We start from the raw sequence: 113466 nt of genomic DNA, 5'->3' as shown, positions 1-113466 counted from the left end.
CCCCGCGTGCGGTTCAGCTCAGACCGGCTCGGGTCAGAGGGCGTTCATGATCTCGCGCATGAGGGCGGCGGTCTCGGACGGCGTCTTGCCGACCTTGACGCCGGCGGCCTCGAGGGCCTCCTTCTTCGCCTGCGCGGTGCCCGCGGAGCCCGAGACGATGGCGCCGGCGTGGCCCATGGTCTTGCCCTCCGGAGCGGTGAAGCCCGCGACGTAGCCGACGACCGGCTTGGTCACGTTCTCCTTGATGTACGCCGCGGCGCGCTCCTCGGCGTCACCACCGATCTCACCGATCATCACGATCGCGACGGTCTCCTCGTCGGCCTCGAAGGCCTCCAGGGCGTCGATGTGCGTGGTGCCGATGATCGGGTCGCCACCGATGCCGATCGCGGTGGAGAAACCGAAGTCCCGCAGCTCGTGCATCATCTGGTAGGTCAGCGTGCCCGACTTCGACACGAGGCCGATCTTGCCGCTGCCCGCGATGTTCGCGGGGATGATGCCGGCGTTCGACTTGCCGGGGCTGATGATGCCGGGGCAGTTCGGGCCGATGATGCGGGTCTTGTTGCCCGTCGCGACGGCGTGCGCCCAGAAGTAGGCGGTGTCGTGCACCGGGATGCCCTCGGTGATGACGACGGCCAGCTCGATCTCGGCGTCGATCGCCTCGACCACGGCGGCCTTCGAGAAGGCCGGCGGGACGAAGATCACGGTCACGTTCGCGCCGGTGGCCTCCATGGCCTCCTTGACGGTGCCGAAGACCGGGAGGACGGTGCCGTCGAAGTCGACCTTCTCGCCCGCCTTGCGCGGGTTCACGCCACCGACGATGTTCGTGCCGGACGCGAGCATGCGCTTGGTGTGCTTGGTGCCCTCGGCACCGGTCATGCCCTGGACGATGACCTTGCTGTTCTCGTTGAGGAAGATAGCCATCTGACTCAGACCCCCGCAGCCGCGAGCTCGGCGGCCTTGGCGGCCGCGTTGTCCATCGTGTCGACAACGGTCACCAGCGGGTGGTTGGCCTCGGCGAGGATCGCGCGGCCCTCCTCCACGTTGTTGCCGTCCAGGCGGACGACGAGCGGCTTGGTGGCCGAGTCGCCGAGGATCTCCAGCGCCTTCACGATGCCGTTGGCCACGGCGTCGCACGCGGTGATGCCGCCGAAGACGTTCACGAAGACCGAGCGGACGGCCTCGTCGCCGAGGATGACGTCCAGGCCGTTCGCCATGACCTCGGCGGACGCGCCGCCGCCGATGTCGAGGAAGTTCGCGGGCTTCACGCCGTACTGCTCACCGGCGTACGCGACGACGTCCAGGGTGGACATCACGAGACCGGCACCGTTGCCGATGATGCCGACCTCGCCGTCGAGCTTGACGTAGTTGAGCCCCTTCTCCTTGGCCTTGGCCTCGAGGGGGTTCTCCGCCTGCTTGTCGACCAGCTCGGCGTGGGCCGGGTGGCGGAAGCCGGCGTTCTCGTCCAGCGTGACCTTGCCGTCGAGGGCGATGACCTTGCCCTCGGGGTCGCGGACCAGCGGGTTGACCTCGACGAGCGTGGCGTCCTCCGCGACGAAGGTCTCCCACAGCTTGACGATGACGTCCACGACCTGGTCCTTGACCTCGGCCGGGAAGTTCGCCGCGTCGGCGATCTCGGTCGCCTTGGCCTGGTCGACACCCTGGATGGCGTCGATGTGGATCTTCGCGAGGGCCTCGGGCTTGGTGGCCGCGACCTCCTCGATGTCCATGCCGCCCTCGACGCTCGCCATGGCGAGGAAGGTGCGGTTGGCGCGGTCGAGCAGGAAGGAGAAGTAGTACTCCTCCGCGATGTCGGAGGCGGGCGTCACCAGCACGCGGTGAACGATGTGCCCCTTGATGTCGAGGCCGAGGATGGCGGTCGCCTTCTCCTCGGTCTCGTCGGCGTCCTTGGCCAGCTTCACGCCGCCGGCCTTGCCGCGGCCACCGGTCTTGACCTGGGCCTTGACGACGACGGGCTGGCCGAACTTCGCGGCGATGGCCTTGGCGTCGGCGGGGTTGGTGGCCACATCGCCCGGCAGTACCGGGACGCCGTGGGCGGCGAAGAGGTCCTTCGCCTGGTACTCGTACAGGTCCACTCGGGTCTCCTGCGACGTCGGTGTCGGAACACCGCGCCTGGGTGGTCCTCAAGGGGCCGTCAGAACCCACTTGACGCGGCTGGGCCCAGACACTATCGACCTGCGCCTACTGCTCGCACGCCACTCCCGGTGAGGTCGGTCTCAACGGCGGTGAGGTCGATCACGCGTGCATGCGTACGTGCGCTCCAGCGCCCCTTCGGAAGCCGGGTGCGAGCCTTCTCACCTGCTCGCGCGAGCCGCCATCGAGCCCGCCGCGACCAGGAGCGCGGCCACGGACGCGAGCGCCAGCCACGTGCCCGGCGCCGCGGTCATCCCCTCGACCCGGTCACCGGTCAGCGGCAGCTCCAGCGCGCGGACGCCGACGAGCACGGCCGCACCGGCCAGCACCGCCGCACCGCGTTCCGGGCGGGATCGCAGCGCGAGGGCCAAGCCGGTGACGACCAGCAGCAACGCGGCGACGAGCGTCGTGGAGACGATCGGGTCGTAGTTGCCGAGCAGGTCCGGCGGGGTGTAGCCGGCGGCCTTCATCGTCGGCATCGCGAACGCGCCGACGGCGAACAGCCCGGCCAGCAGCACCGCGCCCAGCTCGGCGACCGGCATCTGCTCGGCCTTGCGCTGCTCGGCGCTCTCGCGTTCGGCACCGCCCGCGACGGCCGCGCACACCAGCGCGATCAACCCGAACGGGTAGACCGCGGACATGAGCCAGAAGCCCGGCGCCGGCTCGGCCAGGCCGGACTGGCTGGCCAGGCTCACCGTCTGCACGGAGAACACGGACGCGAGCAGGGTCGCGTAGACCGTGAAGACCAGTGCCGGGCGGACCCGGCCGGCGGCGGCGCGCACGAACATCAGCAGCCCCAGCACCGCGAGCACCAGGCCGGTCGGCCACAGCAGCCGGGCCGCGTAGGCCACCGGCGCCTCGCCGTCGACCACGATCAGCGGGGAGAGGGCGCCCACGACGGCGGCGACGGCGGCCAGGAGGGCGAACACGCCCGTGGCCGCGTGCAGCCGGTGCAGGGCGGGCAGGGCGACCTGCTCCGCCGCCCCGTCCTTCTCACTCCTGCCCGCGCGCGCACCGCGGAACGACAGGAGCACCAGCACGACGGCGACCAGCACCGCCACGACCGGGCCCCAGGTGACGCCGAGGCCGTCCGCGAACAGGCCGGCGGCCAGCGACGGCACGGCCACCGCGGCCAGGCCGAGCGCCACGCCGAGCATGCCGCCGCGGCGCGTGTCCGGGTCGGACGAGCTGCCGGTGAGCGCGGCGACCAGCGGTGCGGCCACGGCCAGCAGCAGCCCGCCGACCAGCCCGAGCACCGGCAGGTCCCACGGGCTGCGCGGCAGCAGGTAGACGTCGGAGGAGCTGAACGGCTCGCCCAGCAGCGCGATCGCGGCGAGCGCGGTGACCGGCAGCAGGACCGCGAGCTGGCGCGGCGCGTCCTCCTCCTCGTCGGCGGGCACGCCGAGCCGGCCCGCCGCGAGCAGACCGCCGGCGAGCACCAGCGCGTGACCGAGGACGAGGACCCAGAGCCCGGCACCGGTCGGCGGCGCCACGAGCCCCGACGGCCGGAACAGCTCGGGCCTGCTCACCGTCATCGTGTGACCGATGATCTGCAGGTCGCCGAGCAGCCGTCCGGGCGCGAACGCACCGACCGCCGCGAGCACCGCGGCCGCGACGAACGGGCGGCCGCGCAGCCACAACGCCCCCGCGAGCGCGGGAGGCAGCAGCGCGAGCACGGCCAGCAGCGGCCATGACGTGTACGCCGGCGCACTGCCGTCCACGACGCCGAGCAACGGCCCGATCGTCGCGAGGAGGGCTCCTGCCGCGGCGAGGCCCCACGCGACGCGCAGCCGGGTGACCGCCGGTGTCTGGTTCTCGAGCTCGGTTCGAGTCATCGCGGGCGAACCTAGCAAGACCACACCCCGCCGCCACGCCGACGCCCTGGTGGAAGGCGGTGGTCCCCCAGGTGGGCGGACGAACGGACGCACCTGTTCACGCAGGTGAACGAAGCCCGTTGAGACGGGACGCGTTCGCTTGTGGAAAAGGGCCGCTGGGTACTCCTTTCCGGTGAGATCATCACTTACCGTCGCCCCCATGAGCGACAACGGCCGGTCGTGGACGGGGCGTCTCGCCGACGCCGTTCTCGATCGCGCCGGCCGAGGTGTGCACACGGCCCGCGACATCACCGAAGAAGCCAAGGTCGCGCTGCGTGCGCTGGCCACGCCCGGCGGCGTGCGCGGGGCGGCGATGGAGGCGGTCTGGCTGACCGCCCACGCCGTGCTCTACCCCTGGGGTGCCGTCACCGAGCAGCTGCGCCCGGACGGCCACTTCCGGCACTACCGCACCGACGGCCTGCCGCCCCGCCAGCGGGGGCTGGTGGTTTCGGCGATGGACGCGGCGGGCACCCCGATCGTGTTGGTGCACGGCATCGGGGACAACCGCTCCGCCTTCGCGGTGCTGTCGGGGGCGCTGCGGAGGCGGGGCTTCGGGGTGGTGCACGCCGTCAACTACAGCGTGCTGACCGCGCTGACCGGCGACGTCCGGCGGTCGGCCGCCCTGCTCGGGGAGCAGATCGAGCGGATCTGCGAGCAGACCGGTTCCGACCAGGTGCACGTCGTCGGCCATTCACTCGGCGGTCTCATCGCCAGGTATTACGTACAACGGCTGCACGGCGACTCACGAGTGCGCACGCTCGTGACCTTGGGGACTCCGCACAACGGCACTCTCACCGCCTATCTGATGCCGACCCCGCTGACCAGGCAGCTGCGTCCCGGTTCGGAGCTCCTCTCCGAGCTCGCCGAGCCCTGCCGGCCGTGCCGCACCCGGTTCGTCGTGGTCTGGTCGGAGATGGACCAGGTCATCGTCCCGCAGCGCAACGCCCGACTGGAGCACCCGTCGTTGCTCGTCGAAGAGCACCAGATACGTGATTCAGGTCACCTTTCCCTCCCGGTTGACACGAGAACGCTTCACGTCGTTGTTACCGCCATCACCCGTATGGATGACTCGTCAACTCACCCCATCGCCGCCGGTGGGGAGGCGTGTCACGCGCCCGGGCTGACCGACCGTCACAGTTGACAGTTGAAACTTGCTGGTCGCCGCCCATTCGGTCGACATAACGAACTGGGGTTTGCCCTCCGGCGCTCGCCGCCGTTACTGTCCCCCGGTCCGTTGTCACGGTCTGGTCACAGAAGGACACCGAGTCAGAACCCCGAAATCTGACTCACCGGGAATCCCCCGCCCGGCAGTCCACCCGACCAGGCTCCCCGAAGGCGGAAGGGCAAGCTTTGAGTCACCACCGCTCCCCCGGCGGCTTTGAACGCACTGCGCTTGAAGAGGCAGTCGACCGCGCTTCCACGCGCACCGTCAGCTCGCACCGGCTCCCCCCGCCGCCGTCGGCGCTGCGCGGACGCATCGTCGTCGCCGCCGTCGCAGTGGGCGCCTTCGCCGCAGCCGGCGCCGGCCAGATCGGCCAGGCAGCCGCGGACGAGGGCAAGGACGTCCAGCTCGCCAACCACACCGGCGGCGCCGCCACCTTCGACGGCATGGGCGGTGACACCGCCTCCGCGCCGCAGATCCTCGCGGTCTCCAAGACGACGTCGGAAGGCTCCGCGGAAGCCGCGAAGCTCCTGCGCAGCCAGCAGCTCACCGTCCAGCGCGAAGCCGCTGAGGCCGAGAAGAAGCGCCCGAAGTTCGTCCGCCCCGCCGCCGGTGAGTTCACCTCCGGCTACGGCGGCCGCTGGGGCACCATGCACCTCGGCATCGACATCGCCGGCCCGATCGGCACCCCGATCCTCTCCGCCGCCGACGGCGTCGTGATCGAGGCGGGTCCCGCCTCCGGCTTCGGCCTCTGGGTCCGCGTGCAGCACGCCGACGGCACCATCACCGTCTACGGCCACGTGAACGACTACAACGTGAGCGAGGGCCAGCGCGTCAAGGCGGGCCAGCAGATCGCCCGCATGGGCAACCGCGGCTTCTCCACCGGGCCCCACCTGCACTTCGAGGTCTGGGAGCCGGGCGGTCAGAAGATCAACCCGCTGACCTGGCTGAACCAGCGCGGCGTCACGGTCTGATCGGTTCCGCAGGTTCGTCCGGCGGTGAACTACGGCCCAGCGGCCTCCTGAGGGGCTTTCCGGGTTTGAGCCAGGTGCTGTGGTGGTACGGGTCGCTCCAGGCGCCCCTGGGGCCTCAGGAGCCTCAAGCGCCACTGCAGCCGCGCTCGTGCCGGACGAAGTGAGCGACCGCCACCCGCCAGACCGAGCACATCCGCCTGCGCCACCGCCGCCCGCACCCCCGGCAGGCCCCGCTCTCCGTCGTCTCGTGGAGGCGCAGGAGCGCCCGCCAGGCCTCCACGAGCATGACCGCGTGCTCTGGGTTCCCACTCGCGCCGGCTTCGAGCCGCGCGAGATCGCCGAACACACGTTCGCGCAGAACCTGAGCAAGTACGTGATCCACCGCGAGCACTCCCGCCGAGTCGAGTTCCTCATGCGGTCGATTGTGCTCAGGGGGTCTGACAATTTCGGCGCACCGCGCCCCACCTGTGAAAACGATGCGGCCGGACCGCTCTCCCGTTCGGTCCGGCCGCACCTTCGCCGCGAAGTTGGGCCCCCGCCGTCCCTTCGCTCCCCTTCGTGCGCGAGCTGCTCCTGCTTGCCCCGGACCGCCCCGAACGTTCCGATGGCCGTGCTGCTTGCGACACCCACATAGACGCACGGGGTTGCGGGTCGTTGCGCAGGTTTTCCGAATTGCTGTGAATTTGGTCAAGCGCAACTCAAGTCGCAGGTCAGACGGGGTGCGACCGGTGTCCCGGCTGTCACCCGGACAGGTGAAGTCAGCGGAACGCCCCGCCGAGCGCGCGGGTGCACGGCGCCGAAACAGCACGCGCCGCCAACGACGGCGTTGGCGGCGCGGGTGTGCTGGCTCGTGCGGTCAGAGCTTCGTCATCGGCACGCTGCCGATGAGCATCAGGCGGACCGTGCCCGAACCGCCGAAGTCGATCGTGGCGGTGGCGCGCAGACCCGCGCCGTCGACGGCCACGACGCGGCCCAGGCCGTACTTGTCGTGGGTGACGCGGTCGCCCACCTCCAGCTTCATCGCCGGGGCGTCCTTCCAGCCCGCCTTGCCGGGGGCGGGGCGGGTGAGGCCGCGGGAGGCGATGCCGCCGCTGGAGGCCGCCGAACGGCCCCAGGTCGTGGCCGCGGCGGGGGCGGAGCGGGAGGGTTCCACGCGGCGCCAGTCGATGAGGTCCTGGGGGATCTCGCCGAGGAAGCGGGAGGCCGGGTTCGCCGAGGGCTGGCCCCAGGCGGAGCGGACCAGTGCGCGGGAGAGGTACAGGCGGCGCTGGGCGCGGGTGATGCCCACGTAGGCGAGGCGGCGCTCCTCGGCCAGCTCGGCCGGGTCGCCCAGGGCGCGCATGTGCGGGAAGACGCCGTCCTCCCAGCCCGTCGAGAAGACGACCGGGTACTCCAGGCCCTTGGCGGTGTGGATGGTCATCAGGGTGACCACGCCGTCGGACTCGGCGTCGGGGATCGAGTCGGCGTCCGCGACCAGCGACACGCGCTCCAGGAACGCGGGCAGCGACGGCACCGGCTCCGTGCCCTCGGGGAGCTCCAGCTCGGTGAACTCGCGGGCCACCGTGACGAGCTCGTTCAGGTTCTCCACGCGGGTGTGGTCCTGCGGGTCCTCGCTGGCCTCCAGCTCGGTGCGGTAGCCGGTCTGCTCCAGCACCGCTTCGAGGATGTCGGCCACGTCGTCCTCGCGGGCGACCATCTCACCGAGCGCGTCCATCATCTCGACGAAACCGGCGATCGCGTTGCGGGAGCGCGGGTTCAGCATCGGGACGCGGTCGTGGACGGCCTCGCGCAGGGCCGCGGCGAAGCTGATCCGCTCGCGTTCGGCGTAGGCGGAGACGCAGGCCTCCGCCCGGTCGCCGATGCCGCGCTTGGGCACGTTGAGGATGCGGCGCAACGACACCGTGTCCTCGGGGTTGGCCAGCGTGCGCAGGTAGGCCAGCGCGTCGCGCACCTCGCGCCGCTCGTAGAAGCGGACACCGCCGACGACCCGGTACGGCAGGCCGAGGCGGATGAAGATCTCCTCGAACACGCGCGACTGGTTGTTCGTGCGGTAGAAGACGGCGATCTCGGAGTTGTTGACCTCGCCGCCGTCGACCAGCCGGTCGATCTCGTTGGCCACGAACGCGGCCTCGTCGTGCTCGTTGTCCGCGACGTAGCCGACGATCTTCTCGCCCTCGCCGAGGTCGCTCCACAGCGTCTTGTCGCGGCGGTTCGCGTTGCGCGAGATCACCGCGTTCGCCGCGGTCAGGATGTTCTGCGTGGAGCGGTAGTTCTGCTCGAGCAGGATCGTCGTGGCGTCCGGGTAGTCCCGCTCGAACTCCACGATGTTGCGGATCGTCGCGCCGCGGAACGCGTAGATCGACTGGTCGGCGTCGCCCACCACGCACAGCTCGGCCGGCGGGAGCTCGCCGCCCGCCTTGCCGACGAGCTCGCGCACCAGCGTGTACTGCGCGTGGTTCGTGTCCTGGTACTCGTCGACCAGCACGTGCCGGAAGCGGCGGCGGTAGTGCTCGGCCACGTCCGGGAACGTCTGCAGCAGCTCGACCGTCTTCATGATCAGGTCGTCGAAGTCGAGCGAGTTCGACTCGGTCAGCCGCCGCTGGTAGACGGTGTAGACCTCGGCGACGCGGCGCTCCAGGTCGTTCGTCGCCTGCGCGGTCGCCGTCTCCGGGTCGACCAGCTCGTTCTTGAGGTTCGAGACGTGCACGGCCAGCGTGCGCGCCGCGTACTTCTTCGGGTCGAGGTCCAGGTCGCGGGCGACGAGCGTGATGAGCCGGCGCGTGTCGTCGCTGTCGTAGATCGAGAAGTTCGACGACATGCCCAGCGTCTTCGCCTCGCGGCGCATGACCCGCACGCACATCGAGTGGAACGTCGACACCCACATCGAACGGGCGCGCGCGCCCACCATGTCGGCGACGCGCTCCTTCATCTCCGCGGCGGCCTTGTTCGTGAACGTGATGGCCATGATCTCGCCGGGGTGCACGTCGCGCTCCGCCAGCAGGTACGCGATCCGCCGGGTGAGGACGCGCGTCTTGCCGGAGCCGGCGCCCGCCACCACGAGCAGGGGCGTGCCGGCGTGCTCCACGGCACGGCGCTGCGCGGGGTTCAGGTCGTCGAGCAGGTGGCCCGCGCGGGAAACGGGGGGACTTGAGGGCAAGTCGAACAAGGCGCTCATCGTCCATCCACGGTACCGGGCGGCACCGACAAATCCGGTACCGCCCGACCATGTGTTCGACGAGCAGGTTCGATCAGGTGCTCGTGTCGACCTCGTAGGCGACCCCGGCATGGACGTCGTCGTGGCCCGCGCTCTCGGCGTAGACGTCGATGCTGTCCGTGTGGTGCTGGAGCCCCTTGGTGCCCAGCGTCAGCGTCGGGAACGCCTCGTCCGGCACCGCGAGGAAGTCGGCCTGGCAGTGGACGCCCTCGACGCCGGGACCACCCGCGACGTCCCAGCACGTCCAGTGGTCACCCTCGTAGCCGGTGACCTCCAGCTCGTCGGTCGGGAACGAGACGCGGACGTACAGGTCGTCGACGTCGACCGCCGACCGGTTCGTGATGTCGATCGCGAAGCCGCCCGCGTACCCGCCCCTGACCTTCCAGGTGCCGTCCGGCCCGACCAGCCAGCCGGAGGTGGGCGTGAGCGCGACCGACGCGAAGCCGGTCTCCGCCTGAGCGGCGGGAACGGTGAAGGCGGACAGCACGAGGGCAGCAGCCACCCCGAGCACGTACTTCATGAAGACCCCCAGGTCACTGTGTGAGACGCCGAAGCGTGAACGGCGCGACATGTGGCACACTACGTCCATGCGCGCGACGTTCTTCGAGTTTTTCTACGGGACCCGGACTCCGGCTCCCGTGGTCGTCCAGCGCTGACGAAGCCACCACGAAGCCCCGGAGTCCTCGGACCCCGGGGCTTCGTCGCTTCCGGGCCGGGACTCAAGAAGAGTCGAGAGGTCACCACGATGGAATCCACCACCACCGCCGCGTCCGACATCACCGAGCTGCGCGAGGAGATCGACCACCTGGACGCCGAGATACTGCGGCTGGTCCAGCGCAGGGTCGAGATCTCCAAGATCATCGGCGCCGCGCGGATGGCGGCGGGCGGCACGAAGATCGTGCACAACCGCGAGATCGACGTGCTCAACCGCTACAAGCCGCTGGGTCCCGAGGGCAAGGACCTCGCACTGGTCCTGCTCAAGATGGGTCGCGGCCCGCTCGGCAGGTAGTCGCCCACCGGCCCGGCGTCACAGGACGCCGGGCCAAAAAGGCCGCAGCGCCGCGAGCACCCGCTCGAAGTCCGCGTCCACGAGCTGGTCGTCGTCCGGCACGTAGGCCAGCGGGTCCTCCAGCAACGGCTCCGGCAGCCGCAGCAGGCCCTCCACCAGCGCGTGCAGGCACAACGCGCCGTACCCGCGCAGGTAGCCGCCCTCCTGCGTGAGCACGACGCGCGTGCCGAACGCCGCCACCCGCCGCCCGATCTCGCGGTACCCGGCGGCGGTCAGGTTGTGCCGGCCGTTCGGGTCGAACGCCGACCCGTCGAACCCCGACGCGCACACCAGCAGGTCCGGTTCGAACGACCGCAGCAACGGGAACGCGATCTCGTCCAACGCGCGCAGGTACGCCGTGTCGCCAGCACCCAGGGACAGCTCGATGTTCACGTTCCGCCCCTGCGCGCCCACCTCCGAGGGGGCGCCCGTCTGCGGGTGGTTCGCGCCCCACGCCCCGTGCCGCATGTGCACGGAGACGGTCAGCACGTCGGACCGGTCGTAGAACACCTCCTGGGTGCCGTTGCCGTGGTGCACGTCCCAGTCCAGCACCGCGACCCGCAGGCCCTGGCGCCGCGCGGTCTCCGCCACCAGCGCGGCGTTGTTCACGAAGCAGTAGCCGTCCGCCATCGCCGGCTGCGCGTGGTGGCCGGGCGGTCGCACGAGCGCGTAGGCCAGGGGTGCGCCGGACTCCAGCGCGGCCAGTGAGGTGCCCGCCGCCGCACGGACCGCGTTCCACGTCTCGGGTCCGACGACCGTGTTCACCTCCAGCGGCACACGCTCGGACACCCGCAACGAGTCCAGGTACGAAGCCGAGTGCACGCGCAGAAGCTCGTCCACGGACGCATGGCGCCCCTCGTGCCACCGGAGGTGCCCGGCCACCGGGCCGTGCATCAGCGCGTGCCGGAACGTCCGCAGCCGCGCCGCGTTCTCCGGGTGCGGCTCCGGCACGTCCAGCCACGGCCAGGAGCCCGGCAGCTCCCACAGCCCCTCGCCGGCGTCGTGCTCAAGGCAGTCGTCGTGCCAGAACATGTCCACCCGAATCGGATATCAGGGCGATCACGGATGGTCCACCGGAAAAATCCGGGGGCACACTGGAGGCATGGGCCTCATCGCCGCACTGATCGCCATCGCCGGCCTGCTCGCCGCCTTGGCGCACGACGCATACCTGGGCATGCTCGGCTCTGCCGCCGGCAAGAAGGGCGCGGCCGGAGCACCTGTCGCGCAGTTCGTCCGCAGCCGCTGGAAGGCGGCGATCATCACCACCGCGGGTGCCGTGATCGGCTTGTTGATCACCGGCGGTGACACCCTGGGCGCCGACGTCATCGGTGCGCTGATCGCCGGCGGCAGCGGTCTCGCGGCCCTGAACGGCGTGCAGCGCACGCAGAAGCAGTTGAAGAGCGGCCAAGCTCAGCTGCCTCCGCGGTAGAAGTTCACACCTCCGGGTGTCACTCGTCCTGAATTACCCCTTCAGGTCGCTTCCGCACGTCCGAACGGCCCTACCCTGGTTGCGTCGCAGAGGGGTGTCGGGATGGACGAACAACCGGGCAAACATCGTCTCGACGACTGGGTCGCACACGAACGACCCGTCGTCGGGGGCGACCGCATCCCACTGCCCCGCAGCCGCCCGATCGACCCGATCGCGGACACCGACGGGCTGCGCAAGTTCAACATCGGCATGGTTCCCGCGTCGGTCACGCCTCCGCGCACCTGGAAGCGGGCGGCGTGGTTCGCCGTCGTGTCCTCGGTGCTCGTGCTGGTCGGCCTGAGCGTCGCCGCGGCCAAGCTGGTCAGCGGCGGCGGCCAGGTCGAGCGGATCGGCCTGCCCGGCTACCCGTCGGACGTGCCGCTGATCTCGGCCCTGCCGACGGCGGTCAGCCCGACGTCCGCGACCACCGCCGGCACGCGGACGTCCCCTGCGAACACCGGCCGCGGCAACCCCGTCCCCGGCACCGGCGGCGCCACACCCGGCTCCGCGGCGCCCCGCAGCAGCGGCCAGGGCGCCCCGACCGGCAGCGGCACCAAGCCGCCCGGCACCGCAGCGCCCGTCATCACCACCGTGCCGCTCTCGCAGGCGCCGGCGGTCGACGGCACCGAGATCGCCCAGCGGACCGAGGACTTCTACCGGGAGATGACGGCGAACGCGGACACCGCGCTCGCCCTGACCACCGACACCGTGCGCGCGAACGCCGGTTCGCTGCTGGAGGGCCGGCTCGCCGACATCTCGCTGATCGAGGTGGAGGAGATCGTGGTCGACCCCGGCAAGGGCCTCACCGTGAGCCTGCTGCGGCTCACCAAGAAGGACGGCTCGGTCAGCCAGGAGAAGCGCGAGCTCAGCTTCACGCTCGGCGAGCTGCCGCTGATCAGCGGTGAACGGTTGAAAGCCGGCGGGTGACCGGCACTCAAGGTCCGGCCCTGAGCTACCGACCGTAGTAGGTAACACCTTCGAGCGAATCCACGGCTCCGCTGGACGCCACAAACGGCTGAAGTCCGTCGAGAAACTGGCGTTGCCGCGTGAGGCCACGGTACGTCTTCAGGTGACCACGGACAGTACGGAGGACCAGGACAGTGCAGCGTCCCGCGACGACCGGACGACGTCACACCCGTGCCGGGTCGATCAGCGTGGCCGAGCTGATCAGGCAGCAGCCGGGCCCGATGCGCATCCCGTCCGCCGAGGAAGCCGCGACCGACGCGCTCGTCACGTCGTTGCTCGGCCCCACCGAGCCCGCGCCACCGGCCGGACCCGGCCGCCGGCGCCGTGCGGGCGACAGCCGCGCCGCCCAGGTCGCGGGCGTGCTCACCGGCGCGATCGTCCTCGTCTCGTCGATCGCGGGCGCGGCGATCCTCGCGGGCAGCCGCCCGCCGAACTCCGGCGTCCCGTTCACCGAGCGCCCCGTCGCGCTGTCCGGTGCGCAGGCGCTGCGCCCTGACCTGCTGTCCGCCCAGCTGCCGAGCGAGTACACACCGCCGCGGACCGCTCCCGAGGTCCCCATGCCGCAACCGTCCGCGCTGCTGCTGACCTCACCCACGCGGTCGGCGGACCCGTCGGCCGGACCGTCGGCGGAGCCGTCGGGAGAGCCCGCCACGCCGCTGGTGTCGACCGGCCCGCAGCCGCAGGTGGACGTGGTGAAGCGGTTCTACGAGCTGCTCACGACCAAGCCGGGTGCCGCGGCCAAGCTGCTCTCGCCCGACCTGGTGGGCACGAACCCGCGGGAGTTCGTCGAGTCGTGGGGCACGATCCGCACGGTCAACGTCGACCAGACCTCGCTGCGCCCGAACGGCAGCGTGCTCGCCGTCGTCTCGATGCAGGAGTGGAACGGGAGCTGGCTGCGCATCGAGCAGCTCTTCTGGCTCACCGACACGACCCAGCCGCGGATCATCGGCACCGAGGTCCTTTCGGCGCAACGGAGCTAGCCCGCCGAGTTGTGCCGCGCTCAACCCCGTTCGCCGTTCGCAGTCGAACGGTGACCGCTCGTCGCGAAGATGAGGTTCGATCGTGAAAATTCCCCCAAAGGGGTTACATCTCGGGTCACGATTCGGTATCCATGTTTCCGCCAGTGCGCAAAGCAAGCCTGGAAGGGTGAACGAGCGGTGTCGATTGAGGACCATCGTCGGCGGTTGACCGGCTCTGCCGAGTCGACCGGACAGCTGTCGGTTGCCGAGCTGATCGCCCGCCGCGAGGCGGAGACCATGCCGATCCCGGTGATCACCGACGACATCACCCCCGAGGCGTTCGAGCCGACGATCAAGTTCAGGTCGGTGCGGACCCCGGACGCCAAGCACCCCGGCAGCAAGCCGCGCAAGCAGCCGGCCAAGGAGCTGCACATCACCGAGCTGCTGCGCCGCGAAGGCCGCGGTGACGACGCGCAGAGCAGCGGCTTCACCGTCGGCAAGCTGGCCGCGGCCGCCAGTGGTGGCGTCGTGCTGTGCGGCACCGTCGCGTTCGCCGCCTCCTCCTGGCTGTCCTCCCCCGACGAGCGCCCGCTCGCCCAGGTGCGGTTCGACGAGCGGGCCCAGGCCCGTGGCGCGAGCGCCGGCACCGAGGGCGTTGTGAAGCTGCCGTCGAACAAGACGCAGCAGGCCGACCAGACCGAGACGGCCGCCGCCGACCCGACCACCGAGCAGGTGCGGGTCGCGCCGTACACGCAGCAGCCGACCCAGCAGCGCCCGGCGCAGCAGCCGCAGGTCCAGCAGCCGACGCAGCAGCAGCCCGCGCAGCCCCCGACCGCGAGCACGCCGTCGTCGGAGGCGCAGACCACCCCCACCACGCCGAGCACGCCGCCGTCGAGCGAGACGCCTCCTCCGCCGCCGAGCTCGTCCACCACGCCCCCGCCGAGCAGCAGCACCACGCCCCCGCCGCCGCCCAGCTCGTCGCAGACCCCGCTGCCCACGCCGTCGAACCCGGTGGACGTGAGCGTCGACCTCGGCGTGCTCGACCCGGTGCTCAACACCGTCGGCGGCACGGCCGAGCAGACCGTCGGCGTCTTCGACTTCTTCGCACCGGCTGAGTAACGCATCAACCCGGTAGCACACCGGTCGTACACGACAGGGGTACCCTGTGCGGGCACTCCGGACGACCGCTGACTACCGCACGAGGAGCACGAGCGTGGGACCTGCTGCCACCGCGGTCTCCCCTTCGCTGCGCGCCGGGGTGGTCACGTGACGACGTCCGACGCCACTGACGGGCGGCTGGTCGCCGACCGCTACCGCTTCCTCGACCGGATCGGCTCCGGCGCGATGGGCATCGTCTGGCGCGCCCACGACGAACGCCTCGGCCGCGAGGTCGCGATCAAGCAGCTGCTCCTCGCACCCGGCCTGGACGAGGCCGAGCAGGACGAGGCGATCCAGCGCGCCATGCGCGAGGGCCGCATCGCCGCCAAGCTCCACCACCCGAACGCCATCGCGGTGTACGACGTGGTCGAGGAGGACGGTGTCCCGTGCCTGGTCATGGAGTACCTGCCGTCCTACAGCCTCGCCGACGCGCTGGCCGAGGGCGGGCCGATGGACCCGGTCGAGGTCGCCAGCATCGGCGCCCAGTGCGCGGCGGCTCTGGCGGCGGCGCACGCGGCCGGCATCGTGCACCGGGACGTGAAGCCCGGCAACGTGCTGATCGCCGAGAACGGCATCGTCAAGATCACCGACTTCGGCATCTCGCGGGCCAGCGACGACATCACGGTCACCAAGACCGGCCTGATCGCCGGCACGCCCGCCTACCTGGCACCGGAGATCGCGCGGGGCCAGGACCCGACGCCGGCCTCCGACGTCTACTCGCTCGGCTCGACGCTGTTCGCCGCGATGGAGGGCGAACCGCCCTACGGGGTGAGCGAGAACACGCTCGGTGTTCTGCACGCCGTCGCGGCCGGCCGGATCAACCCGCCGACGGTCGACCACCCGCTCGCCGACACGCTGCTGTACCTGCTGAACTTCGAGGCCGACGACCGGCCGACGATGTCGCAGGCGCGGGAGCTGCTGGCGGCGGTCGCGAACGGCCGTGCGCCGTCGTTCACGGGCCTCGCCGCGGTGGCCGGACCCGACCCCACGGCGATCGTGGAACCCGAGCGGACGCGCATCGTCCGGGCGGCTCCGCGCACGTCGCCGCCGCGGACCGCGCCACCGATGGCGCCCGCGGCCAGGCCGCAGGACAACCGCCCGCTGGTGATCGCGGCGGTCGTGCTGGCGTTGTTGCTGGTCATCGGTGGTCTCCTGGTCGCGCTGGGCGTGTTCACCAAGGAGCAGCAGACGCCGTCCGCGCCGCCGGCGAGCTCGTCTTCCGTGGTGCCGACGACCACGACGGTGCCCGAGGTGACGACCACCACGCCCGAGGCAACGACGACGCGCGAAACAGCGCCCAGCACCACGACGACCACCACAACCACCACTACTACGACGACTACGACTACGACGACCACCACAACGACGACGACCACGGCCAAGCCTCCGGCGTCGTCTGTGCCGCCAAGCTCCGCATCGGTACCTCCGCCAGCGGGCTAAGCACAAAACCGTCGCAGTTATCTCGTAAGGTGGGTAACCGCACCGATGGGTGATGTGAACTCAGACGTGTGATGAGCCGTTGAACAGAGAGCAAGTGACCGCACAGCGGGGAGCAACTGTGACCGACGATGGCCGATTGGTCGCTGGTCGCTACCGATTGAGCCAGCGCATCGGTAGTGGTGCCATGGGCGTCGTCTGGACAGCACACGACGAGCGCCTGCACCGGACCGTCGCGGTCAAGCAGCTGCTCCTGCAGCCAGGGCTCGCCGACGGCGACGTGGACGAGGCGAAGAGACGTGCCATGCGCGAGGGCCGCATCGCCGCGCGCCTGCAGCACCCGCACGCCGTCGCCGTGTACGACGTGGCCGAGGACGACGGCCAGCCGTGGCTCGTGATGGAGTACCTGCCGTCGAAGAGCCTGTCCGGCGTCCTGTCCGAACGCGGCACGCTCCCGCCGCGCGACGTGGCCTCGATCGGCATGCAGGTCGCCTCCGCGCTGGCCGCCGCGCACAACGCGGGCATCGTGCACCGCGACATCAAGCCCGGCAACGTGCTGCTCGGCGACGACGGCACCGTGAAGATCACCGACTTCGGCATCTCCCGCGCGACCGGCGACGTCACCGTCACCGCCACGGGCATGCTCGCCGGTACCCCCGCCTACCTCGCCCCCGAGGTCGCCAAGGGCTACGACCCCGGCAGCCCGTCCGACGTGTTCTCCCTCGGCTCCACGCTGTACGCCGCGATCGAGGGCGAGCCGCCGTTCGGTCTGAGCGAGAACACCATCGCCCTGCTGCACAAGGTCGCCTCCGGCAAGGTCAACCCGCCGCGCAACGCCGGCCCGCTGACCGCGCTGCTCATGCGCCTGCTCCGCTCGGAGCCGGAGGAGCGCCCGACGATGGTCGAGGCCCGCGACGCGCTCGCCGCGGTCGCCAACGGCCAGGCGACCCCCGCCTTCACGCCCTCCGTGGTCGCCCCGACGCACCCGCCGTCGTGGCGCGGCGCCCCGGTCCAGCAGCCCCAGCCGGCCGCGACCCGCGCCCTCCCGCCCCCGCCGCCGCCCAACGCGACGCGGGTCGACATGCACTCGCACGCGCCGCACACGCCGCCCCGCGCGATGCCGGCGCAGCAGCACCAGCCCCAGCAGCACCAGTCACAGCAGCAGCACCACCGCCCGGCCGCCGCACCGCAGTACTCGCAGCGCCCCAAGCCCTCCCGCCCGGCGCCGCCGTCGTCGAAGAGCAAGAAGTCGACCGTCTACACCGCGATCGCGATCGTGGCGGCCGCGGTCGTCGGCATCATGTTCGCGAGCATGATCTCGAACGGTGGCGGCGGGAACAGCGGCAACGGCAACAACAACGCCGGCGGCAACACCTCCACGCAGCAGACGACGGGCAACAACGCGGACCCGACGAACACGGAGAAGCCGAAGATCCTCGAAAAGGCAGGCGCGTGGAGCGCCAGCCCTTCGGTGGAAGAGCGGCAGGCGCTGCTGGAGGCCTACCTGCAGCTGGCCACCAGCTCACCGGAAGAGGCGTGGAAGATGGGCAACGCCGACTTCCAGGCCAACTACCCCGGTGGCATGGCCGGCTTCAAGACCTTCTGGTCGCCCTACAAGCAGGCCAAGCTGGTGAACGCCGACCAGCGGCAGGAGTTCTACTACGTCGTGGACGTCGAGGTCACGAAGAAGGACGGCACGAAGGCGACCATGCAGCGGCAGATCTCGCTGTGGTGGCGCAACAGCAACTTCTTGCTGAGCTACGACAAGCCGTTCGGCGGGGCGTAGTCAGGAGGCCCGCGCGGCCCTCTCCAGCGCCTCGGCCAGCGCGAGCACCGCGGGGTTCCACGCGGCCTCCTCGCGGTAGACGACGTGGATGTGCCGCACCGGTTCGGGGTTGCGCACCTTGCGCAGCACCACGCCCGGATGCGCGTAGCCCAGCCCGAGCCGCGGGATGATGGTGACGCCGAGCCCGGCCGCCACAAAGCCCTGCGCGGTCGCGTAGTCGTCGCTCTCCACCACGACCTGCGGCGCGAAGCCGGCGCCCGCGCACGCGTTCGGCACGAGGTCCTTGCACGGTCCGGAGGCGCCGCAGTCGGCGTAGATCCACGACTCGTCGGCCAGCTCGCCGAGGTCCAGGACGCGTTTGCGGGCCAGGGCGTGGCCGCGGGGCAGGACGGCGTAGAACGGGTCGGTGAGCAGGTGGCGGGCGACCATGCCGGCGGGGGCGGGCTCGTCGGGTTCCATGACCGTGATGGCGACGTCCGCGCGGCCGGCGGCGAGCTCCTCGAAGGGGTCGGCCGGCTCGGTGAGCTTCAGGTCGAGCTCGACACCGGAGCGTTCGGCGCGGAACTGGGCCACGGCGGGTGGCACGAGGGCGGCGCCGGCGGTGGCGAAGTAGCGGACGCGCAGGGTGCCCGCGCAGCCGTTGCGCAACGCGGTGAGGGCGCTCTCGGCCTCGGCCAGCTGTTCGGTGAGGCGGGCTGCGTGCTCGGTGAGCAGGCGGCCGGCGGCGGTGGGGCGGACGCCGCGGCCCACGCGTTCCAGCAGCGGGAGGCCCGCCTGCTTCTCCAGGCCCGCCACCTGCTGGGAGATCGCGGACGGGGTGTAGCCGAGGTTCGTGGCGGCCGCGGTGATGGAACCCGTGGTCACGACGGCCCTGAGGACCTGCATGCGGCGCACGTCGAGCATGCCCTGACCATACAGCGGTGCTTAAAGGTTATGCACAACAATTAAATTGTCTTTACGGGTTGTGCGGCGCATCGTTGTCCGCGTGAACCAACGCGGAACGTTGATCAGGATGGGCGTGCTCGCCCTGCTGTGGGGATCCAGCTTCCTGTGGATGAAGCTCGCGCTGGGGAGCCTGTCGCCCCTGCAGATCTCGATCGTGCGGACGTTCTTCGGGGCGCTCGTGCTGTTCGTGGTGCTCGCCACCGCGCGGATGACCCTGCCGCGGAACCGGCGGGTCTGGGCGCACATGACGTTCGTCGCGTTCTTCGGCAGCGCGGTCCCGTTCACGCTCTTCGCCATCGGCGGCCAGACCGTCGACTCCGGCGTGTCCGGGGTGCTCAACTCCACGACACCGCTGTTCGCGCTGGCCATCGGGCTCGTGCTGGGCACGGAGAAGATCAGCGACCTGGTTCGCATGCTCGGGCTGGGGCTGGGCTTCGCGGGCGTCCTGCTGATCTTCGCGCCGTGGCAGCAGGCCAACAGCATCGCGAGCTGGGGCGCGGTCCTGTGCCTGGCCGGCGCCGCGAGCTACGCCATCGGTTACTCGTACGCGGGCCGCTACCTGGTCAACACGGGCGCCACCTCGACGCAGCTGGCGGCGATGCAGCTGACCACCGCGATGGGCATGCTGCTGCTGGCGCTGCCGTTCGGCGGCCTGCAGCCGCTGCACCTGCACTGGATCGGCGTGGTCGCCGTCATCGTCCTCGGCGTCGCCGGCACCGGTGTCGCGTTCATCCTCAACTACCGCGTCATCGCCGACGAGGGCGCCACCACGGCGACTACGGTCGGTTACCTGCTCCCGGTCGTGTCGGTGCTCCTCGGAGCGGTCTTCCTCGGGGAGCAACTGAACGCAAGGGTCGTGATCGGGATGCTGGTGGTCCTGATGGGCGTCGCGCTGACCCGCCGGAAGCCCGTCTCGGCAGGTCAGGGCGTCTCACCAAACGAGACGCACGACCTGGTCAAACGCTGAGGTGTGAGACGTGCGTCTCCCCCAATAGGATGGTTCCGAGACGAATCGCGTCCTTATCGAGCTGCTGAGCCGTCTCCTCATTGTTGAAGGAGATGGACAACCGCCTGAGAAGGACATCGACATGAACAACGAAAACCTGAAGGTCGTCACCCGCACCACTTTTCACCTCCTCGCCCCCGGCGCGGCCCCCGCACCGGTGGAGGCGGAGCTGGTCTACGACCCAGAAGACCCCTACGCCGTCGCCATCGTGTTCCACACGGGCTCCGGCCGGGTCGAGTGGATGTTCGCCCGCGACCTGCTGGCCGACGGCCTGCTGACGCCGTGCGGCGAGGGCGACATCCTGGTCCGCCCGGCCTCCGACGACCCGGAGCGGGTGCTGGTCGAGCTGAACGCGCCGACCGGGTTCGCGATCCTGAGCGCCGTCGCCGAAGACGTGGCGACGTTCCTCGACAGCTCCTACGACGTCGTCCAGCCGGGCGAAGAGGACCTGTGGATCGACTTCGACCGGGAGCTGCAGAAGCTGGTCTCGACGCTCGACTAGTGCGCCTGCGCGTGCCGGTCGGACGGTGGCAGGGGCGCGGGACGAGGTGGCCAACCAGCTCGTCACCCGAGACCACCGACGGCATGGTGCCCGACGTCGTGGGCAGCGACGACGCACCAGGCACGGTCCCCACCGCGGCACCACGCGAACGGCTTCGACGGGAACCCCGCAAAGCGCGGACCCGACCTTGACTACTCTGGCGGTGTGACAACCGTCGGGGGCCGCTACACGCTGCTGGAGCGCGTCGGCAGCGGAGCGATGGGGGTGGTCTGGCGGGCGCGGGACCAGGTTCTGGCGCGCGAGGTCGCTGTCAAGCAGCTCGTCACCGGCGACCACCAGCGCGCCATGCGGGAAGCGCGCAACGCGGCGAGACTGCACCACCCGCACGCGATCGCGGTGTTCGACGTCGTCGGGGACGACGAGGAGCAGCCGTGGATCGTCATGGAGTACCTGCCGTCGCAGAGCCTCTCGGCGTTGCTCGCCGACAAGGGGCCCCTCAAGCCGGCCCAGGCCGCGCGGATCGGCGGGTTCATCGCCTCGGCGCTGTCCGCGGCGCACACCGCGGGGCTGGTGCACCGCGACATCAAGCCGGGCAACGTCCTGATCGGCCACGACGGCACGGTCAAGATCACCGACTTCGGCATCTCCAAGTCCAGCGGTGACGGCACGCTGACCGACACCGGCATGATCTCGGGCACCCCCGCCTACCTCGCACCCGAGGTGGCGCGCGGTGAGCACCCCGACGAGGCCTCCGACGTGTTCTCGCTCGGCGCCACGATCTACACGGCGATCGAGGGCGAGTCCGTCTACGGGCCCAGCGACAACAGCTTCGGCCTCATCTACCGGGCCGCGAGCGGGCAGCTGCGGGACGCCAAGAACGCGGGTGAGCTCACGCCGTTGCTGAACCGGCTGCTCGCCGCCGACCCGAAGGACCGGCCGACCGCGCAGGAGGCCGCCGACCTGCTGGCCGCCTCACCGCAGCCGTCGCAGCCGCTGGTGCTGCCGCCCGAGCTGCCCCGGCGCAAGCCGCCGAACCGGCGGATCCTGACCGTGCTGTCGCTCATCGGGCTGCTGGCGATCGGCGGTGGTGCGGCGGCCGCCTACTGGAACGGCACGGGCAACGACACCCCGGTCAACCAGAGCAGCTTCCCCAGGGACACCGGCGCCCGCTACTTCTCCGCCGCGGAGGCGGAGTCCTTCGTGCAGAACCACTACGCCGAGCTCCCGGCCAGGGCCGAGGTGGCGTGGCGCAACCTGCACGGCAAGGCCAGCGAGCCCGTGGACGTGTACCTGTCGCGCTGGTCGGGCTACCGGTCGGTCAAGTGCAACCCCTCCAGCACGCCCATCCGCTCGGACGGGCCGAACTGGGTGGTCACGGTCGACCTGAACCTCCAGACCACCGGCGGCCAGCTGCAGGCTGGCACCTACGAGGTCGTGGTCGCCGCGGTCAACAACGAGATGAAGATCGTCAGTATCATCCAAACGAGGTGAGCAGCAGCCAGAACGTGCCGCCGCCCACGACCAGGCCCATCGCCGTGCCGCCGAGCACCTGCCCGAGCGTGTGGTCGCCGAGCTGGACGCGCGACCACGACACCAGCGCGGCGGGCAGTGCGATCAGCAGCGGCCACGGGCCGTAGACGATCGCCAGCGTCACGACGGCGGCCCACGCCACGCCGGCGTGCAGCGAGATCTTCCACTTCAGCCCGAACGTGATCGCCATGCTGACGAGCAGCGAGGCGAACATGCTCCCGGCCAGCGCGAGCATGCTGGCCGGGGCGTCGCCCAGCAGCATGACCACGGTGCCGGCCGCGAGCGACGCACCCGCCGTGAGCAGCGGGACCAGCCGGCCCTCGCGGTTCGTGACGTGGTGGCCGTCCCACTTGCCCTTGCGCGCGCCGCGCACGATGACGGCCATGGGGATGACGGACGCCGTCACGGCGACGACGAGACCCCACAGCACCGTCTTCCACAGCCCGTCGGAGGCCGCGGCGACGATGAACGGCAGCAGGACGATCCAGACCCACGGCGCCAGCACCTCGGTGGCAGCGCGGGCGACCTTCGTGACCAAAGCCCCCGGGAACCCTTCAGACCAGTCGGCGGTCGGTGGCCCAGCGGGAGAGCTCGTACCGGTTGGAGAGCTGGGTCTTCCGCAGGACGCTCGACACGTGCGTCTCCACCGTCTTCACGCTGATGAACAGCTCGGACGCGATTTCCTTGTAAGCGTAGCCACGGGCCAGCAGCCGCAGGACGTCGCGTTCCCTGGGGGTCAGCAGGTCGAGCTCGGGGTCGCTGATCGGCGCGGCACCCGGCCGGTCGGCGAACGCGTCCAGGACGAACCCGGCGAGGCGCGGGGAGAACACCGCGTCGCCCTCGCTGACCCGCACGACCGCCTTGACCAGCTCCTGGCTGGAGATCGTCTTGGTGACGTACCCGCGCGCACCGGCGCGGATGACGTTGATGACGTCCTCGGCGGCGTCCGAGACCGACAGCGCGAGGAACGTGACCTCGGGGATCTTGGTCCGGATCTGCCGCAGCACCTCGGCGCCGCCGCCGTCGGGCATGTGCACGTCGAGCAGCACGACGTCCGGCTTGAGGTGGGCGATGCCCGCGACCGCCTCGCCGACGCCGCCCGCCTCGCCGACCACCTCGACCTCGTCGGTGATCGTGTCGAGCTCGGCACGCACCCCCGCGCGGAACAACGCGTGGTCGTCCACCAGGAACACCCTGACGCTCATGTCCTGGCCTCCGTCTTCCTCGGCATCTCGAGCTGCACCTCGGTCCCCTCACCGGGCGCGGTCCGCAGCCGCGCCTCGCCACCGTGCCTGCTCATCCTCCCCCGGATGCTGCCGGCGAGGCCATGCCGGTCCTCCGGCACGGTGTCGGGGTCGAAGCCCTTGCCCCGGTCGCGCACGAACACCGTCACCTTTTCGGGTTCCACCTCCGCGTACACGCTGACCTCGGCCACGCCCGCGTGCTTGGCCGCGTTGACGATCGCCTCCCGCGCCGCCTGCACCAGCGGGATCAGCCCGTCCTCCAGCTCGCAGTCGCCGACCACGACCTGCTGCACGGCGATGGCGAAGTCGTCCTCCACCTCGGCGCAGGCCTGGGCGATGGCCACGCTGACCGTCTGCGGCTGTTCGCCCACCTCACGGCCGTAGAGCCAGCTGCGCAGCTCCCGTTCCTGGCTGCGGGCCAGGCGCTTGACCTCGCGTGACGACTCGGCCTGCTTCTGGATGAGCGCAAGCGTTTGCAGCACGGAGTCGTGCAGGTGGGCGGCGATCTCGGCGCGTTCCTCGGTGCGGATGCGGGCCCGGCGCTCGGAGTCCAGGTCGCGCACCAGCCGCATCCACAGCGGCACGGTGAGCACGGCGACGCCGATCAGGGTCGCGAGCACGGAGAGCACGACCGTGGAGAGGTTCTGGAGGGAGTCGTTGGCGACCAGGAACGCGGCGACCCCCGCCACGACCAGGGCACCACCCGCCAGCGTCCGCACGATCCCCGTCTTCCCCTGGGCCATCGCCCCGTCGCGCCACCGGCGCCGCTGGGCCTCGTCGGCCTCCCGCCACACGACGGCGGCCCCCACGAGCGCCACGGCGATCGGGCCGGTGATCCAGCCGCTCCAGCCGCTCGCACCGCCGTTGATCAGGCCGGTGAAGACCGCGACGCCGATGCCGACGGCCGCGAGCCCCACTGCCTGCTGCCACTCCTTGCGGTCCTGCTCGGTCTCGGGCTCCGCCACCGGCGACTGCGGGACGAACATCCACAGCAGCGCGTAGGCGATGATCCCCACACCGCTGAACGCGGCGAAGACGGCGAACACCAGGCGCACCCAGAAGACGGGTGCGCCCAGGTGGTTCGCCAGCCCGCTCGCGACGCCCGCGATCACCCGGCCGGTGCGGCGGCGGCGCATCGGCTCGATCCCTGCACTCACCACCTGATCGTCACACGTTCCGGCGGGTTGTTCATCAGGGATGACCCCGGTTCGCGGAATCAGGGCTGCTCCCTGATGTGGTTCGCGCTCCGGCAGCGCAACCTTGTCGTCGTGAGCGGGACTGAGAAGGCAATGCAGGGCGTGGCGGACACGCTCAGGGAGTTCTGGGCCCACCGGCCGGTGCGGCCCCGTGCAGGGCGGAAGCTCGGCGGCGTCGCCACCGGCATCGCCCTGCGCTACCAGATCGACCCGGTGATCGTGCGGATCGCCTTCGTCGCGCTCGCGTTGTCGGGCGGCGTCGGCCTGCCGCTGTACCTCGCGGGCTGGCTGGTGCTGCCGGAGGAGGGCGACGCGGTGTCGCCGCTGGAGGCGCTGGTCCACAAGGGACAGAGCGAGATGCCGCCGGCCAAGACGCTGTTCCTCGGTATCCTCATGTTCCCGGCGCTCGCCTTCACGTTCGGCAGCGGCGGCTTCCAGGTCGTCGTGACGCTGGCGGCGGCGGTCGGTGGCGTGTACCTGCTGCAGAAGAACCGGGGACACCTGCAGCCGGCGACGACGCTGGCCGAACCACCGCCGGTGCCACCGGTGCCGGGGGCACCGGCCTGGGACCCGCTGGGCGCCGCCCCGTTCGCGTGGGACCTGCCCGAACCGGCACCCGCCCCGGCCCCGCCCCCCGCACCGCGCCCGCGCAAGCCGCGGATCGGCCTGGCGACCCTGGGCGTGATGATGCTGGTGGTCGCCGGCTCCGCCATCGCGGCCCCGGTCGTGCCGTGGTTCACCGCGCCGCACGTCATCGGCCTGGCGATCACCGTGCTGGCGGCGGGCCTGCTGGTCGGTGCCTTCACCGGCGGCGGTCGCGGCCTGGTGTGGCTGCTGGTCCCGCTGGCGGTGGTCGGCTTCGGCGTGACCGCCGTCGACTTCGACGGCCCCACCACGGTCAGCAGCATCTCCCCCACGCCCAAGACGCTCGACGAGGTGCAGGCGAAGTACTCGATCGGCGTCGGCAGCGTGCTCTTGGACCTGCGCGAACTGCCGGACTCCGGTTCGGTGCAGACCGCCGTGAACGCCGACCTGGGCGAGGTCGTCGTGCACGTGCCGAAGACCGCCGACGTCACGTTCACCTGCGACGCCACGTCCATCGGCGAGCTCGACTGCCTCGACCGCAAGGCGGAGGGCGGCGCCGTGCAGGTCGAGGGCAAGGACCTCGGCGACGACGGCGAAGGCGGCTTGAAGATCGACCTGGACGTTCGCACGAGCGTCGGAGAGGTGAGGGTGCTCCGTGGCTGAGCAGACTTCCGGACAGGCCGTGCGCCGCCGGATCGACGTGGTGGGCCTGGTGTTCGGCATCGGCGGGCTGCTGACAGCGGCCTACGTGCTGAGCGACGGGCGGTTCTGGTTCGACTTCCGGTGGGCGCTGGGAGGGACGGCGATCCTGGTGGGTGTGGTCCTGCTGACCAACTCACTGCGCCGACGGCAGCGCTGACCGAACGCGAGAGGCCCCCGGCGTCCTGCCGGGGGCCTCGTCACGCTTCCGGGTGACGAAGATCGATTCCTCCCTGCGTCGGACCGGCCGCTCCCTGTGGTGCTGCCAGTTCGCCGCCACGAGGAGGGAGCCCATGGCCGACGGAAGCGGCAGCGCGGAAGCACCACTTGACGGAGGCTTGCCGTTCACAGCTCGTCAGGAGCAGTTCGGTCTCGCTTTCGTGAAGATGATCGCTGCTGCGGCCGGCTGTTCGATCAAGTGGCACGCAACCGACTACGACGGCGTCGACATCACCATCTCGTCGTCGACCGAGTACGTGAAGTACTACTGCCCGGAGTTCGAGCTCCAGCTCAAGTGCACCACGCAGCACGACCGGCTTCGCGACACATACTCCACATGGACGACCTGGTGAGCAGCCCGTCACTCGACGACTACCGCGAACTCGCCGAAAGCCTCCACCCGCTGGCGGTGCAGCAGTACCTCGCTGCCAACGACTGGCAACTCGAAGCACAGGTTCCCGACGTCCGGCAGATCTGGCGCCTCCACGACCGAGCACGGGTGATGCTTCCCCTGGCAACGGACTTCGTCGACTTCGCCCAGCGCTTCCGCGACACCCTCCGGTCGTTGGCCACCGTGTACGACTGGGATCCGCAGCGGCTGGCCGAGCGGATCACGGCGACCCGTGCCGACCTGTTCTTCGTCCGGTTCGACCAGATCATGATCGACGGAACGCTGCCGTTCAAACAGGCGGAGAGAACCCTTGACGGCCTGTTCAAGATGATGAAGGCCGCTGCCACCTCGGCCGACGATCCGACGCATTCTCACCGAGGCCGCCGCTCCAGCACGGTGAACGACTTCCTGGACGACGACATCCGGCTCGGGCACACCAAGCGCGGTAGTTTCGTCTTCACGGTCGTCACCCGGCTCGGAGATCCGCTGCCCGATCACGAGGACGGCCCGGAGGGCCCCTTCCAGCGCCGCGTGATGGAAACGCTCGCCACGGGTCTGCACGCGGCCAGGGACCTCTCGCTGAGCTGGAACCCCGGTGCGGTCGAACGTGCCGCGGAACAGGGACTCAGCGCCAACCTCGTGGAGTCGCTCCAAGATCTGACGGAGTCGGACACCCTGCGCGAACTGGACCTCTCGTTCGACTGGGCGGCGAGCGCGCCGCCGCCGGAGGTCCCCTCCTCCCGCATCGTGATCAACCGCGATGCGATCGCGGGGCTGCCGCGTGTTCGGGAACGTCTGGTGCGCCGTGAGGAACCGCCGAGCACCGAGACACTCGTCGGCCAGGTCCGCTCGCTGACGAGGGAGGAGTCGAGCGGCGACGACCAGGAGGAAACGACGATCGTGCTGAGCGCCGAGGTCCGGGGGCGCACACGAAAGATCCACATCCCGTTGAGCGGGGACGACTACGGCTGGGCGATCTTCGCCCACACCAACAGACTGCCGTTCACGGTGACCGGCAACCTCGCTTTCGAGCGGGGCGCGTGGCGGTTGACCGGACCGGTCGCGGTCGACTCCAGTTTTCTCCGGCACCGGCAGCGCTGATCGAACGGACGAGGCCCCCGGCGTCCTGCCGGGGGCCTCGTCACGTGGTCACTCCCACTCGATGGTGCCCGGCGGCTTCGACGTCACGTCGAGCACCACACGGTTGACCTCCGCCACCTCGTTGGTGATCCGGGTGGAGATCCGCTCCAGCACCTCGTAGGGCAGGCGGGTCCAGTCGGCGGTCATGGCGTCCTCGGACGACACCGGGCGCAGCACGACCGGGTGGCCGTAGGTGCGGCCGTCGCCCTGGACGCCGACGCTGCGGACGTCCGCGAGCAGCACGACCGGGCACTGCCAGATCTGCCGGTCGAGGCCTGCCGCGGTGAGTTCCTCGCGGGCGATGGCGTCGGCCTGGCGCAGGGTGTCGAGGCGGTCCTGGGTGACCTCGCCGATGATGCGGATGCCGAGGCCGGGGCCGGGGAACGGCTGGCGCTGCACGATGGTCTCGGGCAGGCCGAGCTCGGTGCCGACGCGGCGGACCTCGTCCTTGAACAGCGCGCGCAGCGGTTCGACCAGCTCGAACTGCAGGTCGTCCGGCAGGCCGCCGACGTTGTGGTGCGACTTGATGTTCGCGGTGCCCGCGCCGCCGCCGGACTCGACGACGTCGGGGTAGAGGGTGCCCTGGACGAGGAAGCGGTAGTCGCCCTCGGCCTTGAGGTCGCGCTCGGCCTGTTCGAACACGCGGATGAACTCGCGGCCGATGATCTTGCGCTTCTCCTCCGGGTCCGTGACGCCGGCCAGGGCGGTCAGGAACCGCTCGCGGGCGTCGACGGTCACCAGGTTGATGCCCGTCGCGGCCACGTAGTCGCGCTCGACCTGGGCGCGCTCGCCGGAGCGCAGCAGGCCGTGGTCGACGAAGACGCAGGTGAGGCGGTCGCCGATGGCGCGCTGGACCAGGGCGGCGGCCACGGCGGAGTCGACGCCGCCGGACAGGCCGCAGATGGCCTTGCCGTCACCGATCTGCTCGCGGATGCGGGCGACCTGCTCGTCCACGATGGACGAGGTGGTCCACTGCGGGCGCAGGCCGGCGATGTCGTGCAGGAACCGGCGCAGCACCTCCTGGCCGTGCGGTGAGTGGTGCACCTCCGGGTGGTACTGCACACCGGCGAACCGGCGTTCGGTGTCCTCGAACGCGGCGACCGGGGCGCCCTCGCTGGTCGCGGTGACCGTGAAGCCCTCGGGGGCCTTGGTGACGGCGTCGCCGTGGCTCATCCACACCGGGTGGCTCGCGGGCAGCTCCGTGTGCAGCGCGCCCGCCTCCGCGGTGATGCCGAGGTCGGTGCGGCCGTACTCGCGGGTGCCGGTGTGCGCGACCTCGCCGCCGAGGGCGCGGGCCATCGCCTGGAAGCCGTAGCAGATGCCGAAGACCGGGACACCGGTCTCGAACAGCTTGGCGTCGACCTGCGGCGCGCCCTCTTCGTAGACGCTCGACGGGCCACCGGACAGCACGATGGCCAACGGGTTCTTGTCGAGGATCTCGCTCACCGTCGCGGTGTGCGGGACCACCTCGGAGTAGACCTGGGCCTCGCGGACGCGGCGGGCGATCAGCTGCGCGTACTGGGCGCCGAAGTCGACGACGAGAACAGGGCGGTTGCTGGTGTCGGACACGGCCTAAGGATGTCATGCGCCGCAGGTCGGGCGCCTACCGGTGGCCGGGTTGACCAGGTGTTCGAGACCGGACCACCAGACGTGGGAACGGGTTGCGGTCCCCGGTGAGGTTGGCCACGCGGGCGGACCCCGAAGGCAGTCGCGCGCTCAGCGGGTGCCAACCGGCGGTCAGGGCCTACCGTGAGCCCATGGACGCGTTCACGCCACAACCGAGGCCGTGCTGGATCGCCGGCCGTCCCGAACAGGGCGAGCAGGCGCTGGGTGTGTTCCACCCGTTCGACGGCACCGAGGTGGCCTCGGTCGCCGTGCCGAGCCCTGACCAGGTGGAACGTGCCGTCGCCGCTGCCCACGCCGTGGCCCGCGAGTTCCGCAGAACACCGGCGCACGTGCGCGCGACCGCGTTGCAGCAGGTCGCGCAGGCCCTGACCGACCGCGCGGAGGAGATCGCCGAGACGATCACCGCTGAGAACGGCAAACCGCTCAAGTGGGCCGAGGTCGAGGTCCAGCGCGCGGTGAACACGTTCCGGTTCGCCGCCGAGGAGGCCCGCCGGTTCAGCGGCGAGGTGCAGCGGCTGGACACCGACGCGGGCGGCGAGGGCCGGATGGCGATCGTGCGCCACGTGCCGCGCGGTCCCGTGCTGGCGGTGGCACCGTTCAACTTCCCGCTCAACCTGGTGGCGCACAAGGTCGCGCCGGCGCTCGCGGTGGGTGCGCCGGTGGTTGTGAAACCCGCCTCGGCCACGCCGCTGAGCGCGTTGCTGCTGGGCGAGGTCCTCGCCCAGACCGACCTGCCGGAGGGCGCGTTCTCCGTGCTCCCGGTGCGGGGCAAGGACATGGAGAAGCTCGTCACCGACGAACGGCTGCCCGTCATCTCCTTCACCGGGTCGACGAAGGTCGGCTGGTCGCTGATGGACTCCGCGCCGCGCAAGCACGTCGTGATGGAGCTGGGCAGCAACGCCGCCGCCGTCGTCTGTCCTGATTGGACGGACCTGGACTTCGCGGCGCAGCGGATCGCGACGTTCGGCAACTACCAGGCCGGGCAGTCGTGCATCGCGGTGCAGCGGGTGGTCGTGGACCGGTCGGTGGCCGGGGAGTTCGTGCCGAAGCTCGTCGAGAAGGTCGCCGCGCTGCGGACCGGCGACCCGCACGACCCCGAGGTCGAGGTCGGGCCGCTGATCGACGAGGACAACGCGCGCCGCGTCGAGGAGTGGGTGCTGATGGCCGCCGACGCGGGCGCCAAGGTGCTCACCGGCGGCAAGCGCACCGGCGCGACGGTCGAGCCGACCGTGCTGACCGACGTGCCTCCGGACGCGAAGGTGTGGCGCGAGGAGGTCTTCGGGCCGGTGCTGGTGGTGTCCGTGGTCGACGGCGTCGAGGAGGCGTTCGCGCAGGTCAACGACTCGAAGTACGGGCTGCAGGCCGGGGTGTTCACCCGTGACGTGCAGGTCGCGTTCGAGGCGGCGGCCGAGCTGGAGGTCGGCGGCGTGATCATCGGTGACGTGCCGTCCTACCGCGCCGACCAGATGCCCTACGGCGGCGTGAAGGGCTCGGGCACCGGGCGCGAGGGCGTCCGGTCGGCGATGGAGGACTTCACCGAGGAACGGGTGACCGTCCTGACCGGAGTTCAGATCTAGGCACGGGATCGCGCTACAGCCCCTGGGCGAACGCGAGCACCCGGTCGGGGTCGTAGCGGCGGCGCACCTCCCGCAACCGCGGGAGGTTGCGGCCGTAGTAGGCCCTCGCCCAGTCCGGCATCTCCGGGTCCACGTAGTTGACGTACCCGGTGGTGCCGGTGCCGAGCCCGTCGCGCAACGACGCCAGGATCCGCCGGCCCTCCGCCTCGGTGCGGCCGTCCACGACGTTGACGTAGCACTGGGCACTGGCCTTGGCCCGCCGGTGCGGGAACGCGGTCGCGTCCGGTGCGACCCGGCCGAGCGCGCCGCCGAACGAGTCGAACTGGATGCGGTACCGGCTGCCGCCCCGCAGCAGCTCGTCGACGCGGGAGCCGGGCACGTGCTCGTAGGCCATCCGCGACGACGCCACGAACGCGGCACCGGTCTCGTCGCCGCCCGCGTAGAACCGCATGGCCTCCAGGTAGGTCAGCTCCTCGACGACCCGCTGCGTGCCCTTCGGCATCCGGTCGAGCAACGGGTGCAGGTCCTTCGCCGGACCGAGGTAGGTGCCGCCGACCGCGGTGCTGGTGGGCGTACCGGAGAGCGTCTCGCAGATCGCCCACAGCTCGTCCGGGGCGTCGGCGAACCACTCCTGCCACGCGTCGACCACGTCGGCGGTCGCGCCGTCCGGGTACAGCAGCAGGAAGCGGGTGATGTCCGGCGCGGGCACGCTGCGGAACGTGAACGACGTGACGATGCCGAAGTTGCCGCCGCCACCGCCGCGCAGCGCCCAGAACAGGCCGGGCTCGGAGTCCGCGGACGCCGTGCGCACGCAGCCGTCCGGCGTGACGATCCGCGCGCTGAGCAGGTTGTCGCAGGTCAGACCGTACTTGCGGCCGATCACGCCGATGCCGCCGCCGAGCGTGAGACCGCTGATGCCGACGGACTTGCAGGTGCCACCCGGCACCGCGCGGCCACGTGCGCCGATGGTCTCGTAGAAGTCGCCGAGCCGGGTGCCGCTGCCGACCCGCACGTCGGTGCCGCGGAAGCGCACGTCGTTCAACGCGCTCACGTCGACGACGAGGCCGTTCTCCGGCACCGAGTAGCCCGCGTAGCTGTGCCTGCCGCTGCGGGCGGCGACCGGGATGCCCTGGTGCGAGGCGAAGTCCAGGCACGCCTGCACGTCCTCGGTCCGCACGCACCGGGCGATCGCGGCCGGCCTGCGGTGGGCGTAGACCGTGTTGAACGGCAGCCGCAGCGCGTCGTAGCCGGTGTCCTGCGGCAGGACGAGCCGGTCGCCCAGCCTGCGCCGCAGTCTCCCCCAGTCCGTGTCCGCCGCGGCGGGGCCACCGATCCCCATGCCCGCGACCGCTAATCCGGTTCCCCGTAAGAAAGTCCTTCTGCTCATCCCCATGTGGTCCAGTTCACCAGCCCAGCGCGCGACGCGTCACCTCATCGCTCGCCGCGGTGCCGGCGACGTGACCGTCCGGCCTGATCAGGCGGCCGTCCCGCACCAGGAACCCCGGTCCGGCCACGCGAGATCCCGCGATCAGCTCGCCGCCATCCGTGGTCAGCGGGGAGTCGGTGTAGGCGAACGGGGTGAACAGCTTGCCCGAGTCGATGCCCTCGCCGGACTCCAGCGCACGCTGCCGCTGCGCGCGTTCGTCGTCGTTGCCCGGCACCAGGAAGCGCATGGTGGCGCCGGTGATGCGCAGGTTCTCGTCGGCGGCGGCACCGCGTTCGACGTCGTAGGACCGCAACAGACCCGGCCCGGCCTCGCCGTTGCGGTCGGCGGCGATCTTCCACGCCGCGTTGTCCGCGTCGCAGATCCCCGAGTTCAGGCCGCGCGCGCCGAACGGGCTCATGACGTGCGCCGCGTCGCCCGCGAGCAGGACCCGGCCGACGCGGAACGTCGCCGCTCGCCGCTGGTGGAAGCGGTACGTGGACTGCCAGACGACCTCGTACGGCTTGTCGCCGACGATCGCGCGGAGGTGGTCGTCGGTGAGCTCGACGTCCTCGGCGACCTGCCAGTCGATCCGCCACACGCCGTCCGGTTGCGGGTGCAGCAGCACCTGGCGGCCTGGGTTCCACGGCGGGTCGAAGTAGAAGCGGCGTTCCGGTGCCGGGAAGTCCAGGTCGACGCGCACGTCGGCGATGATGAACCGGTCGTCGAACGAGAAGCCCTCGAACGGCACGCCGAGCAGCCGCCGCACGGTCGAGTGCGCGCCGTCCGCGGCGATGCAGTGGGTGCCGGTGATTCCGTCCGATGTGGACACACCGGCGGCGTCCCAGGTCAGGCCGGTGACCTCGTGGCCGTAGCGCAGCTCGACCAACGGCTCGGCGCGGACCCGCTCCTCCAGGATGCGCTCGACGACGGTCTGCGGGGTGTTCACGAACGGCGGGAAGCCCGCTGCCGCCGGGAAGGTCAGGGTCGCCACCTCGCGGTCGCGGTGGTAGGTCCGGCCGGTGTACCAGGTGACGCCGGCGTCGGCCACGGCCTGCCCGGCGCCGACCCGTTCGAGGACCTCCAGCACGTCGCGCTGCACGCAGATCGACCGGCTGCCCACGCGGGACCGCTCGGTGGCCTTCTCCAGCACCACGCTGGGCACGCCGGCGCGGGCCAGCAGCAGCGCCGCCGTGAGCCCGACCGGGCCCGCACCGACGACCAGCACGGTCATTGCAGGGCGTCCCAGACGGCGCGGTCGCGGCGCGCGGTCCAGATCTCCGGCCAGTCCTTGCCGTCGCACTCGTCCCAGTAGCGCTGCACGTCGAACGGCAGGCAGTGCTCGAAGATCGGCCAGCGGCCGTACCGGGGCGCCAGGGTCTCGCGGGCCAGCTCGAAGGCCTGCTTGAGCGTGCCGCCCTCGGCGTGCACCCCGCCGACCGTGCGGCGCAGCTCGTCCAGGAAGTGCCGGCTCTGCGCGATCGCGGCCTCGACCTCGATCCGGTCGCGGGCCACCTTGCCGCGGCCGCCCACCAGGACCTCGGCGCCGAGGTCCTCCACGTTGTCCAAAGTGGACGTCGCCCACTCGTCGTGGAACGCGTCACCGGTGTAGAGCGCGGCCTGCGACTCGACCAGGTCGCCCGCGAAGAGGATGCGCTGCTGCGGCAGCCACGCCACGATGTCGCCCGCAGTGTGGCCGCGGCCCAGGTGCTGCAGCACGAGGTCGCCGCGTTCGCCGCCGAGCGGGATGGTCATGCGGTCGGAGAACGTGAGCGTCGGCCAGGTCAGGCCGGGGATCTCGGCCGGCTGCTCGAACAGCCGCGGCATGCGGCCGTACTCGCTCTCCCAGTCCTGCCGGCCGCGTTCGGCGATCAGGACCCGCGTCATCTCGTGCGCCACGACCTCCTGCGCGTCGAACGCGCTGGCACCCAGTGTGCGGACGGCGTGGTAGTGGCTCAGCACGAGGTAGCGGACCGGCTTCCTCGTGTGCTCGCGCAGGGTCGCGAGCCAGCGGCGCGCGGCCGCGGGGGTGGCGCGCGCCTCGAAGCAGATCAGGAAGTCGTCGGCCTCGATCGCACCGACGTTGGGGTCGCCTTCGGCGGTCAGGGTGTAGACGCCCTCGGCGAGCTCGACGAAGACCTCGTCCTTGTCGGCGAGGTCCGCGCTGGAAGCGAACGGCTTCTTGGCCATGCCTCCACGGTAGCCAAAGTGATCGAGGTCAGGACACCTCCACGATCGGCAACCGCAGCGCGGCCGGGGCCTGCTCGGGAACCGCAGGGGTGCGCGGCTTCGCCGGGTTGATCCGCCGGTACGGCTCGCCCTGCGCCGGCCGCTGGTCCCGCTCGCCCTTGTTCGGCCAGAGCGAGAACGCCCGCTCCGCCTGCGCGGTGATGGTGAGCGACGGGTTCACGCCGAGGTTGGCGCTGATCGCCGCACCGTCCACAACGGACAGACCGGGGTAGCCGTGGACCCGGTGGTACGGGTCGATCACGCCCTCGGCCGGGGTGCTGGAGATGGCGCAGCCGCCGATGAAGTGCGCGGTCAGCGGGATGTTGAACAGCTCGCCCCAGGTGCCGCCGGCGATGCCGTCGATGTGCTCGGCCGCGAGCAGGTTGGCCCGGTGGCCGGCCGGGATGAACGCCGGGTTGGGCTCGCCGTGGCCCTGCTCGCTGGTGAGCTTGCCGCGCTTGAGGAACGTGGTGATGGAGTTGTCGAGGCTCTGCATCACCAGCAGGATCACCGTGCGCTCGCTCCACCGGTGCACGCTGAGCAGCCGCAGCAGCTTGAGCGGGTGCTTGACCGCTTCGCGCAGGAACTGCAGCCACCTCGGCACGCTCGCCGAGCCGTCGGTGGCGAGCGTCTGCAGCAGGCCCATGGCGTTGCTGCCCTTGCCGTACCGGACGGGCTCGATGTGCGTGATCTCGTCGGGGTGGATCGAGCTCGTGATCGCGACACCCCTGGTGAAGTCGTTCTGCGGGTCCACGGTGTACCGCCCGGCCCCGATGATCGCCTCGGAGTTGGTGCGGGTGAGCTCGCCGAGCTTGGCCGAGATCTTCGGCAGCGTGGTGGCCCTGGCCCGGTGGAGCAGCTGCTGCGTGCCCCAGGTGCCGGCCGCGACCACGACCTGGTCGGCGGTGAACGTGGCCCTGGCGCGGCCACCGGTCTGCTTGGCCTGGACCGTCCACCGGCCACCGGACTCGCTCAGCCCGGTCACCGTGGTCAGCGGGAAGACCTTCGCCCCGAGCTGTTCCGCGAGGTAGAGGTAGTTCTTGACCAGCGTGTTCTTGGCGCCGACCCGGCAGCCGGACATGCAGCTGCCGCACTCGGTGCAGCCGGTCCTGGCCGGTCCCGCACCACCGAAGTAGGGGTCCTCGGCCGGCTTGCCGGGTTCGCCGAAGAAGACGCCGACGGGCGTGGGGTGGTAGCTGTCCTCGACGCCCATGTCCTCAGCGACCTTCCGCATGACGACGTCGCTCGGTGTCGTGGTCGGGTTCGTGACCACGCCCAGCATCCGGCTCGCCTGGTCGTAGAACGGGTCGAGCTCGGCCTGCCAGTCGGTGATGTGCGCCCACTGCCGGTCCTCGTAGAACGGCTTGAGCGGCCGGTACAGCGTGTTCGCGTACACCAGGCTGCCGCCGCCGACGCCCGCCCCGGCCAGCACCATCACGTTGCGCAGCAGGTGGATGCGCTGGATTCCGAAGCACCTGAGCTGCGGCGCCCACAGGTACCTCTTCAGGTCCCAGCTGGTCTTGGCGAACTCGTCGTCGGCGAAGCGACGGCCGGCTTCGAGCACGGCGACGCGATAGCCCTTCTCGGTCAGCCGGAGCGCGGCCACGCTCCCGCCGAACCCGGAGCCGACGATGACGACGTCGAAGTTACCGGCGAGTTCACCCATGTACCGGAGAGTAGGCGTTACTTCGGGTAACGCCTAGTCCCCCATCGATTCAGAGTCAGAGGACCAGGCCCTCGATGACCCAGACCGAGAACGCCACGACCAACGCCATGATCACCAGTCCACCGCAGATGAACAGCGCGAGGGCCTTCCAGCCGATGCTGTTCTCGTCAGCGGTCTCCTCCTGCACCTCGTCGACCTCGGGCTCCTCGACCGTGTCGACGCTGCTGTTGTCCTTGCCGAACAGGGCATCCAGTTCCACGCACTACAGGACGCACGGGACACCGGTTCGGTTGCAAGATCAGCTCTGCGCCCAGGCCGCGACCGGGAGGCTGAGGTAGACGCCCACGTCGAGCAGGCCGGTGGCGTTCACGACGGCCGTGCACAGACCGTCGACCCGGTCCTGCCGGTTGGCCGCGCGGCTCTCGAACCACTTCGACCTGACCTCGACGACGATGTCCATGCCGGTCGAGTCGAACGGTCCGCGCGGCCGGAAGCGCAGCTCGACGTCACCGGGCTGGAGATTGCCGTCGTAGGGCTCCTCCGGGCATTCGACCGCCACCGAGACGGCGTGCGGGAGCGTCGCGGCGAGGTCCTTGAGCAGGGCGTGGGGGATGTGGGGGGCGTACGTGATCTCGACGAGCGGCACGGGACCCAGCAAAGCAGAAGGGCGCGTCCCAACCGGAACGCGCCCTTCCGCAGCAGACGACTAGCCCCGGATGGTCAAGCCGACCTTCTGGAACTCCTTGAGGTCCGAGTAACCGGTCTTCGCCATGGCCCTCTTGAGCGCGCCGAACAGGTTCGTCACGCCGCGCGGGTCCGACGACGGCCCGAACAGCAAGGTGCGCAGGTCGAGCTCCTGGTCCACGGCCTCGGCGACGAGGCTGCGCGGCACCGACGGGTGCGCCGACGACGCGGTCCAGTACAGGCCCTGACCGGGTGCCTCGGTCGCGGCGGCGAGCGGCTCGCCGAGCATCACGGCGTCCGCACCGCAGGCGATGGCCTTCGCGACCTCGCCGGAGGTCTGCATGCCGCCGTCGGCGATGACGTGCACGTACCGGCCACCGGTCTCGTCGAGGTAGTCGCGGCGGGCAGCCGCCGCGTCCGAGATGGCCGTGGCCATCGGCACGCCGATGCCCAGCACCGAGTCCGTGGTCGTGACGCCGGGCGAGTAGCCGTAGCCGACGATCACGCCCGCCGCGCCGGTGCGCATGAGGTGCATGGCCGTGCGGTAGTCGCCGACACCGCCGGCGATCACCGGGACGTCGAGGTCCGCGATGAACGACTTCAGGTTCAGCGGCTCACCGTCGCGCGACACGTGCTCGGCCGAGATGATCGTGCCCTGCACGACCAGGATCTCGACGCCCGCGGCCAGCAGGTCCGGGGTGAGCTCGGCGGCGCGCTGCGGGCTGACCCGCGCCGCCACCGTGACGCCCGACTCGCGGATCTGCTTGATCGCCTCGGCGATGAGGTCCATCCGCAGCGGGGCGGCGTGCAGCTCCTGCAGCACCTTGACCGCCGCTGCCGGGTCGTCGCTGTCCTCGGTGGCCTGCACGAGGCGGAACAACGCCTCGTCCACGTCACCGTGGCGGGCCCAGAGGCCCTCGGCGTTGAGCACGCCGAGTCCGCCCAGCTCGCCGATCGCGACCGCCGTGCCCGGCGACACGATCGCGTCCGTCGGGTGGGTGATCAGCGGGATGTCGAAGCGGTAGGCATCGATCTGCCACGTCGTGGAGACGTCCTTCGACGACCTCGTCCGACGCGACGGGATGATCTCGATGTCGTCCAGCTCGTAGGCCCGCCTCGCGGTCCGGCCCATGCCGATCTCGACCAGATCGCGCACCTGTTGTTCTCCTTCGTCCGGGGGTCTGGGGGCCGCCCCCAGAGAAAACACGGCGGGCGAGCGTGGTCCGCGCTTTCCGCGGACGCACCTCACCCCTGAGCGAACAGCCGACAGACCTTAACGGGTCGTGTAGTTCGGGGCCTCGACGGTCATGGTGATGTCGTGCGGGTGCGACTCCTTGAGCCCCGCCGCGGTGATGCGCACGAGCTGCGCGTCCTGCAGCTCCGCGATCGTGCGGGAGCCCGTGTAGCCCATCGCCGCGCGCAGACCGCCGTTGAGCTGGTGCACGACCTGCGACAGCGGGCCGCGGAACGGCGTGCGGCCCTCGATGCCCTCCGGGACCAGCTTGTCCTCGTTGAGCACGTCGTCCTGGAAGTAGCGGTCCTTCGAGAACGACTTGTTCTCGCCGCGCGACTGCATCGCCGCCAGCGAGCCCATGCCGCGGTAGGTCTTGAACTGCTTGCCGTTGACCAGGATCAGGTCGCCGGGCGCCTCCTGGGTGCCCGCGAGCAGCGAGCCGAGCATCACGGCGGACGCGCCGGCCGCGATGGCCTTCGCGATGTCGCCGGAGTACTGGATGCCGCCGTCGCCGATCACCGGCACACCCGCCGGACGGCACGCGAGGGACGCCTCGTAGATCGCGGAGATCTGCGGCACGCCGACACCCGCGACGACGCGCGTGGTGCAGATCGAGCCCGGCCCGACACCGACCTTGACGCCGTCCGCGCCCGCGTCGATCAGCGCTTGGGCGCCGGCCCGCGTCGCGATGTTGCCGCCGACGACGTCCGTCGAGTCGCCGAGCTCCTTCTTGATGCGCGCGACCATCTCCAGCACGCCGCGCGAGTGGCCGTGCGCCGTGTCGACCATCAGCACGTCCACGCCGGCGTCCGCGAGCGTCATCGCGCGCACGAACGAGTCCTCTCCCACGCCCACGGCGGCGGCGCACAGCAGGCGGCCGTCCGGGTCCTTGGTGGCGTTCGGGTACTGCTCGGTCTTCACGAAGTCCTTGACCGTGATCAGGCCCTTGAGCTTGCCGTCACCGTCGACGATCGGCAGCTTCTCGACCTTGTGCCGGCGCAGCAGCCCCAGCGCGGCCTCGGCCGACACGCCGACCTGCGCCGTGACCAGCGGGCCGTTGGTCATGACCTCGCTGACCTTCTTGGAGTGGTCGAGCTCGAACCGCATGTCGCGGTTCGTGATGATGCCCACCAGCTTGTTGTTCGAGTCGGTCACCGGCACGCCGGAGATCCGGTAACGCGCGCACAGCGCGTCGACCTCGGCGAGCGTGGCGTCCGGCGAGCACGTGACCGGGTCGGTGACCATGCCGGCCTCGGACCGCTTCACGGTCTCCGCCTGCCGGGCCTGGTCCTCGACGCTGAGGTTGCGGTGCAGCACGCCGATGCCGCCCTGCCGCGCCATCGAGATCGCCATCCGGCCCTCGGTGACGGTGTCCATGGCGGCACTGGCCAGCGGAACCTTGAGGCTGATGTTGCGCGAGATCCTGGTGCTCGTGTCGACGCCGCTCGGGACGACGTCCGACTCGGCAGGCAGCAGGAGCACGTCGTCGAAGGTCAATCCCAGCATCGCGAACTTGCTCGGGACTCCGTCAGCGTTGAGCTCGCTGGTCATGGCGGGTGGCTTGCCTTCCGTCGTGCGGCACCTCCCGTCCCTGCGTCCGGTTTCCGCAGGCGGAGGCGGTGCTGCCCATGGTATCTGGACGTATCCCGGGGTACGGCGGGTACCGTGCGGGGTCGTGCCGCACGACGCGTTGCCACCAGACCCCTTCGCGGGCGACCCCGAGGACCCCGCGCGCGCTCTCGGTGAGCCCGACCACCACGACCACGACCCGATGGACGACGAGGAACGCGCCGAGCTGGTCAGCGACCTCAGCGACCTGGCCGTCTACCAGGCCCTCCTCGAACACAGGGGCGTTCGCGGCATCGTCGTGGACTGCGGCGAGTGCCAGGAACCGCACTTCCACGACTGGGCGTTGCTGCGCGCCTCGCTCGAACAGCTCCTCGCCGACGGCCGGATGCGGCCGCACGAGCCGGCGTTCGACCCGGATCCGGGCGCGTACGTGAGCTGGGAGTACTGCCGCGGGTACGCGGACGGGGTGACGGCGACGGAGTCGGCCCGCTGACCTCTGCCCGGAATGTCCGGTTTTTCACCCGGACGAGGTGACCGAGGTCGCGGGGTGACGTTGGTCGCGCCCGGTCCGTCCGCCTCCGGCGGTTCCCGGTGACCGGCTGCCGCCGAACGGCCCATCCGGGTCACCCGAAATCCATTCCACCTGACGTGTGAACGCCCCTGACCTCGGCGAAGTCAGGGGCGTTCACAGCACGTCTCAGTTGGTTCCGGTTCCCTCGTTCACGCTGGTGACCCCGTTGGAACCCTGGGTCTCCCCCGGTGCGGGCGGAGGCGGCGGGGGTTCCTCGCCGTTCGACGTCGGGTCCGGCGGCGGAGGGGTCTCCGACGACGGGGACGTGGGCGGCGTGGTGGTCGAGGGCGCTGTCGTCGGCGTCGAGGACGGCGTCGTCGGCTTGGCGCTGGTCTCGGTCGGCTTGGTCACAACGGGCGGTGGCGTCGTGGGTGACGTCACCGACGTGTTCGTGCCCAGCTGCTTCTCGAGCTCCTTGTGCTTCTCCTCCAGCTGGGCCTTGCCGTCGTCGGTGTTGACGGAGCCCAGACTGGCCTCGATCTTGTTGAGCTTCTCGCGGGCCTCGGTCACCTTGCCCTCGCGCAGCGCGAGGCGGGCCGACTCCAGGTCGGTGTTGATGATGGCCGCGGCCTCGATCGACTTCGCGTGCTCGGAGTAGAGCACGCGGGTGAGACCCCAGAGCGCGTCGCCCGGCTGGGCGTCGCGGGCCACGAGGCTCACGCCGGTGAACGCGATGGCCAGCACGGCCGCGGCGCTCGCCAGCGGGATCAGGAAGCGGTGCCTGCTCACCGGCTGCGGACGGGCAGCCTGGATCGTGGCGATGGCGGTCTCGGTGTCGACGAGCTCCCCGAAGGGCTCGGTCTCCACCTCGTGCCGCCACGCGAGCAGCAACGCGTTCAGCTCGTCGTCGACCAGCGCGCCGGCCGCACCCGGAGTCGCGGACCCCAGCGCGTCCAGCAGCCGGTCATCGGCCTGTACAGCCGAAAGATCGTCTGCGACGGGCTCGTGCGGGGCTCTGTCGTCCTGTCCGCGCACTTCCTCGTCGTCCTTCCCGTGTTCGTCGGCCACTCAGACCACCTCCTCCGCTGCCAGCGACTTGCGGAGCCGAGCCAGCGCACGGTGTTGCGCCACCCGGACCGCACCCGGCGTCGAACCGACCGCCTCGGCAGTTTCCTCGGCGGAGAGTCCGACCACCACCCTCAACAGCAGGATCTCCCGCTGCTTCTCCGGCAGGACGCGCAACAGGACCGCCATCCGGCCGGAGAGCTCGCCCTGAAGGGCCCGTTGCTCAGGACCAGCTCCGGTCTCCGGCGCGTCGGGAACTTCGGGAACGGGCTCCGAGCGGTTCCTGGCGGCAGACCGATGTGCGTCGGCGACCTTGTGCGCCGCGATCCCGTAGACGAACGCGAGGAAGGGCCGACCCTGGTCGCGGTAGCTGGGCAATGCCGTGAGCACCGCGAGACACACCTCCTGGGCCACATCGTCCGCCGAAGCGAAGCTCCGCTCCTGCCTGCCAACTCTGGCGCGGCAGTACCGCACCACCAGAGGACGAATGGAGGCCAGCAGGCGTTCGATCGCCCGGCGGTCACCGTCGACGGCCGCGCCCACTTCGGCGTCCAGTCCGTCCCCCAAGTTGGTCATCGCAGACAACAGCCCTGGTGTTACTCGTTGGCGTACCGGCAGGGAACAACACGAGTCACTCACGGCGACTCGAAGCAGCAACCCTCACCGTACCGGTCAGCGGGCCGTCCGTTCATCAACGGGGCATGGACACACCGAGTGAACAACCGGCACGCCGAACGGCCGCAGCCCGGCGACATCGTCACCGGGCTGGGGGATTGCGGCTGATCGTGCGAACTCAGCCCAACGCTGTGGCCTGGACTACTGCACCAGACCGCGCCGGAAGCCGTGCGCCACCGCCTGCGCGCGGTCGCGGACGCCCAGCTTGCGGAACAAGCGGCGGGCGTGCGTCTTGACCGTGTCCTCCGACAGGTAGAGCTCGCGGCCGATCTGACCGTTGCTCTTGCCCTGGCTCATGCCGCGCAGCACCTGGAGCTCGCGCTCCGTGAGCTGCACGCCGGGGTCGGAGGGCTGGCGCGGTGCCGGTACGGAGGTGCTGGCGAGCGTGTGCGCGAGGGCTGCCACAAGCTCGGGGCGCGACGCGTCCCACCTCAGGTAGCCGCGGGCGCCACCGGCGATCGCGGCGGCGATGCTGCCCGCGTCGTCGGGGGCTCCGAACACGATGACGTTTGCCTGCGGGTTCGCGGAGACGAGCCGACGGGTTGCTTCCACCCCGGTCGGGACGGCGCGCTGGGTTCCCACCAGTACGACGTCGACCGGCTGCCTGGAAAAGCGAGCCAACAACTCGTCACCGTGCGCTACGCAGTCGATGCGGCTGACCCCGGGGACAGCCGACATCACGCGGGTGAGACCCTCACGCACACTGCGCCGGTCGTCGCAAATAAGGACCGTGGTCACGGGGACTCCTTTCCTGCAGCCGAGTGACGTTCCATATCCCCTATCGGACGCTGATGGCCCGACCTTGACACGATCCGGTGCTTAATCCGTCAAGAAGTTCGTCTGAGGGTCTGCATTCGGGGGTTCCCCGGAACGGAGCAGCCCGGTCGGCACCCAGGGGGACTCGAGGGCGACCCGACGGCTGACTGGATCAGCTCTGCGTAACACGCAGCTCAGAGCCTCCGTCGCCCGGTCGATGGCGGTTGCGCCCACCGTGGGGGCATGGTCTGCCAGCACCAGAGCGCTCGGCCAGATCAACGGTTGGAGCCCGTCCATGACGCTGTGATTTAGGTCACACTCGACCAGTTCAACCCCTCTGGCCGTGCCCTCGGGCGTCCCCGACACGATCAACGAGGTGCCCAGCACGAGGGCCGACTTCACGGTGTGGCGGACGGCTCCTGCCCTCGTCGCCACGCCGTGCGCCTCCTCGGCCGGCGCCACCGCGGCCCCGGCGTTCCCGGAGGCCAGCTCGACCTCCGCCCTCACCCAGCCGAACCGCACCGCGCTCCGCCAGGACGGGGTCCGCCCGACGCGGGCGAGCAGCCGGCGCGACTCGTGCGTCCGCCCGGCACCGATCGCGTCGGCGGCAAGCCCCAGCAGTGCGTCGGTGCGGGCCCCGGCGGCGTCCACCCCGTCCGGGTCGCTGGCGCCGTCACCCCGCACGCGGGCGAGCGCCTGGCCGTCCAGCCCGCGGGCGAGGTGGTGCGCGCCGAGCTGGCGGTGGTGCGAGGCGCGGGTCGACAGGGCGAGCGAGGCGACGACCGGGTCGGGGTCGTGCCGCAGCACGTCGAGGGCGGTCGCCGCGGCGGCGTAGTGCCCCTGCCCGCCGAGCACGACGGCGGCGAGCCAGCGCACCCGAGCGCTCGGCGCACCCAGCGCGGCCCAGACGTCGTCGCCCGGCGCGGCACCGAAAGCGGCCCGGCGCAGCGCGTCTTCTCCGGAGTTCACGAACAGGCAGTGTGCCGTCAGGTGACGGCGGCCTCGACCGCAGCCGCCGCGTCACCCAGGTCGTCGACCCGCTCGGCCGGCGTCGGCACCATCCCCCGCCGCCAGCCCGGCCCGCCGACGAACACCCGCACCTGCTGCCGGGTCCGCGGGACCGCCGCCAGCACTCCCGGATCGGCGTACCTGGGCAGCTGCGCCCACAGCACCACCGCCGACGGCGCGGTCCGCCGCACCGCCGCGGCCAGCGCGTCCGCCGGCAACGCCGCCCCGAGCAGCCGGACGACGATCCCGCGCTGCGCCAGCTCGGCCGCCAACGGGTAGAGCGGCAGGTTGTGCCGTTCCTCCGGCATGCACGCGAGCAGCACGGGCCGGTGGTTGCGCCCGAGGGTGACGAGCGGTGTCGCGCGGACGAACGAGGCGAGCACGCACTCGTTCAGCAGGTGCTCGACCTCCACGCCGGCACCCGACAGCTCCCACCGCGCGGAGACGGCGGCCAGCACCGGCCGCACGACCTCGTTCCACGTCGCGACCACGCCCTCGGAGGCGAGCGAGTCGGCCAGCACCTCCTGCACGGCGATCGAGTCCATGGCGAGCGCCGCACGACCGAGCCCGCGGGCGAGCCGGGAGGCACCCGGCAACTTCAGACCGCGGCCACCGGTGGGTGCGGCGGGCACCTCACCGTGCGTCATCGACGCCTTCGAGTCGAGCGCGAACCGGGCGGCTTCGGCCGACGAGGCGCCACGCAGGAGCGCGCGCTGCATCAGCTCAAGGCGGGCCACGTCGCGCGGTCCGTACTTGCGGTGCCGTCCGACCGTGTGGCCGCTCGGCCCGAGTCCGTAGCGCCGGTCCCAGGTGCGCAGCGTCGCGGGTGCCACCCCGAGCCGCCTGGCCACCGCGGCCACGGACAGGAGGGGTTCGCCCGTGTGACCACCGGCAGATCTGTGCTCCGGCTGGATCATCACGGCAAACATGTTCCGTTCACCTCTTCCGGGTGGCAACTCCGGGCGGTGAGTGATCGAACACGCGTGCTGTCACCCATCAGTTGATAAGGGTCTTCTGCCTCTTGAACAAGTTTTGACGCGGTTCTACGGTGGATCTTCGTTAAGCCGAATGGAGCAGTCGTCACGGAGGCGGTCTCGATGGCGGACACCCGAAGGCTCCCCGGTCCCAACGCAGACCTGTGGGACTGGCAGATGCGCGGTTCGTGCCGGGGCATGGACAGCGCGTTCTTCTTCCACCCCGACGGTGAACGGGGTCCGGCGAGATCTCGCCGGGAGGCCCGGGCCAAGGCCGTCTGCCTCGCCTGCCCGGTGCTGGAGATGTGCCGCAGGCACGCGCTCGCGGTCCAGGAACCCTACGGAATCTGGGGCGGGCTCTCGGAGTCGGAACGCGATCACATCATCAAGGCGAGAAAACGCCAGCTGGCGATCGTCTGACCGGGTCGCCCTCTCCCCGTCGCTCTGCTGGCATCAAGGGGACGCGGGGTGGTGGACGAGAAGAACCGGGGCGGCACCACGTGAGTGGTGCCGCCCCGGTTCTCGTTCCAGCTCAGAGATCGCGGTCCCGACGGAAGCGGGAGCGGCGACTCAGTGCCCGTGCCCGTGGCCGTGGCCGTGACCGGCAGCGGCCGGCTCCTCCGCCTTCTTCTCCACGATGGCGCTCTCGGTCGTGAGCACCATGCGGGCGATGGAGGCGGCGTTCGCCACGGCGGAGCGGGTGACCTTGACCGGGTCGATGATGCCCTGCTCCAGCAGGTCGCCGTACTCCAGCGAGGCGGCGTTGATGCCGAAGCCCCACTCGCCCTCGCGGACCTTGTTCACCACGACGGCACCTTCGAGGCCGGCGTTCGAGGCGATCCAGAACAGCGGCGCGGACAGGGCCTTCGCGACGAGCGCGACACCCGTGGCCTCGTCACCGGTCAGGCCGAGACCGCCGTCGAGCACCTTGGCGCCGTGCACGAGAGCGGAGCCACCGCCGGGGACGATGCCCTCCTCGACCGCGGCCTTGGTAGCGGCGACCGCGTCCTCGATGCGGTGCTTGCGCTCCTTCAGCTCGGTCTCGGTGGCGGCGCCGACCTTGATCACGGCGATGCCGCCGGAGAGCTTCGCGAGGCGCTCCTGGAGCTTCTCGCGGTCCCAGTCGGAGTCCGTGGCCTCGATCTCGCGGCGCAGCTGCTCCGCGCGGCCGGCGATGTCGGCCTTGGTGCCGCCGCCGTCCACGATCGTGGTGTCGTCCTTGGTCACGACGACGCGGCGGGCGGAACCCAGCTGGTCGAGCGTGGTCTCGGACAGCTTCAGGCCGATCTCCGAGGAGATCACCTCGCCGCCGGTGACGACCGCGAGGTCGTCCAGGAACGCCTTGCGGCGGTCACCGAAGAACGGCGCCTTCACGGCGACGACCTTCAGGGTCTTGCGGACGGCGTTGACCACCAGGGTGGACAGGGCCTCGCCCTCGACGTCCTCGGCGATGATCAGCAGCGGCTTGCCGGACTCCGCGACCTTCTCGAGGATCGGGAGGACGTCGGCCAGCGCCGAGATCTTCTCGCGGTGCAGCAGGATGCGGACGTCCTCGTAGACGGCCTCCTGCGCTTCGAGGTCGGTCGAGAAGTGCGTCGACACGTAACCCTTGTCGAACTGCACGCCCTCGGTGATCGCGAGCTCGGTCGCCAGCGTCGAGGACTCCTCGACGGTGATGACGCCGTCCTCGCCGACCCGCTCGATGGCCTCGCCGAGCAGCGCGCCGATCGAGGTGTCCCGCGAGGAGACGGTGCCGACCTGGGCGATGTTGTCGCGGCCCTTGACCGGGGTGGCCTTGCCCTTGAGCGCGTCCACGACGGCGTCGGCGGCGGCCTGGATGCCACGGCCGAGCGCGGTCGGGTTCGCACCCGCGGCGATGTTGCGCAGGCCTTCCTTGACCAGCGCCTGCGCCAGCACGGTGGCGGTGGTGGTGCCGTCACCCGCGACGTCGTTGGTCTTGGTGGCGACCGACTTGGCGAGCTGCGCGCCGAGGTTCTCGAACGCGTCGTCCAGCTCGATCTCACGGGCGATGGTCACACCGTCGTTGGTGACCGTCGGGCCACCGAACTTCTTGTCGAGCACGACGTGGCGCCCGCGCGGGCCAAGGGTGACCTTGACGGTGTCCGCGAGCTTGTTGACGCCGCGCTCGAGTGCCCGACGAGCGTCCTCGTCGAAGCTGATCTGCTTGGGCATTGCCTAAAGCCTCTCTGGTAGCGAAACGCCCCGGAAGCCCCGGAGTGGGGCGCCGGGGCGTCAGGCATGACAGCCGAGCGTCTTAGTTGACGACGGCCAGCACGTCGCGGGCGGAGAGGATCAGGTACTCCTCGCCGTTGTACTTGACCTCGGTGCCGCCGTACTTCGAGTAGATGACGACGTCGCCGACAGCGACGTCCAGCGGGACGCGGTTGCCCTTGTCGTCGATGCGGCCGGGGCCCACCGCGAGGACCTTGCCCTCCTGGGGCTTCTCCTTCGCGGTGTCCGGGATCACGAGGCCGGAGGCAGTGGTCGTCTCGGCCTCGGAGGCCTGAACGACGATCTTGTCCTCGAGCGGCTTGATGTTCACGCTCACCGGGATGACCTCCACGGGTCGTTGGCAGGTTCGAATAAACGGCTCCTGCCACCCCGCCGTCGCGGGGGTCGGGGCGGTGCTGGTGCCGTGCAGTTGGCACTCTACCCATGAGAGTGCCAACGCTTCAACGAGGGTCCCGAACCGCTCACCCGGTGGGAGCCGTGTTCAGGCCATGGTCACGTTCTCGCGCCGCACGCTGCTGCTCTCCGGAGTGGCCGGCGTCACAGCGTTCTCGGTCGCGGGGTCCGCCCGCCGCTCCGACCCTTTCACACTGGGCGTGGCCTCGGGGGACCCGACACCCGACGGGGTGGTGCTGTGGACCCGGTTGGCCGTCGAACCGCTCGCGGAGGACGGCCTGGGAGGCATGCCGGCGCGTCCGGTGGAGGTCCGGTGGCAGGTCGCCGAGGACGAGCGGTTCACCCGAACCGTGCGGCACGGCTCCACCACGGCTCGACCGGAGCGGGCGCACAGCGTCCACGTGGAGCTCGCCGGGCTGGAGCCCGGCCGCGAGTACTTCTACCGCTTCAAGGCCCTCAACCACCTCTCCCGGACCGGCCGCACCCGCACGGCGCCCGCGCCCGGTTCGCTGCGGGTGCCGCTGACGATGGCGTTCGCCTCGTGCGCTCAGTACGAGCACGGCTACTTCACGGCGTACCGGCGGCTGGCCGAGGACGAACCCGACCTGGTCCTGCACCTCGGCGACTACACCTACGAGTACGAGGCGGGCGTCCACGTCGCCCCGAGCGGCAACGTCCGGCACGTCGAGGGCCCGACGACCACCACGCTCGCGGACTACCGGCGGCGGCAGGCGCAGTACAAGGCCGACCCGGACCTCCAGGCAGCGCACGCCGCGGCGCCGTGGAGCGTCGTCTGGGACGACCACGAGATCGACAACAACTGGGCGGGCCTGGTGCCGGACCGGCCGCAGCCGGACTTCCCCGCGCGCAGGGCCGCGGCCTTCCAGGCCTACTACGAGAACATGCCCCTGCGCAGGTCGCCGCGGCTGTACCGGCGGGTCGGCTGGGGTGCGCTCGCCACGTTCCACCTGCTCGACACCCGCCAGTACCGGACCGACCAGGCCTGCGGGGACGGCCTGCAGCTCTGCCCGGAGCGGCTGGCGCCCGAGCGCACCATGCTCGGCGCCGAGCAGGAGGACTGGCTGTTCGCCGGGCTGCGGGGGTCGCGGGCGCGGTGGGACGTGCTCGGCCAGCAGGTGTTCTTCTCGCAGTACGACTACGTCCCCGGCGAGGTCGACGAGTTCCTGCTGGACGCCTGGGACGGCTACGTGGCCGACCGGGACCGGGTGGTGGCGCGGTTCGCGGACGTGCGGAACCCGGTCGTGCTGACCGGGGACGTGCACGCGGCGTGGGCCGCGGAGGTCAAACAGCGCTGGGACGACCCGTCGTCGCGGACCCTCGCGACCGAGCTGGTGACCACGTCGATCACGGCCGGCGGCGACGGGTCGGAGGAGTACGCCGAGACGCCGTCGTGGCTGCGCGAGAACCCGCACGTGAAGTACTTCAACAACCGCCGCGGCTACACGATCGCCAGGTTCACGCCCGAGGAGCTGCGCGCGGACTTCCGCGGCCTCGACCACGTGACGAGGCCCGGCTCCCCGGTCACCACCAGGGCGTCGTTCGCCGTGGAGGACCGCAGGCCGGGCCTGCACCGGCTGTGATCAGAGGATCTGGACCGAGTTGACCGGCAGGCCGGGGTTGGTCGAGAGGTCCATCGACGACGGCTTGGCGCCCGCCGCCACCAGGTGCGCGCCGAGAGCGGCGATCATCGCGCCGTTGTCGGTGCACAGCCGCGGCCTCGGCACGCGCAGCTCGATGCCCGCCTCCGCGCAGCGCTCGGCGGCCAGGCCGCTCAGCCGCGAGTTCGCCGCGACACCGCCGGAGATGACCAGCGTGTCGACGCCGAGGTCCTTGGCGGCGCGGATGGCCTTGGCGGTCAGCACGTCCGCGACGGCCTCCTGGAACGACGCGGCGACGTCGGCCAGCGGGATCTCCTCGCCGGCGTTCTCGGCGCGTTCGACCCAGCGGGCGACCGCGGTCTTCAGACCGGAGAACGAGAAGTCGTACTTCGCGTCGCGCGGACCGGTGAGACCGCGCGGGAACGCGATCGCGCAGCCGTTGCCCTGCTTGGCGAGTTTGTCGATGGGCGGGCCGCCGGGGTAGGGCAGGTCGAGCAGCCGCGCGACCTTGTCGTAGGCCTCGCCGGCGGCGTCGTCCACGGTGGAGCCGATCTCGGTGATCGAGCCGGCCAGGCCGCCCTCGACGAGCAGCAGCTGCGAGTGGCCGCCGGAGACCAGCAGCGCGAGGCAGCGCTGTGGCAACGGGCCGTGCTGCAGCGTGTCCGCGGCGACGTGGCCGGCGAGGTGGTTCACCCCGTAGAGCGGCTTGCCGAGCGCGGCGGCGTAGGCCTTCGCGGCGGACACGCCGACCAGCAGCGCCCCGGCGAGACCGGGACCCGCGGTGACGGCGATCGAGTGGAGCTGGGAGAGCTCGACCTGCGCGGTGTCGAGCGCCCGGCGCAGGGTCGGCACCAGCGCTTCGAGGTGGGCGCGCGAGGCGACCTCCGGCACGACGCCGCCGAAGCGGGCGTGCTCCTCGACGCTGGAGGCGACCTCGTCGGCGAGCAGCTCGAGCGAGCCGTCCTGGCCGAGCCGGACGATGCCGAAGCCCGTCTCGTCGCAGGAGCTCTCGATGCCGAGAATGAGTCGGTCAGACACTTTTCGCGGGCCTTCCCATCGTGTACGCGTCGGCACCCGACGGCTGGTAGTAGCGGCGGCGCAAGCCGAGGTGCTCGAAGCCGTGCGCGAGGTAGAGGGCGATCGCGGGCTCGTTGTCCGTGCGGACCTCGAGGAACACCGGCACGTCGATCTCGTCGACGCGGGCGAGGAGGTCGCGCAGCAGCATCTTGCCGACGCCCCTGCCCTGCCAGGGCCGGGCGACGGCGATGGTGTGCACGCTCGCCTCGTACGCCGACGCGGCGAGCCCCGCGTACCCGATCAGCTCGCCGTCGCAGTACGCGCCCCGGTAGTAGTTGCCGCGGTCGAGCTCGCTGTGGAACGCGGTCTCGCTCCACGGGTCCTCGCCGGGGAACAGGTCGAGCTCGATCTCGTGGCACCGCGGCACGTCGGCGTGCTGCAACGGCCCGAGTGTGACGGTGCCGGTGGTCATGCCCTGGTCACCCGCTTGCGGCCGGTGGGCTCGACCGCGTCCGGGCGGCGCAGGTAGAGCGGGGTGAGCGCGGCGGGACGGGCCTTCGCGAGCACCTCGGCGGCCGCGGCGGCGACCAGCCCCTCCGGCGACGGGTGCTTCGCCTGGAGCAGCTCCAGGCCGAGGACGTCGGCGTAGAGCTCCGCACCCTCACCGGTCGCCTGGTGCACGCCCAGCGCGGGCAGCTTCTCCGCGAGGTCCTGCGGGCGCTCCACGTGCGGCCCGTCGGTGCGGCGACCGGCGGCGTCGTAGGCGGCCCAGTAGACCTCCCTGCGGCGCGCGTCCGTGGCGACCAGCAGCGGGTGCCCGCTCGCGGCGTCCTTGGCGATCGCGTCCGTGGTGGCCACCGGGTAGACCGGGCGGTTGAGCGCCTGCCCGAGCGCCGCGGCGGTGGCGAGGCCGACCCGCAGCCCGGTGAACGGGCCGGGACCCGCGCCGACGACGATCGCGTCCAGGTCGGAGTACGCCTTGCCGGCCTCGTCGAGCGCGGCGGAGATGTGGGGGGTGAGCAGCTCGCCGTGCGCCTTGGCGTTGAGCGTCACCCGCTTCGCGAGCAGGCGTGGCGGGGAGTCGGGCGCGAGCTCGACCACACCGGCGGTGACTGCGGGGGTGGCCGTGTCGACGGCGAGCACTAGCACGATTGTCCAGGGTAGTACGAGGTCGTGTCGGTCATCCGGTTGCCTCTTCCGGTCAACCGCCGGAGGCGATTCGGCCGGAAGCGGCGGCCGGGTGGCCGACTTCTCGACGACCTCGTCGCCGTCTGCGGAGCAGCGGCAATCGAACACGTGTGGCCGCCCACAGTTCCCATGCGTCCTCAAGGTGCCGGCAGCGCCCTCTAGTACGCCGAGCAACAAGACGGCGAGCTGTCCTGAGGGGACGGACGGCGGGATGGCCGGCGGGCTCGGTCCGGCCATCCCGCCGAGCTGGTGGCGCTCAGCCGGTGAAGCAGGCCGACGAGTGGTCGATCGTGAAGATCTCCAGCGGGCCGTTCCACCGCCACGGCGCGGCGCAGGCGTCGTCCAGGACGCTGACGGCGTCGTCACCGGCGGTGCGGACGTCGATGCACGTGGCGTAGCCGGGTGCGTGGCCCTCGTGCAGCAGCGCGGCCGGGCCGTTCCACAGCCACGGGGCTGCGCAGAAGTTGTCCGCGACGCGGATGCCGCCGGCGCGGCTGTGCTCACCGGCGGAGGCGGGCGCTCCCGCGGCGAGGAGGGCACCGCCGACGACGGCGGTCGCGAGGAGCGACTTGTTGATCATGGTAGGTCCATCGGCGCCGGCCGTTCCGCCCTTGACGGGTGTCACCCCATCCGCTGGACGGCGTCACACCGGGAGGGGACGACCCGTCCACCCGCCGTGCGGGACGAGCTGCGCCGTGCGAACGTCGTCGGTTCCGCGTTCGAGGCGGATCAGCAGGTGGTCCTCGCTCAGCCGTTCCGCGAGGCCCTCGCCCCACTCGACGGCGACCACGGCGTCGACCAGGTCGGTGTCCAGGTCGAGGTCGTCCAGCTCGTCCAGGTGGCCACCGAGCCGGTACGCGTCGACGTGCACCAGCCGCACGCCCCTGCCGCCCTCGGCGGGCTCGTGGACGCGGGCCACGACGAACGTCGGCGACGACACCCGGCCCTGCACGCCGAGGCCGCGGGCCAGACCGCGCACGAGCGCCGTCTTCCCCGCTCCCAGCGGGCCGGCCAGCAGCAGCAGGTCGCCCGCGCGAACGAGCTCGCCCAGCCTGCGGCCGAACTCCTCGGTGTCGGTCACCAGGGGCAGTTCGACGGTCTTCACGCTCGACGCCACCACTTCTCCTGATTTCCTCCGCGGTCGGCCGCGCACCGCTCGATCAGCGCGACCAGGTGGTCGTTGACCAGGTCAGCCTGCTCCATCATCACCATGTGCCCGGCACCGGGGGCACGGACGAGCGTGGCGTGCGGCATCTCCTCGGCCATCCGCTCTGCGTGCGAGAACGGCGTGAGCTTGTCCGCGTCCCCGCTCAGGATCAGCACCTCGCAGTGCCGCAGACCGGCCAGCGCCTTGTAGCGGTCGTGCGTGCCGAGGGTCTCCAGGAACTCGGTGAGCACCTTCACCGTGGTCCCGCCGATCATCTGGTCCATCAGGTCCACGAGCGACGGCGCCACCTTGCGGTCGCCGAACGCCAGCGTGCGGATGCCGCTCCAGGTCAGGCTCTTCGCGCTCTTGCGCACCCACTCGACGAGGCCCGGCTGCACGCCGGCGAGCCGGCCGACGCCGAGCGTCACCGGGTTGTAGCGCGACAGCACGGACTTCGGCAGGCCCGCGCCGCCGACGGCACCGGCGGCCGTGCCGATCAACGCGACGCCGCGGACCCGTTCCTCGAAGAGCTCAGGGTGCTTCTCGGCCAGCGCCATGATCGTCATGCCGCCCATGGAGTGGCCGACGAGCACCAGCGGCCCGTCCGGCACGACCGCGCGGACCACCGCGTCGAGGTCGAGCGCGAGCTGGTCGATCGTGCTGCCCTCCGCCGACGACCGGCCGGACCGGCCGTGGCTGCGCTGGTCGTAGAGCACCTGGTGCACGCGCGGGTCCAGCAGTTCGGCGAGGTCGCGGCGCTGGAAGTGGAAGCAGCGGCGGTCGAGCGCGAAACCGTGCACGAGCACGACGGCGATGTCCGGTTCGCCCCCGTCTGCGGGGTCGACCTCCTCGACGGAGAGCGGCACGCCGTCGTCGGCGGCGACCGTCGACTCGCGGTCGGGCCGCAGCAGGCCCAGCTGTTCGTCGGCGAGGCCGTCGGACGCGGTCTTGCGCTCGTGCGACACCTTCGCGGTCTGCGCGACGGCGGCACCGGCGACGGCGGCACCGAGCGCGCCACCGACCCAGCCGACGACCTTCCACACCGGTCTCACGTGTAGATCCTCCGCACCCGCGGCCGGTACATCCCGCAGACGATCTCGTAGTCGATCGTCCCGGTCAGCTCCGCCCACTCCCTCGCCGTCGGCTCGCCCCGGCTCCCGTCGCCGAACAGGACGACCTCGGCGCCCTCGCGCACCTCGTCGTCCCCGCAGCTCACCACGACCTGGTCCATGCAGACCCGGCCGACCACCGGGCGGCGCTTCCCGTCCAGGAGCACCTCCATCCGGCCGGAGAGCGCCCTCGGGACACCGTCCGCGTACCCCGCGGGCACCAGTGCCAGCGTCGTGTCCTCCCGCGCCGTCCACGTCATCCCGTAGGAGACCGACTCACCGGCGGGGATGCGTTTCGTGAGCGCCACGTGCGAGCGGTAGCTCATGACCGGCCGCAGGTCGTGGTCGGTCGGCACCGGGTTCAGGCCGTAGATCGCGATGCCGGGCCGGACCAGGTCGAAGTGCAGGTCGGGCCGGGTCAGCAGGGCCGCGGAGTTCGCGATGTGCCGCAGCGGGTCGAGGCCGTGCGCCCGCGCCACCTCGTAGGCGTCGTCGAACCGCTTGGCCTGCAGGTCGATGGACGGGTCGCCGATCTCGTCGGCGGAGGCGAGGTGCGACCAGACGGCGACCACGTCGTGGTGGCGGGCGGCCTGGACCAGCTCCGGCCAGTCGCGCGGCTGGCAGCCGTTGCGGCTCAGGCCGGTGTCGATCTTGAGGTGGAGCCGCGGCCGGGCGTCGGCCTCCTCGGCGGCCTGCTCGACCCGGCGCAGGTCGGACAGGGAGGCGACGGACAGGTCGACGTCGGCGGCGATACCGGCGGCCAGGTCCTCGTCCGGTGCGTCCAGCCAGGCGAGGATCGGCGCCTGGATGCCGGCGCTGCGCAGCGCGAGGGCTTCCTGCGTGGAGCACGAACCGAGCCAGGTCGCACCGGCTTCGAGCGCGGCCCTGGCGACCTCCACCGCGCCGTGCCCGTACCCGTCGGCCTTCACGACGGCCATGGTCTGGGCGGCAGGGGCGAGGCCGGCGAGCAGCGCGACGTTGTGCCGCAGCGCGCCGAGGTCGACGACTACTTCTGAACGGGCCATAACCCGGTCATCGTTCCACAAGAGCGCAGCTCATCAGGTGTGAGCGAGCGCTCAGAGGCTCCTGATCGCCGCCGTGATCCCGGTCATCAGCCCGGACGCGGGCACCGGGGCGCCGTCCGCGGCCAGCTCCGCTGCCAGAACGTGCACGTGGGCGGCGTACCCCGCGGCCAGGAACGGGTCGAGACCGGCGGCCAGCAACGCCCCGATGATCCCGGACAGCACGTCACCCGATCCGGCGGTCGCCGGCCACGACGAGGTGGCCGAGTTGACCAGCGCCCGGCCGTCCGGGGCGGCCACGACGGTCCGGTGGCCCTTCAGCAGCACCACGGCGTTGAACCGCTGGGCGGCCTTGCGCGCGGCCGCCACCCGGTCGCCGCCGACCGGGCCGGCCAGGCGTTCGAACTCGCGGTCGTGCGGGGTCAGCACCAGTGCCGAGTCGGGGTCGCGGGCGTCCCACAGCTGCGGCTGCTGCGCGAGCAACGTGATGGCGTCGGCGTCGGCGACCACCGGGACGTTCGCGTCCAGCACGAACCTCAGCACCTCGGCGGACGAGCTGCCCGTGCCCATGCCGGGGCCGACGACCCAGGCCTGCACGCGGCCCGCGTCGGTGATCGAGCCGGTGCAGATGGTCTCCGGCCAGCGGGCGCGGATCGCGTCGGCGGCGGGACCGGCGTAGCGGACCATGCCCGACGTCGCGAGCACGGCGGCACCGGTGGCGAGCACCGCGGCACCGGGGTAGGTCGAGCTGCCGGCGGCGACGCCCGTGACGCCCTGGGTGTACTTGTCGTCGGACGGGCCCGGCAGCGGCCAGGCGATGTCCGCGCGGTCCAGCAGCACGAAGTCCGGGTCCCGCGGGCGCAGGCCGATGTCGACCAGGTGCACCTCGCCGCAGTCGGCCAGCGCGTGGACCGGCTTGAGGCAGCCGAACGTGACCGTGGTGTGGGCCTTCACGTGCGGACCGGAGATCTCACCGGTGTCCGGGTCGATGCCGCTGGGCAGGTCCACGGCGAGGACCGGGGCCGTGACGCCCTCGACGAGCTCGGCCGCTTCCGGGCGCAACGGGCCGCGGGCGGACAGGCCGACGATGCCGTCGATCACCAGGTCGGGGGTGCCGACCTCGTCGACGACCCGGCCGCCTGCCCCGCGGAACGCGGCGAGGCCTTCCGCGTGCGCCTTGCCGGGGGTGAGCAGGACCGCGGACACCGCGACCCCCCGGCGGCGCAGGAAGTACCCGGCCCACAGGGCGTCGCCGCCGTTGTTGCCCGCGCCCACGAGCAGCGTGACGCGGCGGCGGCCACGCAGGAGCCGGAGGGCGTGGGTGGCCACACCGAACGCGGCCTTGCGCATCAGCGAGCCCGGCGGGACGACCGCCATGAGCTCCTCTTCAGCGGACTTGACGCGTTCGGTGTGCCAGACGCCTCTCACCTATTCGACGGTAACGGACTTCGCGAGGTTGCGAGGCTTGTCGACGTCGTAGCCGCGGGCGGTCGCGATCTCGGCCGCGAGCACCTGCAGCGGGATGGTCGAGATGAGCGGCTGCAGCAGCGTCGGGACGGCCGGGATCTCGATCAGGTGGTCCGCGAACGGGCGCACCGTCTCGTCATCCTCCTCGGCGATCACGATCGTGCGGGCACCGCGGGCCTGGATCTCGCTGATGTTGGACACCAGCTTCGAGTGCAGGACGGCACGGCCCTTCGGCGACGGCATGACCACGACGACCGGGAGGTCCTCCTCGATCAGCGCGATCGGGCCGTGCTTGAGCTCACCGGCCGCGAAGCCCTCGGCGTGCATGTAGGCGAGCTCTTTGAGCTTGAGCGCGCCCTCCAGCGCCACCGGGTAGCCGACGTGGCGGCCGAGGAACAGCACCGCCTTCGAGTCGGCGAGCTCCCGGCCCAGCGCCTTGACCTGGTCGATGGTGCCGAGCACCCGCTGCACGGCCTGGGGCATGGCCTCCAGCTCGTGGAACTCGCGGGCCACCTCGTCCGGGTACTTGGTGCCGCGGGCCTGCGCGAGGGCCAGGCCCACCAGGTAGTTCGCCGCGATCTGGGCGAGGAACGCCTTGGTCGACGCGACACCGATCTCGGGGCCGGCGTGCGTGTAGAGCACGGCGTCGGACTCGCGCGGGATCTGCGCGCCGTTGGTGTTGCAGACCGCGAGGACGCGGGCCTTCTGCGCGCGGGCGTGGCGGACGGCTTCGAGGGTGTCCGCGGTCTCACCGGACTGCGACACGGCGACGACGAGCGTGTCGCGGTCGAGCACCGGGTCGCGGTAGCGGAACTCGGAGGCCAGCTCGACCTCGACGGGCAGCCGGGTCCAGTGCTCGATCGCGTACTTCGCGACCAGACCGGAGTGGTAGGCGCTGCCACAGGCGACGACGAAGACCTTGTCGACGTCGCGCAGGTCCTGGTCGGACAGCCGCTGCTCGTCGAGCACGATCCGGCCGTTCGCGAAGTGGCCGCGCAGCGTGTTCGCCAGCGCCTCCGGCTGCTCCTCGATCTCCTTGAGCATGAAGTACTCGTGGCCGCCCTTCTCGGCGGCGCTGAGGTCCCAGTTGACCGTGAACGGCTTGGCCTCGGCCGGCGCGCCGTCGAAGTCGGTGACCTCGTAGCCGTCGCGGGTGAGCACGACCATCTGGTCCTGCCCCAGCTCGACGGCCTCCTTGGTGTGCGCGATGAACGCTGCGACGTCGCTCGCGACGAAGTACTCGTTCTCGCCGACGCCGACGACCAGCGGCGAGTTGCGGCGCGCGGCGACGACCGTGTCGGGTTCGTCGGCGTGCGTGAAGACGAGCGTGAACGCGCCCTCCAGGCGGCTCACGACCTTGCGCACGCTGGCGGGCAGGTCGCCCTTCGTGTCACCGTCGCCGTACGCGATGGCCACGAGGTGCGCGACCGTCTCGGTGTCGGTGTCGGACGCCATCTCGATGCCGAGCCCTTCGAGCTCGCCGCGCAGCGCGAGGAAGTTCTCGATGATGCCGTTGTGCACCACGGCGACCCGGTTCGCCGAGTCGCGGTGCGGGTGTGAGTTGCGGTCGATCGGCGCGCCGTGCGTCGCCCACCGCGTGTGTCCCATGCCGACGGTTCCCGCGAACCCGTCGCGACCCACCTCGTCGAGCCTCGCCTCCAGGTTCTGCAGCCGCCCGGCCTTGCGCTCGACGGCGAGCTCACCGTCCGCGACGACCGCGACACCGGCCGAGTCGTAACCCCGGTACTCGAGCCGCCTCAGCCCGTCCAGCACCACGTCGAGCGCCGACTGGTGACCCACGTATCCCACGATTCCGCACACGGAAGACAGGGTAGCTAGACCACGGCGTCAACCCTAAAGGGCGAGGGCGGTGAATCAGCGCAGGTCAGGGCCAGCTTTGGTGTAGACCAATCTTGGATGTGGCGCCGGCGACACCATCGACTACGGTTCAGCCATGGCTCGCCGCGTGATCACGCTGACCGCGAAACAGGCTCTCGAGCAGCTCAGCCGCCCCGGTCCCCACCCGGTGCTGCGCGGCGACCTGGCCCTCGTCGGCCTGCCCGGCGTCGTGTTCACCCCGGCCACCGGCCTCGGCCTGCCCGCGGTCGCCTTCGGGCACGGCTGGATGCAGCCGGTTCGCCGCTACCACGGCCTTTTGCGCCACCTCGCCTCGTGGGGCGTGGTCGCCGCGGCACCGGCCGTGGAACGCGGCCCGCTGCTCTCCGCACGCGTGCTGTCGGCGAACCTGCTGACCACTTTGGACATCTGCACCGGCGTCCGCCTGGGCACCGGCGACATCAGCGTCGACCCCACCCGCCTGGCCCTCGCCGGCCACTCGATGGGCGGCGGCGCGGCCGTGCTGGCGGCCTCCTCGTCCCCGAAGGTGCGGGCCGTTGTGACTTTGGCCGCAACGGAGACCCGCCCCTCGGCACTGGACGCGGCCCGCTCGGTGTCGGCCCCCGGCCTGCACCTCGCCGCGGGCGAGGACCGCATCGCCCCGCCCGTCGGTCACTCCGAGGCCATCGCGACCGCCTGGGGCGGCCCGGTGCAGCTGCGGCTGCTGCCCAAGGCCTCGCACCTCGGGTTCACAGAGGGGCGGCACTGGAGCGAGCTCATGCTCGACGGGCGCGGTGAGCGCGGCGCCCAGAAGATCGGGCGGGCGTTCGTGGCGGCGTTCCTGCTGCGGGTGCTGCTGGGTGAGCGGGCGTACGACTCGTTGCTGGACGAGGACTCGAAGGGCGCGGAGCTGGTGTTGCAGCGAGAAGGGCTGCGCAAGCCGGCCTGACGCGCAGGGGCCGTCAACGCGAACACCCCGGCCCGCTCCGCATCGCGGAACGAACCGGGGTGCACCGGTGAGTCAGCTGAGCCAGGTCTGACCGCTCAAATCGTCGTCGTCATCCGCCACCGGAGCCGGCCGACGGCTGCGCGCCGGCGGAACCGGCGGCGGAGGCGGTGGCGGTGGCGGCGTGAACTGGGGTTGTTGCGGGGGTGGGGCGTAGCTGCCGTCGTCGTCCTCGGGGCCGAAGGCCAGTTCGCCCGCGGAGCGGTCGCGCTGTTCCCACTGGGGTTTGCGCTGGGGTTTGTCGCCCTGCTTGGCGATGTTCTCCGCAGCCTCGTTGGCCGCGGCGAGGTCGCGCTGGTGCTTGTCCTCGCGGGCCTTCGCCTCGGCGGCCAGGCGGGCCTGGTCGGCTTTGAGGTCCGCCGTGATCTCGGTGTTGGCGCGGCGGGAGCGGGCGATGTTCTCGTCGAACAGCGCCTGGATCTTGGGGTCCACTTGCCCGGTCGACATGGGTCAGCGGCCTCCTCGGTCGTCACCCAGGACGGTGTGCACGGCGCTCAGCGGGTTGTTGTTGTCGCGGTCGTCGTCGAACAGGGTGCCGGTGGTGCGCCACTGGCTGGCGCCCCGTTCGGTGTCGCCGCCCTGCTGGCCGCCCGCGCCTCCGCCTGCCATGCCGCCGCCCATCATCCCGCCGCCCATCATCCCGCCGGCCGCGGCGCCCGAGGGGGCCTGGGCACCGTCCTGCATGGACGGGAGGTTCGCGGAACCGGGCTGGCCGGCCTCGGAGGTGTTCGTGGTGAAGCCGGTGCCGTTGTCGCCGGTGGACGGGGTGTTCCAGGCGCTGTCCATGGAGGAGCCGCCGAGAACGGACTCGCTGCCGCTGGAGCCGCCGCCGGTGAACGAGACGCCCGAGGTCGAGGTGCTGTCGGAGGCCTGCGCGGTGGCGAACTGCGGGCCGTCCGCCGGCATCCTCGGCTCGCCCAGGCCCGGCATGAAACCGTTGTCCTGGACGTAGTTGCGGCCCACCGCCTCCTGGAAGCCCGGGGCGTCCTGACCGGGCGGGCTCCACACCTGCTCGGCCGCGGGGGCGGGCATCGGCTGGAAGTCCGCCTGGGCCGGCATCGTCTGGAACTCGCCCTCGACCGGACGCGGGAAGTCCTGCTCAGGGATCTGCACCGGCTCGTCGAGGCGCAGGTCGTCCACCGCACCGCCACCGGAGCCACCGGCCGCTGCCGGGTTCTCGTCCTCGCCGAACGCCACGCCGATCTGGTCGGGCGTGCCGTCGCCGTTGTCCGCGGTCAGGTTGATCTCGCCGGTGTCCGGGTTCACCTCGGCGGTGAAGCTCACGCCGTCCTGCTCGATGTGGATCTTGCCGTCGGCGCCCACCTCGACCGGGATCGGGTTCGACTCCGAACCGAGGGGACCCGTGCCGGGCGCGCCACCGCCGCCGGGTGCGGGCGTCGCACCGGTCGTGGGCGTGCCGGTGGCCTGGCCGCCGGTGACCTGGCCGCCGGTGACCTGGTTCGCCAGCGCCGTCACGGCCTGGGCGCCGTTCTGGCCCATGAGCGCCTTGGCGGCCTCCGGGTTCTTGCTGAAGTCCAGGTCGTAGGTCTTCGGCTCGCCCTTCGGCGTGTCGATCGTCATCTTCACGTGCCCGTTCGAGTCGGGCTCCGTGATCTTGATCGTGTTGTCGCCCGCCTTGACCGTGACGCTCTCGAGCTCTTCCTCGGGCTTCGGCTGGTCGTCCGGCTTGCCGTCGCCGTCGAGGTCGTCGGGCTTGCCGTCGCCGTCGGTGTCGCCGGGGACGTCGGGCTTGCCGTCGCCGTCCTTGTCGAGCGGGTTCTCCGGCTTGGGGATCTCGGGCGTACCGCCGCCACCACCGCCGGGCGTGCCACCGCCGCCGCCACCGGTCGAACCACCGGGCGTGCCGCCGCCACCACCGCCGTCGGTGCCGGGCACCTGCTTGCGGCCGCCGCCGTCCTCGCTGAACGCGGGCGGGTCACCGATCTTCGCGAACGGGCTCTCCGCGGGGATCGCCGCGTTGAGCGCGGTGAACATCGTGTCGTAGTCGCTCTGCACACCGGCCTGCACCGTCTGGCAGTAGCCGTCGAACGCCTTCTTCTTGGCGTCGAACTCCTGGCAGAGCGCCCGCAGCTTGTCCTTGGCCGCGTTGATGATGCCCTCGCGGGTGTTGCTGATCCAGCTGCCCCAGCCCAGACCGGCGAGCATGCCGAGCGGGCCGCCGCAGATCGCGCCGGTGACGGCGCCGAAGAGCGGGCCGGGCACGCCGTGCAGCCAGTCGAGGACACCGCCGTCGTTCTCGAAGAGGTCGCCGTTCGCGTGCCGGATCGCGGTCTCGGCCTCCTCGACCGTCAGACCGCCGCACTTCTCCGAGTACTGGTCGTGGATCTGCTGCGCGAACTCCTTGACGTGCTTCTGCATGTTCGTCACGCCGGCGGTGATCGCACCGGGGGCCTGACCGGTCTGCTGGACGAGCGTCTTGGAGGAGCCGGCGAACTTGTCGTGGTAGCCGCGCGCCGCCTCGGCGGCCTGGCCCTCCCACGAGCCCAGCCCGTTCCACGCGCTGCCGAGCGCGTTGTCGTGGGTCTGGAGCTTCCCGACGGCTTCCTGGAGCTTCACCGAGTCCTCGCGGAACTTGGCGAACTCGATGTCGCGAACCTCGTCGTACCTGCGGTAGATGTCACCTTCGAGGTTCGGCGCTGCGCCCTGGTGACCGCACGCGGGAGCGGCCTTCTGGTAGACCGGGATGAACTTCTCGAAGAACCGCAGACCGGGTGCGCCGGCGTCGAGCAGCGTGTTGCTGCTCGGGACGTCACCCTGCTCGTTCAGGACCTTCTGGGTGGCGCCGAGCTCGCGCTCCTCCTTGGCCTTGGCGACGAGCTTGTCGGCCTCGCCGCCCTTCTTCTCCCACTGGGAGCGGTTGATCTCCTTGGCACCGACGAAGACGGTGCTGAGACCGGCCGTGGGCGCGGCGAGTGCGGCACCGAGGATGTGGCTGCCGAGGCCGGGGTCGCTGGGGACGTCGACGCCGTTCGCCTTGGCGTACCGCTCGACCTCCTCCTCCGGCGCGCCGGCACCGGCGAGCGCGGGGACGAGTGCCTTCTTGGTCTCCGGCGTGACGTTGGGGTCGTCGAGGAGCTTCTTGATCTCGTTCTGGTCGGCCACGACGCACTACCCCTTGAACTGCTGCGAAGTCTGGGACTCGTTCGACTCGTACGACTTCGCCACGTCCTTCAGCCGGGTGGCGATGTTGTTGGCCTCCTTGCCGAAGGTGTCGCAGCTGACACCCAGCCGGTCGAAGAAGCCCTTGTAGGTGGCGTGGACGGCCTGGAACTTGCGCCCGACCTGGCCGGCCCCCACGACCGGGACGATCGTCGGCTTCATCGAGATCAGTTGTGACCCCTCGGCCTCGTAGGTCCCCGCGGTCTTCGTGAGATCGCCGGACTGTACGCCGAAACCAGCCATTCCTCGCCTCCCCTAGTCCCCGATCTGACGCAGTTCGGCCTCGTCGGGTTCCGCCATACAGTGCCAGCTCCGCTCACACGCCGACCGGAGCTCCGCGATGTCGGTTGCCTTAGTAAACAGCCATTCGGCGCATTTCGCCGACGATCACCACTGGGTGGGCGGCTGCTGGCCGGGTGGCGGTCCCTGCTGCGGGTACTGGCCCTGCTGCGGGTAAGGGTGCTGGCCGGGCTGGGGGTGCTGGCCGGGCTGGGGGTGCTGGTGGCCAGGCTGCGGATACCCCTGAGGCGGGTACTGCCCGTGGTGCTGCTGCGGGAAGCCCTGAGGCGGGTACGGGGGCGGTGTCTTCTTCTTCGACGCCGAGACCACGGCGACCACCACCGCGGCCACGCCTCCCAGCAGCACCAGGAGGATCAACAGCATCATCACGCTCATGACCGGCCAGCCCCCGTCGCACGTCCTCAGTGCACCGAGGAAACCACATCCGCGAGGCGCTGCGCCGCCGACTCGGCCTGGTCGTGGCTCGTGGCCTCGACCATCACCCGCACGAGCTGCTCGGTGCCCGACGGCCGCAGGAGCACGCGGCCGGTGTCGCCCAGCTCGGCCTCCACGGCCGCGACGGCCTCGCTGACGGAGGTGGCCTTCGCCACGGCGGCCTTGTCGCCGACCTTGACGTTGATCAGGACCTGCGGCAGGCGGCGCATCACGCCGGCGAGGTCGGCGAGCGACTTGCCGGTCTCGGCCATCCGGGCCATCAGGCGCAGGGCGGTGAGCAGGCCGTCGCCGGTGGTGGCGTGCGCGGGCAGCACCACGTGGCCGGACTGCTCGCCGCCGAGCGAGTAGCCGCCGGCCTTGAGGTCCTGCAGCACGTAGCGATCGCCGACGGCGGTGGTGCGCAGCCGGATGCCGGCCTCGCGCATGGCGATGTGCAGGCCCAGGTTGCTCATCACGGTGGCGACGAGGGTGTCCTCGTACAGCTCGCCCGCGTCGCGCATCGCGACCGCGAGGACCGCCATGATCTGGTCGCCGTCGACCTCGTTGCCCTCGGCGTCCACGGCCAGGCAGCGGTCGGCGTCACCGTCGTGGGCGATGCCGAGGTCGGCGCCGTGCTCGCGGACTGCGGCGGAGATCACATCGAGGTGCGTGGAGCCGCAGCCGTCGTTGATGTTGAGGCCGTCCGGGTCCGCGTTGATCGCGACCACCTCGGCGCCCGCCCGGCGGTAGGCGTCCGGCGCGGCCACCGACGCGGCGCCGTTCGCGCAGTCCACCACGACCTTGAGGCCGTCGAGGCGGTGCGGCGTGACCTTGAGCAGGTGCTCGACGTACTGGGTCTCGGCGTCGGCGATGTCGCGGACGCGGCCGATCGCGGCACCGGTTGGGCGCTCGAAACCGGAGCCCATGCGCTGCTCGATCTCGTCCTCGACCGAGTCGGGCAGCTTGTGGCCGCCCGCGGCGAAGAGCTTGATCCCGTTGTCCGGCATGGCGTTGTGCGAGGCGGAGATCATCACGCCGATGTCGGCGCCCAGCGAGGAGACCAGGTGCGCGACGGCGGGGGTGGGCAGTGCGCCCACGCGCAGCACGTCGGCACCGGCCGAGGTGAGGCCCGCGGTGACGGCGGCGTCCAGCATCTCGCTGCTCGCCCTGGGGTCGCGGCCGACGACGGCGACCGGGCGGTGGGAACGGTCGTGTTCGGCGAGCACGCGCGCCGCCGCGGCGGCGACGGACATCGCGAGTTCGGGGGTGAGGTCGGCGTTGGCGAGACCGCGCACACCGTCGGTGCCGAACAGGCGGGCCATGAATCCTCCGAAATGGACACTGCGAGGCGACGGGAAGGACCCGGAAAACACTGCGGGAGCAGCAGTTCGAGGTGAACTGCTGCTCCCGCAGGTACAGCTGTGGAACTCGCTCAGCGCTTGGAGTACTGAGGCGCCTTGCGGGCCTTCTTCAGACCGTACTTCTTGCGCTCCTTGACCCGCGGGTCACGGGTGAGGAAGCCGGCCTTCTTCAGGACCGGGCGGTCCTCGGAGTCGACGGCGATCAGCGCACGCGCGATGGCGAGGCGCAGCGCACCGGCCTGGCCGGTGATGCCGCCGCCACGCAGGTTGGCGATGACGTCGAAGGTCTCGGGCTTCTCCGTGGTGACGAGCGGCTCCTTGATGAGCTGCTGGTGCACCTTGTTCGGGAAGTAGTCCTCGAGGGCCTTGCCGTTCAGCGTGAACTTGCCGGTGCCGGGCACGAGGCGGACGCGGACGACGGCCTCCTTGCGGCGGCCGACGGTCTGGGCCAGGTGCGGCGCACCGTTCAGCGAGGGAGCGACGACCACCGGCGCGGAGGCTTCGTCCTCGGCGACCTCGACCTCAGCCTCAGCGGCCTCGGCGTCGGCCTCGGGAGCAGCCTCGACGACCTCGGCCTCGACAACCTCCGCCTCGACGGCTTCGGGGGTCTCGTTCTCAGGGGTGGTCACAGGAACTTCCTCGGTGTACTCGTCGCTCACTGGGCGATCTTCTTGATCTCGAAGGCCTGCGGCTGCTGCGCCGCGTGCGGGTGGTTCGGTCCGCTGTAGACCTTCAGCTTGTTCGCGATCTGACGGCCAAGGCGGTTCTTGGGCAGCATGCCCTTGATCGCCTTCTCCACCAGGCGGTCCGGGCGCGTGTCCAGGACCTCGCCGAAGGACTGCTTGCGCAGACCACCGGGGAAGCCGGAGTGGCGGTACTGGAACGCCTGGTCGCGCTTCGAGCCGGTCAGAGCGACCTTGTCAGCGTTGACGATGACCACGAAGTCACCGGTGTCAACGTGAGGCGCGTAGGTCGGCTTGTGCTTGCCGCGCAGCAGCGTCGCGGCCTGGGTGGCGAGCCGGCCGAGCACCACGTCCTGGGCGTCGATCACGTGCCAGGTGCGGGTCACCTCACCGGGCTTCGGGCTGTACGTGCGCACGGAATTACCTCGTCGTCACTTGCGTCTGGGGTCACTGCGGCGGTTGCCCCAGACCGATCTTGGACGAACCAAGCGGTGGTTCCGAGACAGGCGCGGCACACACAGGCGCCAGCTACCGCACAACAACGTAAGAAGATACCGGATGGGTGGCGCGGGGACCAAAACGGCCCCTCCTACCGACCCCGCTCCGGACGTACGTGAGCCCCGGACCACGTGGTTCCGGGGCTCACGAGGGGTCTTGCCACCACGCGCGGTCTTACCAGCGCGAGACGTTCTGCTTCTCAGCCTGCTGGTACGCCTCGCCGGCCTGCTGCACGGCGGTACCGATGGCGGCGAGGACCGAGTTCAGGTCGGCCGCGGCGTTGTCCCACTTCTCCTGGGACTGCTTGTAGGTGTCCGAGCCCTCACCCTCCCAGGTGCCGAGCACGCGCACGACCTCGGCGCGGATCTCGTCCAGGACGCCGTCGATCTCCTTGGACTGCGTGGTGATGGTCGAGGCCGCCTGCGCGATCTGACCGAACTCAACCTTGATTTCACCCATTGTGGATCTCCCCTAGAAAAGTCTGTGAAGTACTGGACTGCGGAACGAGGACCTGCGGGGCAGGAGGATCAGCCGAGGCGCGCGGTGACGTTGCTCATCTCGGCCTCCTGGGCCGCTTCGTTCTGCGCGTAGACCTTCGAGGTGTCGGAGATCTGCTCGGCGATCGCGCGGAGCGCCTCCTGGACCTTCGCGGCGTCCGCGTCGAAGCGGGAGATCAGGCTCTGGAACGCGGTGTGGGCCGAGCCCTTCCACGCGGCGGAGACGGTCTCGGCGGCGTCGCGGACCTGACGGATCTTCGCCTGCGCGGTCTCGTCGGCCTCGATGATGCGCTTCGCCAGAGTGTCGAGCTCTTCGGTCGTGGTACCGAAACCAGCCATTGGGAGATGCCCCCTTCAGAGAACTTCAGGTCGTACTTCTTGGTTCGTACGCCTCTTCCGACGAGGACCCTGCCATGTCGGTTCCGCCCTGTCGCGACTTCTTTCGAAGTAGTTGCGCTAGTAAACGACGCCAGGTGAACGCACGGTGTCAGTAGAGGATTCGCGACTGCGAAAAGTCCTCGTCATCGTCACCCGCGCGGGGAAGCTGGCCACTCGGACCGGCGACCGCGGTCGAACCGGGGGTGGCGGGAACCTCAGGCCCCGGAACCGGTTGAGACGCCGCAGCGGCGAGCTCGGCGGCCTCCGGAGTCCGTTCGACGGGCAGTCCGCGCTCGGTGCGGAACCCCGTGGCGGCCTCGCGGACGTCGCCCGGCGTGGCACCGGCCGCCGGTTCCGCCCGGCGGTCACGGGCCTGCCGGGCCAGCTCGCGGGTGCGTTCCCGCAGCTCGGCGTTGCGCGCGCCGGCCTCACCGGCGGCGCGGCGTGCGCGGGTGACCGCGTGGCCGACCTCGGCGCGGAACCGGGCGAGGACCTCGTTGGCGGACATCAGGCGACTCCCCTGGTGCTGTTCACGGCTTGATGGTCAGCGAGCGGACGATCTGCTCGCAGGCGGTGCGGACGCGGTCACGGCCGGCCTCGGTCGCCTGGCAGCCCACGCTCACCTGAGCCGTACCGACGAACTGGATGTACCAGTCGACCCCGGCCCCGCCGATCTCTTCGCGATAGTGAACAACGGACTTGCCCGCGAATGTGTGGCGGTCGCTGAACGCGGCGACCTTGTCGCCCCTCTCCTCGCGCTCGCCATATTGCTTCTGCAATTCCGCGAATGCCCGCCCGCGGTCCTGGTCGCTGTTGTACTCCAGCTTTTGCTCTTGCACAGCGATGCGGTCCGCCGGGGAATCACCGGTGTTCTTTTCCCGGTCGACCGGTTGCAGGAGCACCTGCCTGGCCGCGGGTGCGCCGCCGGTCTGCTCCCAGCCGTCGGGCCGGGTGAAGCTGTAGTCGTACTGCGCGATCTGGTCCGCGGGCGGCGGGGTGGCGGTTCCCGTCCCCTCCCGGTGCTGCCACCAGAGGAACCCGCCGACGCCGGCCGCCACGAGCACGACGACCACGCCGAGCGCGATGAACAACGGCGCCTTGCTCTTCTTCTCCGGCGGCGTCATCGGCGGCGTCATCGGCGGCGTCATCGACGGGAACGACGCGGGGAACTGCGCGACCGGCGGCGGCGTGATGCGGCGGGTGATCTTGCGGGTGGTGTCGCCGGACACGCGCAGGTTGTGGGTCACCTCCCCCGAGGGGCCCCTGGACGGTGGGTGCGCCCGGTTCTGAGGTGGCTTGGCCGGCGCACCCTGCTGCGCCATGCCGCCGGTGCGCTCCGGGTCGAGGCTCACCGCGCGCAGCGCACCGCGGGCCACGACGGTCTCCGGCTGGTCGATGCTCGTCGGCACCACGCCGGTGTGCTCGTGCACGAGCCGCGCGACGAGCGGAATCCGGGACGAGCCGCCCACCAGGAACACCGCGGCCAGCTGCTGCGGCGCCAGACCGGCCTCCCGCACGGCCGAGCCCACCAGCGCCGCCGCGCCGCCCAGCGGGACCGCCACCAGCTGCTCCAGGTCGGACCGGGTGACGTGCGCGTCGGGGAACGGCGGCGGCATCGGCACGTCGGTGTAGGCGTGCCGCGACAGCGTCTCCTTGGCGCCGCGGACGTCCTGCCGCAGCACCCGCCGCTTGCGCCGGTCGGTCATCTCACGGCCCTCGACGAGCTGCCGCCACGCGTCCGGGTCCTCCGCCGACACGAGCGCGCCGACGTGCTCCAGCAACGCCTGGTCGACGTCCGCGCCGCCGAAGCCGGGGTCGCCCTTCGTCGCGAGCACCCGGAAGCTCCTGCCGGTGCGCGCGACCACGCTCGCGTCGACGGTGCCGCCGCCGAGGTCGAGCACGGCCAGCGCCGCACCGTCGGGAACGGAGTGGCTCGCGGAGTGGAAGACGGCGGCCGCCACGGGTTCCGGCACGAGCGCCAGCTCCCGCCCCAGCCCGCGCGCGGCCTGGACCAGCACGCGGGTGCGGACCGTGCCCCAGTCGGCGGGGTGGGTGAGCACGAGCAGGTCGACGGGCGCACCGCCGCCCACGCGCCGCGCCTCCCCGACCGCACGGGTCAGCACCGCGCGCACGACGTCCACGACGGGCAGCACGGTGCTGCCCAGCAGCAGCTCCCCCTCGTCCACGCGGCGCTTCGGGTGCGGCTCGTAGCGGGCCGGGTCGACCGCGGCCTGCCGCTCGGCCTCCTGCCCGACGAACAACGTCCCGTCCGCGGCCGCGAACACGGCGGACGGCACCAGCGGCTGGCCGTCGAAAACGACGACCTGCGGCTCCCTGCCGTGCACCGAGATCGCGACGCAGGTGCTCGACGTGCCGAAGTCCACCGCGACCTGGAGGCTCATGCACCATCCCCTCTTCCGCGCACATGCTTACCGGATGCGGCACAGCCGGACGACACGGATGGTCCAGGTGGCCACCGGGAGTTCACCGCGGATCACGGATTGCGACACACCGGTCACGCTGTGGGGCTTCGGGACGGGCGTGGGTCGCACCGGGACGGAGGGGCGGCCCTAAGCTCGTGCGCGTGCTGGGGGCCGAGTACCGCGTGCTGGGACCGCTGGACGTCCTCTTCGCCGGCGAAAGGGTCGTGGTGCCGGCGGGCAAGGGCCGCGTGCTGCTCGCGACGCTGCTCCTGCGGCCCAACCGGTTCGTGTCGGTCGACGAGCTGGTCGAGCGCCTCTGGGACGGTTCACCGCCCTCGATCGACCGCGCGGTCAAGACGTTGCACATGACCGTCGCGCGGCTGCGGCGGGCACTCGGGCCGGCCAACTGCGTGGTCACCACCACGAACGGCTACCTCGCCGAGGTCGAAGACCTGGACCTGCTGCGGTTCCGTGCGTTGGCGCGCACCGACCCGCACGCCGCGCTGGCGCTGTGGCGCGGTCCGCTGCTCGCCAACGTGACGTCCGACGCCCTGCACCGCGAGGACGTGCCTCGGCTCGTCGAGGAACGGCTGCTGGTGCTGGAGAAGCGCATCGAGGCCGACCTCGACGACGGCAGGGCCGGCGAGCTGGTGCCCGAGCTGCGGGCGCTGACCGCGGAGCACCCGTTGCGGGAGCGGTTCTGGGCCCAGCTGATGACCGCCCTGTACCGCTCGGACCGCCAGGCGGAGGCGCTGGAGGCGTTCAGCCGGGTCAGCCGGATGCTCGCCGACGAGCTCGGCATCGACCCCGGCACGGTGCTGCGGGAGCTGCACGGGTCGATCCTGCGCTCGGAGCCCGGCCCCGGACCCCGGCGGGCCGCCACCGGTCCCCGCCAGCTGCCACCGGACCTGCCGCGGTTCACCGGGCGGACCGAGGACCTCGCCCGGCTCGACCGGTCGCTGTCGGGAGGGCACCCGGTGGTGATCTCGGCGATCGCGGGCAGCGCCGGTGTCGGCAAGACCGCGCTCGCCGTGCACTGGGCGCACCGCGTGCAGGACCGGTTCCCGGACGGCCAGCTCGCCGTCAACCTGCGCGGGTACGACCGCGAGGAACCGCTGAGCCCGCACGACGCGCTCGACCAGCTGCTGCGCGGGCTCGGCCTGTCGTCGAAGGACATCCCGCTCGACACCGGTCAGCGCATCGGGACGTACCGCTCGCTGGTCGCCGACCGCCGCGTGCTGGTGCTGCTGGACAACGCGCGCACGGCCGAGCAGGTGCGGCCGTTGCTGCCCACCGGCGGCCGGTCCGTCGCGGTGATCACCAGCCGCTCCGACCTGCGCGGCCTGGTGGCGTTGAACGACGCCACGCTGCTGCAGCTCGGCGTGCTGCCGCTCGACGACGCGCTGGCGTTGCTGGAGAAGATGATCGGCGCCGCGCGCGTGCGCGCCGAGCAGGAGGCCACCGCGGAGCTGGCGCGGTTGTGCGTGTGCCTGCCGCTCGCGTTGCGGATCGCCGCGTCGATGCTCGCCGTCGAACCGGAGCGGTCCGTGCGCAGCCTCGTCGACCAGCTGCGGTCGGGGAACCGCCTGGCGGCGCTGGAGATCGGCGACGACCGTGAGGCGGCCGTGCGGGCCGCGTTCGACCTCTCCTGCACCGCGCTCGCGCCCGACGAACACCGCATGTTCCGGGTGCTCGGCCTGGCCCCGCGCGCCGACTTCACCCCGCGCTCCGCGGCGGCCCTGCTCGGCGTGAGCAGCGAGCGGGCGCTGGCGCTGCTGCGCACGCTGACCCGCTTCCACCTCGCGGAGGAGCACGCGCCGCAGCGGTTCTCGTTGCACGACCTGCTCTTCCTGCACGCCCGCGAGCGCGCCGACGCCGAGGAGACCGCCGAGCAGCGCAGGGCCGCCGTGGTGCGGTTCCTCGACCACCACCTGCACTCGGTCGACAACGCCGAACGCGCCCTCCGCGTCGACCGCCGCGACAAACCGCTCACCGAACGCGACCCGGTCGTCGAGGCGGCCGCGTTCACCGACCGCGAGGGCGCGCTCGCGTGGTGCCGGAACGAACACGGCCTGCTCGTCGAGCTCTGCGAGTTCGCACTGGCGGAGGGACACCTCGACCACGCGTGGATGCTGCCCGGCTGCCTGTGGAGCTACCTGCAGGTGAACGGGTCTGCCGACGACTTCTTCCGGCTCTACGCGATCGCGCTCGAAGCCGCCGAGCGGTCGGGGAACCGGTACGGCCAGTCGGTCGCGCTGCACAGCCTGGGCGTGGCGCACCGCAGGTCCGGCGACTTCGCGGAGGCGCTGCGGTCGCTCACCCTCGCCCTGGCCCTGCGGCGGGAGCACGGCGACCCGTGGACGCTCGCCACCACCGAGACCGAGCTCGCCAACGTCCACTTCGAACAGGGCGATCACCGGGAGTCGCTGCGGCACGACCGCGCGGCCGGCGAGCACTGGCGGGCGGCGGGCAACCCGCGCGGCTGGGCCAGGTCGCTGAACGCCGTCGCCATGACCCTCGTGGAGCTGGGCGAGTTCGCGGAGGCCGTCGAGACCGCCGACCGGGCCGCGGAGGTGTACGCCTCGCTGGGCGTCGTGGACGGCGCGCTGGAGGACACCAGGGCGCAGGCCAAGTTCCGGATGGGCGACCTCGACGGCGCGGTGCGGATCTACCGCGACCTGTTCGCCGGCCCGCTGCTCGACCAGGAGAGCAGCTTCACGCGCACCATGACCCTCCTCAGCGGCGCCGAGGTGTTCCGCGCGGCCGGTGACGTGACCGCCGCGCTGTCCTGCGCGCGCCAGGCCCTGGTCATCTCCGAACGCAGCGCACTGCGCAGGACGGGCGAGATCCGCGAGCTCGTCCGCGAGCTGGAGGCGTGAGCGTCAGCGGCGTTCCGGTACCAGCCCGGCGAGGCGCGCCCGCAGCCGGGTGACCGCGCGCGCGTTGCCCTGCGCCTCCCGCATGAGCAGCGCTTCCTCCAGTGCCGCAACGGCTTCCGCGGTGCGACCGCGGCGCAGGTGTGCGTCGGCGATGTTCTCGTGCGTGACGGCGCGGACGGCGTTGGGCACCTCGTCGTCGGGCAGCGCCAGCACCTGGTGGAACGTGTCCATCGCCGCGTCGACCCGGCCGAGGCGGAGCTGGAGCAGGCCGCGTGTGTCCAGTGTGGACGGGAGCAGGTGGTCGATGCCGCCGCCGGTGATCGTGGCGTACGCCTCGTCGCTCGCGGCCAGCGCGGCCTCCAGGTCCTCCAGCGCCACGAGGGTCATGGCCTGGTTGTTCAACGCCATGGCGAGCCCGGCCGGGTCGCCCTGCTCGCGGCGGCGGCGCACGGCCCGTTCGTGCAGGGAGCGCGCGGACTCCAGACGGCCCTGCCTGGCCTGGTTGACCGCCCACTGGTCGAGCGTGACGGCGATGCCGTGCAGGTGGCCGATGCCCTCCCGCACCTCCAGCGCCTCGGCGTAGGCGGTGTCGGCCTCCTCGAACGCCCCGAGCGCGCCGAGCGCGTTGCCCAGCGAGTGCAGGGTGTTGCCGACGGCGAACTGGTCCTCGGCGGCCCGTGCCGCCGCGAGCGCGACCTTGCACAGCTCGATGCGCTCGGAGGGGAGCTGGCGGAAGTTGAGGTAGCCGAACATCGTGGTGGGCAGCTGCCACGCGTGCTGGTGGTACCCGTGCTCACCGGCCAGGCGCGCGGCGGCCATCAGGTTGCGGTGCTCGGTCTCGCACCACGCGAGCGCGGCGGCCCGGTCGGCGAGCAGCGCCGGGTGCACGCCCTCGGCGAGCGGCGGCAGCGTCAGCGCGACGCGGGTGCGGCGCAGCAGCCGGTCGGCGCTCTCCGCCGTGTGCAGGTAGAAGTCCAGCAGCCGGCGCACCGCCTCGTGCCGCCCGGTGTCGGTGTCCTCGGCCACCGACCGCGTCTGCGAGTACGCCCGCAGCAGGTCGTGGCACGTGTAGCGGCCCGGTGCGCGTTCGACGGCCAGGTTCATGCGGGTGAGGACGTGCAACGACCGGCGCACCGCGGAACGGGGCCTGCCGTCGAGCGCGGCCGCCGCGTCCAGCGAGACGTCCGGGCCGGTGGCGAGCCCGAGCAGCCGGAAGAGGCGGGCCGAGTCGGGGTCGAGGCAGCGGTAGGAGGTGGCGAAGACCGTCTCCACGCCGGTGAGCAGCCCGCCGCTCGCGTCGGACAGCTCGTCGGCGAGCGCGCGCAGGGACAGCTCGGGCGCCCCGGCCGCCCGGGACGCGAGGACGGCGAGGGCGAGCGGGAGGCCGCCGCAGAACGCCACGAGGTCCGCGACCGCGTCCGGTTCGGCCCGCACCCGGTCGGCGCCGAGCCGCGCGGTGAGCAGCGCGACGGCGTCGGGCTCGGCGAGCACGTCCAGCGTCACCGGGAACGCGCCCTCCCGCACGACCAGCCCGGTGAACCGGTTGCGGCTGGTGAGCACGACCAGGCACCCGCGCCCGGCCGGCAGCAGCGGCCGGACCTGCTCGACGTCGCGGGCGTTGTCGAGCAGCACGAGCACGCGGCGGTCGGCGCTGACGCTGCGGAAGAGCGCGGCCCGTTCCGGCAGGTCCGCCGGCACCTTGCCGCCGGGCACGCCGAACGCGGCCAGGAACGAGGCCAGCACGGCGGACGGGTCGAGCGGCTGCGCGGACGGGTCGAAGCCGCGCAGGTCGACGTGGAGCTGGCCGTCGGGGAAGCGGTCGGCCACCGAGTGCGCCCAGCGGACGGCGAGCGCGGTCTTGCCGACGCCGGCCGTGCCGTCGATCGTGGCGATCACCACCGCTGTTCCCGCGTCCAGGAGCGCGGTGAGCTTCGCGAGCTCCGCGTCCCGCCCGGTGAAGTGCGCCGACGGTGCGGGCAGCTGCCGCGGCACGTCGCTGCGGGCCTCCGGGTCCTGCAACCGTTCGTGCAGCTCCCGCAGCTGCTGGCCGGGTTCGACGCCGAGCTCGTCGGCCAGGTGCGCGCGGATCTGCTCGTAGGCCGCGAGCGCGTCCCGCGGCCGGCCCGCCTGGTGCAGCGCCTGCACCAGCTGTGCCCAGAACCCCTCGCGCAACGGGTGCTCGCCGGTCAGCTCGCGCAGCTCGTCCACCAGCTCGGCACCCCGGCTCCGCGCGAGGTCGGCGTCGATCCTGCGGCCCAGCACCACCAGCCGTTCCTCGATCAGCGGCGGCACGTCCTCGCGGTGCAGGAGCACCGAGTCGACGTCCGCCGCCACCGGTCCCCGCCAGTGCGCCAGCGCCGCCGTGAACTCCCCGTCGGCCGCGAGCCGCCGGAACCGGGTCAGGTCCAGCCGCTCGGGGTCGACCTCGGCCAGGTACCCGCCGGTCGCCGTGCGCACGCAGTCCGCGTCCCCCAACGCCACCCGCAGCCGCCGCACCACCATCTGCAACGTCTTGTGCGCCCGGTCGACCGTCGGCGGCTCCCCGTCCCACAACCGGTCCACCAGCTCGTCCACCGGCACGAACCGGTTGGGCCGCAACAACAGCGTGGCGAGCAGCACCCGTCCGCGCCCGGCCGGCAACGGCACCGGCACGCCGTCACGCAGCACCTCGACCCGTCCGAGGACGCGGTACTCGACGTTCATGACTCCCTGCTCCCGTCCTCTTCGGACCCGGTGTGACCGATGTGTGAGCGCCGTGCGGCAACGTGGTGCTCGGCCGGGAACGGCAGCGACGGGAAAGCACCTGGGGGCTCGTCGCTGCCGCCCGGTGCTCGCCGCGGAGACGGCGCCCTCCCAGTCCGGCGAGCAGTGCCTGCGACCGTCCTGTCGCGACGGTGACGGGTTCACCCGGTACTCGGCTCGCACACCCCTCCACCGGCTCGAAAACCCAGTCTAGGGGCCCTGTGGTCCAGGTGTGAGCGAAGTGTGAGCGGCCCCTGGCAGAGTTCTCCTCAGCGGTGCTGGTGGCACAGTTCCTGGGGGGTCACCAGCACCGCTCACCAGTTCTCAGCGGAGCTCGGCGAGCTTGGCGCGCACCTGCTCGGCGTCGGCGTGGTCGTTGTACTCGTAGGCCTCCAGTGCCTTCGTCCACCAGCTCCGCGCCGCGTCGGGCTCGCCCAGGCCGAGGTGCGCGTCGCCGAGGGTGTTGTGCACGTCGGCGATGTGGTGCCAGGAACCCTCGGTCTCGAAGTGCCCCAGCGCGAGGTGGGCGTTCTCGACCGCGACCGCGTGGTCGCCCAGCCCCACCTGGACGCTGGCCTTCATCGCGGCGAGGAGCCCCTTCCACTCCGCGGTCATGTCGACCGCGAACTCGGCCTCCCACTCCGCGCAGCACACGAGCGCCTCCGCGTACTCGCCCAGCTTGAGGTGGTCCGCCGCGACCTGGTGCAGCGCCATCCCGGTCTGCAACGGGTACGGCGTCGGCGACGCGCGCAACGTCGTGAGCGCCTCCTTGGACACCTCCAGCGCCTCCCGCAGCCGGCCCGCCTCACCCAGCGACCACGCGAGCCCGCTCAACGCGCGCGCCTGACCGGTCACGCGACCGACCTCGCGGTACACGTCGGCGCTGCGCGCGAAGAGGTCGCTGCCGTCGTCGAAGCGGCCGGCCCGGCAGTGGGCCACGGCGAGGGTGAACTGCATCCGGGCGTCCCAGAGGCGTTCACCGGTGTGCGTGACCGCTGCCACGGCGCCCTCCATCGACCAGACCCACTCCTGCCACGGGCCGACCCGGTCGACCAGGTCGAAGGTGAACCACGGCAGCTGCCAGGCGTAGCGGTGCAGGTCCCGTTCCGCGGCCTGGACCATGATCGCGCGCAGCACGGCGCGTTCGGCGCGGAACCAGTCGTCGGCCTCCTCGCGCCCGGCCGGCAGCTCCGGCCGCGTGCCCGGTGCCGGCCGCAGCTCGATCACCGCCTGCGCCTGCCTGCGCCCGGCGAAGCAGGAGGCGTCGATCGCGACCAGCGTGTGCAGGTAGTGGTCGTACATCCGCTCGACGGCTGCCGCCCTGGACTCGGCGGGCTCCTCGGCCTCCGCCCGGTCCGCCGCGTACACGCGCAGCAGGTCGTGGCTCGTGAACCGGCCGGGCACGGGCTCGGCGAGCAGGTTCGCCTCGACCAGCTCCCGCACGTGCCGCAGCGCCTCGTCCTCGGTGAGGCCGGCGAGGCTCGCGGTGGCCGCGACGGTGATGTCCGGCCCCGGGTGCACGCCGAGCAGCCGGAACACCCGCGCGGTCGCCGGGCCGAGCTGCCGGTAGGACCACTGGAAGACGGTGCGCACGGTGGTCGCCGCGTCACCGGTGTCCAGCGTGTCGGTCCGCCGCGCCCCGCGCCCAGTGCACGGCCAGTGTCGTCTTGCCGACGCCCGCGGTTCCGGTGATCGCCGCGACCACCAGCCCGTCGCCGGCTGCCAGTCCGGTCAGGTCGCGCAGCTCGGCGGACCGCCCGACGAACCGGGGTGTCGTCGTCGGCAGCTGGCGCGGGACCGGCCGGAGCACAGCCGCCGTCCTGCGCGCCGGAACGGGACCGGCGAGCACGCGCTGGTGCACCGCCCGCAGCTCGTCACCGGGGTCGACGCCGAGCTCGTCGGCCAGCAGCGCCCGGACCTCCCGGTAGGCGGCCAGCGCGCGTTCCTGCTGCCCCGACATCGCGAGCGCCAGCACCAGCTGAGCCCAGAACGCCTCGCGGAACGGGTGCTGGGCGGTGAGGCCGCGCAGCTCGGGCACCACCTCGGCGGCCCGGCCGGCGTCGAGGTCGGCGCTGATCCGCCGTTCCAGCGCGTGCAGCCACTCCTCGGTCACCAGCGGGACGTCGTGCTGGTGCAGGGCACCGGACCGCACGTCGACGAGCATCGGCCCGCGCCACAACCGGACGGCGGCGGCCAGCTCCCCCGCCGCGACCAACCGGCGGAACCGGGTCAGGTCGAGCGCGTCCACGGCCACCTCGGCGAGGTAGCCACCGGTCGAGGTGCGCACGCAGTCCGCCTCGCCCAGCGCCCGGCGCAGCCGCATGACCACCGTGTGCAGCGTCTTGTGCGCCCGGTCCGGTGTCGGCGGCTCACCGTCCCAGAGCCGGTCGACCAGCGCGTCGATCGAGACGACCTGGTTGGGGCGCAACAACAACGTGGCGAGCAGCACTCGGCTCCGGCCGGCCGGCAGCGGCACGACGACCCCGTCGAGCAGCACCTCCAGCGGACCGAGCACCCGGTACTCGGCTAGGGCCTGTGTCGAGGTCCCGTTCGATGAGAGTCGCGCCTGAGGTGGTTCCTGGCGGTGCGGGCGACCAGCCCGCATACCGGTGTTGTATGTGGGCTGGTCGCCCGTGCCCCCAGGGGCCGCCTCAGGCCCGGCTATCGCGAACATGGACCTCGACACAGGCCCTACCACGTTCCCCCCTGTGTGACCGGATTGTGAGCGTCCGCGGAGACCATGTGCGTGGCCGGTTCGACCGCGGTTACCTCCCTCTTCACCGTGGCCGGACCGGCCTCTCCAGCAGCCCCGGCGACGCGTGCTCGCGGTGTGACCGGAGTGTGAGCGCCGTCGGGCAGAGTTCTCCTCAGCCGGACGACGAGAGCGGCAACGCAAGCCCTGGGGGGTGTCGCGACCGTCGTGGTCCTGCCGGATCGGCCCTCCCCAGTGGGTCGGACCGGAAGGGCGTCGGTTCTTGGGGGGAACCGGACAGTCCCCTGCTGTTCGGTGGGCCCGCAGCTTCGGCTGCGGGCCCTTTTCACGTGCACCGGTCCACGAGGGCCTTTCTCCGTGCCGGAAACCGGAGCGGCCCCCGCCGCGGAACGACGGGGGCCACCGGGCGGAACGGCTAGTCCGGAGCGATCCAGGCGAACTGGATGCGCTGCTGACCGTGCTTGCGGGTCACCAGGGTGCCGCGGCCGGGAGGCTGGGGCGACGGCTTCAGCGTGCCGATGATCGCGCCCTCCTCCTTCGAGCCGGAGCCGACGAAGATCGGGGCCGCGATCTCCTTCAGCTTGCCCATCACCGGGTCGTACATGGCGCGGGAGGCACCACCCATGCGGCGGACGACGACCACGTGCAGACCGACGTCCTTGGCCTGCGGGATGAACTCGGCGATCGGCTGCAGCGGGTTCGCGGCGCCCTGCGGGGCGACGAGGTCGTAGTCGTCCACGACGACGAAGACCTCGGGGCCGGTCCACCAGGAGCGGTTCTTGAGCTGTTCCTGGGTGACGTCCGGGCCGGGCATGCGGCGGCCGAGCGAACCGCGCACCTCCTTGATCGTGTCGGCGAACTGGGTCGACGACACGGCGTAGGTCAGGAGGTGGTCGGTGTCGATGAAGCCGAGCATCGTGCGGCGGTAGTCCGCGAGGACGATCAGCGCCTCCGAGGAGGTGTAGCTCTGCATGATGCCGCGGACGATCGTGCGCAGGATGTTCGTCTTGCCCGACTCGCCGTCGGCCAGCGCCATGAAGTGCGGGTCCGCGTCGAAGTCGAAGTAGACCGGCGCGAGCTCGTCCTCGTTGACGCCGACCGGGACCAGGTGGCCGCGGTTGGGGTTGACCTGCTGGACCTGCGCCATGAGCTGCGCGTGCTCCAGCACGTCGGGCAGCATCCGCACCTGCGGCGCGCGCGGGCCCTGCCAGGCCTGGTTGAGCTTGGCGTCGAGGTCCTGGACACCCGCGGAGATCGTGGTCGGGTCCTGCGAGGTGTCGATGCGCGGCAGTGCCGTGAGGAAGTGCAGCTTGTCGCCGGTCAGACCGCGACCGGGACGGCCGGGGGGCACGTTGGCCGCGACCTTGCGGTCGATCTCGGACTCGCTCGGGTCACCGAGGCGCAGCTCGAAGCGGGTGCCGAGGAGGTCCTTCATCGCGGGCCGGATCTCCGCCCACCGGTTCGCGGCGACGATCACGTGCACGCCGTAGGACAGACCCTGGGCGGCGAGCGCCTGGATCTGCGGCTCGACCATCTCGAACTCCTGGCGGAAGTTCATCCAGCCGTCGACGACCAGGAACGCGTCGCCGAAGTGGTCGTCCTTGATCTCACCGCGGCGCTTGCGGTTGCGGAACTCGACCATCGAGTCGATCCGCTGCTCGCGCCACCGCAGCTCGCGCTCGGTGATCAGGGTCTGCAGCTCGGCCACCATGCGGCGGACCTTGTCGACGTCGAGACGGCCGGCGAAGCCACCGACGTGCGGCAGGTTCTCCATCGCGGCGAGCGTGCCACCACCGAGGTCGATGCAGTAGAACTGCGCCTCCTGCGGGGTGTGCGTGAGCGCCATCGAGGCGATGATCGACCGCAGCAGCGTCGACTTGCCCGACTGCGGGCCGCCGACGACCGCACCGTGGCCCGCGGCACCGGAGAAGTCGGCCCACAGCAGGTCGCGGCGCTGCTCGAACGGCTTGTCGACCACGCCGACCGAGATCTGCAGCATGCCGTTGGCCGGGTACTGCGGCGGCGTGAGGCCCCGGTCCGGCGTCACGTCGAGCGGCGGCAGCATCGTGTCCATCGTCGGCGGCTCGTTGAGCGGCGGCAGCCACACCTCGTGCGCGGGCGGGCCCTGGCCGACGAGGCGGTCGACGATCAGCTCGAGCTGCGTCGGCTCGTTCGCGTCCTCCTTGACCGGTGCGGCCGCGACCGCGACCGGCTCGACGGGGCGCTCCGGCTCCTTCGGCATCTCGATGAAGTCCGGCACGAAGAACCGCGGGCGCTTGTCGCTGCGCACGGCCACCGACTCACCGGCGGACTGCATGCCGGACGGCCGGTAGGTGCCCGAGACGTAGAGCGCCTTGAACCTGGTCAGCGGCATGCCCTGCACGCTGAGGTAGCCGGAGCCCGGGATCGGCGGCAGCTCGTAGGCGTCGGGCACGCCGATCGCCGCACGCGACTCGGCCGCGTTGAACGTCTTCAGACCGATCCGGTACGAGAGGAACGTGTCCAGGCCGCGCAGCTTGCCCTCCTCCAGCCGCTGCGACGCGAGGAGCATGTGCATCTGCAGCGACCGGCCGACACGACCGATCTGGAGGAAGATGTCGATGAAGTCCGGCTTCGCCGTCAGCATCTCGGAGAACTCGTCGATGCAGATGAAGAGCGCGGGCAGCGGGTCGAGCTGGGCGCCGTTCTCGCGGGCCTTCTCGTAGTCCCAGACGTTCTTGTAGTTGCCCTTCGCGAGGACCTCCTGCCGGCGCGAGACCTCACCGGCGATGGCGTCCTTCATGCGGTCGACGAGGCTGAGGTCGCCGGCCAGGTTGGTGATCGTCGCGGCGACGTGCGGTGCCTTGTCCAGACCGAGGAACGTCGCACCACCCTTGAAGTCGACGAGGATCATGTTGAGCGCGGTCGACGAGTGCGACGCCAGCAGGCCGAGCACCAGCGTGCGGAGGAACTCCGACTTGCCGGAACCGGTCGCGCCGATGCACAGGCCGTGCGGGCCCATGCCGTCCTCCGCGGCCTCCTTGATGTCGAGCTCGACCTGCTGGCCGTGCTCGCCGATGCCGAACGGGATGCGGTAGCGGTCGCGCTTGGGCCGGGGCCGCCACGCCTGCTGCACGTCGAACGTGATCGGGTCGCCGGGGATGCCCATGAACTCGAGCAGCGGCGGGTTGTTGTTCATCGCCAACGGGTCCTCGCCACCGTCGCCGCCGACGTCGCCCGCCGCACCCATGCGGTACGGGGCGAGCCTGCGGGCCAGTGCCTCGGCCTCGACGACGGACAGGCCGTCCGGTGCGCCGAACCACTCGACGCCGCTCGCGGAACGGGCGCCCAGCTGGTTGTTCTCGATGACCAGGCGCAGACCGCGGCGGGCGGTCAGGTTGCCCAGGCACTCGGAGAGGTCGAGCAGCGTGACGCCGACCAGCCCCTCCTCCAGGATGATCATCTCTTCGCGGCTGATGTCGCCGTCGTCGATCACGATCACGATGTGCGGCTGGTCGGGCGGCGGCGGGGCGTTGCGGGTGAACCGCTGCCGGTCGCGCAGGTACTCGTCGAGCATCGCCTCGACCTCGGCGAGCGAGTTCGCCATCATGCGGCGCTGGCCGATGCCGTCGATGTCGGTGGGGTGCTGCACGTGCGGCAGCCACTTCGCCCACTCCCACTGCTGCTTGGTGCGGCCCGCGCTGACGACCGCGATCAGCAGGTCGTCAGGGGCGTGGAAGGTGACGAGCTGGGCGAGCAGGGCGCGGGCGAGGTTGCGGCGGTCCTCGATGTCGCCGAGCAGGCCGACGGCGGCGAACCCGCGCAGAGCGATGGAGATCGGCAGGTCGGGGACGAGCGAGTGGGCGCGCACGAACCGGCGCAGCGCCAGCGTCGCGATCGGCTCCAGCTCCTCGACGGGACCGGTCTGCGGCGGCACCAGGCGGGTGGCGAGGCGCTGCGAGCCCCGTCCCGCGCGCAGGTGGCAGAAGTCGGGGTCGTTCTGGCGGCGTTCCCACATGCGCCGGGTGGTGGCGAGCGACCACAGCTGCTGCGGGTCCGGGTGCACCCACTCGCGCTCGGCGCGCTGCTCGTCGGCGGCTTCGCGGGCGCGGTCGCGCATCTGGCCGAGGTACCGCAGGTAGTCCTTGCGGTCCTCGTTCATCTCGGCTTTCTTCTGGCCCTTGCCGGAGCCCATGCCGCTGGCCATCATGCCGACGGTCGAGATGAGCATCATGCCCGGCATGAGCATCGCCATGGGCTGCCTGTTCGAGTACACGAACATCATGCCCATCATGCCCACGGAGGCGACGATCATGACGACGGGCATCGCCTTCATCATGATGTTGCCGGGGATGATCCTGGGGACCTCGGGTGGCGGCTCGAGGTGCACCTCGCCGCCAGGAGGCCGGGGAGCAGCAAGGCGTGCCGTTCGCTTGAACTGCAGCGTGCTCAACTGACAGGCACCTCTTCGACTCGTTACGCCACCAGTAGCAACCGACACTATTGCGCATCCGCGCGCGCGACGAAGCTGGGTCGGGAAAAAACCCAGTCTGACGGGTTCCGGCGAACCACACGTGCAACAGGCGTCGGTCCGGCCATACTAGGGCCGCCCGACGAGCGGCCAGCTGGACGAATAGGGTCGGGCCGTTGATTCGTAAGTGCTGATCTGACTTAGGGGGCCCTGGTGGCGACCGGTACGACGGTGTTCAGCCGTGTCACGGTGGTGGCACCTCGAACGCGTATCGACGTCGCGCTGCCTGCCGACGTGGCGGTGGCCGATCTCCTGCCGATGCTGCTCGACATGGCGAGGGAGGCCACTCCGGACGGTGGTGTCCGGCACGGCGGCTGGTGCCTCGCGAAGCTCGGCGACAGCCCGCTCGACCCGGCGCGCACGCTCGCGTCGCTCGGCGTGGTCGACGGCGAACTGCTGCAGTTGCGGCGCCGCAACGAGAACCCGCCGCCGCCGCTGTACGACGACGTGGTCGACGCGATCGCCGAGTCCGACCCCGACTCGTTCCGGCCGTGGACGAAGGAGACCGCGCAGAAGTTCGGTCACCTCGCGGGCGCGCTCGCGCTGATCGCCTCCGCGGTGGCGCTGTTCCTGTCCGGCCCGGTCGTGACCCCCGGCAAGGGGAGCGCCCTCGCGGCCGCCATCGCCGCCGGTGTGGCCGCCGTCGCCGCGCTCGCCACGGGCGCGACCATCGCGCGCGCCTACAAGGCGGTGTCGACCGGTGTGCTGATCGCCGCGTGCGGTTCGCTGCCGATGGCGTTCGTCGCGGGCTTCCACGCGGTGCCGGGCGTCAACTTCGAGCCGAAGATGCTGCTCGCGTCCGCGCTCATGATGATCTTCGCGTGGGGCGGCATCCTGCTGATCGGCCAGGGCGTCACGGTGTTCATCGCCGCGGCCACGGCCGGCACGATCGCCGCGCTCGCGTTCCTCGTCGCCACGTTCGTCGAGCACCCGCTGGCCGGTGTGGCCGCGGCGGCGGGAGCGGTGGCGCTGGGCGCGATGTCGATGCTGCCCCGGCTCACGCTGCAGCTCGCCAAGATCCCGCCGCCCGTCGTGCCGACGAACGCGGAGGACCTCAAGGAGGACAGCGGCTTCCCGGAGTTCGCGGTCATCGAGCGCCGCACGGCCGTCGCCCACGAATACCTCACCGGCATGATCATCGGCACCGGCGTGATCGCCGCGCTGGCCGCGATCGTCGCGTCCGGCGACGGCACGGTCTGGGGCCCGATCTACGGCGTCGTCGTCTCGATCGTGCTGATGATGCGCGGTCGTGCGTACGCGAACGGTGCGCAGGCCGTGGCGCTGCTCTCGACCGGCATGTTCGCCGCGGCGGGCATCCTGGTCGCCTGGATCGCCAAGGCCTCCGAGTTCAACCTGATCGTCTTCGTCTTCGGCACGCTGCTCGTGCTGGGCGCGGCCGCGCTGGTGCTCGGCGTGATCTTCCCCGGCCAGAAGTTCTCGCCGCCGCTGCGCCGCACGGTGGACATCCTGGAGGCGATCCTCATCGCCGCCGTGGTGCCGCTGGCGCTCGCGGTCATGGACATGTACTCCGTCTTCCGGAGCCTGATCACGCCATGAGGACCGGTATCAGGCGCACCACGGCGGCTGCGACCGCCGGACTGCTGCTGCTGACGGGAGCGGTGCCCGCCGCCGCCTCCGCCGCACAACCGTCGTCAGCGCAACCGCCGTCCTCGACGTCCGCAGCGGCGCCGACGTCGGCGACGGGTTCGGCGCCCAAGGTGAACTCGGAGCCGCCACCGCTGCCGCCCGGTACCGCGCCGCCGAAGGACACCGGTCAGCCGGATGTGGAGTACAAGCGCACCAACAAGGAGTGCGTGGCGTCCGACACCAAGAACGAGCTCATCGAAGAGATGCCGTGGGGCCAGCTGAGCCTCAACCTCGAAGAGGCGCACCGGTTCGCGACCGGCAAGAACGTCGTGATCGCGATCATCGACACCGGTGTCGACCCCCGCAACCCGCGGCTCGCCGGCCGCGTCGACCCCGGCGGCGACTACGTCGACAAGACCAAGAACGGCACTGACGACTGCGACGGCCACGGCACCGAGGTGGCCGGCGTCGCCGCCGCGAAGAAGACCGAGGGCGACTTCGTCGGCGCCGCACCGGACGCGCGAATCCTGGCCATCCGCCAGACCAGCGACCGCTACGAGTTCAAGGGCGACGCGACGAACGAGGCCCGCAAGGGCGCGGGCAAGGTCAAGACGCTGGCCGAGGCGATCGTGCGCGCGGCCGACAAGGGCGCGGGCGTCATCAACATCTCGCTGACGAACTGCGGCACCCCCAAGGGGTTCAGCCAGGACGACCGGAACCTGCAAGCCGCCATCCGGTACGCGGTGGACGTGCAGGACGTCGTGGTGGTCACGGCCGCGGGCAACAAGGACGATCAGGGCAACGGCTGCCCGGCCCAGAACGACAACATGGACCCGAACAACGTCAAGGTGATCTCGTCCCCGGCGTGGTTCGCCGACGACGTGCTCTCGGTGGCGTCGATCGCGCGGTCCGGCGAGGTCTCCGAGTTCAGCATCTGGGGCCCGTGGGTCAGCATCGCCGCCCCCGGCGAGGGCATCATCTCGGTCGACCCCAAGGGTGACGGCCTCACCAACGCGAACGTCACCGCGCAGGGCACCAGCGACATCAAGGGCACCAGCTTCGCCTCGCCCTACGTCGCGGGCATCGCCGCGCTGGTGCGCGAGCGGTTCCCGGAGCTGAAGGCGCGCCAGGTGATGGCGCGGCTGAAGGCGACGGCGCTGCAGCCGGGCAACGTGACCGGCAAGGACCACAAGTCCGGCCACGGCATGGTGAACCCGGTCGCGGCGCTCACCGCCGTGCTCCCGGCGGAGGCCGCGGGCTTCACAGCGCCGGAGCCGAAGGTGATGGTCACCGCGCCCACGCCGCCGAAGAGCCTGGACTGGCCGCCGATCATCGTGGCGCTGTCCGGGATCGGCATCGGTGCGGTGCTGCTGGCGCTGACGCTGTTCGTCCGCAACTCGAACCGCAAGCGCGGCGGCACGGCCTAGCCGCGGAACGACAACGGCCCCGCTCGGACGTCGAGCGGGGCCGTTGTCGTTCCGCCGGGGGTCAGTCCTCGCCGATGACCTTGGGAGCGGCCTTCTTCGGCTTGCCGAGCACGTCCTCGACGGAACCGGTGAGCCGGTGCTTCGACTTGTGCTCCTTGTCGCCGCCCTGCTGCCCGCCGCCGCCCATCGCGCCCATCATCGGCGCCATGCCGCCCATCATCGCGCCACCGCCGGGAGCGGCCCCGGAACGGCCACCGGCGGCCGCAGCCGTCGTCGCGCCCTGCTCGGCGGGCGGCAGACTCTCACTGACGCCCGTGGCCCCGCCGAACTGCATCTGCTGCGCCGCGGCCGGTGCGCCCGTGCCACCCACACCACCCGCGCCGACACCGCTGCCACCGACACCGCTCGCACCGACACCGCCTCCGGAGCCGGGAGCGCCGCCACCGGTCGCCACGGCCGCCGTCTTGGAGGCCCCTGCCGGTTCCGGTGCCGTCACGGCCGGCTTGGCGGGCGGGGCGTACGTCCAGTTCTGCTCGGGGTACCGGTGCTCCATCCGCACGGCGCCGAAGCCGCCCTCCACGCCGGCGACCCCGTCGCACAGCGCGAGGAACGCCTCCAGCACCTGCCGGCCGGACTCGAACAGCTCGCGCACCGGGTCCCTGAGGTCCTCGATGTGCACGCGCGCCCGGTTGTCGCCCTCCAGCGGCAGCGCCGCCACGCCGGACACCGAGTCCGCGGCGTCGGCCAGCACGTGGGCCATGTCCCGCACGATGTCGCGCACCGCGTCGGCGGTCTCCTCCAGCGCGTCGGCCATCGCGGTCATCGCGTCGGACATGTCGCCGCCGGCGAGCCCGACCTTGCGCATGTGCTCCAGGAACGCGTCGGCGTCCCTGCCCTGCCACGCCGCGTCGACACCGCCGAGCGGGCCAGCGACGTGCTTGGTGACCGCCTCGGTGACCCTGGCGGCCTTGCGCCAGCGCTCCGCTTCCTCGCGCAGGTCGTTCCAGTCGCCGACGAGCGGGTCGAAGAACTCGTGGACGAGGTCGACCACGCCCAGCCTGCGGCTCACCCGCGAGAGGAAGTCGAGCTCGGGACCCACCTCGGCCGCGATCTGCCTGCCGTCCTCGGCCACCTTCGAGCTCCCCACTACCTGCGATCGGCCTTCTTGAGACCGTGGACGGCCTCTTCCTCGCTGTACCCGTGGTGCTCCGCCACGGCGTGCAGCCCCTTGGCCGCCGCGTCCAGGGTGTCGCAGGCGCGGGCGAGCTGGGAGTTGAGCAGCTCGGCCGCCCGCGCGTAGCCCCGGGCACTGCCCAGCGCCCTGCCGACCTCGCCGAACGACTCCGGCCGCAGCGGTGACACCCTCATGGCGTCCCGCACGCGCCGCAGGTCGTCGGTCGTGCCGTCGATCCGGTCGGCGTAGGACTCGAGCCACTCGGGGTTGACGGCGATTCGACCGGCCACGGACTGTCCCTTCACGACGGTGCCACCTCGGGTGCACCCCTACGACTGCGGTGCACCCGGAACGGTTCCCGTCACTTCTGCTGCTGCGCCGGGTCCTTGATCTGGCCCTTGACCGCGGGGATCGCGTCGTAGCTGCGGTTCGCGTCGCCGCGGTTGAGCTGCGGGCCCTGCGGCAGCAGGTTCAGGATGTCGTTCGGTGCCGGTGGGAACGTCCCCTCCAGCCCGAGCGCCGCGGCGGTGCCCCCGTCCGGAACGCCGTACCGCACACCGCGACCGGTCACGATGTGGACCGGACCGGCGCCGAAGTCACCGGTGCCCTGGCTCGCCCGCACGACCGCCGCCTTGCCGGGCAGCATCAGGAACTGGTCGATGATCTCGCCGGCCGCACCGGGAGCGCCCAGCTGCACCGGGCTCATGTCCTTCGGGCCCGGCAGCGCGGAACCGATGGTGACCGAGGTGTCGATGGCGTGCTGGGTCCGGTTCTGCGACTCGTAGTCCTTGCCCTTCCAGCCCAGGCACAGCACCGCGTTGTTCGCGTTCGGCTCGATCGTGGTCGGCGTCTTCTCCGGGTACTGCGTGAGGTCGAGCTTGTTCTTCGGTTCGAGGTTGTTCGTGACCGCGCTCGGGGAGAGCTCGGTCGCCTTCTTGTTGTTCGCGTACGCCCAGCGCAGCAGGTCGCCGACCGTCTGGCCGACCTCCTGGAAGCCGTCCTCCAGCGCCACCATGAACCGCTGGGTGCCGGTCAGGCTGACCGAGATGACGTCGCCGATGTTGACCCTGGTCTCGGTGACGTAGGCGGCCTGCTCGCCCTGCCTCGGGATGACCGGCGCCTTCAGCGGCTTGGCCTCGGAGATCGAGTTGAGCAGCGCCGTGCTGACCGCGCGCGGCTGCTTGCCCCGCAGGTTCAGCGCGTTCATCACCTTGTCGTCCTTGAGGTCCACCTCGGCGCGGACGGTGGACGACGAGATGTCGAAGCCCTCGGGCTTCTTGTAGATCAGGTAGGCCTTCTTGGCGCCCGTCCGCTGCTGCACGAGCACGGCGTTGTCGCCGAGCTTCGGGTTGCCCTCGCTGACGCCCGCGATGACGGAGGTCTTGATCTGGTTGGCCGCCGCCTGGTTGCTGCGGAACGCGTCGAGGTCGAGGGTGTCGCAGACCGACCACTGCGCGTCGATGCGGGTCTCGGGCTTGGGCAGCACGTCCGGTGCGTCCGGCAGGCCGGTGAGGCGCCCGCGCGGGTACTTGGACAGCGCGGCCTCGCTGACGAGCTTGGGCTCCCCGCCCGCGGCACCACCGGAGGCGCCGCCGACCGAGCCGCCAGGGGCGTCACCGCCACCGCTCTGCGCCTGGTCCGGGTTCGACCGCGAGTACCAGAGCAGGCGTGCCGAGGCGAGGTTCGTCATCGGCACCAGCACGGGGGTCGACGTCGCGTTGTCGACGACGTAGACCTGCCCGGTCTCCTTGCTGATGGCGATCTGCGTTTCCTTGTCCAGGCGCGGTGCCGGCTTGAAGAACCCGTACACCAGGAAGCCGAGCAGACCGACGATGCCGAGGATCACACCGACCGATGTCGCGCGGGAGTGGTTGCGCATGGGGTCATGCAGCATCACGGCGTCTCTGCGGACGAGCGCGGACTGCATCCGCCGCAGGACGAATTGGTAGGCCTGGACCTGTGACTTGGTGGTGGGTGTTGATGCCATTCTCGGCTCGCTGCTCTCCCAGTCGCGGTACGGTTCGGCAGGATAGCCGGACGCAGGTTGCTCCGTGGGCCGGTTCGCCAAGCCCACCGACCATCGAGGGGAAAGAGACCACAACGGATGTCCGTGACCACTCCACATCCGCCCCGGCCGAACCCCGGGATGGCACGGCCGCAGGGTCCGGGGACTCCTGGCCAGCAGGCACCGGCGCCTCCCCGTCCCGTCGGGCGCGTCCGGCGCAGGGCGGCCGGCGTCAGCCTGGGCTCCTTGCCCGTGTCGAACGTAGTCACGATCGAGGTCGGTCTCGCCATCGCACTCCTCGTGCTGACCCTCGTCGGCGTGAAGGACGCTGCGGGCAACCTGAACGTCGTCTCGCTGTCGATCGCGGGCGGCGTGCTGCTGATCGCGCTGGTAGTGGCCTTCACCCGGTCGCGGGGGCGCTGGCTGACCCAGTGGATCGGCGTCCGGCTGCGCTACAGCTTCCGCTCGCACAGCCGCACCGCGAACCGCGAGGCGCAGCAGGAGTCCAAGCCCGGTGACGACGAGATGCAGGTCCTCGGCGCCGAGGACCCGCGCGTCGCGCTGCTGCGCCTGGCGATCCCGGACCTGGTGATCGCCAAGGGCGTCGACCACGAACGCCGCCCGCTCGCGCTGTCGTGGCACGACGGCGTGTGGACGGCGGTGCTGCTCGTCGACCCGACGCCGCCGCTGATCTCCGCCGTCGGCTCCGCCCCGTCGCTGCCCCTCGGCGCGCTGGTGCCGTGCCTGGAGGACCGCGGCGTGGTGCTGGACGCGATCACCGTGCTCTGGCACTGCTACCCCGGCAGCGCGGCGCTCCCGCCGTCGTCGCCCGCGCTCAGCTCGTACATGGAGGTGCTCGGCCCGCTGCCCGCGGCGGCCAGGCGCACCACGTGGATCACGGTCCGGCTCGACCCGCGCCGCTGCGGCGAGGCCATCCGCGAACGCGGCGGCGGCGTCGTCGGCGCGCACCGCGCGTTGATCGGCGCCCTGTCGCGCGTCCGCAACGCGCTGGAGTCCGCCGGTGTGGCGATCCGCCCGCTCGACTCCGACGAGCTGCTGCGCGCGGCGATCTCCTCGGCCGAGCTGACCGCCGCGGTCGGCGGCACCACCCCCGTGTCGTTGCGGGAGAAGTGGTCCGGCGTCACGGCCGGCGGCGTCGGCCACGCGAGCTACGCGATCACCGGCTGGCCGGCGAAGGGCCTCAAGGGCAACCTGAACGCGCTGACCGGTGTGCGCGCTCTCTCGTCGACGCTGGCGATGTCCATCTCGCCGTCGCGCGAGGACGGTCAGGTGTCGCTGCGCGGCCTGGTGCGGGTGAGCGCCAGGACGCCGAGCGAGCTCGACCGCGCCGACGACCAGCTGACGAAGCTGAGCGACAAGCTGGACATCACGCTGACCCCGTTGCGGGGCATGCAGCTCGCGGGTCTCGCCGCGACGCTGCCGCTGGGAGGTGTGGCATGAGCACGTCGACCCGTCTGCTGGACGCCCGCGGCCGCGGCGCGGTGGCACCGGAGTTCCTGGTGTCGCCGTCCATGCTCGACCTGGTCAGCCCGAGCGGTGACCGCGGCGGCATGATGCTCGGCCAGGGCACCAAGGGCGAGCCGCTCACGGTGTCCGTGCTGCGCCCGACCCCGACCCGCATGGTGGTCGTCGGCGGCCTGTACCTGGCCCGCCAGATCGCGCTGCGGGCCATGGCGACCGGTGCGTGGATCATCATCGCGACCGGCCGCCCGCAGGCCTGGCAGCCGGTGGTGCGCGCGGCGGGCCAGGGCCCGGACGGCCGCCCGTCCCAGCTGGTGCAGCTGCGCCGGTTGTCGCCGGCCGACCTGCCCCGCCCGACCGAGGACATGCCGCTGCTCGTCATCCACGACGGCGGCCACGTCCCGCAGGAGCTGTTCCCGCCGCGGGCGGCGTGGCAGACCACGATGTACGTGCTGCCGTACCTGCACCCGCAGGCCTCGTCGACGGCGAACAACGCGGACCTGGTGCTGCTGCAGCGCCTCCCGATGGGCCAGGCGCAGCTCGCCGGGCAGATGTGGCGCCTGCGCCCGCAGATGTTCCAGCAGCTGACCCAGCTGAAGGACGACCAGGTCATCGCGATGGGCCAGGACATGTGGGCGCACCTGCGCCTGTACACCACGCCCACCGAGCAGCAGATCCTCGGAGCGGTCCGCCGCGGCGACTGAGGACCCGACGAACCGCGCCCCCGAACGGTGATCCGTTCAGGGGCGCGGTCGTGCCGGGCCTGATCAGCACTCGAAGCGGCTCTCACCCGAGATCGAGCTCTGCGGGACACCGGCGCCGTCGCGCCACTGGACGAGCGTGCGGTAGGTGTAGTGGCCGGACCCCGAGCAGTTCCAGGACGCGATCGCGCTGCCGGGACCCTGGTAGTGGGCGCTGGCCTCGATGACCCAGCCCCACGCGCGGAGCCGCTGGAGGAAGACGTCGACACCCTGGGCACAGCTGCCGGAACCCCTGCCGTGCACCCAGCCCGTCGTCTTGGTGGGGTTGTCGGCGTTGTGGCAGGCCAGGACCCCCGGTGCGGTCGGCACCGCAACCGGCGTGGCACCGGCGGTCGAGGTCGTGAGCGCCAGGGCCGCACCGGTGATCGCAGCCAGCTGAACGAAGCGACGAATCATTGCTGGTTTCTCCTCAGTGATTCAGGGTCACCAAATAGGAACAGCACATCGCGCGCTGTTCATCGTGCGTTGTTCGATTGCGCAATCAAGCCGGGGACGCGCTGACGAGACGACCTGTCACCGCCCGCGAACGCGGTTCACCAGGCAAAACAGGCCACTTCCCGGCCATTCGACATCGATCTTCTCGACGCGCGGAAGCACGATCTGAGCCCCCCAGCCCCATGTTCCGAAACTCCGGGAACAACCCCAGAAGAACTTGTGTTCCCACAACTGAACGTAGAGCACGGGTGAAACATGTTCAACCACACTTGAACGCCCCACGTGACCGCCCGCTCTCCCTGCGTGGCGGCCGTGAGCGTGCGCACCGGCCCGACCTGGACCGACTCCAGGACCGGCGAGGGCACCGCCGGCCGGGCCGCGCGAGCCGTCCGCTTCCCCAAAGCCGCATTGTTCTGTCCATAGACCCGCTGCACCAACTAATTCACACGGGCGCGAAATCTGTGGAATGGCCGAACGCGTCTTAATCCGTGAAACTTCTTGTGCGCAATCCGTCCACGCCACTAGGAAAAACTTCACCTGCAGGACCAGGCGACGAGGGAGAACGCTGCTATGGGTGAATCGTGGCTCAGACGAGCGGCTGGAATCGGACTGGTTGCGGGCACCGCGCTCGCGTTGACGTCCGTCTCCGCCACCGCTGCGCCCGAGGGGGAGATTCGCAACCTCGGTGCGTCCAACGCGGTCAAGGACAGCTACGTCGTGGTGCTGAAGGACTTCAGCACCACCAGTGTCGAGAGCCTCAGCGCCAAGTACGACGCTCAGGTGAAACACACCTACAAGTCCGCTTTGCGGGGTTTCTCCGCGACGATGTCCGAAACCCAGGCCAAGCGCCTCGCGGCTGACCCGAGCGTCGCGTACGTCGAGCAGGACGCCGAGGTCCGCATCTCCGACACGCAGACGCCGACCCCGTCGTGGGGCATCGACCGCATCGACCAGCGCGCGCTCCCGCTGGACAACAGTTACACGTACCCGAACGCGGGCTCCGGCGTCACCGCCTACATCATCGACACCGGCATCCGCACCACCCACAGCGACTTCGGCGGCCGCGCCTCCCACGGCCGCGACACCGTCGACAACGACAACGACGCCACCGACTGCAACGGCCACGGCACCCACGTCGCCGGCACGGTCGGCGGCACCCGCTTCGGCGTGGCCAAGGACGTGAAGCTCGTCGCCGTCCGCGTCCTCAACTGCGCGGGCTCCGGCACGTTCGCGGGCGTCATCGCCGGCATCGACTGGGTCACCGCCGACGTGCAGGGCAACCCGGCCCGCAAGCCCGCGGTCGCCAACATGTCCCTCGGCGGCGGCGCGAACCAGACCGTCGACGACGCCGTGAAGCGCTCCATCGCCGCCGGCGTCACCTACGGCCTGGCCGCGGGCAACGACAGCGGCTCCAACGCCTGCAACACCTCCCCGGCCCGCACGCCGGAGGCCATCACGGTCGGCTCCACCGAGCGCACCGACGTCCGTTCGAGCTTCTCGAACATCGGCACGTGCCTCGACATCTTCGCCCCCGGCACCGGCATCACCAGCGCCTGGCTGACCGACGACAACGCCACGAACACCATCTCCGGCACCTCGATGGCGACCCCGCACGTGGTGGGCGCGGCAGCGGTGTTCCTCGGTTCCTCCCCCGCCGCCACGCCGCAGCAGGTCCGCGACGCCCTGGTGGAGAACGCCACCTCCGACGTCGTCACCAACCCCGGCACCGGCTCCCCGAACAAGCTGCTGCACATCACCGGCACCACCCCCGGCAACCCGCCCGGCCAGTGCCCGGCGGTCACGAACGACACCGACACGGCCATCCCCGACGCGGGCTCGGTGACCTCCCCGATCACCATCGCCGGGTGCAACGGCAAGGCCACCGCCACCGCCTCGGTGAAGGTCGCCATCAAGCACACCTACCGCGGTGACCTGGAGCTCGCCCTGGTCACCCCCTCGGGCGCCGTGAAGCTGCTGAAGGTCGCCACCAGCGGTGACAGCGCCGACGACGTCAACGCCACCTACTCCGTCAACGTCTCCACCGAGAACGCCAACGGCACCTGGCACCTGCGGGTCCGCGACGCCTACAGCCAGGACACGGGCCACATCGACTCGTGGACCCTGAAGCTCTGACGCTCATCCCGCTCCCGGAGCCCCCGGTGCACCACCGGGGGCTCCTCCCCTTTGCGCGGGAGGAGGACACGGCCGGTGACAGCTCAGGACAGGGTGCGCACCCGGCGGGTCGCCTCGGCCCGCGCGGCCAGCTCCTCGTCGGCCGGGAAGTCCACCCGAACCAACGACAAGCCGTGCGCCGGCGCCACGGTGACCCCGCTGGCCCGCCCGTGCAGCGACAGCAGCCCGCCGGGCCACTCCACCGGCTTCCGCCCCTCCCCGACGGCCAGCAGCGCCCCGATGAGCGACCTGACCATCGAGTGGCAGAAGGCGTCGGCGGACACGAACGCGGTGATCACACCGTCGTTCCCGGCACGGACCAGTTCGAGCCGTTGCAGCTCGCGGATCGTCGTGGCGCCCTCGCGGCGTTTGCAGAACGCGCAGAAGTCGTGCTCCCCCAGCAACAACGTCGCGGCGGCGTTCATCGCGCCGACGTCCAGGGGGCGTGGCCAGGCCAGCGTGTCCAGGCGGCGCAACGGGTGCGCACCGAACGGCGCGTCGGTCACGCGGTACTCGTAGTGGCGGCGCAGGGCCGAGAACCGCGCGTCGAACGCGGCGGGCACGACCCTGGCGGAGAAGACCCGCACGTCCGAAGGCAGCGCACGCGCCAGGCGCTTCGGGAAAGCGGCGACGTCCAGGGACGCGGGCAGGTCGGCGTGGGCGACCTGCCCGGAGGCGTGCACACCGGCGTCGGTGCGGCCCGCGACGGTCAGGACGACGTCCTCGCGCAGCACCATCGACATGGTGTCTTCCAGGACACCGCACACGGTCCGGCGGGAGGGCTGGCGGGCCCAGCCGGAGAACTCGGTGCCGTCGTAACCGAGATCAAGGCGCACACGAACGAGCCCGCCGTCCCCGGAAGCGGGAACGGCGGGCTCGTCAGCGGTCAGACTCAGGACTTGTCCTTGGCGGACTCGTCCTTGGCCTCTTCCGCCTTGACGTCCTCGGCCGACGGCTCGCCGTCAACCTCGACGGCGCCCTCAGCGGGCTCCGCGGCGGCGTCCTTGGTGGCGGACTCGGGCGCGTCGGCGTCCTGGTCCTTCACCTCGTCGTCCGCCTCGACGACCGGGGCCTCGGCGGCGGCCGGCTTCTCGTCCTTGGCGAACTTGGTCTTGCGCGCAGCCTCGGCCTCGGTGGAGACGAGCTTCTGCTGCACCAGCTCGATGATGGCCATGGGGGCGTTGTCGCCCTTGCGCGCCAGCGTCTTGGTGATGCGGGTGTAGCCACCGGAACGGTCGCTGAAGAACGGACCGATCTCGGCGATCAGCTTGTGCACGACGTCCTTGTCGCGGATCAACTTCATGATCTCGCGGCGGTTGTGCAGGTCGCCGACCTTCGCCTTGCTGATCAGCTTCTCGGCGTACGGACGCAGCCGCTTCGCCTTCGCCTCAGTGGTCTTGATCCGGCCGTGCTCGAACAGCGCAGTCGCCAGGTTGGCGAGCAGCAGCCGCTCGTGTGCCGGGGACCCACCGAGCCGGGGGCCCTTGGTAGGGGTGGGCATCGCTTACTCCTGTACCTGAAAGAGATCCTCTAGCTCTGGTTCAGAGCCTCAGAGCTGCTCGGTCTCCGCGTAGTCCTGGCCGTCGTCGTGGGGGTCCAGGCCTGCGCCGGCACCCCAGCCCGTGTCGGACGGGTGGTAGTCCGACGCGGCGGCGGACGGGTCGAACCCAGGAGGCGAGTCCTTCAGCGCGAGGCCGAGGCCGACGAGCTTCATCTTGACCTCGTCGATCGACTTCGCACCGAAGTTGCGGATGTCCAGCAGGTCCGCTTCGCTGCGCGAAACCAGCTCGCCGACGGTGTGGATGCCTTCCCGCTTGAGGCAGTTGTAGGACCGGACGGTGAGGTCCAGGTCCTCGATCGGCATCGCGAACGCGGCGATGGTGTCGGCCTCGGCCGGCGACGGGCCGATCTCGATGCCCTCGGCGTCGATGTTCAGCTCGCGAGCGAGGCCGAACAGCTCCACCAGGGTCTTGCCCGCGGAGGCAACCGCGTCCCTCGGGGTGATCGAGGGCTTGGTCTCCACGTCGAGGATCAGCTTGTCGAAGTCCGTCCGCTGCTCAACACGCGTCGCCTCGACCTTGTACGTCACCTTGAGAACCGGCGAGTAGATCGAGTCGACGGGGATGCGGCCGATCTCGGCGCCCGCCTGCTTGTTCTGGACAGCCGGGACGTAGCCGCGACCGCGCTCGACGACGAGCTCGATCTCCAGCTTCCCCTTGCCGTTCAGGGTCGCGATGTGCAGGTCGGGGTTGTGCACGGTGACACCGGCCGGAGGCACGATGTCGCCCGCGGTCACCACACCGGGGCCCTGCTTGCGCAGGTACATGGTCACCGGCTCGTCCTCCTCGGACGAGACGACGAGCTCCTTCAGGTTCAGGATGACGTCGGTGACGTCCTCCTTCACCCCGGGAACCGTGGTGAACTCGTGCAGCACGCCGTCGATGCGGATGCTCGTGACAGCAGCACCGGGGATCGACGAGAGCAGCGTGCGGCGGATCGAGTTGCCGAGCGTGTAGCCGAAGCCCGGCTCCAGCGGTTCGATGACGAACCGGGAACGGGTCTCGGAGACCGCTTCCTCGCCGAGCGAGGGGCGCTGGGAAATCAGCACTGGGTTCAACCTTTCTACAACGACGCCCGCTATTTGACGCCGTCACGACGCCGGTGCGGAGACCGGCAAACGCACTCGGCACACCCTTCGCGCCGATGCGGGACCCGACCCGAGCGACCGTCCACGAGGGACAGCCGCCCGGAGAGGATCACTTCGAGTAGAGCTCGACGATGAGCTGCTCGGTGACAGGCGTGTCGATCTGCGCGCGCTCGGGCAGCTGGTGCACGAGGATGCGCAGGTTCGAGGGGACGACCTGCAGCCAAGCCGGGATCGGGCGGTCACCGAAGGACGCGCGAGCAGCCTCGAAGGGCAGCGTCGGCATGGACTTCGGCTTCACGTCGATGATGTCGAACTTCGACACCTGGTAGCTCGGGATGTTCACCTTGTGGCCGTTGACCAGGAAGTGACCGTGAGCGACCAGCTGACGGGCCTGGCGACGCGTGCGGGCGAGGCCCGCGCGGTACACCACGTTGTCGAGGCGGGCCTCGAGGATCTGGAGCAGGTTCTCGCCGGTCTTGCCGGGGCGGCGAACCGCTTCCTTGTAGTAGCGGACGAACTGCCGCTCAAGAACGCCGTAGGTGTAGCGAGCCTTCTGCTTCTCCTGGAGCTGCAGCAGGTACTCGGACTCCTTGACCCGGCCGCGGCCGTGCTGGCCGGGCGGGTACGGACGGCGCTCGAAGGCCTGGTCCCCACCAACGAGGTCGACCTTCAGGCGACGCGAGATGCGCGTCGCGGGTCCCGTGTAACGAGCCATTAGTTCTTACTCCTCCCCGTGCCTCAGACCCGGCGCCGCTTGGGCGGGCGGCAGCCGTTGTGGGGCTGCGGGGTCACGTCCTGGATGGTGCCGACCTCGAGACCGGCGGCCTGCAGCGAACGGATCGCGGTCTCACGGCCGGAGCCGGGACCCTTGACGAACACGTCCACCTTGCGCATGCCGTGCTCTGCGGCCTTGCGGGCGGCGTTCTCGGCAGCCATCTGCGCCGCGAACGGCGTGGACTTGCGAGAACCCTTGAAGCCGACGTGGCCGGCGGACGCCCACGAGATCACGTTGCCCATCGGGTCCGTGATGGACACGATGGTGTTGTTGAACGTGCTCTTGATGTGCGCCTGGCCGTGCGAGACGTTCTTCTTTTCCTTGCGCCGGATCTTCTTGACCCCGGCGCCCGTGCGGGACTTCGGTGGCAAAACAAACTCCTAAGTTGAGGGCAGCAGACCCGAGGTCTTACTTCTTGCCGGCCTTCTTCTTGCCGGCCACGGTCTTCTTCGGACCCTTGCGGGTACGAGCGTTCGTCTTGGTGCGCTGCCCGCGAACGGGCAGGCCGCGACGGTGCCGAAGACCCGCGTAGCAACCGATCTCCATCTTGCGACGGATGTCGGCCGCGACCTCGCGACGGAGGTCACCCTCGACCTTGAAGTTGTTCTCGATGTAGTCCCGCAGGGTGGCGACGTCGTCGTCCGTCAGATCCTTCACCCGGAGGTCGGGCGAGATCGACGTGGCGGCCAGCACCTCCTTGGAACGGGTGCGGCCGATGCCGAAGATGTAGGTGAGCGCGATCTCCATCCGCTTTTCGCGGGGGAGGTCGACGCCAGCGAGTCGTGCCATGTGGCGGTTAACTCCTGTCGATTACTTCCAGGTCTGCTCCTCGCCCAGTTCCGGCGACTGACTCGCTGTGTCGTTCCGGCTGCTCTCACAGCCGGTGTCCCGGCCCCGGCCTGGAATCCGGGGGTGTCCGCACGCTTGAAGCCCTGCGTGCGGCAGGTGCGAGGAGTTTCTCGTTACTGCGTCATCGAAGGTCTCGACGAGCGCGTGGTGGAGCTGCTCAGCCCTGGCGCTGCTTGTGGCGCAGGTTCTCGCAGATCACCATGACCCGGCCGTGACGGCGGATCACCTTGCACTTGTCGCAGATCTTCTTGACGCTCGGCTGGACCTTCACGCCTGAAGTCTCCTGCTATTGGAGGTCACTTGTAGCGGTAGACGATGCGCCCGCGGGACAGGTCGTAGGGCGAGAGCTCCACGACAACCCGGTCCTCAGGGAGGATGCGGATGTAGTGCTGACGCATCTTGCCGCTGATGTGCGCGAGTACCTTGTGACCGTTCTCCAACTCGACGCGGAACATCGCGTTGGGGAGCGGCTCGACTACGCGGCCCTCGACCTCAATGGCCCCGTCCTTCTTGCCCATGTCCTCCGCGTTTCGTGACGGTGATAATAACCTTTGGACGCGTTTCGGCCCGGCTCGATCTCACCTTGAAGGGCACGACAGAACCGGCGCTACGGGTGCGCCACCTGACCAGTGTACGCAGTTCACCCCGGCAACCCAAATCGGGCCCCGTGCGCCCCGCTGAACAGTGCCGCGCCGCCTGCGCGTGGTGTCGCCGGAACACTGCTGAGCTGCGTCGACGAACGCGGGACCGGAGCTCAGGTCCGACGGCGGCCCGCTCGCCACTCGGGGCGCGACAACGGCACGGCCCCCGCCTCGCGTGGAGACGGGGGCCGTGCCGGAGACGTTCGTGGTGCTGCCGGGTCACTCCTCGGGCGCGGTGAGCACCCAGGGGCCGTCCTCGGTGATGGCGACCGAGTGCTCCCAGTGCGCGGCCCGCGTCCCGTCGAGCGTGACGACGGTCCAGCCGTCGTCCAGCTCCTGGGAGTCGTCGGAGCCGAGCGTGAGCATCGGTTCGATCGCGATGGCCATGCCGACCTTCAGGCGCGGGCCCTTGCCGGGCTTGCCGTAGTTCGGCAGGAACGGGTCCATGTGCATCTTGGTGCCGATGCCGTGGCCGCCGTAGTCCGCGACGATGCCGTACTCGATGCCGTCGCGCTCACCGGACTCGATCGCCGAGGACTCGATGGCGAACGAGATGTCGGTGAGCTTCCCGCCGGGCACCGCGGCCTCGATGCCCGCGAGCATCGACAGCCTGGTCGCCTCGGAGAGCCGGTGGTCGGCCGGCGAGAGCTCGCCGACGCCCACGGTGACCGCCGAGTCGCCGTGCCAGCCGTCGAGGATGGCACCGCAGTCGATGGAGATGAGGTCGCCCTCGGCGAGCACCTGCTTGCTGCTGGGGATGCCGTGGACGATCTGCTCGTTCACGGAGGCGCAGATGCTCGCGGGGAACCCGTGGTAGCCCTTGAACGACGGGACGGCGCCGGCGTCGCGGATCGTCTGCTCCGCGATCTCGTCGAGCTCCTGCGTGGAGACACCGACCTTGACCGCGTCGACGACGTTGCGCAGGGCCCTGGCCACGACCAGGCCGGAGGCGCGCATGGCCTCCAGCTGGCCGCGGGTCTTGATCTCGATCATGCGTTCACTGCCTGGGGAAACTAGAGACCGGAGTCGGTCGAGCAGTCCACCGGTCACTTCTCGCCGCGCAGCGCGTGCAGCGCAGCGAGGGCCCGCTCACTGATTTCGTCGATCTCACCGACGGCGTCGATGGTGATGACCTTGTCCGCGTAGTAGTCGAGCAGCGGCGCGGTCTCGTTGCGGTACACCTGCTGCCGGTGCCGGATGACCTCTTCCTTGTCGTCCGTGCGCCCGCGCGCCAGCAACCGCTCCACCACGACGTCCTCGTCGACCCGGAACTCCAGCACCGCGTCGAGCCCGTGTCCGTCGACCGAGAGGAACTCAGCGAGCTTGTCGGCCTGCGCCACGTTGCGCGGGAACCCGTCGAGCAGGAACCCGTCCGTGGCGTCGGACTCGGCCAAGCGCTTGCGCACCATCTCGTTCGTGATGCTGTCCGGTACGAGAGCGCCCTCGTCGAGGATGCTCTGCACCTCCAGCCCGAGCTCGGTCTGGTTGCTGATGTGTGACCGGAAGAGGTCGCCCGTCGAGATGTGCGGCACGCCGAGCTTGGTGCTCAGCACCTCGGCCTGAGTGCCCTTGCCCGCACCCGGCGGGCCAACGAGAACAAGTCGCACTAGCGGAGGAACCCTTCGTAATTGCGCTGCATGAGCTGGCTCTCGATCTGCTTCACGGTGTCGAGACCGACACCGACCATGATCAGAACCGCGGTACCGCCGAACGGGAAGTTCTGGTTCTGGCCCTCGCTGGTGATGTCGAGGAACAGGTTCGGCAGGATCGCCACGATGCCGAGGTAGAGCGAACCGGGCAGCGTGATGCGGCCCAGGACGAACTTGAGGTACTCGGCGGTCGGGCGACCGGGACGGATGCCGGGGATGAAGCCACCGAACTTCTTCATCTCGTCAGCGCGCTCGTCCGGGTTGAACGTGATGCCGACGTAGAAGTAGGTGAAGAAGACGATCAGCAGGAAGTACGCGCTGATGTGCACCCAGCTCGACTGCTTGACCAGGTAGGTCTGCACGAACGTGGTGAACCAGTTGGGCTCACCCGTGGAGTTCGTGAGGCGGACGATCAGGTCCGGCAGGTAGAGCAGCGACGAGGCGAAGATGACCGGGATGACGCCGGCCTGGTTCACCTTCAACGGAAGGTAGGTCGAGGTGCCGCCGTACATGCGGCGACCGATCATGCGCTTGGCGTACTGCACCGGGATGCGGCGCTGCGCCTGCTCGACGTAGATGACGCTCGCGATGATGATCAGAGCGGCGATGATGACGAGGACGAAGGTGATCCGCGACTGGTCCTTGTCCCAGATGTTCTTGCCCTCGGCCGGGATGCGGGCGGCGATGCCGGTGAAGATCAGCAACGACATGCCGTTGCCGATGCCCTTCTCGGTGATCAGCTCACCCAGCCACATGATGACCGAGGTACCGGCCGTCATCGTGATGACCAGCACGATCAGCGTGAAGATGCTGTCCTTGCCGGGGATGACGTCCTGGTCGCACTCGCCGAACAGCTGCCCGCGCACCGCCAGCGCCACCAGACCGGTGGACTGCAGGATCGCCAGCCCGATCGTGAGGTAGCGGGTGTACTGCGTGAGCTTGCCCTGCCCGGCCTGCCCTTCCTTCTTCAGCTGCTCGAACCGCGGGATGACCACGGTGAGCAGCTGGATGATGATGCTCGCGGTGATGTAGGGCATGATCCCCAGCGCGAACACCGACAGGTTGAGCAACGCACCACCGCTGAACAGGTTGATCAGCGAGTAGATGTTCTGGCCTTCGAGCTGCTCGGCACACGCCCGCACGTTCTTGAAGGACACGCCCGGCGCGGGCATGGTCGCACCAAGCCGGTACACAATGATGATCCCGAGCGTGAAGAGGATCTTCTTGCGTAGATCCGGCGTCGCGAGAGCCGAGCGGAATGCGCCGAGCACGCGAACCTCCTGAGCGTTGCCGACCCCCAGGGACCGGCACATGCGGTAGATGGCAGGGCCGAGGTAGGTAGCCACGACCAAGCAACCCGGAGGACATCCGGGTTCAGCCCGCAACACTAACAGCCCCCCACCACCTGGTCGTACCCAGTGGCCAATCACAGGTTCAACTCGGTTGATCTCTGCCCGGTCCACTGGTCCTTTCGGGGTACCGAACCCGGACAATCCGTGCTACCAGCAGCCAGAACAGACCCGGCGGAACGTCCACACCACTCTTCGTGTTCCCTCCGATCGGGCGGAAAGTTCAGCTGTTCGCAGAACCCCGCACGCGCGCCGAATCGCGCCGCACCGCGTCGCGCTGGCGAGCCGCACCGCACCACGGTCGGGTTGCACCACGGTCGGGCCGCGGAGTCGCGCCGCAGCACGATCGGGCCGCACCGGCCCAGCCGACGCCGAAGGCGAGGCGTCAAGGCCCTCCGCGAGCGGTTCCGCGCCGACGTCGCCGTCACCGCTACCGCGCTCGCGGCCACGTCCCCCGGAAACGCCGAAGGGCCCCGGGGCAACGCCCCGAGGCCCTTCAGACAGTCCCGCGGATCAGGCGACCGTGGTCGTCCCACCCGCAGCAGCGATCTTCTCCACAGCGGTCTTGGAGAACTTGTTCGCGGTGATGTCGAGCTTGACGCTGACCTCACCGTCACCCAGCACCTTGACGAGCGAGCCCTTGCGGACCAGCCCGGCCAGCACCAGCGCGGCGACGTCGACCGAACCGCCCTCGGGGAACGAGGCAGCGATGTCGGAGACGTTCACGACCTGGTACTCGGTGCGGAACGGGTTCTTGAAGCCCTTCATCTTGGGCAGCCGCATCTGGAGCGGCATCTGGCCACCTTCGAAGCGCGGCGAGACGTTCTTGCGAGCGCCCGTGCCCTTCGTACCGCGGCCGGCGGTCTTGCCCTTGGAGCCCTCACCACGACCGACGCGGGTCTTGGCGGTCTTGGCCCCGGGGGCAGGACGCAGGTCGTGAATCTTGATGGTCACGACTGGACCTCCTCAACAACCACCAGGTGGCGCACGGCGTGGATCAGGCCGAGCACCTGGGGGGTGTCCTCACGCACGACCGACTGGCGGATCTTGCGCAGCCCGAGGGTGCGCATCGACTCGCGGTGGTTGTGCTTGGTACCGATGGTGCTGCGAACCTGCGTGATCTTCAGCTGAGCCATGATCACACCCCCTGGCCCGCGCGAGCGCGGATCATGCCGGCGGGGGCGACGTCCTCGAGGGGCAGGCCACGACGGGCCGCGACCTCTTCGGGACGCTGCAGGCCCTTGAGGGCCGCCACGGTCGCGTGCACGATGTTGATCGCGTTGTCGGAGCCGAGCGACTTCGACAGCACGTCGTGCACGCCGGCGCACTCGAGGACGGCGCGGACGGCGCCACCCGCGATGACACCGGTACCGGCCGAGGCCGGACGCAGCAGGACCACACCGGCGGCCTTCTCACCCTGCACCGGGTGCGGGATGGTGCCGGCGATGCGAGGCACGCGGAAGAAGTTCTTCTTCGCTTCCTCGACACCCTTGGCGATGGCCGCGGGAACTTCCTTGGCCTTGCCGTAGCCGACGCCGACCATGCCGTCGCCGTCGCCCACCACCACGAGGGCGGTGAAGCTGAAGCGACGACCACCCTTGACCACCTTGGACACGCGGTTGATCGCAACCACGCGCTCGAGGTGCGGGGTCTTCTCCTGGGCCGCGCCGCCGCGGCCGCCGTCACGACGGTCGCGGCGCTCTCCGCGCTCGCCCCCGCCGCCTTCGCGACGCGTACGTCCTGGCATCAGGCGTCCCTCTCAATTCCAGTGATGATCATTGTCAGAACTCCAGCCCCGCCTCGCGAGCGGCATCCGCCAGAGCAGCGATCCGGCCGTGGTACGCGTTGCCGCCGCGGTCGAACACGACCGCCGTGACACCGGCGTCCTTGGCACGGGCCGCGGCCAGCTGGCCGACCTTGGCCGCGCGGGCCTTCTTGTCGCCCTCCAGGGCACGGACGTCGGCCTCCATGGAGGAAGCGGACGCGACCGTGTGGCCCTTCAGGTCGTCGATGATCTGCACGGTGATGTGCTTCGACGAACGGTGCACGACCAGGCGCGGGCGCTCGGCCGTTCCGTTGACCTTCTTGCGGAGGCGGAAGTGGCGACGGGCCTTGGCAACACGACGCCTGGTGGAGATGTCCTTGCCCACCGGCTTGCGCTTCGTAACAGTCGACTCGCTCATGTCACTTACCCGTCTTTCCGACCTTGCGACGGATCTTCTCGCCCGAGTAGCGGACGCCCTTGCCCTTGTACGGGTCGGGCTTGCGCAGCTTGCGGATGTTGGCGGCGACCTCACCGACCAGCTGCTTGTCGATACCCGAGACGGAGAAGCGGGTCGGGGTCTCCACCGCGAAGGTGATGCCCGCGGGGGCCTCGACCTTGACGGGGTGGGAGTAACCGAGCGCGAACTCGAGCTCAGAGCCCTTGAGCGCGACGCGGTAACCGACGCCGTGGATTTCCATCTTCTTTTCGTAACCCTGGGTCACACCGACGACCATGTTGTGCACCAGCGTGCGCGACAAGCCGTGGAGCGCGCGGTTGCGGCGCTCGTCGTTCGGGCGCTTGACCTCGAGAGTGCCGTCCTCAGCCTTCTCCAGGCTGATCGGCTCAGCGATCGTCAGCGTCAGGGTGCCCTTGGGGCCCTTGATGCTCACGTCCTGACCGGCGATGTTCACGTCGACCCCGGAGGGGACAATGATCGGCTGCTTACCGATGCGCGACATGTCTACTCCCCCTTACCAAACGTAGGCGAGGACTTCTCCGCCCACGCCTGCCTTGTTGGCCTGGCGGTCGGTCATGAGACCACCAGAGGTCGAAATGATCGCCACACCGAGGCCACCGAGAACTCGGGGCAGACCGGTGGACTTCGCGTACACGCGCAGGCCGGGCTTCGACACGCGGCGGAGGCCGGCGATGCTGCGCTCCCGGTTCGGGCCGTACTTCAGCTCGACGACGAGGTTCTTCGCGACCTCGCCCTCCTCGTCGCGGTACGAGGCGATGTAGCCCTCGCGCTTGAGGATCTCGGCGATGTTGGCCTTCAGCTTCGAGTGCGGCATCACGACCTTGTCGTGGTAAGCCGAGTTCGCGTTGCGCAGACGAGTGAGCATGTCTGCGATCGGGTCGGTCATCGTCATGGTGACCTGGTCAACCTTTCTCGCTGCGGTTCACCGCTCGGGGTCCAGACCTGGCCCCCGTGAAGGGGCCAGGACGGTCGCGTGCGGGCCTACAGCGAAGTAATGGTGCTCTGAATTACCAGCTGGACTTGCTCACGCCAGGCAGCTCACCGCGGTGAGCCATCTCGCGCAGGCAGATCCGGCAGAGGCCGAACTTGCGGAACACCGCGTGGGGGCGGCCGCAACGCTGGCACCGGGTGTAGCCCCGGACCTTGAACTTCGGCTTCTTCGCGGCCTTGTTGATCAACGCCTTCTTGGCCATCGACTCAGTTCTCCTTGAACGGGAAGCCCAGGAGCTTCAGCAGCGCCCGGCCCTCCTCGTCGTTCGTGGCGGTGGTGACGACGGTGATGTCCATGCCGCGGGGACGGTCGATCGAGTCGGGGTCGATCTCGTGGAACATCGACTGCTCGTTCAGACCGAACGTGTAGTTGCCGTTGCCGTCGAACTGCTTGCCCGAGAGTCCGCGGAAGTCGCGGATGCGCGGGAGAGCGATCGTCAGCAGGCGGTCGAGGAACTCCCACATGCGGTCGCCGCGCAGCGTGACGCGCGCGCCGATCGGCATGCCCTCGCGCAGCTTGAACTGCGCGATGGACTTGCGGGCCCGACGGATCTCGGGACGCTGGCCGGTGATGATCGACAGGTCCTTGACGGCACCGTCGATCAGCTTGCCGTCACGGGCGGCGTCGCCGACACCCATGTTGACGACGACCTTGACGACGCCGGGGATCTGCATCACGTTGGCGAAGGAGAACTGCTTCTGCAGCTCGCCCTTGACCTCGTCGCGGTAGCGCGTCTTGAGCCGCGGGATGATCTTCTCTGCGGTAGTCATGATCAGATGTCCTTCCCGTTACGACGGGAAATGCGGACCCGCTTGCCCTCGTCGTTCGTACGGTAACCAACGCGGGTCGGCTTGCCGTCCGAGTCGACCACCATCACGTTGGAGACGTTGATCGGGGCTTCCTGGGTCACGATGCCACCCGACTGCGCGCCCCGCTGGGTCTGCGTGATCTTGGTGTGCTTCTTGATCCGGTTGACGCCCTCGACCAGGACCTTGCCGGTCTCCGGGTAGGCCTGGATGACCTTGCCCTTCGCGCCCTTGTCCTTGCCGGCGATTACGACGACCGTGTCGCCCTTCTTCACCTTCATGGTCAGAGCACCTCCGGAGCCAGCGAGATGATCTTCATGAACCTCTTGTCGCGCAGCTCGCGGCCGACCGGGCCGAAGATGCGGGTACCGCGCGGCTCGTTGTCGTTCTTGATGAGCACGGCGGCGTTCTCGTCGAAGCGGATGTACGAGCCATCCGCGCGACGGCGCTCCTTGACGGTGCGGACGATGACGGCCTTGACGACGTCACCCTTCTTCACGCCGGCACCGGGGATCGCGTCCTTGACGGTCGCGACGATGATGTCGCCGATGCCCGCGTAGCGGCGGCCCGAACCACCGAGAACACGGATGCAAAGGATCTCCTTCGCACCGGTGTTGTCGGCGACACGAAGCCGCGACTCCTGCTGAATCACTTACTTGCTCCTGACCATTCCTGGCCCGCCGGATTTCCGACCCGACGGGCTCGGTCTGTCTAGAAAGGACTTACTTGGCCTTCTCGAGGATCTCGACGAGCCGCCAGCGCTTGGTCGCCGACAGAGGCCGGGTCTCCATGAGCAGGACGCGGTCGCCGACGCCCGCCGCGTTCTCCTCGTCGTGCACCTTCACCTTGGTGGTGGAGCGCATGATCTTGGAGTAACGCGGGTGCTTCTTGCGGTCCTCGAGCGCCACGACGATCGTCTTGTCCATCTTGTCGGACACGACGAGGCCCTCGCGGACCTTGCGGTCGTTGCGCTTCTCGGTCTGGACTTCGTTGCTTTCGGTCATGCCGCACCCTCACCAGTGGAATCCGGCGTGACGGAGAGCCCGAGCTCCCGCTCCCGCATCACGGTGTAGATCCGGGCGATCTCGTGCCGGACCGTGCGCAGCCGCCGGTTGTTGTCGAGCTGGCCCGTGGCCATCTGGAAGCGAAGGTTGAAGAGCTCTTCCTTCGACTCCTTCAGACGCAGCACGAGCTCTTCCTCGGTGAGCTCACGCAGCTCAGAAGCGGTGGTACCCGCTGCCATCAGAACTCACCACCCTCACGCGTAACGATGCGGCACTTCATCGGGAGCTTGTGGATCGCGCGGCGAAGAGCCTCGCGGGCCACCTGCTCGTTCGGGAAGGCCATCTCGAAGAGGACGCGACCCGGCTTGACGTTGGCCACCCACCACTCCGGCGAACCCTTACCGGAACCCATGCGGGTCTCGGCCGGCTTCTTCGTCAGCGGACGGTCCGGGAAGATGTTGATCCAGACCTTGCCGCCACGACGGATGTGGCGCGTGATGGCGATACGAGCGGACTCGATCTGCCTGTTGGTGACGTAGGCCGGCTCGAGAGCCTGGATGCCGTACTCACCGAAGGTGACCTTCGTGCCGCCCTTGGCAGCACCCGACCGCTTGGGGTGGTGCTGCTTGCGGTGCTTGACCCTACGAGGGATGAGCATGACTCAGCTCTCCGTCTTCTCTGCAGCAGCCGGGGCCTCGGCCGACGCCGTGGCGTCAGCTGCGGCACGGCCGGCCTCGGTGCTCGTCGCGGTGGTGCCGCTGGCACCCGAGCGACGGGCCCGGTTCGGACGCTCGCCGCGGTCGCGGCGCGGGGCGCGGTCGGCTCCCTGAGCCGGGGCCGCGTCGAGCGCGCGCTTGGCCGAGATGCCACCGACGATGTCGCCCTTGTAGATCCACACCTTCACGCCGATGCGGCCGAACGTGGTGCGGGCCTCGAAGAAGCCGTAGTCGATGTTGGCGCGGAGCGTGTGCAGCGGCACGCGGCCGTCGCGGTAGTGCTCCGAGCGGGACATCTCGGCGCCGCCGAGGCGACCGCCGCACTGCACGCGGATGCCCTTGACCTGCGGCGAACGCATGGCCGACTGGATGGCCTTGCGCATCGCGCGCCGGAAGGCGACGCGGTTGGACAGCTGCTCGGCGACACCCTGTGCCACGAGCTGCGCGTCCGACTCGGGGCTCTTGACCTCGAGGATGTTCAGCTGGACCTGCTTCTTGGTGAGCTTCTCCAGCTCACCGCGGATGCGGTCCGCCTCGGCACCGCGGCGGCCGATGACGATGCCCGGCCGGGCGGTGTGGATGTCGACGCGCACCCGGTCACGGGTCCGCTCGATCTCCACCTTGGAGATGCCGGCACGCTCCATGCCCTTGCCGAGCAGGCGGCGGATCTTGACGTCCTCCGCCACGTACTCGGCGTACTGCTTGTCGGCGTACCAGCGGGACTTCCAGTCGGTGGTGATCCCCAGCCGGAAGCCGTGCGGGTTGATCTTCTGGCCCACTACCGGGTTCCCTTCGCGCTGGTCTTCTTCGGACGCGACTCCACCTCGATGGTGATGTGCGACGTCCGCTTGCGGATCCGGTACGCGCGGCCCTGGGCACGCGGGCGGAAACGCTTGAGGGTCGGACCCTCGTCCACGTAGGCCACCGACACCCAGAGGGTGGACGGGTCCAGGGACAGGTTGTTCTCGGCGTTGGCCATGGCGCTGGCGAGCACCTTCGCGACCGGCTCAGAGGCGGCCTGGGGCGCGAACTGGAGCACGGCCAGGGCCTCGCTGGCGTTACGACCCTTGATGAGCTCGATGACGCGACGCACCTTCATGGGGGTGTCGCGAACGTAACGAGCCCGAGCCACGGCGCGCGGAAACTCCTGCGCCTCAGCGTCCTTACGGGCGTTCATCGCTGCTTTTCCCTTGCTCTTCTCAGTTCGGCGCCTAGCGGCGACGAGACTTCCGGTCGTCCTTGATGTGGCCCTTGAAGGTCCGGGTCGGGGCGAACTCGCCCAGCTTGTGCCCGACCATGGCCTCGGTCACGAACACCGGGACGTGCTTGCGGCCGTCGTGCACCGCGATGGTGTGACCCAGCATGTCCGGGATGATCGTGGACCGGCGGGACCACGTCTTGATGACGGTCTTCTTGCCCGCTTCGTTCTGAACGTCCACCTTCTTGAGCAGGTGGTCGTCGACGAAGGGACCCTTCTTAAGGCTGCGAGGCATCCTTCACTCCCTCCCTGCTCAGCGCTTCTTACCGGTGCGACGACGCCGGACGATGAGCTTGTCGCTTGGCTTGCGGCGGCGGGTACGACCCTCGGGCTTACCAGCCGGGTTGACCGGGTGGCGACCACCGGAGGTCTTGCCCTCACCACCACCGTGCGGGTGGTCGACCGGGTTCATCGCGACACCGCGGACGGTGGGCTTCTTGCCCTTCCACCGCATGCGGCCGGCCTTGCCCCAGTTGATGTTCTGGTGGTCCTTGTTGCCGACCTCGCCGAGCGTGGCGCGGCAGCGCACGTCCACGTTGCGGATCTCACCCGAGGGGAGGCGCAGCTGGGCGTACGGACCGTCCTTGGCCACGAGCTGGACCGAGGCACCGGCCGAGCGCGCCATCTTCGCGCCGCCGCCGGGGCGGAGCTCGATCGCGTGGATCACGGAACCGACCGGGATGTTGCGCAGCGGCAGGTTGTTGCCCGGCTTGATGTCGGCCTTGGGGCCGTTCTCAACCGTGTCACCCTGCTTGAGCTTCTCCGGGGCGATGATGTAGCGCTTCTCGCCGTCGGCGTAGTGCAGAAGCGCGATGCGGGCGGTGCGGTTGGGGTCGTACTCGATGTGAGCGACCTTGGCCGGGATGCCGTCCTTGTCGTTGCGGCGGAAGTCGATCAGGCGGTAAGCCCGCTTGTGACCGCCACCCTTGTGCCGCGTGGTGATCTTGCCCGAGGCGTTGCGGCCACCCAGCTTGTGCAGCGGGCGGATCAGCGACTTCTCCGGAGTCGACCGAGTGATCTCGGCGAAGTCGGAGACGCTCGCACCGCGACGACCGGGAGTCGTCGGCTTGTACTTGCGAATGCCCATCTCTACGCAGTCCTCGTCATCAGGCGGCAGGGCCGCCGAAGATCTCGATCGCCTTGCTGTCAGCCGACAGCGTCACGATCGCGCGCTTCGTGTCCTTGCGCTTGCCGAACCCGGTGCGGGTGCGCTTGCGCTTGCCCTGCCGGTTGATGGTGTTGACGCTGACGACCTTCACGCCGAAGACCTTCTCCACGGCGATCTTGATCTGGGTCTTGTTCGAACCCGGCGCCACCAGGAAGGTGTACTTGTTCTCCTCGAGCAGTCCGTAGGACTTCTCGGAGATCACCGGCGCGAGCAAGATGTCCCTGTGGTCGGGGATCACTTCGAGGCCTCCTCGTCCACCACGGTCGCCGTGGCCTCAGCCGAGCCAGAACCCGACTGGGCCTTGCTGGCGAGGAACACGTCGAGCGAGTCCTTGGTGAACACCACGTCGTCGTTGACGAGCACGTCGTAGGTGTTGAGCTGGTCGGGCGCGATCACGTGCACGTGCTGCAGGTTGCGCACGCTGACCCACGAGACCTCGTCGGTGCGGTTGAGCACCACGAGGACGCGACGGGCCTGGGTGACCGACTCCAGGACCTTGCGCGCGGACTTGGTCGACGGGGTGTCCCCGTCCACCAGGCCGGACACGACGTGCACCTGGTTGGCGCGGGCCCGGTCGGAGAGGGCACCGCGCAGAGCGGCGGCCTTCATCTTCTTGGGCGTCCGCTGCGAGTAGTCGCGCGGCTGCGGGCCGTGGACGACGCCACCGCCGGCGAACTGCGGCGCACGCGTCGAACCCTGGCGGGCACGACCGGTGCCCTTCTGGCGGTACGGCTTCTTGCCACCACCGGACACCTCGCCGCGGGTCTTCGTCGAGTGCGTGCCCTGGCGCGCGGCGGCCTGCTGGGCCACGACGACCTGGTGCAGCAGCGCGACGTTCGCCTGCGCGTCGAAAACAGCCGAGGGGAGCTCGACCGTGCCGGCGGACTTGCCGTCCGGCGTACGGATCTCAACCGTCGACATCAGGCACCACCCTTCGCAGCAGTCTTGACGAACACCAGACCGCCCTTGGGACCGGGAACCGCGCCCTTGATGAGCAGCAGGCCGTTCTCCACGTCGATCTTGTGCACCTTCAGGTTCTGGGTCGTCACGCGCTCGTGGCCCATGCGGCCGGCCATGCGCAGACCCTTGAAGACGCGACCCGGGGTGGCGCAGCCGCCGATGGAACCCGGCGAGCGGTGCTTGCGCTGGGTGCCGTGGCTGGAGCCGAGACCCCGGAAGTTGTGGCGCTTCATGACACCCGCGGTGCCCTTGCCCTTGCTGGTGCCGGTGATGTCGACAACAGCGCCGGCCTCGAACACCTCAGCGGTGATCTCCTGGCCGACCGTGTACTCGCCGGCGTCCGCCGTGCGCAGCTCCACCAGGTGGCGACGGGGCGTGACCCCGGCCTTGGCGAAGTGGCCCGCGACGGGCTTGTTGACCTTGCGCGGGTCGATCGCGCCGGCCGCCAGCTGGACGGCGGTGTAGCCGTCCTTCTCTTCGGTGCGAACCTGGGTCACGACATTGGGCTCAGCCTTGACGACGGTCACCGGGACGACCCGGTTGTTCTCGTCGAAGACCTGAGTCATGCCGAGCTTGGTGCCCAGGATGCCCTTCATCTGCCTGTCAGACATTGGTCCGTTACTCTCCGCGCCCAACGCTTACTGGATGTTGACGTCGACGCTGGCCGGCAGGTCGATGCGCATGAGCGCGTCAACCGTCTTCGGCGTCGGGTCGAGGATGTCGATCAGCCGCTTGTGCGTGCGCATCTCGAAGTGCTCGCGCGAGTCCTTGTACTTGTGCGGCGAGCGGATGACGCAGTACACGTTCTTCTCAGTGGGCAGCGGCACGGGCCCGACAACCCGAGCGCCGGTGCGCGTCACGGTCTCAACGATCTTGCGCGCAGACGCGTCGATCGCCTCGTGGTCGTAGGCCTTGAGCCGGATGCGGATCTTTTGTCCCGCCATGATGGCTTGCCGTTCCTCTGCTTCTCGTAACCGCTGCGGTGCGGTGCCTCGGATGAGGCCTGTTACAGCCTCTTGGCGCGCTCCGCCCCTGTTGAAGTGTCATGGTGCCCGGTCCACGCGGTCGGGCGTGTCGCGCCCGGTACGCATACCGGTCCCACGCAAGGTCTCCCCGGTGGGATTGGGCCTACCACAGCCCATGCACCCTGATGCCCATCTCCGCAAGGAGGCGTTCACTAACAGGGCGCGGACGCTCGGTCGAAGGAGATGGGCACGCACGGATGCGACCCGGCCTTCGTCGAGCAACCCGTAAAGGATGCCACACGGTCGCGGGGCACTCCAAATCGGGGTGGGTCAGTTGGAGGCAGATCACGTGCGGATCTTGTCCGACGAGCCGCCCGATCGGTCGCGTGTGGACCGACGAGCGAAACGGACCCGTTGCCCGGCAACGAGATCCCCGCGGCGGATCTACCTCGCGCGCCGCGAAACATTTCCGGCGTGAGCTGTCGCACACGCCTGGTCCTGCTACGACGAAGGCCGGGCCAACGCGAACGTTGGCCCGGCCTGACGCCGAACTAACAGCTAGAGCCAGGTCACTTGACGATCTTGGTGACCGAGCCGGCGCCGACGGTGCGGCCACCCTCGCGGATCGCGAAGCGGAGGCCCTCGTCCATGGCGATCGGCTGGATCAGCTTGACCGACATGCCGGTGGTGTCACCGGGCATGACCATCTCGGTGCCCTCGGGCAGGGTCACGACGCCGGTCACGTCCGTCGTCCGGAAGTAGAACTGCGGACGGTAGTTGTTGAAGAACGGCGTGTGGCGGCCACCCTCGTCCTTCGACAGGATGTAGACCTGCGCCTCGAACTCGGTGTGCGGGGTCGTGGTGCCCGGCTTGACGATGACCATGCCGCGCTCCACCTCCTCGCGCTTGATGCCGCGGAGCAGCAGCGCGGCGTTGTCACCGGCGCGACCCTCGTCGAGGAACTTCTTGAACATCTCGATCGAGGTGACAGTCGTCTTCTTCGACTGCTCCTTGATGCCGACGATCTCGATCTCGGAGTTCACGTTGATGATGCCGCGCTCGATGCGACCGGTCACGACGGTGCCGCGGCCGGTGATCGTGAAGACGTCCTCGACGGGCATGAGGAACGGCTTGTCGGTCTCGCGCTCCGGCTCCGGGATCGCCGAGTCGACGGCGGCCATGAGCTCCAGCACGGACTTGCCCCAGGTCTCGTCACCCTCCAGCGCCTTCAGCGCCGAAACGCGCACGACCGGCAGGTCGTCGCCCGGGAACTCGTACTCGGAGAGCAGCTCGCGGACCTCGAGCTCGACGAGCTCCAGGATCTCCTCGTCGTCGACCATGTCGGCCTTGTTCAGCGCGACGACGATGTAGGGGACGCCGACCTGGCGGGCCAGGAGGACGTGCTCCTTCGTCTGCGGCATCGGGCCGTCGGTCGCCGCGACCACCAGGATGGCGCCGTCCATCTGCGCCGCACCGGTGATCATGTTCTTGATGTAGTCGGCGTGACCGGGGCAGTCGACGTGCGCGTAGTGACGGTTCTCCGTCTGGTACTCGATGTGCGCGATCGAGATCGTGATGCCGCGCTGCTTCTCTTCCGGCGCCTTGTCGATCTGGTCGAACGCGAACGAAGCGTTGACATCGGGGTACGCGTCGTGCAGAACCTTGGAGATCGCCGCGGTCAGCGTGGTCTTGCCATGGTCGATGTGACCGATGGTGCCGATGTTGACGTGCGGCTTCGTCCGCTCGAACTTCGCCTTCGCCACTGGATTGTCCTCCTGGACTTCTTTTGCTGGTCCGGCCGGCTAGGGGCGGCCGGCCGGACTTACACGTCAGGGTCAAAAAGTAGCGGACCCCAGGGAATCAACCCCGGAGAGCCCGCGGTGGAACTGCGGTGCTCCGGTGTGGGGTTATTCCCCAGTCGCCTTCGCGATGATCTCCTTCGAGACGTTCGCGGGAACCTCTGCGTAGGAGTCGAACACCATCGAGTAGTTGGCACGACCCTGGGTCTTGGACCGCAGGTCACCCACGTACCCGAACATTTCCGACAGCGGGACCAGCGCCTTGACGACGCGGATACCGCTGCGCTCCTCCATGGCCTGGATCTGGCCACGGCGGGAGTTCAGGTCGCCGATCACGTCGCCCATGTACTCCTCGGGCGTCGTGACCTCGACGGCCATCAGCGGCTCGAGGATCGCGGGAGACGCCTGACGGGCGGCTTCCTTGAGGGCCATCGAACCAGCGATCTTGAACGCCATCTCCGAGGAGTCGACCTCGTGGTAGGCGCCGTCGAGCAGCGTCACCTTCACGCCGACCAGCGGGTAGCCCGCCAGCACGCCGTACTGCAGCGCGTCCTGCGCACCCGCGTCGACCGACGGGATGTACTCGCGGGGGATGCGACCACCGGTGACGGCGTTGACGAACTCGTAGAGCGCGCCGTCTTCCTTCTTCTCCAGCGGCTCGACGGTGACGAGCACCTTCGCGAACTGGCCGGAGCCACCGGTCTGCTTCTTGTGGGTGTAGGAGTACTTCTCCACCGCCTTGCGGATGGTCTCCCGGTACGCCACCTGAGGCTTGCCGATGTTGGCCTCGACCTTGAACTCGCGGCGCATGCGGTCCACCAGGATGTCCAGGTGGAGCTCGCCCATGCCGGCGATGATGGTCTGGCCCGTCTCCTGGTCGAGGTTGACCCGGAACGTCGGGTCCTCCTCGGCCAGCTTCTGGATCGCGGTGCCCAGCTTCTCCTGGTCGGCCTTCGTCTTGGGCTCGATGGCGACCTGGATGACCGGCTCGGGGAACGTCATCGACTCGAGGACGATGGGGTTCGCCGGGTCGGCGAGGGTCTCACCGGTCGTCGTGTCCTTCAGACCGATCACGGCGTAGATGTGACCGGCGATGGCCTCGGTGACCGGGTTCTCCTTGTTGGCGTGCATCTGGAAGATCTTCCCGATGCGCTCCTTGCGGTCCTTGGTCGCGTTGACGACCTGGGTGCCGGAGGCGACCTTGCCCGAGTAGACCCGGATGTAGGTCAGCTTGCCGAAGAACGGGTGCACGGCGATCTTGAACGCGAGCGCGGAGAACGGCTCGTCGGACGAGGCCTTGCGCGACACGACGGTCTC

General features: G+C 70.5%; 115 protein-coding genes (1 of these 115 only partly in view). 27 read left to right on the top strand and 88 right to left on the bottom strand.

The features are described 5' to 3' along the window. Window positions 1-33: 33 nt before the first annotated feature. From sucD to ACZ7CH_RS04410, 3 genes are all read right to left on the bottom strand, one after another. Window positions 34-921: a succinate--CoA ligase subunit alpha gene (gene sucD / locus ACZ7CH_RS04420; protein WP_236215987.1), complete on the bottom strand. Its 888-nt coding sequence runs from the start codon at window positions 919-921 to the stop codon at window positions 34-36. A 5-nt stretch (window positions 922-926) separates the two neighbouring features. Next, window positions 927-2093 (bottom strand): ADP-forming succinate--CoA ligase subunit beta, encoded by a 1167-nt coding sequence (sucC, locus tag ACZ7CH_RS04415; RefSeq protein WP_360395872.1) that lies wholly within the window; start codon window positions 2091-2093, stop codon window positions 927-929. Window positions 2094-2312: 219 nt separating this feature from the next. Further along, window positions 2313-3986: a hypothetical protein gene (locus tag ACZ7CH_RS04410; protein WP_470373133.1), complete on the bottom strand. Its 1674-nt coding sequence runs from the start codon at window positions 3984-3986 to the stop codon at window positions 2313-2315. 199 nt (window positions 3987-4185) lie between these two features. Here ACZ7CH_RS04410 and ACZ7CH_RS04405 point away from each other — a divergent pair, with 199 nt between their 5' ends. Next, entirely contained in the window at window positions 4186-5166 is a 981-nt protein-coding gene (locus ACZ7CH_RS04405; protein WP_470370051.1) for an esterase/lipase family protein, read from the top strand. Between the two features lie 209 nt (window positions 5167-5375). After that, on the top strand, window positions 5376-6161 hold the full coding sequence (locus ACZ7CH_RS04400; protein WP_470373132.1) for a M23 family metallopeptidase: 786 nt from the start codon (window positions 5376-5378) through the stop codon (window positions 6159-6161). 856 nt (window positions 6162-7017) lie between these two features. Here the strand turns inward: ACZ7CH_RS04400 and pcrA are convergent. Continuing rightward, entirely contained in the window at window positions 7018-9336 is a 2319-nt protein-coding gene (gene pcrA, locus ACZ7CH_RS04395; protein ID WP_470373131.1) for a DNA helicase PcrA, read from the bottom strand. A gap of 73 nt (window positions 9337-9409) precedes the next feature. Further along, entirely contained in the window at window positions 9410-9895 is a 486-nt protein-coding gene (locus ACZ7CH_RS04390; RefSeq protein ID WP_360395864.1) for a hypothetical protein, read from the bottom strand. A 225-nt stretch (window positions 9896-10120) separates the two neighbouring features. On the opposite strand from ACZ7CH_RS04390, the gene ACZ7CH_RS04385 reads away from it, so the two are divergent. Further along, window positions 10121-10384, top strand: coding sequence for a chorismate mutase (locus ACZ7CH_RS04385; protein WP_360395863.1), 264 nt, complete (start codon window positions 10121-10123; stop codon window positions 10382-10384). A gap of 18 nt (window positions 10385-10402) precedes the next feature. Here ACZ7CH_RS04385 and ACZ7CH_RS04380 read toward each other — a convergent pair whose 3' ends face one another. Further along, entirely contained in the window at window positions 10403-11455 is a 1053-nt protein-coding gene (locus tag ACZ7CH_RS04380) for an arginase family protein (protein WP_470373130.1), read from the bottom strand. A gap of 70 nt (window positions 11456-11525) precedes the next feature. Between ACZ7CH_RS04380 and ACZ7CH_RS04375 the strand changes: the two genes are divergently transcribed. From ACZ7CH_RS04375 to ACZ7CH_RS04350, 6 genes are all read left to right on the top strand, one after another. Then, window positions 11526-11852, top strand: coding sequence for a hypothetical protein (locus tag ACZ7CH_RS04375; protein WP_065916047.1), 327 nt, complete (start codon window positions 11526-11528; stop codon window positions 11850-11852). A 102-nt stretch (window positions 11853-11954) separates the two neighbouring features. Further along, on the top strand, window positions 11955-12818 hold the full coding sequence (locus tag ACZ7CH_RS04370; RefSeq protein WP_360395862.1) for a RodZ family helix-turn-helix domain-containing protein: 864 nt from the start codon (window positions 11955-11957) through the stop codon (window positions 12816-12818). A 173-nt stretch (window positions 12819-12991) separates the two neighbouring features. Next, window positions 12992-13837: a hypothetical protein gene (locus ACZ7CH_RS04365; RefSeq protein WP_360395860.1), complete on the top strand. Its 846-nt coding sequence runs from the start codon at window positions 12992-12994 to the stop codon at window positions 13835-13837. A gap of 204 nt (window positions 13838-14041) precedes the next feature. Then, complete coding sequence (locus ACZ7CH_RS04360) at window positions 14042-14935, top strand: hypothetical protein (protein ID WP_470373129.1); 894 nt, start codon at window positions 14042-14044, stop codon at window positions 14933-14935. Window positions 14936-15082: 147 nt separating this feature from the next. After that, the gene (locus tag ACZ7CH_RS04355) at window positions 15083-16414 is read left to right on the top strand and encodes a serine/threonine-protein kinase (protein WP_458430214.1); all 1332 of its coding nucleotides are present in this window, start codon (window positions 15083-15085) and stop codon (window positions 16412-16414) included. 118 nt (window positions 16415-16532) lie between these two features. After that, window positions 16533-18197 carry a serine/threonine-protein kinase gene (locus ACZ7CH_RS04350; protein ID WP_470373128.1) on the top strand — a complete coding sequence of 555 codons (1665 nt, stop codon included), beginning with the start codon at window positions 16533-16535 and terminating at the stop codon, window positions 18195-18197. Here the strand turns inward: ACZ7CH_RS04350 and ACZ7CH_RS04345 are convergent, their stop codons facing one another. Then, complete coding sequence (locus tag ACZ7CH_RS04345) at window positions 18198-19100, bottom strand: LysR family transcriptional regulator (protein WP_458430212.1); 903 nt, start codon at window positions 19098-19100, stop codon at window positions 18198-18200. It lies immediately after the preceding gene. 82 nt (window positions 19101-19182) lie between these two features. On the opposite strand from ACZ7CH_RS04345, the gene ACZ7CH_RS04340 reads away from it, so the two are divergent. From ACZ7CH_RS04340 to ACZ7CH_RS04330, 3 genes are all read left to right on the top strand, one after another. Beyond that, window positions 19183-20109, top strand: a complete 927-nt coding sequence (locus ACZ7CH_RS04340) for a DMT family transporter (RefSeq protein WP_458430211.1) — start codon at window positions 19183-19185, stop codon at window positions 20107-20109. 121 nt (window positions 20110-20230) lie between these two features. Continuing rightward, window positions 20231-20650: an SsgA family sporulation/cell division regulator gene (locus tag ACZ7CH_RS04335; RefSeq protein WP_360395847.1), complete on the top strand. Its 420-nt coding sequence runs from the start codon at window positions 20231-20233 to the stop codon at window positions 20648-20650. Between the two features lie 204 nt (window positions 20651-20854). After that, window positions 20855-22141, top strand: coding sequence for a serine/threonine-protein kinase (locus ACZ7CH_RS04330; RefSeq protein WP_360395845.1), 1287 nt, complete (start codon window positions 20855-20857; stop codon window positions 22139-22141). Here ACZ7CH_RS04330 and ACZ7CH_RS04325 read toward each other — a convergent pair. From ACZ7CH_RS04325 to ACZ7CH_RS04315, 3 genes are read right to left on the bottom strand one after another with little or no spacing between them, the layout of a single operon-like run. After that, window positions 22125-22718, bottom strand: a complete 594-nt coding sequence (locus ACZ7CH_RS04325; protein ID WP_360395843.1) for a phosphatase PAP2 family protein — start codon at window positions 22716-22718, stop codon at window positions 22125-22127. The genes ACZ7CH_RS04330 and ACZ7CH_RS04325 overlap by 17 nt on opposite strands. 16 nt (window positions 22719-22734) lie before the next feature. Beyond that, entirely contained in the window at window positions 22735-23385 is a 651-nt protein-coding gene (locus tag ACZ7CH_RS04320) for a response regulator transcription factor (protein WP_360395841.1), read from the bottom strand. Then, window positions 23382-24623, bottom strand: a complete 1242-nt coding sequence (locus ACZ7CH_RS04315) for an ATP-binding protein (protein WP_458434299.1) — start codon at window positions 24621-24623, stop codon at window positions 23382-23384. The genes ACZ7CH_RS04320 and ACZ7CH_RS04315 overlap by 4 nt, the downstream gene beginning before the upstream one ends. A 69-nt stretch (window positions 24624-24692) precedes the next feature. Here ACZ7CH_RS04315 and ACZ7CH_RS04310 point away from each other — a divergent pair, with 69 nt between their 5' ends. From ACZ7CH_RS04310 to ACZ7CH_RS04295, 4 genes are all read left to right on the top strand, one after another. Further along, a complete protein-coding gene (locus tag ACZ7CH_RS04310; RefSeq protein WP_470373127.1) occupies window positions 24693-25868 on the top strand; it encodes a PspC domain-containing protein in 1176 nt (391 codons plus the stop codon). Next, on the top strand, window positions 25861-26064 hold the full coding sequence (locus ACZ7CH_RS04305) for a hypothetical protein (protein WP_360395838.1): 204 nt from the start codon (window positions 25861-25863) through the stop codon (window positions 26062-26064). The genes ACZ7CH_RS04310 and ACZ7CH_RS04305 overlap by 8 nt, the downstream gene beginning before the upstream one ends. A 133-nt stretch (window positions 26065-26197) precedes the next feature. Then, window positions 26198-26476, top strand: a complete 279-nt coding sequence (locus ACZ7CH_RS04300) for a DUF4365 domain-containing protein (RefSeq protein WP_470373126.1) — start codon at window positions 26198-26200, stop codon at window positions 26474-26476. Then, window positions 26461-27615 (top strand): hypothetical protein, encoded by a 1155-nt coding sequence (locus tag ACZ7CH_RS04295; protein WP_458430209.1) that lies wholly within the window; start codon window positions 26461-26463, stop codon window positions 27613-27615. Before ACZ7CH_RS04300 ends, ACZ7CH_RS04295 begins: the two co-directional genes overlap by 16 nt. Before the next feature lie 48 nt (window positions 27616-27663). Here ACZ7CH_RS04295 and guaA read toward each other — a convergent pair whose 3' ends face one another. Then, complete coding sequence (gene guaA / locus ACZ7CH_RS04290; RefSeq protein WP_470370045.1) at window positions 27664-29223, bottom strand: glutamine-hydrolyzing GMP synthase; 1560 nt, start codon at window positions 29221-29223, stop codon at window positions 27664-27666. Between the two features lie 188 nt (window positions 29224-29411). On the opposite strand from guaA, the gene ACZ7CH_RS04285 reads away from it, so the two are divergent. Beyond that, entirely contained in the window at window positions 29412-30857 is a 1446-nt protein-coding gene (locus ACZ7CH_RS04285; RefSeq protein ID WP_470373125.1) for an aldehyde dehydrogenase family protein, read from the top strand. A 13-nt stretch (window positions 30858-30870) separates the two neighbouring features. Here the strand turns inward: ACZ7CH_RS04285 and ACZ7CH_RS04280 are convergent, their stop codons facing one another. The 8 genes from ACZ7CH_RS04280 to guaB all read right to left on the bottom strand — a co-directional run bounded on the left by ACZ7CH_RS04280 (window position 30871) and on the right by guaB (window position 39644). Next, the gene (locus ACZ7CH_RS04280) at window positions 30871-32196 is read right to left on the bottom strand and encodes an FAD-binding oxidoreductase (RefSeq protein ID WP_470373124.1); all 1326 of its coding nucleotides are present in this window, start codon (window positions 32194-32196) and stop codon (window positions 30871-30873) included. A 64-nt stretch (window positions 32197-32260) separates the two neighbouring features. Beyond that, window positions 32261-33514 carry an FAD-dependent monooxygenase gene (locus tag ACZ7CH_RS04275; RefSeq protein ID WP_470373123.1) on the bottom strand — a complete coding sequence of 418 codons (1254 nt, stop codon included), beginning with the start codon at window positions 33512-33514 and terminating at the stop codon, window positions 32261-32263. Then, window positions 33511-34470 carry an MBL fold metallo-hydrolase gene (locus tag ACZ7CH_RS04270; RefSeq protein WP_470373122.1) on the bottom strand — a complete coding sequence of 320 codons (960 nt, stop codon included), beginning with the start codon at window positions 34468-34470 and terminating at the stop codon, window positions 33511-33513. The genes ACZ7CH_RS04275 and ACZ7CH_RS04270 overlap by 4 nt, the downstream gene beginning before the upstream one ends. A gap of 28 nt (window positions 34471-34498) precedes the next feature. Then, window positions 34499-36175: an FAD-dependent oxidoreductase gene (locus tag ACZ7CH_RS04265; RefSeq protein WP_470373121.1), complete on the bottom strand. Its 1677-nt coding sequence runs from the start codon at window positions 36173-36175 to the stop codon at window positions 34499-34501. A gap of 55 nt (window positions 36176-36230) precedes the next feature. Further along, window positions 36231-36434 carry a hypothetical protein gene (locus ACZ7CH_RS04260; protein WP_360395820.1) on the bottom strand — a complete coding sequence of 68 codons (204 nt, stop codon included), beginning with the start codon at window positions 36432-36434 and terminating at the stop codon, window positions 36231-36233. Window positions 36435-36473: 39 nt separating this feature from the next. Continuing rightward, window positions 36474-36821: a hypothetical protein gene (locus tag ACZ7CH_RS04255; protein ID WP_360395818.1), complete on the bottom strand. Its 348-nt coding sequence runs from the start codon at window positions 36819-36821 to the stop codon at window positions 36474-36476. A 60-nt stretch (window positions 36822-36881) separates the two neighbouring features. Beyond that, complete coding sequence (locus ACZ7CH_RS04250; RefSeq protein WP_360395816.1) at window positions 36882-38015, bottom strand: GuaB3 family IMP dehydrogenase-related protein; 1134 nt, start codon at window positions 38013-38015, stop codon at window positions 36882-36884. A gap of 117 nt (window positions 38016-38132) precedes the next feature. Continuing rightward, window positions 38133-39644: an IMP dehydrogenase gene (gene guaB / locus ACZ7CH_RS04245; RefSeq protein ID WP_470370040.1), complete on the bottom strand. Its 1512-nt coding sequence runs from the start codon at window positions 39642-39644 to the stop codon at window positions 38133-38135. A gap of 124 nt (window positions 39645-39768) precedes the next feature. Here guaB and ACZ7CH_RS04240 point away from each other — a divergent pair, with 124 nt between their 5' ends. After that, on the top strand, window positions 39769-40155 hold the full coding sequence (locus ACZ7CH_RS04240; protein WP_360395812.1) for a DUF5319 domain-containing protein: 387 nt from the start codon (window positions 39769-39771) through the stop codon (window positions 40153-40155). Window positions 40156-40359: 204 nt separating this feature from the next. Here ACZ7CH_RS04240 and ACZ7CH_RS04235 read toward each other — a convergent pair whose 3' ends face one another. The 5 genes from ACZ7CH_RS04235 to ACZ7CH_RS04215 form a co-directional block, all read right to left on the bottom strand. After that, window positions 40360-41241, bottom strand: a complete 882-nt coding sequence (locus ACZ7CH_RS04235) for an anti-sigma-D factor RsdA (protein ID WP_360395810.1) — start codon at window positions 41239-41241, stop codon at window positions 40360-40362. Then, window positions 41242-41814, bottom strand: coding sequence for a sigma-70 family RNA polymerase sigma factor (locus ACZ7CH_RS04230; protein ID WP_360396063.1), 573 nt, complete (start codon window positions 41812-41814; stop codon window positions 41242-41244). Between the two features lie 240 nt (window positions 41815-42054). Then, window positions 42055-42651, bottom strand: coding sequence for a response regulator transcription factor (locus ACZ7CH_RS04225; protein ID WP_030471988.1), 597 nt, complete (start codon window positions 42649-42651; stop codon window positions 42055-42057). Between the two features lie 81 nt (window positions 42652-42732). Next, on the bottom strand, window positions 42733-43638 hold the full coding sequence (locus ACZ7CH_RS04220; RefSeq protein WP_470373120.1) for a hypothetical protein: 906 nt from the start codon (window positions 43636-43638) through the stop codon (window positions 42733-42735). Window positions 43639-43655: 17 nt separating this feature from the next. Continuing rightward, entirely contained in the window at window positions 43656-44594 is a 939-nt protein-coding gene (locus ACZ7CH_RS04215) for a MerR family transcriptional regulator (RefSeq protein ID WP_470373187.1), read from the bottom strand. Between the two features lie 180 nt (window positions 44595-44774). On the opposite strand from ACZ7CH_RS04215, the gene ACZ7CH_RS04210 reads away from it, so the two are divergent. Further along, on the top strand, window positions 44775-45071 hold the full coding sequence (locus tag ACZ7CH_RS04210; protein ID WP_086663892.1) for a WhiB family transcriptional regulator: 297 nt from the start codon (window positions 44775-44777) through the stop codon (window positions 45069-45071). 150 nt (window positions 45072-45221) lie between these two features. Here the strand turns inward: ACZ7CH_RS04210 and groL are convergent, their stop codons facing one another. Both groL and groES read right to left on the bottom strand, forming a co-directional pair. Continuing rightward, window positions 45222-46844, bottom strand: coding sequence for a chaperonin GroEL (gene groL, locus ACZ7CH_RS04205; protein WP_360395804.1), 1623 nt, complete (start codon window positions 46842-46844; stop codon window positions 45222-45224). Between the two features lie 82 nt (window positions 46845-46926). Then, window positions 46927-47220 (bottom strand): co-chaperone GroES, encoded by a 294-nt coding sequence (groES, locus tag ACZ7CH_RS04200; RefSeq protein ID WP_030478362.1) that lies wholly within the window; start codon window positions 47218-47220, stop codon window positions 46927-46929. A 172-nt stretch (window positions 47221-47392) separates the two neighbouring features. Here groES and ACZ7CH_RS04195 point away from each other — a divergent pair, with 172 nt between their 5' ends. After that, on the top strand, window positions 47393-48898 hold the full coding sequence (locus tag ACZ7CH_RS04195) for an alkaline phosphatase D family protein (protein ID WP_470373119.1): 1506 nt from the start codon (window positions 47393-47395) through the stop codon (window positions 48896-48898). On the opposite strand, the gene tsaD is transcribed toward ACZ7CH_RS04195, so the two are convergent. The 9 genes from tsaD to glmS form a co-directional block, all read right to left on the bottom strand. Further along, window positions 48899-49954 (bottom strand): tRNA (adenosine(37)-N6)-threonylcarbamoyltransferase complex transferase subunit TsaD, encoded by a 1056-nt coding sequence (gene tsaD, locus ACZ7CH_RS04190; RefSeq protein ID WP_470373118.1) that lies wholly within the window; start codon window positions 49952-49954, stop codon window positions 48899-48901. Then, complete coding sequence (gene rimI, locus ACZ7CH_RS04185; RefSeq protein ID WP_360395798.1) at window positions 49947-50405, bottom strand: ribosomal protein S18-alanine N-acetyltransferase; 459 nt, start codon at window positions 50403-50405, stop codon at window positions 49947-49949. Before rimI ends, tsaD begins: the two co-directional genes overlap by 8 nt. After that, entirely contained in the window at window positions 50402-51082 is a 681-nt protein-coding gene (gene tsaB, locus ACZ7CH_RS04180; protein ID WP_360395797.1) for a tRNA (adenosine(37)-N6)-threonylcarbamoyltransferase complex dimerization subunit type 1 TsaB, read from the bottom strand. The genes rimI and tsaB overlap by 4 nt, the downstream gene beginning before the upstream one ends. Before the next feature lie 295 nt (window positions 51083-51377). Next, window positions 51378-51701, bottom strand: a complete 324-nt coding sequence (locus tag ACZ7CH_RS04175) for a hypothetical protein (RefSeq protein WP_470373117.1) — start codon at window positions 51699-51701, stop codon at window positions 51378-51380. 63 nt (window positions 51702-51764) lie between these two features. Then, window positions 51765-52226 (bottom strand): tRNA (adenosine(37)-N6)-threonylcarbamoyltransferase complex ATPase subunit type 1 TsaE, encoded by a 462-nt coding sequence (gene tsaE / locus ACZ7CH_RS04170; RefSeq protein WP_360395795.1) that lies wholly within the window; start codon window positions 52224-52226, stop codon window positions 51765-51767. Further along, window positions 52223-53320, bottom strand: a complete 1098-nt coding sequence (locus ACZ7CH_RS04165) for an alpha/beta fold hydrolase (protein ID WP_360395793.1) — start codon at window positions 53318-53320, stop codon at window positions 52223-52225. The genes tsaE and ACZ7CH_RS04165 overlap by 4 nt, the downstream gene beginning before the upstream one ends. Next, window positions 53317-54402 carry an alanine racemase gene (gene alr, locus ACZ7CH_RS04160; RefSeq protein WP_360395791.1) on the bottom strand — a complete coding sequence of 362 codons (1086 nt, stop codon included), beginning with the start codon at window positions 54400-54402 and terminating at the stop codon, window positions 53317-53319. The genes ACZ7CH_RS04165 and alr overlap by 4 nt, the downstream gene beginning before the upstream one ends. 51 nt (window positions 54403-54453) lie before the next feature. Then, the gene (locus tag ACZ7CH_RS04155; RefSeq protein WP_470373116.1) at window positions 54454-55827 is read right to left on the bottom strand and encodes an NAD(P)H-hydrate dehydratase; all 1374 of its coding nucleotides are present in this window, start codon (window positions 55825-55827) and stop codon (window positions 54454-54456) included. Beyond that, entirely contained in the window at window positions 55828-57687 is a 1860-nt protein-coding gene (gene glmS, locus ACZ7CH_RS04150) for a glutamine--fructose-6-phosphate transaminase (isomerizing) (RefSeq protein ID WP_470373115.1), read from the bottom strand. Between the two features lie 133 nt (window positions 57688-57820). Here glmS and ACZ7CH_RS04145 point away from each other — a divergent pair, with 133 nt between their 5' ends. Further along, on the top strand, window positions 57821-58651 hold the full coding sequence (locus ACZ7CH_RS04145; RefSeq protein ID WP_458430200.1) for a dienelactone hydrolase family protein: 831 nt from the start codon (window positions 57821-57823) through the stop codon (window positions 58649-58651). A gap of 72 nt (window positions 58652-58723) precedes the next feature. On the opposite strand, the gene ACZ7CH_RS04140 is transcribed toward ACZ7CH_RS04145, so the two are convergent. From ACZ7CH_RS04140 to ACZ7CH_RS04090, 11 genes are all read right to left on the bottom strand, one after another. Continuing rightward, on the bottom strand, window positions 58724-59155 hold the full coding sequence (locus tag ACZ7CH_RS04140; RefSeq protein ID WP_360395784.1) for a hypothetical protein: 432 nt from the start codon (window positions 59153-59155) through the stop codon (window positions 58724-58726). Window positions 59156-59158: 3 nt separating this feature from the next. Beyond that, the gene (locus tag ACZ7CH_RS04135; protein WP_470373114.1) at window positions 59159-61831 is read right to left on the bottom strand and encodes a hypothetical protein; all 2673 of its coding nucleotides are present in this window, start codon (window positions 61829-61831) and stop codon (window positions 59159-59161) included. A 6-nt stretch (window positions 61832-61837) separates the two neighbouring features. Beyond that, window positions 61838-62131: a hypothetical protein gene (locus tag ACZ7CH_RS04130; protein ID WP_360395782.1), complete on the bottom strand. Its 294-nt coding sequence runs from the start codon at window positions 62129-62131 to the stop codon at window positions 61838-61840. 144 nt (window positions 62132-62275) lie between these two features. Beyond that, the gene (locus tag ACZ7CH_RS04125; protein ID WP_470373113.1) at window positions 62276-62563 is read right to left on the bottom strand and encodes a hypothetical protein; all 288 of its coding nucleotides are present in this window, start codon (window positions 62561-62563) and stop codon (window positions 62276-62278) included. Window positions 62564-62589: 26 nt separating this feature from the next. Then, window positions 62590-63924, bottom strand: coding sequence for a phosphoglucosamine mutase (gene glmM / locus ACZ7CH_RS04120; protein WP_458430198.1), 1335 nt, complete (start codon window positions 63922-63924; stop codon window positions 62590-62592). 110 nt (window positions 63925-64034) lie between these two features. After that, the gene (gene rpsI / locus ACZ7CH_RS04115; RefSeq protein WP_360395777.1) at window positions 64035-64592 is read right to left on the bottom strand and encodes a 30S ribosomal protein S9; all 558 of its coding nucleotides are present in this window, start codon (window positions 64590-64592) and stop codon (window positions 64035-64037) included. A gap of 26 nt (window positions 64593-64618) precedes the next feature. Then, entirely contained in the window at window positions 64619-65062 is a 444-nt protein-coding gene (gene rplM / locus ACZ7CH_RS04110; protein ID WP_360395776.1) for a 50S ribosomal protein L13, read from the bottom strand. A gap of 256 nt (window positions 65063-65318) precedes the next feature. After that, the gene (locus ACZ7CH_RS04105) at window positions 65319-65603 is read right to left on the bottom strand and encodes a WXG100 family type VII secretion target (protein WP_360395775.1); all 285 of its coding nucleotides are present in this window, start codon (window positions 65601-65603) and stop codon (window positions 65319-65321) included. Window positions 65604-65671: 68 nt separating this feature from the next. Next, window positions 65672-65980: a WXG100 family type VII secretion target gene (locus tag ACZ7CH_RS04100; RefSeq protein WP_360395773.1), complete on the bottom strand. Its 309-nt coding sequence runs from the start codon at window positions 65978-65980 to the stop codon at window positions 65672-65674. Window positions 65981-66128: 148 nt separating this feature from the next. Then, window positions 66129-66527: a hypothetical protein gene (locus ACZ7CH_RS04095; RefSeq protein WP_470373112.1), complete on the bottom strand. Its 399-nt coding sequence runs from the start codon at window positions 66525-66527 to the stop codon at window positions 66129-66131. Window positions 66528-66549: 22 nt separating this feature from the next. Then, window positions 66550-68421, bottom strand: a complete 1872-nt coding sequence (locus tag ACZ7CH_RS04090; protein WP_470373111.1) for a type VII secretion-associated protein — start codon at window positions 68419-68421, stop codon at window positions 66550-66552. 182 nt (window positions 68422-68603) lie between these two features. On the opposite strand from ACZ7CH_RS04090, the gene ACZ7CH_RS04085 reads away from it, so the two are divergent. After that, entirely contained in the window at window positions 68604-71321 is a 2718-nt protein-coding gene (locus tag ACZ7CH_RS04085) for an AfsR/SARP family transcriptional regulator (RefSeq protein WP_470373110.1), read from the top strand. 3 nt (window positions 71322-71324) lie between these two features. Here the strand turns inward: ACZ7CH_RS04085 and ACZ7CH_RS04080 are convergent, their stop codons facing one another. The 4 genes from ACZ7CH_RS04080 to eccCa form a co-directional block, all read right to left on the bottom strand. Further along, window positions 71325-74024: an AfsR/SARP family transcriptional regulator gene (locus tag ACZ7CH_RS04080; protein WP_470370031.1), complete on the bottom strand. Its 2700-nt coding sequence runs from the start codon at window positions 74022-74024 to the stop codon at window positions 71325-71327. A 363-nt stretch (window positions 74025-74387) separates the two neighbouring features. Continuing rightward, on the bottom strand, window positions 74388-75656 hold the full coding sequence (locus tag ACZ7CH_RS04075) for a tetratricopeptide repeat protein (protein ID WP_470373109.1): 1269 nt from the start codon (window positions 75654-75656) through the stop codon (window positions 74388-74390). A gap of 13 nt (window positions 75657-75669) precedes the next feature. Then, window positions 75670-76578, bottom strand: coding sequence for an AfsR/SARP family transcriptional regulator (locus tag ACZ7CH_RS04070; RefSeq protein WP_470373108.1), 909 nt, complete (start codon window positions 76576-76578; stop codon window positions 75670-75672). 613 nt (window positions 76579-77191) lie between these two features. Then, window positions 77192-81208 (bottom strand): type VII secretion protein EccCa, encoded by a 4017-nt coding sequence (eccCa, locus tag ACZ7CH_RS04065; RefSeq protein WP_360395762.1) that lies wholly within the window; start codon window positions 81206-81208, stop codon window positions 77192-77194. Between the two features lie 231 nt (window positions 81209-81439). Between eccCa and eccD the strand changes: the two genes are divergently transcribed. Together eccD and mycP are read left to right on the top strand one after the other, a co-directional pair. Beyond that, a complete protein-coding gene (gene eccD, locus ACZ7CH_RS04060; protein WP_470373107.1) occupies window positions 81440-82843 on the top strand; it encodes a type VII secretion integral membrane protein EccD in 1404 nt (467 codons plus the stop codon). Further along, on the top strand, window positions 82840-84300 hold the full coding sequence (mycP, locus tag ACZ7CH_RS04055; protein ID WP_360395759.1) for a type VII secretion-associated serine protease mycosin: 1461 nt from the start codon (window positions 82840-82842) through the stop codon (window positions 84298-84300). Before eccD ends, mycP begins: the two co-directional genes overlap by 4 nt. Window positions 84301-84361: 61 nt before the next feature. Here the strand turns inward: mycP and ACZ7CH_RS04050 are convergent, their stop codons facing one another. Genes ACZ7CH_RS04050 through eccB form a run of 3 tightly spaced genes read right to left on the bottom strand, consistent with a single transcriptional unit; the run spans window position 84362 to window position 87461 of the window. Next, the gene (locus ACZ7CH_RS04050; RefSeq protein ID WP_470373106.1) at window positions 84362-85432 is read right to left on the bottom strand and encodes a WXG100 family type VII secretion target; all 1071 of its coding nucleotides are present in this window, start codon (window positions 85430-85432) and stop codon (window positions 84362-84364) included. Window positions 85433-85446: 14 nt separating this feature from the next. After that, on the bottom strand, window positions 85447-85779 hold the full coding sequence (locus ACZ7CH_RS04045) for a hypothetical protein (RefSeq protein WP_458430191.1): 333 nt from the start codon (window positions 85777-85779) through the stop codon (window positions 85447-85449). A gap of 56 nt (window positions 85780-85835) precedes the next feature. Further along, window positions 85836-87461: a type VII secretion protein EccB gene (gene eccB / locus ACZ7CH_RS04040; RefSeq protein ID WP_458430190.1), complete on the bottom strand. Its 1626-nt coding sequence runs from the start codon at window positions 87459-87461 to the stop codon at window positions 85836-85838. A gap of 270 nt (window positions 87462-87731) precedes the next feature. On the opposite strand from eccB, the gene eccE reads away from it, so the two are divergent. Next, window positions 87732-88940, top strand: coding sequence for a type VII secretion protein EccE (gene eccE / locus ACZ7CH_RS04035; protein ID WP_360395753.1), 1209 nt, complete (start codon window positions 87732-87734; stop codon window positions 88938-88940). Continuing rightward, entirely contained in the window at window positions 88937-89665 is a 729-nt protein-coding gene (locus ACZ7CH_RS04030) for a hypothetical protein (RefSeq protein ID WP_360395751.1), read from the top strand. Before eccE ends, ACZ7CH_RS04030 begins: the two co-directional genes overlap by 4 nt. Before the next feature lie 63 nt (window positions 89666-89728). On the opposite strand, the gene ACZ7CH_RS04025 is transcribed toward ACZ7CH_RS04030, so the two are convergent. Beyond that, window positions 89729-90118, bottom strand: a complete 390-nt coding sequence (locus tag ACZ7CH_RS04025; RefSeq protein WP_360395749.1) for a hypothetical protein — start codon at window positions 90116-90118, stop codon at window positions 89729-89731. A 609-nt stretch (window positions 90119-90727) separates the two neighbouring features. On the opposite strand from ACZ7CH_RS04025, the gene ACZ7CH_RS04020 reads away from it, so the two are divergent. Further along, entirely contained in the window at window positions 90728-92290 is a 1563-nt protein-coding gene (locus ACZ7CH_RS04020) for a S8 family peptidase (protein WP_470373105.1), read from the top strand. 83 nt (window positions 92291-92373) lie between these two features. On the opposite strand, the gene truA is transcribed toward ACZ7CH_RS04020, so the two are convergent. From truA to fusA, 34 genes are all read right to left on the bottom strand, one after another. After that, a complete protein-coding gene (gene truA, locus ACZ7CH_RS04015) occupies window positions 92374-93165 on the bottom strand; it encodes a tRNA pseudouridine(38-40) synthase TruA (protein WP_360395747.1) in 792 nt (263 codons plus the stop codon). A gap of 56 nt (window positions 93166-93221) precedes the next feature. Next, the gene (rplQ, locus tag ACZ7CH_RS04010; protein ID WP_458430189.1) at window positions 93222-93830 is read right to left on the bottom strand and encodes a 50S ribosomal protein L17; all 609 of its coding nucleotides are present in this window, start codon (window positions 93828-93830) and stop codon (window positions 93222-93224) included. A 48-nt stretch (window positions 93831-93878) separates the two neighbouring features. Next, entirely contained in the window at window positions 93879-94937 is a 1059-nt protein-coding gene (locus ACZ7CH_RS04005) for a DNA-directed RNA polymerase subunit alpha (protein ID WP_053733132.1), read from the bottom strand. 148 nt (window positions 94938-95085) lie between these two features. Then, window positions 95086-95691 carry a 30S ribosomal protein S4 gene (gene rpsD, locus ACZ7CH_RS04000; protein WP_089915251.1) on the bottom strand — a complete coding sequence of 202 codons (606 nt, stop codon included), beginning with the start codon at window positions 95689-95691 and terminating at the stop codon, window positions 95086-95088. A 23-nt stretch (window positions 95692-95714) separates the two neighbouring features. After that, entirely contained in the window at window positions 95715-96122 is a 408-nt protein-coding gene (gene rpsK, locus ACZ7CH_RS03995; protein ID WP_086669042.1) for a 30S ribosomal protein S11, read from the bottom strand. 37 nt (window positions 96123-96159) lie between these two features. After that, window positions 96160-96540: a 30S ribosomal protein S13 gene (gene rpsM, locus ACZ7CH_RS03990; RefSeq protein WP_053733134.1), complete on the bottom strand. Its 381-nt coding sequence runs from the start codon at window positions 96538-96540 to the stop codon at window positions 96160-96162. Window positions 96541-96757: 217 nt separating this feature from the next. Beyond that, window positions 96758-96871: a 50S ribosomal protein L36 gene (gene rpmJ, locus ACZ7CH_RS03985; RefSeq protein WP_010148647.1), complete on the bottom strand. Its 114-nt coding sequence runs from the start codon at window positions 96869-96871 to the stop codon at window positions 96758-96760. 25 nt (window positions 96872-96896) lie between these two features. Continuing rightward, a complete protein-coding gene (gene infA / locus ACZ7CH_RS03980) occupies window positions 96897-97118 on the bottom strand; it encodes a translation initiation factor IF-1 (RefSeq protein ID WP_005166804.1) in 222 nt (73 codons plus the stop codon). A 342-nt stretch (window positions 97119-97460) separates the two neighbouring features. Next, a complete protein-coding gene (gene map / locus ACZ7CH_RS03975) occupies window positions 97461-98234 on the bottom strand; it encodes a type I methionyl aminopeptidase (RefSeq protein ID WP_458430188.1) in 774 nt (257 codons plus the stop codon). 53 nt (window positions 98235-98287) lie between these two features. Next, a complete protein-coding gene (locus tag ACZ7CH_RS03970) occupies window positions 98288-98848 on the bottom strand; it encodes an adenylate kinase (RefSeq protein WP_360395742.1) in 561 nt (186 codons plus the stop codon). Further along, entirely contained in the window at window positions 98848-100161 is a 1314-nt protein-coding gene (secY, locus tag ACZ7CH_RS03965; RefSeq protein ID WP_360396061.1) for a preprotein translocase subunit SecY, read from the bottom strand. The genes ACZ7CH_RS03970 and secY overlap by 1 nt, the downstream gene beginning before the upstream one ends. Before the next feature lie 591 nt (window positions 100162-100752). After that, entirely contained in the window at window positions 100753-101193 is a 441-nt protein-coding gene (gene rplO / locus ACZ7CH_RS03960; RefSeq protein ID WP_360395741.1) for a 50S ribosomal protein L15, read from the bottom strand. Further along, entirely contained in the window at window positions 101190-101375 is a 186-nt protein-coding gene (gene rpmD, locus ACZ7CH_RS03955; RefSeq protein WP_045309828.1) for a 50S ribosomal protein L30, read from the bottom strand. Before rpmD ends, rplO begins: the two co-directional genes overlap by 4 nt. Before the next feature lie 2 nt (window positions 101376-101377). Beyond that, complete coding sequence (gene rpsE, locus ACZ7CH_RS03950) at window positions 101378-101986, bottom strand: 30S ribosomal protein S5 (protein WP_030473451.1); 609 nt, start codon at window positions 101984-101986, stop codon at window positions 101378-101380. A 34-nt stretch (window positions 101987-102020) separates the two neighbouring features. Continuing rightward, a complete protein-coding gene (rplR, locus tag ACZ7CH_RS03945; RefSeq protein ID WP_360395738.1) occupies window positions 102021-102422 on the bottom strand; it encodes a 50S ribosomal protein L18 in 402 nt (133 codons plus the stop codon). Window position 102423: 1 nt separating this feature from the next. Then, window positions 102424-102963, bottom strand: coding sequence for a 50S ribosomal protein L6 (gene rplF, locus ACZ7CH_RS03940; RefSeq protein WP_090094708.1), 540 nt, complete (start codon window positions 102961-102963; stop codon window positions 102424-102426). A 12-nt stretch (window positions 102964-102975) separates the two neighbouring features. Next, window positions 102976-103374, bottom strand: a complete 399-nt coding sequence (gene rpsH / locus ACZ7CH_RS03935) for a 30S ribosomal protein S8 (RefSeq protein WP_030473454.1) — start codon at window positions 103372-103374, stop codon at window positions 102976-102978. A 115-nt stretch (window positions 103375-103489) separates the two neighbouring features. Then, window positions 103490-103675, bottom strand: a complete 186-nt coding sequence (locus ACZ7CH_RS03930; protein ID WP_030473455.1) for a type Z 30S ribosomal protein S14 — start codon at window positions 103673-103675, stop codon at window positions 103490-103492. A 4-nt stretch (window positions 103676-103679) separates the two neighbouring features. After that, a complete protein-coding gene (gene rplE / locus ACZ7CH_RS03925; protein ID WP_360395736.1) occupies window positions 103680-104243 on the bottom strand; it encodes a 50S ribosomal protein L5 in 564 nt (187 codons plus the stop codon). A gap of 2 nt (window positions 104244-104245) precedes the next feature. Continuing rightward, a complete protein-coding gene (gene rplX, locus ACZ7CH_RS03920) occupies window positions 104246-104560 on the bottom strand; it encodes a 50S ribosomal protein L24 (RefSeq protein ID WP_045309812.1) in 315 nt (104 codons plus the stop codon). A 2-nt stretch (window positions 104561-104562) separates the two neighbouring features. Next, the gene (gene rplN, locus ACZ7CH_RS03915) at window positions 104563-104931 is read right to left on the bottom strand and encodes a 50S ribosomal protein L14 (protein ID WP_089915281.1); all 369 of its coding nucleotides are present in this window, start codon (window positions 104929-104931) and stop codon (window positions 104563-104565) included. 70 nt (window positions 104932-105001) lie between these two features. After that, the gene (rpsQ, locus tag ACZ7CH_RS03910) at window positions 105002-105283 is read right to left on the bottom strand and encodes a 30S ribosomal protein S17 (RefSeq protein WP_089949051.1); all 282 of its coding nucleotides are present in this window, start codon (window positions 105281-105283) and stop codon (window positions 105002-105004) included. After that, a complete protein-coding gene (gene rpmC, locus ACZ7CH_RS03905) occupies window positions 105280-105522 on the bottom strand; it encodes a 50S ribosomal protein L29 (protein WP_053733144.1) in 243 nt (80 codons plus the stop codon). Before rpmC ends, rpsQ begins: the two co-directional genes overlap by 4 nt. Further along, window positions 105522-105941: a 50S ribosomal protein L16 gene (gene rplP / locus ACZ7CH_RS03900; RefSeq protein WP_030473461.1), complete on the bottom strand. Its 420-nt coding sequence runs from the start codon at window positions 105939-105941 to the stop codon at window positions 105522-105524. Before rplP ends, rpmC begins: the two co-directional genes overlap by 1 nt. Before the next feature lie 3 nt (window positions 105942-105944). Beyond that, a complete protein-coding gene (gene rpsC, locus ACZ7CH_RS03895; RefSeq protein WP_360395734.1) occupies window positions 105945-106778 on the bottom strand; it encodes a 30S ribosomal protein S3 in 834 nt (277 codons plus the stop codon). Beyond that, on the bottom strand, window positions 106778-107176 hold the full coding sequence (rplV, locus tag ACZ7CH_RS03890) for a 50S ribosomal protein L22 (RefSeq protein WP_285643061.1): 399 nt from the start codon (window positions 107174-107176) through the stop codon (window positions 106778-106780). The genes rpsC and rplV overlap by 1 nt, the downstream gene beginning before the upstream one ends. Before the next feature lie 34 nt (window positions 107177-107210). Beyond that, on the bottom strand, window positions 107211-107492 hold the full coding sequence (gene rpsS / locus ACZ7CH_RS03885) for a 30S ribosomal protein S19 (RefSeq protein ID WP_030478300.1): 282 nt from the start codon (window positions 107490-107492) through the stop codon (window positions 107211-107213). Window positions 107493-107510: 18 nt separating this feature from the next. Beyond that, entirely contained in the window at window positions 107511-108344 is an 834-nt protein-coding gene (gene rplB / locus ACZ7CH_RS03880; RefSeq protein WP_065915973.1) for a 50S ribosomal protein L2, read from the bottom strand. A 19-nt stretch (window positions 108345-108363) separates the two neighbouring features. Next, a complete protein-coding gene (gene rplW, locus ACZ7CH_RS03875) occupies window positions 108364-108663 on the bottom strand; it encodes a 50S ribosomal protein L23 (RefSeq protein ID WP_065915972.1) in 300 nt (99 codons plus the stop codon). Continuing rightward, complete coding sequence (gene rplD, locus ACZ7CH_RS03870) at window positions 108660-109346, bottom strand: 50S ribosomal protein L4 (RefSeq protein WP_360395732.1); 687 nt, start codon at window positions 109344-109346, stop codon at window positions 108660-108662. Before rplD ends, rplW begins: the two co-directional genes overlap by 4 nt. Continuing rightward, a complete protein-coding gene (rplC, locus tag ACZ7CH_RS03865) occupies window positions 109346-109996 on the bottom strand; it encodes a 50S ribosomal protein L3 (protein ID WP_360395731.1) in 651 nt (216 codons plus the stop codon). The genes rplD and rplC overlap by 1 nt, the downstream gene beginning before the upstream one ends. A gap of 27 nt (window positions 109997-110023) precedes the next feature. After that, window positions 110024-110329, bottom strand: a complete 306-nt coding sequence (gene rpsJ, locus ACZ7CH_RS03860; protein WP_003938093.1) for a 30S ribosomal protein S10 — start codon at window positions 110327-110329, stop codon at window positions 110024-110026. A gap of 590 nt (window positions 110330-110919) precedes the next feature. Continuing rightward, a complete protein-coding gene (tuf, locus tag ACZ7CH_RS03855) occupies window positions 110920-112113 on the bottom strand; it encodes an elongation factor Tu (protein ID WP_360395730.1) in 1194 nt (397 codons plus the stop codon). 144 nt (window positions 112114-112257) lie between these two features. Continuing rightward, on the bottom strand, window positions 112258-113466 hold the 3' portion of the coding sequence (fusA, locus tag ACZ7CH_RS03850; RefSeq protein WP_360395728.1) for an elongation factor G. The gene runs 894 nt beyond the window's last position; the window shows 1209 of its 2103 coding nt (coding positions 895-2103); its start codon lies beyond the right edge, outside the window; its stop codon occupies window positions 112258-112260.

The sequence above is a fragment of the Lentzea sp. NPDC037011 genome (assembly GCF_055607425.1).
This window is presented reverse-complemented; position numbering and strand designations above follow the sequence as displayed.

Coding starts and splice junctions, on each gene's coding strand:
- rplX (WP_045309812.1), bottom strand. CDS start 104,560: ATGAAGGTGAAGAAGGGCGACACGGTCGTCGTAATCGCCGGCAAGGAC.
- sucD (WP_236215987.1), bottom strand. CDS start 921: ATGGCTATCTTCCTCAACGAGAACAGCAAGGTCATCGTCCAGGGCATG.
- ACZ7CH_RS04090 (WP_470373111.1), bottom strand. CDS start 68,421: ATGAGCCTCCAGGTCGCGGTGGACTTCGGCACGTCGAGCACCTGCGTC.
- rplV (WP_285643061.1), bottom strand. CDS start 107,176: ATGAACGCCCGTAAGGACGCTGAGGCGCAGGAGTTTCCGCGCGCCGTG.
- rpmC (WP_053733144.1), bottom strand. CDS start 105,522: ATGGCAGCGGGTACCACCGCTTCTGAGCTGCGTGAGCTCACCGAGGAA.
- rplQ (WP_458430189.1), bottom strand. CDS start 93,830: ATGCCCACCCCTACCAAGGGCCCCCGGCTCGGTGGGTCCCCGGCACAC.
- ACZ7CH_RS04140 (WP_360395784.1), bottom strand. CDS start 59,155: ATGTCGACCGGGCAAGTGGACCCCAAGATCCAGGCGCTGTTCGACGAG.
- ACZ7CH_RS04080 (WP_470370031.1), bottom strand. CDS start 74,024: ATGAACGTCGAGTACCGCGTCCTCGGACGGGTCGAGGTGCTGCGTGAC.
- ACZ7CH_RS04390 (WP_360395864.1), bottom strand. CDS start 9,895: ATGAAGTACGTGCTCGGGGTGGCTGCTGCCCTCGTGCTGTCCGCCTTC.
- rplE (WP_360395736.1), bottom strand. CDS start 104,243: ATGACTACCGCAGAGAAGATCATCCCGCGGCTCAAGACGCGCTACCGC.
- ACZ7CH_RS04410 (WP_470373133.1), bottom strand. CDS start 3,986: ATGACTCGAACCGAGCTCGAGAACCAGACACCGGCGGTCACCCGGCTG.
- ACZ7CH_RS04405 (WP_470370051.1), top strand. CDS start 4,186: ATGAGCGACAACGGCCGGTCGTGGACGGGGCGTCTCGCCGACGCCGTT.
- rplB (WP_065915973.1), bottom strand. CDS start 108,344: ATGGGCATTCGCAAGTACAAGCCGACGACTCCCGGTCGTCGCGGTGCG.
- rpsM (WP_053733134.1), bottom strand. CDS start 96,540: ATGGCACGACTCGCTGGCGTCGACCTCCCCCGCGAAAAGCGGATGGAG.
- rpmD (WP_045309828.1), bottom strand. CDS start 101,375: ATGGCTCAGCTGAAGATCACGCAGGTTCGCAGCACCATCGGTACCAAG.
- ACZ7CH_RS04335 (WP_360395847.1), top strand. CDS start 20,231: ATGAACAACGAAAACCTGAAGGTCGTCACCCGCACCACTTTTCACCTC.
- ACZ7CH_RS04215 (WP_470373187.1), bottom strand. CDS start 44,594: ATGATCCAGCCGGAGCACAGATCTGCCGGTGGTCACACGGGCGAACCC.
- ACZ7CH_RS04100 (WP_360395773.1), bottom strand. CDS start 65,980: ATGGCTGGTTTCGGTACCACGACCGAAGAGCTCGACACTCTGGCGAAG.
- ACZ7CH_RS04230 (WP_360396063.1), bottom strand. CDS start 41,814: ATGACCAACTTGGGGGACGGACTGGACGCCGAAGTGGGCGCGGCCGTC.
- ACZ7CH_RS04345 (WP_458430212.1), bottom strand. CDS start 19,100: ATGCTCGACGTGCGCCGCATGCAGGTCCTCAGGGCCGTCGTGACCACG.
- ACZ7CH_RS04285 (WP_470373125.1), top strand. CDS start 29,412: ATGGACGCGTTCACGCCACAACCGAGGCCGTGCTGGATCGCCGGCCGT.
- ACZ7CH_RS03930 (WP_030473455.1), bottom strand. CDS start 103,675: ATGGCCAAGAAGGCGTTGATCAACAAGGCCGCGAAGAAGCCGAAGTTC.
- ACZ7CH_RS04020 (WP_470373105.1), top strand. CDS start 90,728: ATGGGTGAATCGTGGCTCAGACGAGCGGCTGGAATCGGACTGGTTGCG.
- rplD (WP_360395732.1), bottom strand. CDS start 109,346: ATGTCGACGGTTGAGATCCGTACGCCGGACGGCAAGTCCGCCGGCACG.
- ACZ7CH_RS04270 (WP_470373122.1), bottom strand. CDS start 34,470: ATGGCCAAGAAGCCGTTCGCTTCCAGCGCGGACCTCGCCGACAAGGAC.
- ACZ7CH_RS04280 (WP_470373124.1), bottom strand. CDS start 32,196: ATGGGGATCGGTGGCCCCGCCGCGGCGGACACGGACTGGGGGAGACTG.
- ACZ7CH_RS04095 (WP_470373112.1), bottom strand. CDS start 66,527: ATGTCCGCCAACGAGGTCCTCGCCCGGTTCCGCGCCGAGGTCGGCCAC.
- rpsD (WP_089915251.1), bottom strand. CDS start 95,691: ATGGCTCGTTACACGGGACCCGCGACGCGCATCTCGCGTCGCCTGAAG.
- rpsJ (WP_003938093.1), bottom strand. CDS start 110,329: ATGGCGGGACAAAAGATCCGCATCCGGCTCAAGGCCTACGACCACGAG.
- rplC (WP_360395731.1), bottom strand. CDS start 109,996: ATGTCTGACAGGCAGATGAAGGGCATCCTGGGCACCAAGCTCGGCATG.
- infA (WP_005166804.1), bottom strand. CDS start 97,118: ATGGGCAAGAAGGACGGGGCCATTGAGGTCGAGGGCCGCGTAGTCGAG.
- glmM (WP_458430198.1), bottom strand. CDS start 63,924: ATGGCCCGCCTGTTCGGCACCGACGGTGTGCGCGGTCTCGCCAACGCC.
- guaB (WP_470370040.1), bottom strand. CDS start 39,644: ATGACCAGCGAGCTCAACGCTGACGGAGTCCCGAGCAAGTTCGCGATG.
- ACZ7CH_RS04105 (WP_360395775.1), bottom strand. CDS start 65,603: ATGGGTGAAATCAAGGTTGAGTTCGGTCAGATCGCGCAGGCGGCCTCG.
- rpsS (WP_030478300.1), bottom strand. CDS start 107,492: ATGCCTCGCAGCCTTAAGAAGGGTCCCTTCGTCGACGACCACCTGCTC.
- ACZ7CH_RS04030 (WP_360395751.1), top strand. CDS start 88,937: ATGAGCACGTCGACCCGTCTGCTGGACGCCCGCGGCCGCGGCGCGGTG.
- ACZ7CH_RS04195 (WP_470373119.1), top strand. CDS start 47,393: ATGGTCACGTTCTCGCGCCGCACGCTGCTGCTCTCCGGAGTGGCCGGC.
- ACZ7CH_RS04025 (WP_360395749.1), bottom strand. CDS start 90,118: ATGATTCGTCGCTTCGTTCAGCTGGCTGCGATCACCGGTGCGGCCCTG.
- ACZ7CH_RS04130 (WP_360395782.1), bottom strand. CDS start 62,131: ATGGCTGGTTTCGGCGTACAGTCCGGCGATCTCACGAAGACCGCGGGG.
- ACZ7CH_RS04145 (WP_458430200.1), top strand. CDS start 57,821: ATGGCTCGCCGCGTGATCACGCTGACCGCGAAACAGGCTCTCGAGCAG.
- ACZ7CH_RS04375 (WP_065916047.1), top strand. CDS start 11,526: ATGGGCCTCATCGCCGCACTGATCGCCATCGCCGGCCTGCTCGCCGCC.
- ACZ7CH_RS04380 (WP_470373130.1), bottom strand. CDS start 11,455: ATGTTCTGGCACGACGACTGCCTTGAGCACGACGCCGGCGAGGGGCTG.
- ACZ7CH_RS04125 (WP_470373113.1), bottom strand. CDS start 62,563: ATGAGCGTGATGATGCTGTTGATCCTCCTGGTGCTGCTGGGAGGCGTG.
- map (WP_458430188.1), bottom strand. CDS start 98,234: ATGATCGAGATCAAGACCCGCGGCCAGCTGGAGGCCATGCGCGCCTCC.
- rpsE (WP_030473451.1), bottom strand. CDS start 101,986: ATGCCAGGACGTACGCGTCGCGAAGGCGGCGGGGGCGAGCGCGGAGAG.
- rpsH (WP_030473454.1), bottom strand. CDS start 103,374: ATGACGATGACCGACCCGATCGCAGACATGCTCACTCGTCTGCGCAAC.
- ACZ7CH_RS04295 (WP_458430209.1), top strand. CDS start 26,461: ATGGACGACCTGGTGAGCAGCCCGTCACTCGACGACTACCGCGAACTC.
- ACZ7CH_RS04275 (WP_470373123.1), bottom strand. CDS start 33,514: ATGACCGTGCTGGTCGTCGGTGCGGGCCCGGTCGGGCTCACGGCGGCG.
- ACZ7CH_RS04265 (WP_470373121.1), bottom strand. CDS start 36,175: ATGGGTGAACTCGCCGGTAACTTCGACGTCGTCATCGTCGGCTCCGGG.
- mycP (WP_360395759.1), top strand. CDS start 82,840: ATGAGGACCGGTATCAGGCGCACCACGGCGGCTGCGACCGCCGGACTG.
- ACZ7CH_RS04320 (WP_360395841.1), bottom strand. CDS start 23,385: ATGAGCGTCAGGGTGTTCCTGGTGGACGACCACGCGTTGTTCCGCGCG.
- rplR (WP_360395738.1), bottom strand. CDS start 102,422: ATGAGCGAGTCGACTGTTACGAAGCGCAAGCCGGTGGGCAAGGACATC.
- alr (WP_360395791.1), bottom strand. CDS start 54,402: ATGGCCCGTTCAGAAGTAGTCGTCGACCTCGGCGCGCTGCGGCACAAC.
- ACZ7CH_RS04175 (WP_470373117.1), bottom strand. CDS start 51,701: ATGATCAACAAGTCGCTCCTCGCGACCGCCGTCGTCGGCGGTGCCCTC.
- groL (WP_360395804.1), bottom strand. CDS start 46,844: ATGCCCAAGCAGATCAGCTTCGACGAGGACGCTCGTCGGGCACTCGAG.
- rimI (WP_360395798.1), bottom strand. CDS start 50,405: ATGACCACCGGCACCGTCACACTCGGGCCGTTGCAGCACGCCGACGTG.
- pcrA (WP_470373131.1), bottom strand. CDS start 9,336: ATGAGCGCCTTGTTCGACTTGCCCTCAAGTCCCCCCGTTTCCCGCGCG.
- ACZ7CH_RS04385 (WP_360395863.1), top strand. CDS start 10,121: ATGGAATCCACCACCACCGCCGCGTCCGACATCACCGAGCTGCGCGAG.
- ACZ7CH_RS04370 (WP_360395862.1), top strand. CDS start 11,955: ATGGACGAACAACCGGGCAAACATCGTCTCGACGACTGGGTCGCACAC.
- rpsQ (WP_089949051.1), bottom strand. CDS start 105,283: ATGACCGAAAGCAACGAAGTCCAGACCGAGAAGCGCAACGACCGCAAG.
- ACZ7CH_RS04210 (WP_086663892.1), top strand. CDS start 44,775: ATGGCGGACACCCGAAGGCTCCCCGGTCCCAACGCAGACCTGTGGGAC.
- rplF (WP_090094708.1), bottom strand. CDS start 102,963: ATGTCGCGCATCGGTAAGCAGCCGATCATTGTCCCCTCCGGGGTCGAC.
- ACZ7CH_RS04300 (WP_470373126.1), top strand. CDS start 26,198: ATGGCCGACGGAAGCGGCAGCGCGGAAGCACCACTTGACGGAGGCTTG.
- eccB (WP_458430190.1), bottom strand. CDS start 87,461: ATGGCATCAACACCCACCACCAAGTCACAGGTCCAGGCCTACCAATTC.
- rplP (WP_030473461.1), bottom strand. CDS start 105,941: ATGCTCATCCCTCGTAGGGTCAAGCACCGCAAGCAGCACCACCCCAAG.